The organism is Pseudoflavonifractor sp. MCC625 (assembly GCF_018784545.1).
In the GTDB taxonomy this organism is placed as follows: Bacteria; Bacillota; Clostridia; order Oscillospirales; family Oscillospiraceae; genus Pseudoflavonifractor_A; species Pseudoflavonifractor_A gallinarum.
The window spans coordinates 56,121-170,479 of sequence record NZ_WQOJ01000039.1 but is presented as its reverse complement, the minus strand read 5'-3'; the positions used below and the strand labels follow the sequence as shown (position 1 = coordinate 170,479).

Annotated in this window: 115 protein-coding genes, 6 pseudogenes, 3 riboswitches and 1 other annotated feature (2 of these 125 cut by a window edge); of the genes and pseudogenes, 48 read left to right on the top strand and 73 right to left on the bottom strand. The window is 55.4% G+C overall.

Going from position 1 to position 114,359, the window contains the following annotated elements:
* The 4 genes from galT to GPK94_RS16435 form a co-directional block, all read right to left on the bottom strand.
* A protein-coding gene (gene galT, locus GPK94_RS13405) for a UDP-glucose--hexose-1-phosphate uridylyltransferase (RefSeq protein ID WP_215656054.1) crosses the window boundary here: on the bottom strand, positions 1-535 show its 5' end (the start). It extends 962 nt beyond the left edge of the window; the window shows 535 of its 1,497 coding nt (coding positions 1-535); its start codon is at positions 533-535; the stop codon falls past the left edge of the window.
* A 3-nt stretch (positions 536-538) separates the two neighbouring features.
* Positions 539-1,531: a UDP-glucose 4-epimerase GalE gene (gene galE / locus GPK94_RS13400; protein WP_186964103.1), complete on the bottom strand. Its 993-nt coding sequence runs from the start codon at positions 1,529-1,531 to the stop codon at positions 539-541.
* A gap of 33 nt (positions 1,532-1,564) precedes the next feature.
* Entirely contained in the window at positions 1,565-2,860 is a 1,296-nt protein-coding gene (locus GPK94_RS13395; protein WP_215656076.1) for a galactokinase family protein, read from the bottom strand.
* Positions 2,861-3,022: 162 nt separating this feature from the next.
* Entirely contained in the window at positions 3,023-3,829 is an 807-nt protein-coding gene (locus tag GPK94_RS16435) for an AraC family transcriptional regulator (protein ID WP_346728039.1), read from the bottom strand.
* Between the two features lie 930 nt (positions 3,830-4,759).
* Here GPK94_RS16435 and GPK94_RS13385 point away from each other — a divergent pair.
* The 4 genes from GPK94_RS13385 (at position 4,760) to GPK94_RS13370 (ending at position 8,950) form a co-directional block, all read left to right on the top strand.
* A complete protein-coding gene (locus GPK94_RS13385; RefSeq protein WP_193537731.1) occupies positions 4,760-5,809 on the top strand; it encodes a galactose ABC transporter substrate-binding protein in 1,050 nt (349 codons plus the stop codon).
* A 215-nt stretch (positions 5,810-6,024) separates the two neighbouring features.
* The gene (locus GPK94_RS13380) at positions 6,025-7,539 is read left to right on the top strand and encodes a sugar ABC transporter ATP-binding protein (RefSeq protein ID WP_101691335.1); all 1,515 of its coding nucleotides are present in this window, start codon (positions 6,025-6,027) and stop codon (positions 7,537-7,539) included.
* A 22-nt stretch (positions 7,540-7,561) separates the two neighbouring features.
* Positions 7,562-8,581, top strand: coding sequence for a beta-methylgalactoside transporter (locus GPK94_RS13375; RefSeq protein ID WP_193537735.1), 1,020 nt, complete (start codon positions 7,562-7,564; stop codon positions 8,579-8,581).
* A gap of 90 nt (positions 8,582-8,671) precedes the next feature.
* Entirely contained in the window at positions 8,672-8,950 is a 279-nt protein-coding gene (locus GPK94_RS13370) for a hypothetical protein (protein WP_193537737.1), read from the top strand.
* 55 nt (positions 8,951-9,005) lie between these two features.
* Here GPK94_RS13370 and GPK94_RS13365 read toward each other — a convergent pair whose 3' ends face one another.
* Positions 9,006-9,281 carry a translation initiation factor 2 gene (locus GPK94_RS13365; protein WP_180956707.1) on the bottom strand — a complete coding sequence of 92 codons (276 nt, stop codon included), beginning with the start codon at positions 9,279-9,281 and terminating at the stop codon, positions 9,006-9,008.
* A gap of 185 nt (positions 9,282-9,466) precedes the next feature.
* On the opposite strand from GPK94_RS13365, the gene sleB reads away from it, so the two are divergent.
* Entirely contained in the window at positions 9,467-10,150 is a 684-nt protein-coding gene (gene sleB / locus GPK94_RS13360) for a spore cortex-lytic enzyme (protein WP_101691339.1), read from the top strand.
* Positions 10,151-10,185: 35 nt separating this feature from the next.
* Here the strand turns inward: sleB and thpR are convergent, their stop codons facing one another.
* From thpR to GPK94_RS13340, 4 genes and pseudogenes are all read right to left on the bottom strand, one after another.
* Positions 10,186-10,725, bottom strand: a complete 540-nt coding sequence (gene thpR, locus GPK94_RS13355; protein ID WP_215656052.1) for an RNA 2',3'-cyclic phosphodiesterase — start codon at positions 10,723-10,725, stop codon at positions 10,186-10,188.
* Positions 10,726-10,905: 180 nt separating this feature from the next.
* Positions 10,906-11,418: pseudogene (locus GPK94_RS13350) on the bottom strand (stage V sporulation T C-terminal domain-containing protein); the annotation flags it as partial.
* A gap of 169 nt (positions 11,419-11,587) precedes the next feature.
* Complete coding sequence (locus tag GPK94_RS13345) at positions 11,588-13,159, bottom strand: recombinase family protein (RefSeq protein ID WP_215656050.1); 1,572 nt, start codon at positions 13,157-13,159, stop codon at positions 11,588-11,590.
* The gene (locus GPK94_RS13340) at positions 13,159-13,494 is read right to left on the bottom strand and encodes a hypothetical protein (protein ID WP_215656049.1); all 336 of its coding nucleotides are present in this window, start codon (positions 13,492-13,494) and stop codon (positions 13,159-13,161) included. Before GPK94_RS13340 ends, GPK94_RS13345 begins: the two co-directional genes overlap by 1 nt.
* 2 nt (positions 13,495-13,496) lie before the next feature.
* Between GPK94_RS13340 and GPK94_RS13335 the strand changes: the two are divergent.
* Positions 13,497-13,844, top strand: a pseudogene (locus GPK94_RS13335) (DUF4316 domain-containing protein); the annotation flags it as partial.
* A gap of 407 nt (positions 13,845-14,251) precedes the next feature.
* On the opposite strand, the gene GPK94_RS13325 reads toward GPK94_RS13335, so the two are convergent.
* A complete protein-coding gene (locus GPK94_RS13325) occupies positions 14,252-15,547 on the bottom strand; it encodes a relaxase/mobilization nuclease domain-containing protein (protein WP_346728035.1) in 1,296 nt (431 codons plus the stop codon).
* Positions 15,508-15,630: pseudogene (locus GPK94_RS13320) on the bottom strand (plasmid mobilization relaxosome protein MobC); the annotation flags it as partial. The pseudogene GPK94_RS13320 and the gene GPK94_RS13325, both read right to left, overlap by 40 nt.
* Here GPK94_RS13320 and GPK94_RS13315 point away from each other — a divergent pair.
* From GPK94_RS13315 to GPK94_RS13295, 5 genes and pseudogenes are all read left to right on the top strand, one after another.
* Positions 15,620-15,967 (top strand): annotated as a pseudogene (locus GPK94_RS13315) (23S rRNA (adenine(2503)-C(2))-methyltransferase RlmN); the annotation flags it as partial. The pseudogenes GPK94_RS13320 and GPK94_RS13315 sit on opposite strands and share 11 nt — an antisense overlap.
* 535 nt (positions 15,968-16,502) lie before the next feature.
* Positions 16,503-16,943 carry a sigma-70 family RNA polymerase sigma factor gene (locus GPK94_RS13310; protein WP_008978027.1) on the top strand — a complete coding sequence of 147 codons (441 nt, stop codon included), beginning with the start codon at positions 16,503-16,505 and terminating at the stop codon, positions 16,941-16,943.
* Complete coding sequence (locus GPK94_RS13305; protein ID WP_019727567.1) at positions 16,924-17,184, top strand: helix-turn-helix domain-containing protein; 261 nt, start codon at positions 16,924-16,926, stop codon at positions 17,182-17,184. Before GPK94_RS13310 ends, GPK94_RS13305 begins: the two co-directional genes overlap by 20 nt.
* Positions 17,185-17,601: 417 nt before the next feature.
* Complete coding sequence (locus GPK94_RS16315; protein ID WP_004607973.1) at positions 17,602-17,829, top strand: transposon-encoded TnpW family protein; 228 nt, start codon at positions 17,602-17,604, stop codon at positions 17,827-17,829.
* A 100-nt stretch (positions 17,830-17,929) separates the two neighbouring features.
* The gene (locus GPK94_RS13295; protein ID WP_019727566.1) at positions 17,930-19,606 is read left to right on the top strand and encodes a recombinase family protein; all 1,677 of its coding nucleotides are present in this window, start codon (positions 17,930-17,932) and stop codon (positions 19,604-19,606) included.
* A gap of 48 nt (positions 19,607-19,654) precedes the next feature.
* On the opposite strand, the gene GPK94_RS13290 is transcribed toward GPK94_RS13295, so the two are convergent.
* From GPK94_RS13290 to GPK94_RS13265, 6 genes are all read right to left on the bottom strand, one after another.
* A complete protein-coding gene (locus GPK94_RS13290; RefSeq protein WP_252192641.1) occupies positions 19,655-19,879 on the bottom strand; it encodes a recombinase family protein in 225 nt (74 codons plus the stop codon).
* Positions 19,880-20,046: 167 nt separating this feature from the next.
* Positions 20,047-20,271, bottom strand: a complete 225-nt coding sequence (locus GPK94_RS13285; protein ID WP_008396774.1) for a DUF6870 family protein — start codon at positions 20,269-20,271, stop codon at positions 20,047-20,049.
* A 514-nt stretch (positions 20,272-20,785) separates the two neighbouring features.
* Positions 20,786-21,283, bottom strand: a complete 498-nt coding sequence (locus GPK94_RS13280) for a hypothetical protein (RefSeq protein ID WP_119191164.1) — start codon at positions 21,281-21,283, stop codon at positions 20,786-20,788.
* Between the two features lie 184 nt (positions 21,284-21,467).
* Positions 21,468-21,713 (bottom strand): hypothetical protein, encoded by a 246-nt coding sequence (locus tag GPK94_RS13275; RefSeq protein WP_044930861.1) that lies wholly within the window; start codon positions 21,711-21,713, stop codon positions 21,468-21,470.
* Complete coding sequence (locus tag GPK94_RS16310) at positions 21,710-22,441, bottom strand: ImmA/IrrE family metallo-endopeptidase (RefSeq protein ID WP_118480475.1); 732 nt, start codon at positions 22,439-22,441, stop codon at positions 21,710-21,712. Before GPK94_RS16310 ends, GPK94_RS13275 begins: the two co-directional genes overlap by 4 nt.
* Positions 22,438-22,695, bottom strand: coding sequence for a hypothetical protein (locus GPK94_RS13265; protein ID WP_118480489.1), 258 nt, complete (start codon positions 22,693-22,695; stop codon positions 22,438-22,440). The genes GPK94_RS16310 and GPK94_RS13265 overlap by 4 nt, the downstream gene beginning before the upstream one ends.
* 225 nt (positions 22,696-22,920) lie before the next feature.
* Between GPK94_RS13265 and GPK94_RS13260 the strand changes: the two genes are divergently transcribed.
* From GPK94_RS13260 to GPK94_RS13160, 21 genes are all read left to right on the top strand, one after another.
* A complete protein-coding gene (locus tag GPK94_RS13260; RefSeq protein ID WP_215656048.1) occupies positions 22,921-23,343 on the top strand; it encodes a helix-turn-helix transcriptional regulator in 423 nt (140 codons plus the stop codon).
* Positions 23,344-23,485: 142 nt separating this feature from the next.
* Positions 23,486-23,950, top strand: coding sequence for an ImmA/IrrE family metallo-endopeptidase (locus GPK94_RS13255; protein ID WP_243031211.1), 465 nt, complete (start codon positions 23,486-23,488; stop codon positions 23,948-23,950).
* 220 nt (positions 23,951-24,170) lie between these two features.
* Entirely contained in the window at positions 24,171-24,476 is a 306-nt protein-coding gene (locus GPK94_RS13250; protein ID WP_118480481.1) for a carboxylate--amine ligase, read from the top strand.
* The gene (locus GPK94_RS13245; RefSeq protein ID WP_118480483.1) at positions 24,476-25,162 is read left to right on the top strand and encodes a hypothetical protein; all 687 of its coding nucleotides are present in this window, start codon (positions 24,476-24,478) and stop codon (positions 25,160-25,162) included. Before GPK94_RS13250 ends, GPK94_RS13245 begins: the two co-directional genes overlap by 1 nt.
* Before the next feature lie 4 nt (positions 25,163-25,166).
* Positions 25,167-25,883 carry a hypothetical protein gene (locus GPK94_RS13240; RefSeq protein ID WP_215656046.1) on the top strand — a complete coding sequence of 239 codons (717 nt, stop codon included), beginning with the start codon at positions 25,167-25,169 and terminating at the stop codon, positions 25,881-25,883.
* Between the two features lie 14 nt (positions 25,884-25,897).
* Positions 25,898-26,377 carry a flavodoxin gene (locus tag GPK94_RS13235; protein ID WP_215656045.1) on the top strand — a complete coding sequence of 160 codons (480 nt, stop codon included), beginning with the start codon at positions 25,898-25,900 and terminating at the stop codon, positions 26,375-26,377.
* Between the two features lie 39 nt (positions 26,378-26,416).
* Positions 26,417-26,833 (top strand): immunity 70 family protein, encoded by a 417-nt coding sequence (locus tag GPK94_RS13230; RefSeq protein ID WP_008396792.1) that lies wholly within the window; start codon positions 26,417-26,419, stop codon positions 26,831-26,833.
* A gap of 48 nt (positions 26,834-26,881) precedes the next feature.
* On the top strand, positions 26,882-27,091 hold the full coding sequence (locus GPK94_RS13225) for a hypothetical protein (protein WP_215656044.1): 210 nt from the start codon (positions 26,882-26,884) through the stop codon (positions 27,089-27,091).
* A gap of 19 nt (positions 27,092-27,110) precedes the next feature.
* A complete protein-coding gene (locus GPK94_RS13220) occupies positions 27,111-28,157 on the top strand; it encodes an O-acetyl-ADP-ribose deacetylase (RefSeq protein WP_215656043.1) in 1,047 nt (348 codons plus the stop codon).
* A gap of 5 nt (positions 28,158-28,162) precedes the next feature.
* On the top strand, positions 28,163-29,695 hold the full coding sequence (locus tag GPK94_RS13215; protein WP_215656042.1) for a sodium ion-translocating decarboxylase subunit beta: 1,533 nt from the start codon (positions 28,163-28,165) through the stop codon (positions 29,693-29,695).
* A gap of 22 nt (positions 29,696-29,717) precedes the next feature.
* Positions 29,718-31,226 (top strand): DNA methylase, encoded by a 1,509-nt coding sequence (locus GPK94_RS13210; RefSeq protein WP_215656041.1) that lies wholly within the window; start codon positions 29,718-29,720, stop codon positions 31,224-31,226.
* On the top strand, positions 31,223-31,654 hold the full coding sequence (locus GPK94_RS13205; RefSeq protein ID WP_215656040.1) for a hypothetical protein: 432 nt from the start codon (positions 31,223-31,225) through the stop codon (positions 31,652-31,654). Before GPK94_RS13210 ends, GPK94_RS13205 begins: the two co-directional genes overlap by 4 nt.
* A gap of 2 nt (positions 31,655-31,656) precedes the next feature.
* Positions 31,657-32,376, top strand: coding sequence for a hypothetical protein (locus tag GPK94_RS13200; RefSeq protein ID WP_215656039.1), 720 nt, complete (start codon positions 31,657-31,659; stop codon positions 32,374-32,376).
* A gap of 73 nt (positions 32,377-32,449) precedes the next feature.
* Entirely contained in the window at positions 32,450-32,911 is a 462-nt protein-coding gene (locus tag GPK94_RS13195; protein WP_252192640.1) for a hypothetical protein, read from the top strand.
* 176 nt (positions 32,912-33,087) lie between these two features.
* The gene (locus GPK94_RS13190) at positions 33,088-33,297 is read left to right on the top strand and encodes a helix-turn-helix transcriptional regulator (protein ID WP_215656038.1); all 210 of its coding nucleotides are present in this window, start codon (positions 33,088-33,090) and stop codon (positions 33,295-33,297) included.
* Positions 33,298-33,392: 95 nt separating this feature from the next.
* Positions 33,393-35,510, top strand: a complete 2,118-nt coding sequence (locus tag GPK94_RS13185; RefSeq protein ID WP_215656037.1) for an AAA family ATPase — start codon at positions 33,393-33,395, stop codon at positions 35,508-35,510.
* A complete protein-coding gene (mcrC, locus tag GPK94_RS13180) occupies positions 35,507-36,538 on the top strand; it encodes a 5-methylcytosine-specific restriction endonuclease system specificity protein McrC (RefSeq protein ID WP_215656036.1) in 1,032 nt (343 codons plus the stop codon). Before GPK94_RS13185 ends, mcrC begins: the two co-directional genes overlap by 4 nt.
* 81 nt (positions 36,539-36,619) lie before the next feature.
* Positions 36,620-38,035: an NYN domain-containing protein gene (locus GPK94_RS13175; RefSeq protein ID WP_243135897.1), complete on the top strand. Its 1,416-nt coding sequence runs from the start codon at positions 36,620-36,622 to the stop codon at positions 38,033-38,035.
* A gap of 90 nt (positions 38,036-38,125) precedes the next feature.
* The gene (locus GPK94_RS13170) at positions 38,126-40,891 is read left to right on the top strand and encodes a type I restriction endonuclease subunit R (RefSeq protein WP_156069330.1); all 2,766 of its coding nucleotides are present in this window, start codon (positions 38,126-38,128) and stop codon (positions 40,889-40,891) included.
* Between the two features lie 12 nt (positions 40,892-40,903).
* Positions 40,904-42,472: a type I restriction-modification system subunit M gene (locus GPK94_RS13165; RefSeq protein WP_215656035.1), complete on the top strand. Its 1,569-nt coding sequence runs from the start codon at positions 40,904-40,906 to the stop codon at positions 42,470-42,472.
* 2 nt (positions 42,473-42,474) lie between these two features.
* Positions 42,475-43,644, top strand: a complete 1,170-nt coding sequence (locus GPK94_RS13160; protein WP_215656034.1) for a restriction endonuclease subunit S — start codon at positions 42,475-42,477, stop codon at positions 43,642-43,644.
* On the opposite strand, the gene GPK94_RS13155 is transcribed toward GPK94_RS13160, so the two are convergent.
* A complete protein-coding gene (locus GPK94_RS13155; RefSeq protein WP_215656033.1) occupies positions 43,637-44,788 on the bottom strand; it encodes a restriction endonuclease subunit S in 1,152 nt (383 codons plus the stop codon). The two genes, GPK94_RS13160 and GPK94_RS13155, sit on opposite strands and share 8 nt — an antisense overlap.
* On the opposite strand from GPK94_RS13155, the gene GPK94_RS13150 reads away from it, so the two are divergent.
* Positions 44,745-45,596: a restriction endonuclease subunit S gene (locus GPK94_RS13150; protein ID WP_346728034.1), complete on the top strand. Its 852-nt coding sequence runs from the start codon at positions 44,745-44,747 to the stop codon at positions 45,594-45,596. The genes GPK94_RS13155 and GPK94_RS13150 overlap by 44 nt on opposite strands.
* On the opposite strand, the gene GPK94_RS13145 is transcribed toward GPK94_RS13150, so the two are convergent.
* Positions 45,589-46,665 carry a restriction endonuclease subunit S gene (locus GPK94_RS13145; protein WP_252192639.1) on the bottom strand — a complete coding sequence of 359 codons (1,077 nt, stop codon included), beginning with the start codon at positions 46,663-46,665 and terminating at the stop codon, positions 45,589-45,591. The genes GPK94_RS13150 and GPK94_RS13145 overlap by 8 nt on opposite strands.
* Positions 46,666-46,838: 173 nt before the next feature.
* Between GPK94_RS13145 and GPK94_RS13140 the strand changes: the two genes are divergently transcribed.
* Positions 46,839-47,786, top strand: a complete 948-nt coding sequence (locus tag GPK94_RS13140; RefSeq protein ID WP_119191150.1) for a site-specific integrase — start codon at positions 46,839-46,841, stop codon at positions 47,784-47,786.
* A gap of 273 nt (positions 47,787-48,059) precedes the next feature.
* Here GPK94_RS13140 and GPK94_RS13135 read toward each other — a convergent pair whose 3' ends face one another.
* From GPK94_RS13135 to nadA, 18 genes and pseudogenes are all read right to left on the bottom strand, one after another.
* Positions 48,060-48,575 (bottom strand): SLOG family protein, encoded by a 516-nt coding sequence (locus tag GPK94_RS13135; RefSeq protein ID WP_252192638.1) that lies wholly within the window; start codon positions 48,573-48,575, stop codon positions 48,060-48,062.
* Positions 48,576-48,716: 141 nt separating this feature from the next.
* Positions 48,717-49,052, bottom strand: a complete 336-nt coding sequence (locus GPK94_RS13130; RefSeq protein WP_215656031.1) for a helix-turn-helix transcriptional regulator — start codon at positions 49,050-49,052, stop codon at positions 48,717-48,719.
* A 275-nt stretch (positions 49,053-49,327) separates the two neighbouring features.
* The gene (locus GPK94_RS13125) at positions 49,328-49,549 is read right to left on the bottom strand and encodes a hypothetical protein (RefSeq protein ID WP_215656030.1); all 222 of its coding nucleotides are present in this window, start codon (positions 49,547-49,549) and stop codon (positions 49,328-49,330) included.
* Positions 49,546-50,526 (bottom strand): DUF4316 domain-containing protein, encoded by a 981-nt coding sequence (locus GPK94_RS13120; RefSeq protein ID WP_252192637.1) that lies wholly within the window; start codon positions 50,524-50,526, stop codon positions 49,546-49,548. The genes GPK94_RS13125 and GPK94_RS13120 overlap by 4 nt, the downstream gene beginning before the upstream one ends.
* Positions 50,519-51,166: pseudogene (gene mobQ / locus GPK94_RS13115) on the bottom strand (MobQ family relaxase); the annotation flags it as partial. The gene GPK94_RS13120 and the pseudogene mobQ, both read right to left, overlap by 8 nt.
* Complete coding sequence (locus GPK94_RS13110; protein WP_055191773.1) at positions 51,132-51,491, bottom strand: DUF3847 domain-containing protein; 360 nt, start codon at positions 51,489-51,491, stop codon at positions 51,132-51,134. The gene GPK94_RS13110 and the pseudogene mobQ, both read right to left, overlap by 35 nt.
* A 127-nt stretch (positions 51,492-51,618) precedes the next feature.
* Complete coding sequence (locus GPK94_RS13105; RefSeq protein ID WP_015516227.1) at positions 51,619-52,143, bottom strand: hypothetical protein; 525 nt, start codon at positions 52,141-52,143, stop codon at positions 51,619-51,621.
* A gap of 300 nt (positions 52,144-52,443) precedes the next feature.
* Positions 52,444-53,274, bottom strand: a complete 831-nt coding sequence (locus tag GPK94_RS13100) for a TraX family protein (RefSeq protein WP_025483373.1) — start codon at positions 53,272-53,274, stop codon at positions 52,444-52,446.
* A 135-nt stretch (positions 53,275-53,409) separates the two neighbouring features.
* Complete coding sequence (locus GPK94_RS13095) at positions 53,410-53,754, bottom strand: TnpV protein (protein WP_033119194.1); 345 nt, start codon at positions 53,752-53,754, stop codon at positions 53,410-53,412.
* The gene (locus GPK94_RS13090; protein ID WP_215656029.1) at positions 53,751-56,681 is read right to left on the bottom strand and encodes a DUF4368 domain-containing protein; all 2,931 of its coding nucleotides are present in this window, start codon (positions 56,679-56,681) and stop codon (positions 53,751-53,753) included. The genes GPK94_RS13095 and GPK94_RS13090 overlap by 4 nt, the downstream gene beginning before the upstream one ends.
* Positions 56,678-57,169, bottom strand: a complete 492-nt coding sequence (locus GPK94_RS13085; RefSeq protein ID WP_005934796.1) for a PcfB family protein — start codon at positions 57,167-57,169, stop codon at positions 56,678-56,680. The genes GPK94_RS13090 and GPK94_RS13085 overlap by 4 nt, the downstream gene beginning before the upstream one ends.
* Before the next feature lie 110 nt (positions 57,170-57,279).
* Positions 57,280-57,531, bottom strand: coding sequence for a hypothetical protein (locus tag GPK94_RS13080; protein WP_119191365.1), 252 nt, complete (start codon positions 57,529-57,531; stop codon positions 57,280-57,282).
* 59 nt (positions 57,532-57,590) lie between these two features.
* A complete protein-coding gene (locus tag GPK94_RS13075; RefSeq protein WP_252192636.1) occupies positions 57,591-58,397 on the bottom strand; it encodes a DUF6017 domain-containing protein in 807 nt (268 codons plus the stop codon).
* Between the two features lie 48 nt (positions 58,398-58,445).
* Positions 58,446-58,652, bottom strand: a complete 207-nt coding sequence (locus GPK94_RS13070) for a hypothetical protein (protein ID WP_215656028.1) — start codon at positions 58,650-58,652, stop codon at positions 58,446-58,448.
* A gap of 408 nt (positions 58,653-59,060) precedes the next feature.
* Positions 59,061-59,609, bottom strand: a complete 549-nt coding sequence (locus tag GPK94_RS13065; protein WP_193537739.1) for a transcription repressor NadR — start codon at positions 59,607-59,609, stop codon at positions 59,061-59,063.
* 18 nt (positions 59,610-59,627) lie between these two features.
* Positions 59,628-60,488, bottom strand: a complete 861-nt coding sequence (nadC, locus tag GPK94_RS13060) for a carboxylating nicotinate-nucleotide diphosphorylase (RefSeq protein ID WP_215656027.1) — start codon at positions 60,486-60,488, stop codon at positions 59,628-59,630.
* A 3-nt stretch (positions 60,489-60,491) separates the two neighbouring features.
* Positions 60,492-61,673 carry an L-aspartate oxidase gene (locus GPK94_RS13055; protein ID WP_215656026.1) on the bottom strand — a complete coding sequence of 394 codons (1,182 nt, stop codon included), beginning with the start codon at positions 61,671-61,673 and terminating at the stop codon, positions 60,492-60,494.
* A gap of 25 nt (positions 61,674-61,698) precedes the next feature.
* On the bottom strand, positions 61,699-62,604 hold the full coding sequence (gene nadA / locus GPK94_RS13050; RefSeq protein ID WP_101691343.1) for a quinolinate synthase NadA: 906 nt from the start codon (positions 62,602-62,604) through the stop codon (positions 61,699-61,701).
* A gap of 312 nt (positions 62,605-62,916) precedes the next feature.
* Here nadA and GPK94_RS13045 point away from each other — a divergent pair, with 312 nt between their 5' ends.
* Positions 62,917-64,389, top strand: a complete 1,473-nt coding sequence (locus GPK94_RS13045) for a M15 family metallopeptidase (RefSeq protein WP_215656025.1) — start codon at positions 62,917-62,919, stop codon at positions 64,387-64,389.
* An 80-nt stretch (positions 64,390-64,469) separates the two neighbouring features.
* On the opposite strand, the gene GPK94_RS13040 is transcribed toward GPK94_RS13045, so the two are convergent.
* From GPK94_RS13040 to GPK94_RS12975, 14 genes are all read right to left on the bottom strand, one after another.
* A complete protein-coding gene (locus tag GPK94_RS13040) occupies positions 64,470-67,634 on the bottom strand; it encodes an S-layer homology domain-containing protein (RefSeq protein ID WP_215656024.1) in 3,165 nt (1,054 codons plus the stop codon).
* Between the two features lie 291 nt (positions 67,635-67,925).
* Positions 67,926-69,062 (bottom strand): aminotransferase class V-fold PLP-dependent enzyme, encoded by a 1,137-nt coding sequence (locus GPK94_RS13035; protein WP_215656023.1) that lies wholly within the window; start codon positions 69,060-69,062, stop codon positions 67,926-67,928.
* Complete coding sequence (locus tag GPK94_RS13030) at positions 69,059-69,316, bottom strand: DUF3343 domain-containing protein (RefSeq protein ID WP_215656022.1); 258 nt, start codon at positions 69,314-69,316, stop codon at positions 69,059-69,061. The genes GPK94_RS13035 and GPK94_RS13030 overlap by 4 nt, the downstream gene beginning before the upstream one ends.
* A complete protein-coding gene (locus tag GPK94_RS13025) occupies positions 69,313-70,089 on the bottom strand; it encodes an acyl-CoA dehydratase activase (protein WP_215656021.1) in 777 nt (258 codons plus the stop codon). The genes GPK94_RS13030 and GPK94_RS13025 overlap by 4 nt, the downstream gene beginning before the upstream one ends.
* Entirely contained in the window at positions 70,086-71,252 is a 1,167-nt protein-coding gene (locus GPK94_RS13020; protein ID WP_215656020.1) for a double-cubane-cluster-containing anaerobic reductase, read from the bottom strand. The genes GPK94_RS13025 and GPK94_RS13020 overlap by 4 nt, the downstream gene beginning before the upstream one ends.
* A 313-nt stretch (positions 71,253-71,565) precedes the next feature.
* The gene (gene atpC, locus GPK94_RS13015) at positions 71,566-71,970 is read right to left on the bottom strand and encodes an ATP synthase F1 subunit epsilon (protein WP_215656019.1); all 405 of its coding nucleotides are present in this window, start codon (positions 71,968-71,970) and stop codon (positions 71,566-71,568) included.
* Positions 71,970-73,370 carry a F0F1 ATP synthase subunit beta gene (atpD, locus tag GPK94_RS13010; protein ID WP_101691352.1) on the bottom strand — a complete coding sequence of 467 codons (1,401 nt, stop codon included), beginning with the start codon at positions 73,368-73,370 and terminating at the stop codon, positions 71,970-71,972. Before atpD ends, atpC begins: the two co-directional genes overlap by 1 nt.
* 69 nt (positions 73,371-73,439) lie before the next feature.
* Positions 73,440-74,327, bottom strand: coding sequence for an ATP synthase F1 subunit gamma (gene atpG, locus GPK94_RS13005; protein WP_101691353.1), 888 nt, complete (start codon positions 74,325-74,327; stop codon positions 73,440-73,442).
* On the bottom strand, positions 74,315-75,835 hold the full coding sequence (gene atpA, locus GPK94_RS13000; RefSeq protein ID WP_215656018.1) for a F0F1 ATP synthase subunit alpha: 1,521 nt from the start codon (positions 75,833-75,835) through the stop codon (positions 74,315-74,317). Before atpA ends, atpG begins: the two co-directional genes overlap by 13 nt.
* Positions 75,832-76,356 carry an ATP synthase F1 subunit delta gene (atpH, locus tag GPK94_RS12995; RefSeq protein ID WP_215656017.1) on the bottom strand — a complete coding sequence of 175 codons (525 nt, stop codon included), beginning with the start codon at positions 76,354-76,356 and terminating at the stop codon, positions 75,832-75,834. The genes atpA and atpH overlap by 4 nt, the downstream gene beginning before the upstream one ends.
* A complete protein-coding gene (gene atpF, locus GPK94_RS12990) occupies positions 76,353-76,841 on the bottom strand; it encodes a F0F1 ATP synthase subunit B (RefSeq protein WP_101691356.1) in 489 nt (162 codons plus the stop codon). Before atpF ends, atpH begins: the two co-directional genes overlap by 4 nt.
* A gap of 13 nt (positions 76,842-76,854) precedes the next feature.
* Positions 76,855-77,073 carry an ATP synthase F0 subunit C gene (atpE, locus tag GPK94_RS12985; RefSeq protein WP_101691357.1) on the bottom strand — a complete coding sequence of 73 codons (219 nt, stop codon included), beginning with the start codon at positions 77,071-77,073 and terminating at the stop codon, positions 76,855-76,857.
* Positions 77,074-77,103: 30 nt separating this feature from the next.
* Positions 77,104-77,808: a F0F1 ATP synthase subunit A gene (locus tag GPK94_RS12980; protein ID WP_101691584.1), complete on the bottom strand. Its 705-nt coding sequence runs from the start codon at positions 77,806-77,808 to the stop codon at positions 77,104-77,106.
* A 120-nt stretch (positions 77,809-77,928) separates the two neighbouring features.
* Positions 77,929-78,411, bottom strand: a complete 483-nt coding sequence (locus GPK94_RS12975) for a DUF2798 domain-containing protein (protein WP_215656016.1) — start codon at positions 78,409-78,411, stop codon at positions 77,929-77,931.
* A gap of 208 nt (positions 78,412-78,619) precedes the next feature.
* Between GPK94_RS12975 and GPK94_RS12970 the strand changes: the two genes are divergently transcribed.
* The 3 genes from GPK94_RS12970 to GPK94_RS12960 all read left to right on the top strand — a co-directional run bounded on the left by GPK94_RS12970 (position 78,620) and on the right by GPK94_RS12960 (position 81,259).
* Positions 78,620-80,257, top strand: coding sequence for a sensor histidine kinase (locus tag GPK94_RS12970; RefSeq protein WP_215656015.1), 1,638 nt, complete (start codon positions 78,620-78,622; stop codon positions 80,255-80,257).
* Positions 80,242-80,919: a response regulator gene (locus tag GPK94_RS12965; RefSeq protein ID WP_193537766.1), complete on the top strand. Its 678-nt coding sequence runs from the start codon at positions 80,242-80,244 to the stop codon at positions 80,917-80,919. The genes GPK94_RS12970 and GPK94_RS12965 overlap by 16 nt, the downstream gene beginning before the upstream one ends.
* Positions 80,920-80,983: 64 nt before the next feature.
* Positions 80,984-81,259, top strand: a complete 276-nt coding sequence (locus GPK94_RS12960; RefSeq protein ID WP_101691361.1) for a hypothetical protein — start codon at positions 80,984-80,986, stop codon at positions 81,257-81,259.
* 49 nt (positions 81,260-81,308) lie between these two features.
* Here the strand turns inward: GPK94_RS12960 and GPK94_RS12955 are convergent, their stop codons facing one another.
* The 9 genes from GPK94_RS12955 to gluQRS form a co-directional block, all read right to left on the bottom strand.
* Positions 81,309-82,262, bottom strand: coding sequence for an ROK family protein (locus GPK94_RS12955; protein ID WP_101691362.1), 954 nt, complete (start codon positions 82,260-82,262; stop codon positions 81,309-81,311).
* 21 nt (positions 82,263-82,283) lie between these two features.
* Positions 82,284-83,357 (bottom strand): lysylphosphatidylglycerol synthase transmembrane domain-containing protein, encoded by a 1,074-nt coding sequence (locus GPK94_RS12950; RefSeq protein ID WP_215656014.1) that lies wholly within the window; start codon positions 83,355-83,357, stop codon positions 82,284-82,286.
* A 34-nt stretch (positions 83,358-83,391) separates the two neighbouring features.
* On the bottom strand, positions 83,392-84,483 hold the full coding sequence (locus GPK94_RS12945; RefSeq protein WP_215656013.1) for a glycosyltransferase: 1,092 nt from the start codon (positions 84,481-84,483) through the stop codon (positions 83,392-83,394).
* Positions 84,484-84,653: 170 nt separating this feature from the next.
* Positions 84,654-85,976, bottom strand: coding sequence for a HAMP domain-containing sensor histidine kinase (locus GPK94_RS12940; protein WP_215656012.1), 1,323 nt, complete (start codon positions 85,974-85,976; stop codon positions 84,654-84,656).
* A gap of 13 nt (positions 85,977-85,989) precedes the next feature.
* Entirely contained in the window at positions 85,990-86,667 is a 678-nt protein-coding gene (locus GPK94_RS12935; protein ID WP_193537773.1) for a response regulator transcription factor, read from the bottom strand.
* A 169-nt stretch (positions 86,668-86,836) separates the two neighbouring features.
* The gene (gene grdB, locus GPK94_RS12930; protein WP_215656011.1) at positions 86,837-88,141 is read right to left on the bottom strand and encodes a glycine reductase complex selenoprotein B; all 1,305 of its coding nucleotides are present in this window, start codon (positions 88,139-88,141) and stop codon (positions 86,837-86,839) included.
* A gap of 14 nt (positions 88,142-88,155) precedes the next feature.
* Positions 88,156-89,436 (bottom strand): glycine/sarcosine/betaine reductase component B subunit, encoded by a 1,281-nt coding sequence (locus tag GPK94_RS12925; RefSeq protein ID WP_101691367.1) that lies wholly within the window; start codon positions 89,434-89,436, stop codon positions 88,156-88,158.
* A 14-nt stretch (positions 89,437-89,450) separates the two neighbouring features.
* Positions 89,451-89,819, bottom strand: a complete 369-nt coding sequence (locus tag GPK94_RS12920) for a GrdX family protein (RefSeq protein WP_328821063.1) — start codon at positions 89,817-89,819, stop codon at positions 89,451-89,453.
* Between the two features lie 161 nt (positions 89,820-89,980).
* Positions 89,981-90,096, bottom strand: a riboswitch (glycine riboswitch).
* Between the two features lie 132 nt (positions 90,097-90,228).
* The gene (gene gluQRS, locus GPK94_RS12915) at positions 90,229-91,182 is read right to left on the bottom strand and encodes a tRNA glutamyl-Q(34) synthetase GluQRS (RefSeq protein ID WP_215656010.1); all 954 of its coding nucleotides are present in this window, start codon (positions 91,180-91,182) and stop codon (positions 90,229-90,231) included.
* Positions 91,183-91,344: 162 nt separating this feature from the next.
* A riboswitch (molybdenum cofactor riboswitch) is annotated at positions 91,345-91,470 on the top strand.
* 101 nt (positions 91,471-91,571) lie between these two features.
* On the opposite strand from gluQRS, the gene GPK94_RS12910 reads away from it, so the two are divergent.
* From GPK94_RS12910 to GPK94_RS12875, 9 genes and pseudogenes are all read left to right on the top strand, one after another.
* Positions 91,572-92,597, top strand: a complete 1,026-nt coding sequence (locus GPK94_RS12910; protein WP_215656009.1) for a molybdopterin-binding protein — start codon at positions 91,572-91,574, stop codon at positions 92,595-92,597.
* A gap of 3 nt (positions 92,598-92,600) precedes the next feature.
* Positions 92,601-93,806 (top strand): gephyrin-like molybdotransferase Glp, encoded by a 1,206-nt coding sequence (glp, locus tag GPK94_RS12905; RefSeq protein ID WP_215656008.1) that lies wholly within the window; start codon positions 92,601-92,603, stop codon positions 93,804-93,806.
* Positions 93,807-93,848: 42 nt separating this feature from the next.
* Positions 93,849-94,322 (top strand): annotated as a pseudogene (moaC, locus tag GPK94_RS16165) (cyclic pyranopterin monophosphate synthase MoaC); the annotation flags it as partial.
* Positions 94,323-94,343: 21 nt separating this feature from the next.
* Positions 94,344-94,826, top strand: a complete 483-nt coding sequence (gene mobB, locus GPK94_RS16160; RefSeq protein WP_346728038.1) for a molybdopterin-guanine dinucleotide biosynthesis protein B — start codon at positions 94,344-94,346, stop codon at positions 94,824-94,826.
* Positions 94,823-95,800 (top strand): GTP 3',8-cyclase MoaA, encoded by a 978-nt coding sequence (moaA, locus tag GPK94_RS12895; RefSeq protein ID WP_186964120.1) that lies wholly within the window; start codon positions 94,823-94,825, stop codon positions 95,798-95,800. The genes mobB and moaA overlap by 4 nt, the downstream gene beginning before the upstream one ends.
* Positions 95,801-95,848: 48 nt before the next feature.
* Positions 95,849-96,766, top strand: a complete 918-nt coding sequence (locus tag GPK94_RS12890; RefSeq protein WP_101691373.1) for an MOSC domain-containing protein — start codon at positions 95,849-95,851, stop codon at positions 96,764-96,766.
* A 12-nt stretch (positions 96,767-96,778) separates the two neighbouring features.
* Positions 96,779-96,896, top strand: a riboswitch (molybdenum cofactor riboswitch).
* The gene (gene modA / locus GPK94_RS12885; RefSeq protein ID WP_193537780.1) at positions 96,891-97,763 is read left to right on the top strand and encodes a molybdate ABC transporter substrate-binding protein; all 873 of its coding nucleotides are present in this window, start codon (positions 96,891-96,893) and stop codon (positions 97,761-97,763) included. Its footprint overlaps the riboswitch before it by 6 nt.
* Before the next feature lie 84 nt (positions 97,764-97,847).
* Positions 97,848-98,546, top strand: coding sequence for a molybdate ABC transporter permease subunit (gene modB, locus GPK94_RS12880; RefSeq protein WP_101691375.1), 699 nt, complete (start codon positions 97,848-97,850; stop codon positions 98,544-98,546).
* Positions 98,546-99,610: an ATP-binding cassette domain-containing protein gene (locus GPK94_RS12875; RefSeq protein WP_215656006.1), complete on the top strand. Its 1,065-nt coding sequence runs from the start codon at positions 98,546-98,548 to the stop codon at positions 99,608-99,610. Before modB ends, GPK94_RS12875 begins: the two co-directional genes overlap by 1 nt.
* Before the next feature lie 42 nt (positions 99,611-99,652).
* Here the strand turns inward: GPK94_RS12875 and GPK94_RS12870 are convergent, their stop codons facing one another.
* The 7 genes from GPK94_RS12870 to GPK94_RS12840 form a co-directional block, all read right to left on the bottom strand.
* Positions 99,653-101,449 (bottom strand): copper amine oxidase N-terminal domain-containing protein, encoded by a 1,797-nt coding sequence (locus GPK94_RS12870; RefSeq protein ID WP_215656005.1) that lies wholly within the window; start codon positions 101,447-101,449, stop codon positions 99,653-99,655.
* Between the two features lie 44 nt (positions 101,450-101,493).
* Positions 101,494-101,904 (bottom strand): GtrA family protein, encoded by a 411-nt coding sequence (locus GPK94_RS12865; RefSeq protein WP_215656004.1) that lies wholly within the window; start codon positions 101,902-101,904, stop codon positions 101,494-101,496.
* On the bottom strand, positions 101,891-102,850 hold the full coding sequence (locus GPK94_RS12860; RefSeq protein ID WP_101691379.1) for a glycosyltransferase family 2 protein: 960 nt from the start codon (positions 102,848-102,850) through the stop codon (positions 101,891-101,893). Before GPK94_RS12860 ends, GPK94_RS12865 begins: the two co-directional genes overlap by 14 nt.
* A gap of 160 nt (positions 102,851-103,010) precedes the next feature.
* Positions 103,011-103,817: an ATP-binding cassette domain-containing protein gene (locus GPK94_RS12855; protein WP_193537788.1), complete on the bottom strand. Its 807-nt coding sequence runs from the start codon at positions 103,815-103,817 to the stop codon at positions 103,011-103,013.
* 1 nt (position 103,818) lies between these two features.
* On the bottom strand, positions 103,819-104,727 hold the full coding sequence (locus tag GPK94_RS12850) for an ABC transporter permease (protein WP_215656003.1): 909 nt from the start codon (positions 104,725-104,727) through the stop codon (positions 103,819-103,821).
* 57 nt (positions 104,728-104,784) lie between these two features.
* The gene (locus GPK94_RS12845; protein ID WP_252192635.1) at positions 104,785-105,795 is read right to left on the bottom strand and encodes an ABC transporter substrate-binding protein; all 1,011 of its coding nucleotides are present in this window, start codon (positions 105,793-105,795) and stop codon (positions 104,785-104,787) included.
* Positions 105,796-105,917: 122 nt separating this feature from the next.
* Positions 105,918-106,163: a binding site (T-box leader), on the bottom strand.
* Between the two features lie 118 nt (positions 106,164-106,281).
* Positions 106,282-107,193, bottom strand: coding sequence for a DMT family transporter (locus GPK94_RS12840; protein WP_346728033.1), 912 nt, complete (start codon positions 107,191-107,193; stop codon positions 106,282-106,284).
* 99 nt (positions 107,194-107,292) lie between these two features.
* On the opposite strand from GPK94_RS12840, the gene GPK94_RS12835 reads away from it, so the two are divergent.
* Positions 107,293-107,934, top strand: a complete 642-nt coding sequence (locus GPK94_RS12835) for an HAD family phosphatase (protein ID WP_215656002.1) — start codon at positions 107,293-107,295, stop codon at positions 107,932-107,934.
* An 84-nt stretch (positions 107,935-108,018) separates the two neighbouring features.
* Here GPK94_RS12835 and GPK94_RS12830 read toward each other — a convergent pair whose 3' ends face one another.
* The 6 genes from GPK94_RS12830 to GPK94_RS12805 all read right to left on the bottom strand — a co-directional run.
* On the bottom strand, positions 108,019-110,508 hold the full coding sequence (locus tag GPK94_RS12830; protein ID WP_215656001.1) for a UvrD-helicase domain-containing protein: 2,490 nt from the start codon (positions 110,506-110,508) through the stop codon (positions 108,019-108,021).
* Positions 110,509-110,641: 133 nt separating this feature from the next.
* The gene (locus tag GPK94_RS12825) at positions 110,642-111,286 is read right to left on the bottom strand and encodes a stage II sporulation protein R (protein ID WP_215656000.1); all 645 of its coding nucleotides are present in this window, start codon (positions 111,284-111,286) and stop codon (positions 110,642-110,644) included.
* Between the two features lie 134 nt (positions 111,287-111,420).
* Complete coding sequence (ispE, locus tag GPK94_RS12820; protein WP_215655999.1) at positions 111,421-112,281, bottom strand: 4-(cytidine 5'-diphospho)-2-C-methyl-D-erythritol kinase; 861 nt, start codon at positions 112,279-112,281, stop codon at positions 111,421-111,423.
* A gap of 14 nt (positions 112,282-112,295) precedes the next feature.
* Complete coding sequence (locus tag GPK94_RS12815; protein ID WP_252192634.1) at positions 112,296-113,573, bottom strand: DUF1015 domain-containing protein; 1,278 nt, start codon at positions 113,571-113,573, stop codon at positions 112,296-112,298.
* Positions 113,570-114,205, bottom strand: a complete 636-nt coding sequence (gene thrH, locus GPK94_RS12810; protein ID WP_215655998.1) for a bifunctional phosphoserine phosphatase/homoserine phosphotransferase ThrH — start codon at positions 114,203-114,205, stop codon at positions 113,570-113,572. The genes GPK94_RS12815 and thrH overlap by 4 nt, the downstream gene beginning before the upstream one ends.
* Before the next feature lie 35 nt (positions 114,206-114,240).
* Positions 114,241-114,359, bottom strand: partial view of an aminotransferase class I/II-fold pyridoxal phosphate-dependent enzyme gene (locus GPK94_RS12805; RefSeq protein WP_101691388.1) — the end only. It continues 1,069 nt past the right edge of the window; only the last 119 of its 1,188 coding nucleotides appear in the window; its start codon lies off the right edge, out of view; it ends in the stop codon at positions 114,241-114,243.

The following is a 114,359-nucleotide window of genomic DNA, read 5'->3' as shown; positions in this document are numbered from 1 at the left end:
GGCACAGGAGGCACCGGGGATAGTCCGAGGCGGGCAGCTCCCGGGCCGCCGCGATGGCCCGGGGGTCCTTCTCCGGCTTGGAGAGGTTGATGGTGATGTCCAGCGCACCGTATTCCGTCTGCACCTTCCACTGCATATCCCGGGCGATGCGGTCCCGCCGGATGTAGTTGGTATCCTGGCTGAAGGTATAGTACCAGTCCGTGGCCGCCTGGGGACTCTCCGCCCGCAGGGCGCGGAAGCGCTCCACCACCTGGCCGGGCCGGGGCGTGAGCCGTCCCATGAGCATGGTGTCAAAGAGATCCCGGTAGACCACCGAGTTCTCTTCCAACACTCCCCTGGCATGGGCGTCGTCCAGCAGCACCTCCAGGATCTCCGCCAGCGGCCGCTCCGGAACCGGGGCCTGGGGCGCAGTCCAGCTGTCCAGCTTCAGTCCCTCCAGCAGGGAATTCACCGCCCAGACCCGCTCCTCTTCCCCAATGAGGCCGGTACGCACGGCGTAATCCACCAGGGCCTGAATGGCCTCGTTCACCTCCATGGCTCAGCCCTCCCCGAATCCGTTGGGATGGCTCTTGTGCCAGTTCCAGGCCGAGGCGATGATGGTCTCCAGATCGTTCTGCTCCGGCTTCCAGCCCAGGACCTCCATGGCCTTTTTAGAGGAGGCGATGAGCTGGGCGGGATCGCCGGAACGGCGGGGCGCCATCTCGGCGGGAATGGGATGCCCCGTCACCTTCCGGGCGCACTCAATGACCTCCCGCACGGAGAAGCCCACGCCATTGCCCAGGTTGAACACGTTGTTCTCGCCGCCCCGGATCAGGTAGTCCAGTGCCAGAATGTGGGCCTGGGCCAGATCGGAGACATGGATATAGTCCCGGATGCAGGTCCCGTCGGGAGTGGGATAGTCCTCGCCGAAGACCTTGATGCAGGGCCGCTGTCCATTGGGTACCTGGAGGATCAGGGGGATCAGATGGGTCTCCGGGTCATGGGCCTCTCCGATGGCGCCGGAGCGGTGAGCGCCACAGGCGTTGAAGTAACGCAGGGCCACATACCGCAGGCCGTGGGCGCGGGAGACCCAGCCCATCATCCGCTCCATGGAGAGCTTGGTCTCTCCGTAGCAGTTGGTGGGCTCGGTCCGGTCGGACTCCAGGATGGGCACCCGCTCAGGCTCTCCATAGGTGGCGGCGGTGGAGGAGAAGACGATCTTATCCACCCCGTGCGCCACCATGGAGGCGAGGAGCACCATGGTCCCATGCAGGTTGTTGTCATAGTATTTCAGGGGATCGCTCATGGACTCTCCCACCTGGGAGGAGGCCGCAAAGTGGATCACACCCTCAATGTTCTCTTTCTCAAACAGGGCGTCCAGCGCCGCCCGGTCCCGGATGTCCAGCTCATAAAAACGGGCTTTCGGATGGACCGCGGCACGGAAACCGGTCTGGAGGTTATCGGCCACCACCACATCCCGGCCCGCATCAATCAACTCATATACGGTATGGGAGCCGATGTATCCCGCTCCGCCCAGTACCAAAATAGCCATTCAAAATTCCTCCTTTTTGATTCCATGCCCTGCTTACTGCCAAATCACCGCGCCGCCCACCGGACGGATGGACAGGATGTGGCAGCATCCCGCTCCCAGGATCTCCTCCATCTGTGTCCGGAAGGCATCCAGACGCTCCCGTGGCACAAAGGCCTGGATGGTCCCGGCAAATCCGCCGCCGTGGACCCGGAAGGCCCCCGTCCCGTCCAGGGCCCGCTCGGCCGCGGCCAGGGCCACAGCCATGGCCTGCTCTCGCACCGCACCGGCCGGAGCGATGTTCTGAAGATGGGTCCAGGAAGAGCGGCCCGACTCCTTTACCAGAGCCAGGAAGGCGTCAAACTTCCCGGCGGCCAGGGCCTCAGCCTCCTGGGCCACCCGGCGGTCATCGGCATAGAAATGCATGGCGCGCAGCACGGCCCGATCGCCCGCTGCCTTGCGCACCTCGGGGAATGCCCGCCAGAACTCTTCTTCCGGCACCTCCCGCAGCACAGACTTGCCAAAGAAGGCCGCTACTGCCTTCATCTCCTCCGGAATGGCGGCATACTCCGCCGTGAGGTCGGCGTGGTCGGCGCCCGAATCCACGATGCACAGGGCATAGCCCTGCTGCTCCAGATCCACGGCCAGCGGCTCGATCACCGGCGCAGCGGGGTCGGCAAAGTCAATGGCCACCGCGCCGCCCACCGAGGAGGCCATCTGGTCCATCAGCCCGCTGGGCTTGCCGAAGAACTGGTTCTCGGCATACTGACCCATCTGGGCAATGGTCACCGGAGAGAGCTCGTTTTTGCAGAAAAGGGTGTTGAGGATGTTGCCCAGCAGCACCTCGCAGGCCGCCGAGGAGGACAGTCCCGACCCGGGCAGCACGTCGGAAATGGCATAGGCATCAAAGCCAGCCGGTGTGTAGCCCAGCTGTGCGATCCGGGCCGCCATGCCCCGCACCAGAGAGGCCGTGGTCTCCCGCTCTTCCTCCTGGGGCTCCAGGGTGTTCAGATCCACCTCCACCATGGGCCACCCCTCCGACTGGAAGCGGATGACCTGGGTGCCGTTGGGGGCGGCGCAGGCCAGGAAATCCAGATTGACCGCCGCCGCCAGTACCCGGCCCCGCTGGTGGTCGGTATGATTGCCCCCGATCTCGGTCCGCCCCGGCGCGGAGAGGACCGCCACCGGCGTATGCTCCTCCCATCCAAAGGTCTCCTGAAATCCCTTGGCCACCCGGGCTACCCGGCTTCTGGCCACAGACGGGATCTCTGCGCCCAGGCAGGACAGTGTGCGCAGTGTGTCATCCAGCGCTCCCGATTCCAGCGCCTGGCACAGTGCGGAAAATTCTCTCATCATTCTCACCCATTTCCTTAAATTGAGGGGGCAGGCGCTCCCCTCTCTCTCCCGGATCTCTGCTTCCTCACCCGCGGAACAGGCAGAGATCGCTGATTCACGCCTATTATACTGCAAGATCCGCTCTGATAAAATGGGCTTTTCGCATCTCAGATGGATTTTTCAATCAGCATTTCCCTTCTGGCGGTCCGCCGGCTCCGCGGTACGGTAGCGTTTTGCGTAGGCCTGGGGAGAAAGCCCCATCACTTGTTTGAAGGCTCTGGAAAAATACAGCGCGTCGTGGAACCCGACAGAATGGGAAATCTCCCGTACGGAAAAGCTGCTGTTTACCAGCATCGCACACGCCTTCTGGATGCGGTACTCCATCAAAAATCGCTTGGGCGACACCTGAAAATGGGTGGTAAAACTCCGGTACAGGCTGCTGGGACTGACCGAGAAAAGCTCTGCCAGTCCCTCCACGGTGATGGGCTGTTCATAGTTGTTCATAATGTATCTGGCCGCCATCCGGGCACAATCGGTCCGGGGCGGCGGCGTACGTCTGGACTGCTGCGCTTTTTCACTGAGGAGCGCAAAAATAAGGTACAGGCGGCCTGTGGATGCCACCTGGCACGCCAGACTCCCACGCTCCTCCCGGTACAGTTCCAGCAGCATCCGCCCCAGTGATTTGGAAGAAACATTGAGTAAAATCGGATAATCCGGCCGGAAATCGGTCTGTTCGACCAGTTCCCGTGCGTCGCTCCCGGAAAAGCCGACCCATACATATTCCCAGGGCTTGGCCTGTTCCGCATAAAACTGCACGGTTGTATCGGGATAGACCAGAAAACTGTCTCCCGCCTCCAAAAGGAAGTGGCGCTCTCCCAGAAGCAGATTCCCATGCCCTGACAAAATGTGATAGAGGCAATAGTGATCCAGCACCCCCGGTCCCCACTGGTATCCCGGGATACAGTGCTGATGCCCGGTGCTCGCCACGGAGAGGGATCGGACCTGCGGTGCAAGTCCATAGCGCTTGTAAAAATCATCCTGTAACACGGTCTGCTCTCCCCTTCTAACTGTGGATTGCGACTAATAGTATAGCGGAAAGAAGCGTATCCGGCAACTGCGCTCCCCACCCCGGCTATTCCATGCGAAAAAATCCATACAGGCGTGGGATAGAAACCGCTCTTTTCCCTTTTGAACATTTGGCCCGTCCACGTCCATTTATGGATTGAGCACGAAAAAACCATTTATAATCCTGTCTATCTTATCAAAAATAGTATATCATGGCACCATTTTGACAAAATTCAACATTTAAAATCTTTCCAGGCACTTAAGCCCGCTGAAATATCCTCCTCTTTTTTCATGAACTGCTCCTGTAAACATGTTTTTTTACGTGCATGCCGTGCTTTTTTCCGTTTTCCTCGCATACATTTTTATTTTTCCGGTCTCATCGATAAAAAAGCAAAGATTTGATCTGTCATTTTTTCTTTTTATCGCTTCCGAATCGGCATGTCATTTTGCTATACTATCCCGTTCATTCTGCACAATTTATCTTTGATTACTATAAAAATCAGCGGTGCACAAATGCGATTTTGATTCAAAAAGCAACTTATTTAAAATCTTTTACACTCTTTTTTGTAGATTGCTTTCATTTTTATTTCTATTTATTTTGCACAAACAACAAATTATGACGAAAAAGTGAATATCATCGGGGGCGCTCTTTATTGACTTTTTATAAAAAAGATGCTACTGTAAAGCTAAGCTGTGGGAAAGCCCACATCAGCCTCTGAAAACGGGTAGGGATGGCGTTACATATGTACTTATTTGACATTGGCTCTATGGATTTCCCAGAGGGCGGGTACATATCCGGCATTCGGATCTGTTGGAAGAGCATCTCCACATATTGAAAAGGAGCGACATCCAATGAAGAAGAGAAAAGTTCTTGCAACGATCCTTGGTTCCTGCATGGTCCTGTCCCTGGCCGCCTGCGGCGGCGGTACCGCCACCACCTCTACCCCTCCTGCTCCCACCGGCTCCGCCGTCGTGGAGGGGATTGAGAGCCAGGTGCCCGCTGGCGGCACCGTCGGCGTGTGCATCTACAAGTTCGACGATAACTTCATGACCACCTACCGTACCGCTCTGGAGACCATTCTGAAGGACAAGGGCTACGAGGTCACCGTGGTGGACGGCAACAACGACCAGGCCAAGCAGACCGAGCAGATCAACACCTTCATCGCTCAGGGCGTGGACGCGCTCATCATCAACCCCGTCATGACCAGCGCCGCCTCTTCCATCGTCAACCTGGTGCAGACCGCTGACATCCCCACCGTCTTTATCAACCGTGAGCCCACCGCTGAGGATATGGCCTCTTATAACAAGTGTGTCTACGTCGGCTGTGACGCCGCTCAGTCCGGTACCTTCCAGGGCGAGCTGATCCTGGAGACCGAGACCAAGGGCGACATCAACGGCGACGGCAAGGTCTCCTACATCATGATCCAGGGCGACCCCGAGAACATCGACGCCAAGCTGCGCACCGAGTACTCCGTCAAGGCTCTGACCGATGCCGGCATGGAGGTTGAGCAGCTCAACCTGACCCGCGGCGACTGGGATCAGAACAAGGGCCAGGAGATCTGCGCCAACGACCTGGCTCAGTTCGGCGATAAGGTCGAGGTTGTCTTCAGCAACAACGACTCCATGGCTCTGGGCGCTATGGAGGCCATCAAGACCGCTGGCCGCACCGTTGGCAAGGACATCTACATCGTGGGTGTTGACGCTCTGGACGCCGCTCTGGACGCCGTCAAGGCCGGCGAGATGACCGGTACCGTTCTGAACGATGCGCAGAGCCAGGCCGAGAAGGCTGTGGAGTGCATGGAAGGCCTGCTGGGCGGCACCACCTATGCCGAGGGCGAGCAGTCCATCTATGTTGACTACGTGAAGGTCACCAGCGACAACGTCGCCGAGTTCATCAAGTAAGTTTCCGATTCCTGTTTTACCAGTCTAGCAGTTTCGATTTACGAGGAGGGGAGATATGTACGGATGAAAACGACGTACATATCTCCCCCTTCCTGTCGGTTGTGGTTTGTGTGGTGTACGGCACCCTGCTTTGAGAAATGGCTCGCATACCCGTGCGCCATTTCTGAAGGCAGGACCGTAACGAAGAGAGCAACAAGCAAAGAGGGGGCCAGTTCATGTCAGAGTATCGTTTGGAGATGCGTAATGTCGTGAAGACCTTCCCCGGCGTCAAGGCACTGGACCACGCGCAGCTTCGGCTGCGTCCAGGAACCGTACACGCTCTGATGGGCGAAAACGGCGCGGGAAAGTCCACACTGATGAAGTGTATGTTCGGCATCTACCATATGGACGAGGGAGAAATTTTTTATGAGGGCCAGCCGGTCCACATCAAGGACCCGCTGGATGCCCTGCACCACGGCATCGCCATGGTGCATCAGGAGCTGCAGCCCATTACGGAGCGCAGCATCGGTGAAAATATCTACGTAGGCCGCTATCCTCTCAAGCAGATCGGCCCGGTCAAAATCATTGACCACAAGAAAATGTATGAGGACGCCGCCCGGGTGCTGGAAGAAGTCCATATGAACTTCGACCCCCGCGCCAAGCTGGGTTCCCTGAGCGTCTCCCAGATGCAGCTGGTGGAGATCGCCAAGGCCGTTTCCGCCGACTGTAAGGTGCTCATTCTGGACGAGCCCACCTCTTCCCTCACCGCCGGCGAGGTGGAGGCCCTCTTCACCATCGTGGAGGAGCTCAAGTCCAAGGGCGTGGCCATCGTCTACATCTCCCACAAGATGGATGAGATCCTGCGCATCTCGGATGAGGTCACCATCATGCGCGACGGCCAGTACATTGGCACCTGGGCCGCCAAGGAACTGACCACCGATATGATCATCACAAAAATGGTGGGCCGCGAGCTGGTGGACCTCTATCCCAAACGGAAAAATGTTCCCGGCGAGGAGGTCCTTCAGGTAGAGGACTTCACCTCCATCAACCCCAAGAGCTTCCGGAATGTGACCTTCAGTGTGCGGAAGGGCGAGATTCTGGGAGTAGCCGGTCTGGTGGGTGCACAGCGCACCGAGCTGATGGAGGGTCTGTTTGGCCTGCGCTGCCATTCCAAGGGTACCATTACCTATAAGGGCGAAGAACTCAAGATCAACCGTCCGGCTGACGCCATCAAAAAGGGCATCGCCATGCTGACCGAGGATCGCCGGGCCACCGGTATTCTGGGCGTTCTCTCCATCGCGGATAACGTCTCGATCTCCTCCCTGAATCAGTATCTCATCGGCGGGATCATGCTGGATGACAAGAAGATCGAGCAGCTGGTGCAGGACAACGTGGCCAAGCTCTCCATTAAGACACCCTCCTCCAAGACACTGATCCAGTCTCTCTCCGGCGGCAACCAGCAGAAGGTGCTCATCAGCCGCTGGCTGGCCAACAATCCGGATATTTTCATTCTGGACGAGCCCACCCGCGGTATCGACGTGGGTGCCAAGTACGAGATCTACTGCATCATTGAGGAGCTGGCCCGTCAGGGAAAGAGTATCATCATGATCTCCTCTGAAATGGGCGAACTCATCGGCATGTCGGACCGCATCATGGTCATGTGCGACGGCCGCGTCACCGGCTTTATCGACGGAGACAAGGCCAATCAGGAGAATATCATGGAACTGGCCACGCAGTTCGAGGCAGTCTGAATCAGAGAGAGGAGATTGGACTATGGCAAAGGAAGCAAAGCAGCTCAACGCTGCCCGTGTAAAACAATTTTTATCCAACTATGCGATTATAATTCTGATCGCTCTGCTGGCGCTGGCCGTCGGCTTTACCCGCGACAACTTCTTCAGCCGCAGCAACCTGGTAAACCTCATCATCAACGTCAGCCCCCGTTTCATCATCGCCTGCGGTGTGTCGGGCTGTCTGATCACCAAGGGAACCGACCTGTCGGCCGGACGTATGGTCGGCCTGTCGGCCTGTCTGTCCGCCATGCTGCTCCAGGATGTGGCCTACTCCGGCCGCATGCTGCCCTGGCTGCCTGATGTGCCTGTATTTGTGGGCCTGATCGCCGTTCTGGTCATCTGCGGCATCTTCGGCGCCATCAACGGCTGCGTCATCGCCTTCCTGAAGGTTCCCCCCTTCATCGCAACCCTGGGCATGCAGACCATCGTCTATGGTCTGTGCAGCGTCATCACCAAGAACCAGCCCATGGGCGGCTACAAGGACTCCTACACCAAAGTGGCCAACGGCTATCTGCTGGAAGGCGCTGTGGGCAAGATCATCCCCTATCTGGCCATCATTGCCCTGATCATCGGTCTGTTTATGTGGTTCCTCTACAATAAGACCCGTCACGGTAAGTACATGTACGCCATCGGCGGCAACGAGAGCGCTGCCCAGGTGGCCGGCGTCAACGTCCCCGCCACTCTGATCCGCATCTATCTGCTGGCGGCTGTCCTCTATGCTCTGGGCGGCTTCCTGCTGGGTGCCAAGGCCGGCGGCGCTTCCGTCCAGACCGGCTACGGCTATGAGCTGGAGGCCATCGCCGCTTGTACCATCGGCGGTGTCTCCACCAACGGCGGCGTGGGCAAGATCTCCGGCGTTCTGGTGGGCGTTCTGGTCTTCGAGATCCTCAAGATCTGCCTGCAGTTCCTGCGCGTGGACCCCGCCTACACCTTCATTGCACAGGGCCTGGTCATCATCGTGGCCGTCGCTCTGGATCTGCGCAAGTATCTGGCCAAGAAATAATTTCTCATGTTCCGCGGCCTCCTGTCCCAGTCCGGGACAGGAGGCCGTATCCTACTCCAACCGGATGCAGACAAAGGAGCTTGGATCGTCATGCGTCTCTTTTCATCGCGGAAAGCACAGCTGGAACAAAAAGCCCGGGAACTGGAGGAGCGGGAAGCCCGTCTCATCCAGCGGGAACAGGCCCTGGAACAGCAGTCCGTCCAGTCGGAGGAGGAGGCCTCTCCCCCTCCCTCCGGTCCCCGGAATGCCAAGGAGCGCTTCTATGATAAAATCCCGGTCACCGTCCACCAGCTGGATATCTTCATCGGCATATGCATTGCCGCTTTCGTTCTGGTCGTCCTGATCGGCGCTATCCAGGGGCAGGGATAATCCCTCCATACAAACGTCCTTCCACACGCTCTGTGGAAGGACGTTTTTCGTTGTCTCAGCACAGGTAGAGCGCAAAACTCCAGCACGCGGTGGCCATCAGCGCCCCCATGGCCAGATAGGCCGGGATGGGGATCCTTCTGAGCCAGCGCATAAACGGGGTGTTGCGCTTGACATATCCCTTGGCTACGCTTCTTGCCTCCTGAAGCACCTGCTCGGCCGAAACGCCCCTTCCGCAGAACGCCTCCTCCTTGACGATGAAAATGGCCTCTTCAAACAGTCTGGGGTCGGGAGACTTGACGACAATGACCCGGCGTGAAACACCTTTTACCATCGTGTACACTTCCTTTTTCTTCGTTTCTCTCAGTATGGCCAGATGCAGGAAGAACCATACGGTACAAGCAGAATTTGATCGGTATTCTCACCGCATAGTTCCCTCCGCTTTCCCGTAAACTAGAAACGCATATTCCATTCAGACCTGTGCGGGATCCTTCCGCCAGGCAAGGAGGCTTGATCCATTTGTGTCAGGACCGAAAACGTCTGATCCGCGCGCTGTGCATCCTGTTTGCTGTCAATATTCTGGTCATCAGCGTCCTTCAGACCGCATCTCAGGCGGCCACATACCGCCAGGGGTCCACAGGAGAACCCGTACGCACCATTCAGACCAAGCTGCGCAACTGGGGCTATTACGACGGCGCTGTGGACGGCATCTATGGCTCCGCTACCACCGCAGCGGTAAAGCTGTTTCAAAAGAAGAATGGCCTCACGCCGGACGGAATCACCGGTCCGGCCACCCTTCGGGCTCTTGGTATGCCGGACAGCGGCGGCGGCAGCAGCGGCTCCAACGCCCAGTCGGCCGACCTGGAGCTGCTGGCCCGCGTCATCTCAGCGGAGGCCCGGGGTGAGCCGTACAGCGGCCAGGTGGCCGTGGGGGCCGTGATCCTGAACCGGGTAGAGCACCCGGCCTTTCCCAGCACCATTGCCGGCGTGGTCTATCAGCCCGGCGCGTTTACCTGTATGGTGGACGGGCAGTTTGACGAGCCGGTGGCCGAGTCCTCTGTCCGCGCCGCCCGGGATGCCATCAACGGCGCAGATCCCAGCGGCGGAGCGATCTACTATTTCAATCCAGACACCGCCACCAGCGCATGGATCTGGAGCCGGCCGCTGATCAAAGTCATCGGCAAACACCGCTTCTGCGCATAAAAAACAGGACAGGCTGTGCCTGTCCTGTTTTTCTGTCAATTCTCTTCAGTGAGCATCGTGCGGTGAAGCGGGGTGTAGAAGAGATTTCCCCGGTCCCAATCCGAGCGAAAGAGCGTCATATAGCGCACTTCAAAGCTCATAGGCGGAAGAAGGCGCTCCAACTCAGCCGCATCCAGATCCGGCTTGGGCTGGACCTGACGCGCAAGGCTGGCGTGAGGCTGATAGGGCTTATCACTGATCTCAAAACCAGCACCGCGCAGCGAATCTGCCAGCTTTGCCTGGAGATCCATCAGCGGCGGTGTGGACTCAATTCCCATCCACCAGAGGTCCCCCTCTTTCAGCGGGAACTGTCCGATTCCAGAGCTGATCAGGGGGAAAGGCGCTCCATGGACCTGATCCATGGCTTGAATGACATCTGCCAGGCGATCTGTCTCGCCTAAGAAAGCCAGTGTCAAATGAAAAGTTCCCCGCGGTGTGGGGATGCAGTGCTCGGTATGTGTCTTCAGATAGTGCGTGGCCGTATCCATCCGATCCTTCCAGAGCGGAGGCAGGGATACGGCAATGAACAGGCGCATAAATAATCCCCCTTTGCTGTTTCCTATCTAAGTATATCAAAAAGGGCCATATTGTGCAAGGATGACTGTGTTTTCTAAGGGAAAGAAGTTACAACTTCTTTCTCATTTGTAACACTATACCGCACCGCGCCGCTCCCGGTGGTCATCCCTCCGGAAGCGGCGCGGTGCGGCAGCTTTGTCTCAGCTCTCCATATGGCGTCCAAGAAATCCTGCGATGGTCTGAACCAGCTTATAGTCCGTCTCGTCGGTGAGAAGCTCTTCCTCATTTCCGGCAAAGACCACACACCCCAGCACATCTCCCTCGGAGAGAATGGGTGCGGCGCAGGCCACGAAATAGCGGTGGTTGTCCTCGGTCACTGTAATAGGCGTCTCGCCATTCTGATACTGGTAGATGCCCCGGCCCTCCATGATCTGTTCCAGGGCGGAAGAGATCCGTTTGTCCGTCAAATCCCGCTTTCCGCCCCCTGCCACGGCCAGACAGGTGTCCCGGTCGGTGATGACCGAAATCCGTCCGGTGGTCTTGTTGAGGGTCTCGCACATCTGTCCTGCGAAATCTCCCAGTCCTCCCATGAGGGAGTACTTCTTAAAGATCACGCCGCCCTCGCTGTTTGTATAAATTTCCAGGGGATCGCCCTCCCGGATCCGCATGGTTCTGCGAATCTCTTTGGGGATCACCACACGGCCAAGATCGTCCCTTTATGTCAAGTAGGTGCAAAAAAATTTTACAAACTATCCGAAAAGCCTTTAATATCAATGGCTCTGGGCTTTCCGGACGGTGCTACGATGCGCCTACGAGGTTTCGATAGATTATGTTATTTTAGGAGCAAATTCGACAGATTTGCCACGAAATGAAACACCGGAGTCAATTCGCAACTCCGATGTTTTCATCGGTGTCGATTTTTGATTCGTTGAACTTCCAGACAATTTCGATTGTCTCAGCGTCATAAACAAGTACACGTTCAACTGCATCATACAGATGCTCTCTGAGTTTGTCATCGGGCAAGCCGGTCATCCGGCTTGCTGCTTCATGCTGGTCTTCTGCATCGAGACTTTGCTGATGGAAGACCTCAAGCTGGGTTTCACAGGATTCAAGCTGCTCTTTCAGGGCGGCTTGTTTTTGTGCAAGGGCGTCTTTGCCGGACAGATACTCTTCCGGAGTCAGCTTCCCTTCACGGTAGTTTTCATAGATCGTAAACTTCTCGCGATCACAGGCATCATACTGAGCTTTCAGCAAGACGAGCTGTCTTTCCAGACTTTCACCTTTGCTTTTCGCTGTTTTTCTGACGGCTGCGGATTCAATACTGACGATCTCGATCTGTCTTTTCAGTGCTTCAAAGACGATTTCTTCAAGTGCGCTTTTTCGCCAGCGGACGTTTTCACACGGACTGCCATCGTGATACCGATGGGACGGACACGCAAATACAGTTCCATTGGCTTTCTCAAGTTTTCCGCCGCAATGGGCGCAGAAGTAAACTCGGTCTGACTGGTCATGGGAACTTCGGACAAACTTTCTACGCCTCTGGATTGCCTCTTGTGCCTGTTCGTATTCATCCTTTGTCACAATCGCCTCATGCGCATTTTCGCGGATATACCATTCTTCTTTGGGAACGCGCCGCTGGTTTTTGTCACGGATGAATCTGCTTTCGCGGATATGGTTGACCATTGTTCCAGCGTACTTCACGCTCTCTATCATAGTCAGAATACCGCGATGTGTCCACTGGGGCTTCTTGGAAGACGCCTTTCTGGACACGGCTTTATGCTGGGCGGGTGTTGGAATGCCCTCCGTATTCAGTTCCTTTGCAATCTGTGTGCAAGACTTGCCACCAATCACTTCCATGAAAATACGGCGGACTATCGGAGCGGTTTCCACGTCGATGATAAGGTGATGCTTGTCAGCAGGATCGGCTTTATACCCGTATGGGACTGTGTTCACAAACTTTGCCTTCTCCTGTTTCATTCCCATTGCAGACTTGACCTTCTTGGACAGGTCTTTGCTGTAATAGTCATAGATAAGGTTCTTGAAGGCAATATCCATACTGATAGTCTTGCCTTCATGTTTCGCGCTGTCATAATGGTCATTGATAGACTTGAAGCGGATACCGAGAAACGGGAAAATATGCTCCAAATAGTCACCAACTTCAAGATAGTCTCGACCGAAACGGGAAAGGTCTTTCACTACGATGCAGCTAATTTCTCCATGCTTTGCGCACTCTATCATCTTTGCAAAGTCAGGACGATCAAAGTTCGTGCCGGAGAAACCGTCATCGCAGAACTCTATACGAGGCAGATCGCAGAGAAGCGGGTTCTGATCCAGATGACGATTGATGAGCATACGCTGCGATGCGATACTGTTGCTCTCGTCCTTGACTTTGTTTGTGCGCTTGTCAACGTCTTCAAGCGACAAGCGCAGATAAATAGCGATTTGCTGTTTCATCAAGCAACCTCCTTCCTGATTTTCTCGCAAGTCTTCGTAAGTGCTGCAAACTCATCCATATAGCTGAGTTTGATTTCCAATGTGCCGTCCTCATGAATTTCCATAGTCTCGATGAAAGCGTCCGCCATTTCTTCGGAGATTTCCGTCGCGTCGTGGAAACGGCGGATCATCTGCTTCCACTTCATTTCGCCGGTAATCTGTTCCTCTGTCTGATTCTTTGGCGCTTCCAGCTCGGATAGATTTCTCTCAATCGCCCGGATGTCCTCCATGACGATCTCTTTATGGTGGCTGTACTCGGCGTCAGAGAGCAATCCTTCCTTGAGATCAACATACATACCGCTATCTGATTATGGGGAATGGGACGCGGGCGTTTGCCGTTGCCGCAGAACAGGCGCAGCGGGACAATCCCTTGAAAACCGCCGAGCAGACCATAGAGCAGAACGGAAACATGATTGACGGTATCATCAACAACACCCCCACCGTTGACGAACTGGAAGCAAAGGTAAAGGCGGGCGAGCAGATTTCCCTTGTTGACCTGGCTAACGCTGTCAAAGCCGACAAGGAGCGCGGCAAGGGAGCGAAGCCGGAAAAAAAGCCCTCTATCCGGGCGCAGCTTAGAGCCGACAAGGAAAAGGCGCAGAAGAAAAACGCAAAGCAGAAGTCACAGGACTTGGAAAGGAGCTGACCCATGCCGGAACAGAGTAAATTTGAAAACGTGGATTTGTTCGCTTCCCTTGAAGCGATTATGAAGCAGAACACAGGCTTTTACCAGAGCGACTTAGACATTGACAAAGAGATTATCGCAAAGGCGGCGGCAAGCCCCAACAGGGAGGACAAGACCCTTTTGTGGTTCTGCCGCCCGTCCGGGACGCACTGTTTCCGGGAGCGCGACGTTTTCCTCAAAGACACCGCGCCCCACAACACATGGCGTTTCTACATGGAGCAGACAAGCGACCGCGTCCTTGCCTATGCAATCGAGCTGACGGGAAAGGAGCGCGGGAAAATTAAGGGCAATCTGTACGAACTGGACTACGCTAAACATTATGAGCGCGTCAAGGAAAAGGAACTGCCCGCCGATACGGTGAAGCTGATTTATGAGCGAGGGGAAAGGGAGATACCCGCCGGACGGTTCTTCAACGGCAACCCAGACCCGCAGCTTGGGAAGTTTGAACGCTTTGAAGCCCTACCCGACGACCCGGACGCGCTGCAATCACTCTTACAGGAAGAACGGCGCAGCCGGGAGCAGCTTCCACCGGGGGACTTCAAGGCGCATAGGATAATCGCCTGTTCCTGTCCGGCGCGGTACTTCTCCCTGTTCCTTGCCTTGCGGTATGCGTCATAGACGGGCTTTGTCTTTTGGTAGGTGGAAACATTCTTGATAAGCACCGCCATGTCCGCAAGCCGCTTTTCCGCGTTCTTCAATGCGTCTGCCGCCTGTCCGCTTTCCGCTGACATTTCCTCAATCCGGCTGACTAAATCCGCGTACTGTTCAATCTTGTGTTCCGTCAAGAAATTCATGGTTTTAGCTGCCTGTTTCAGATTGTGGATTTTCGCCCACTGTTCATAGCCCTTACTCTGCGCCGCCTTGATACTGTTCTCAATGTCGATAAGCAGCGAAACGTCGCGCTGCTCTCTGGGGGCTTTCGCCGCCTTTGCCCGTCTGCCCGCTATCCGTTCCCTTATGGCTTCCTCTGTATAGTCTGCGCCGAGGGTTTTTAGGCGGGTGAAGCGTTCCTGTCCGGGGGCGCGGCATGAAACATATTTCCCCGGCTTTATCTCATAGCCCGCCGCCTGTAACCGCGTTAGCAATTCCTCAAAACTGGAAACTTGGGGGATAAGCGCGTCAACGGCAATCTTTAGCTTGCCTTTCCAACTTGTACCCGTCTTTTCTGCCTGGTACTCCGCATAGCTCTTTCCCTTGCTGCCCTTGCCGGGGACGACGACGGACAAGCCATTTTCCCGGCACAGCTTGTCGCTCATGTTCCGTATGCCGTAATAGCTCCTTTTGTTGGAATTGTATTTGTGATGGTCTACAAAATTCACCGCGCAAAAAATGACGTGGTTATGGATATGCCCCTTGTCAATGTGCGTCGTCACAACATATTCATGCTGCCCCTTTGTCACCGCGTCGGCAAGCTGCTTCCCGATTTCGTGGGCTTTCTCATAGTCCACTTCCCCCGGCGCAAAGGACTGTATCAAGTGAAAGGCTAAATTGCTGCCCTTATCCAGTGCTTGCGAGAGGGTATAGCCGAACTCAATGTCTGCCGTTTCATAGGAGCAGCCGAAAGAGGATATGAGCATTTTCCCGTCCGTCTTGTCCGGGTTTTCGATATAGTCAAGGGCTTTGCTTAGGGTGCTTTTAACAGGCTTAATCTTTGTAACCGCCATATCTCCGCAAGCACCCCCTTTATTTCCTCTATGTCCTCTTGGTATGCGTTCCCCGCCGCGTTCACGCGGCGGGCTATTGAAGATGTTGTTAAGCAAGCATTGTCCTATTCACAAAGGCATAATCGAAAAGTGGTATTTGCGTATTTGCTTTTACCAGGTATAAATGACCGTTCCTCAGATATAAGGCAACTTGCAAAATGGTTTAAGGGCAAAAATGTTATGATTAACGTGCTGCAATACAACCCGACGAGTAATTCAAAAATTAGAGCACCACAAAAACAAGAAATGGTTGCGTTCAAACATCAATTAGAGCAAACAGGACTTGAAGTTACCATGAGAGTTTCTCATGGTAGAGAGATTAAAGCAGCTTGTGGACAGTTAGCTAATACATATAATAAAGCCAAAAAACAACAAAAATAATTTAATTAAAAGAGCCAGACGCACAGACGCAGAGCCGATAATATGCAGTTTGAAATACTGCTGTTATCGGCTCTTTTTTGATTTAATTTGTGCCCCCAATAACCATATTGGAGCAAAATCAGAACTGTTGCTTGTCGTTCTTTGATTTCCGCAGCAGCTTTGAAAAATCAAAGCCGCCGTTTCTTTTTATCTTCTCAAGAAATGACGCGGTATCACTGTTAAAAGCGGCGGCTAAAGGAGGTAGCCGCCATGAAGCACATACCATATCGACAAAATCCGACGGTCATTGACACATCAAAAAAAGCCCGACCACCACCGGGGGAAATTACGCTTGTATATATGAACTGTCTAATCATCTAAATACTACTCACAATACCAATGCGCCTGTCCGGGCTTTTCGGACAGGCGCATTTTGCTGCTCAAAAAATTTTTTGAAGAAATTTCAAAAAATCTTCGGCGTTTTTGAAAACCGCCGTATTGCCCCGCGAAAAGGGGGAAGCACCACCAACTTTCCAACGAGAAAGGAGGTGAGAATGTGGAACCTAACAGCAGGGAGTTTTACAAACAGTGTGCTTTTCAGAAGTTTTGTAATACGGTACTTCACAATGAAGCGTGCGACACTCATAGAGAGCTTCGCAGACACAGGGCAAAGGAAGTGACCTTTTCCGACATGACCTTAGACGAAGCGCGACAGCTTCATACGTTTGATGAATATTTCAAACGGGAAACTGTTGAAACCGTCTTTGAGAAAGCCGGGAAGAAAATCACGCCAAAGCTGCTTCTTGAAGCAATCCGTACTTTGCCGGAAGAAAAGCGCAAAGCCATACTGCTGTATTACTTCGAGGGAATGAACGATACCGAGATTGCGGAACTGTTCAATACGTCGAGAAGCACGATACAGTACAGGCGGACAAGCTCTTTTGAGAGATTAAGAAAATATCTGGAGGAAAATGCTGATGAATGGGACGAATGGTAACGAACCCGGCTACCCGGAAAATGCCCTTGTTCCCTATCCTGTCATTGTGGTAGCGACAAAGGGCGACCCGGACGCTATGAAGATTGTCTTGCAGCATTTCAGCGGCTACATAGCCCGCCTCTCCATGCGGAAGCTGTACGACGAGCGCGGGAATGTCTATTTCGGCGTAGACCACGACATTCGGGAACGGCTGCAAGCAAAACTGATGATGGCTGTCCTCACCTTTAAGGCAGAGGAATAAACCGCAGCGGCGGCGGGACGCTTTCTCTCTCCCCCTTTTCCGTTCCGCTGCTGACGCGGCAGCAAAGCCATTCTGAACCTTGACAAAGAAAGCGGCGCAAGATAACGGCGGCGCAGCATAGGGCAAATCGGATACGTTCCTTTTGCGCCGAGCCATACGGCGGGTGCGCCATGACGCTATCCGGGTGAGGTTATCCCCGCCCGGACAGCCGAGCGACCAACACCGCGCCGGAAAGCAAGTGTAGCGGCTTGCGGGCGACGACACGCAGAATATACAATGATACTTCCTTACAGCCACAGTCCGAGCGTTAAGAGCGTCGCAGGCAATGGGTAGGGCTGCATGAGAACCATGCCGGGGTGAAATTCCCATGAGGTTATGCTAATAACCGTCCGATTAAAGCCTTTGTTTTATTGAATAGTGGACTTGCTGCTATTCATAGACTGTATTATATGTTTGCGAAAGAAAGGGGGATTTTCTTTGACGCAAAACCAAACGCCCGTTACCACAACGGAGCATAAAATAGGAAAAGTTACTTACCTTGTATGTTCGTCCGCAAGTGAACGCGCAACGGACACACTGGATAAAAAGATAAAAAAACTCATTCGCAAAGACATGGAACTGAACCCCGCAAACGCCCGGAAATAGGGCGTTTCTTCACATTTTATACATGACACAGGCAGCGGTATGTGGTATAATATAGACAGTACAAATGCCATGCTTGTCTGTCGTCGGAAAGGAGGACAAAATGTTACAGACAGACAAGATTACCGCTTTATATTGCAGATTGAGCCAGGAAGATATGCAGGCCGGGGAAAGCGAGAGCATACAGAACCAAAAGATGATTTTACAAAAGTATGCTGACGAACACCACTTTTTCAACACGCGCTTTTTCGTAGACGACGGATTTTCCGGCGTGAGCTTTGAGCGTGAGGGGCTTCAAGCCATGCTGCACGAAGTTGAAGCCGGGAACGTGGCGACCGTCATAACAAAAGACCTCTCCCGTCTGGGACGTAATTATCTGAAAACCGGGGAGCTGATAGAGATTGTTTTTCCCGAATATGAAGTGCGCTACATTGCCATTAACGACGGTGTAGACACAGCAAGGGAAGATAACGAGTTTACCCCTCTGCGGAACTGGTTCAACGAGTTTTACGCCCGCGACACTTCAAAGAAAATCCGGGCTGTCAAACAGGCAAAGGCGCAGAAAGGCGAGCGCGTCAACGGGCAAGTGCCTTATGGGTACATAGCTGACCCCAACGACCGCAATCATCTATTGCCCGACCCGGAAACGGCGCACATTGTAAAACAGATTTTCGCTATGTATGTGCGCGGCGACCGTATCTGCGAAATCCAGAACTGGCTACGGGAACATGAGGTATTGACTGTTGCAGAATTGCAGTACAGGCGCACAGGAAGCCACAGGCACCCCCGCCCACACCCGAATTGTATTTACAACTGGCCGGATAAGACGCTCTATGACATTCTGGCGCGTAAAGAGTATTTGGGGCATACCATTACAGGCAAGAGCTATAAGGTATCTTACAAATCGAAAAAGACGAAGAAGAACCCGGAGGAAAAGCGTTACTTCTTCCCCAACACACACGAACCCTTGATTGATGAAGAAACCTTTGAGCTTGCACAGAAACGGATTGCCACCAAACACCGCCCTACAAAGGTTGATGAAATTGACATTTTTTCGGGGCTTCTCTTTTGCGGGGACTGCGGCTATAAAATGTATCTGCAACAGGGAGCCGGGACACTGGAACGCAAACACGCCTACACTTGCGGCAAGTATCGAAACAGGATAAGGACTGGCGAGCTTTGCACTACCCATTATATCCGAAAGAGCGTCCTTAAAGAACTTGTCCTTGCCGATTTACAAAGGGTATTGTCCTATGTGAAAGAGCATGAACAGGAGTTTATCGAAACCGCCAACGAGTGCAGCGCAAAGGCAGTACAAAAGACGCTGACGCAGCAACGGAAAGAGCTTGACAAGGCGCAGAGCCGGATTAGCGAGCTGAATATCTTGTTCCGCAAGCTCTATGAGGACAACGCTTTAGGGAAACTTTCAGATGAACAATTTGCTTTTCTGACTTCCGGCTATGACGAAGAAAAAAAGACGCTGACCCGGAGGATTGCGGAACTGTCACAGGAAATTGACAACGCCACCGAGCGCAGCGCGGACGTGAAAAGGTTTGTCGCACTGGTACGCAAATACACCGCCATTACCGAACTGACCTACGAAAACGTCCATGAATTTATTGACCGCATTCTTATTCACGAACTGGATAAGGAAACGAACACCCGCAAAATCGAAATCTTTTATAGCTTTGTCGGCAGAGTTGATACAGGCGACAAGCCTACTGAAAGTATCTCCTATTTCAGACAGATTGGAGCCGACGTAAAGAGTTATGCTATCTAACATACATCAAAAAGAGGTAAGATAACACCCTCTGCAAAAAAGGTTACGTTATCTTACCTCAACAAAGTTTGCGCCGGTAAAGCCGTCATCGCAGTATTCTTTTACTACGGTAATCTCCGGGTGCTTCTTGAGGTATTCCTTAATGAGCATTCTCTGGTTTGAAATGCTGTCACTCTCAAGTTTTTCGCCGGAAATAGAAAAGTCGCCATCTTCCTTTGATAATCTCAGGTAGATGGCGGCTTTATAATCTTTATCCAAAGATAATTTCAGCATAAAACGCCACTCCTTACTTTATTCCGGTCTGATAACCCGAAAACTAAAGTAGCAGTGGTGTTTCGCTGATTTTGTCCATGCTTATTATAGCACAGTCCAAAGCAATTATCCAGCCTTTTCAGATTTGTTCACAAAAAAGATTCTTTTGGGGTTATCCGACGGCTTTCTCACATACTTGCAAGCAGATTTACGAAATTGTCATTGATCGTAGCCTGAGTATTTGCGTAGGAAACCCTAACTACCGTGTTGCCGACCTTAAACATATAGGGATTTTTGATCTGCTCCACATAGGATTTCATCCGATCTTCTACCGACATGGAACGGTCAATTTTGACGTCCCGAATATCCACCAAGGAGTCGAGAAGTTCTTTTCTGCTTCTCTCATTCTCCATAACATCACCGCCTTTTCACGAGTATTCTTGCCCAATATTTACCTTCTTATGCGTTAAGCCGCGAGAACACTTTATCAGCAAATTGATAGGCAGCGGTCATGAGGATCGCTGCCCATAGTATTCACTGATAAGTCCTTTCGGACGTTTTCACAGTGTTCTACTTCCGGCATATTTGCAGCTCGCGCCCCTGCCGAATAGGGAATGCTGCGGACTACCAATGGTCAATCGGTATCATGGGACTCTCACCCCTCCGAGGATCGCTCCGAGCCGCCCCTTCAAAGAAAAGACGGAAGTATCATTATACCCGGCATCTGCATCGTCGCAAGCAGCCACACCACACGGCTGTTATAGCTCTCCGGAGGTCGCTCACTCCCTTGCAGGAGGTCTTGGCGTCGGAAGCTGTGTTGCTTCGCAGAAGCGGAAAGATCCGCAGCACTGAACTATTCAGTTTTCAAGGAACAGTGAAGCGGTCTGATTAACCCCTTCACTTTACAACGGACATTTTTTAAGCGAATTAGGGGGTGCCGGAGAAAAATTTTTTGAATTTTTTTCTGAGGGCATTTCGGGTTTCCTGAACCGTCGTGTAGTCAACGCCAATTTCCCGCGCATAGCTGCTTAGACTTTCCCCAGCAATCATGCAATGCTCAAATACACCGCGCTGTTTTTCTGTCAGACCGGCGTAAAATGTCTTAACCATGAGCTGCATTGTGACTTCTTTTGCGAGATCATACGAGTCAGCAAGCCATGCGGCAGTCTTCACATCGTCCTCCGGCATAGCGTCAAGGGACAGTACAGCATCAGAAGTTTTTTCTTCGCCGTCTTCATCCTCAGATGCACCATCAGAGCCATACGAACGTCTGAGCATCTTTTCCTCAGCGCGAAGTATTTTCATGACCTCACGGTCAACCTCCGTTACTTCGCCGGTGATTTTTACGCGCACCATGCACTTTCCGTCCTCCGTAGTCCAGAGGTCGTAGTCGAACTCGACAGGGGTTTTAGGGATTCGTTTCATTGCTTGTCCTTTCCGCTGGCGCGGAGCAGCGGATGGACAAGCCTAAAAAAAGAGCCGCATGACGGTGAGTTGTGATCCCATGCCGATAAAACAGAGTGCGAACACTCTGTTCATGCGGCATTAGGAAGACTCACCAGTCAGCGGCTCCACAGCACAGCTATCAAATATTTATTTGTTAAACTCCTTATCCTCTGTTGAGGTGGAGATATAACCTTCTCATACTGAGAACATTGAAGACGGTTTCTCTTCCGCAGAGTTTGCACTTTGCCTGAACGTGACCTCTTGTGTCCTCAAAAACGATGATGGTATTGTGATGGCAGTACGGGCATTCCATCGTTCGCCTCTTCTGGCTGGCAATGGCGATACGCGCCCGTCTGATCTTCATCTGCATTTCAGCAGACGGTTCAGTAACACGGATATTCTTTTTCATGCCCATACCTCCGTCGGATCGTTGAACTCTGAATATGGGCGGTCTTCGAGATAACCAAGCTGGCGCAGACGGATGACGGCTGCGGATTGGGAAACACCGAGTTGTGCGCATATCGCTCTGAGCGACAGGCGATCCCGGTATGTAAAGTAGCCGTCATAGGACGTCAACTTCTTCTCAGGGATGAAATACCATGCGGCAAGGTCAATTTCTTTCTGCGGCATCAGGATTGCCGCACCGAGGACATTTGCTTGCCATTCATTCCAGTCCTCATGTGTTTTGAGATCGCGCAGCGAATAGGCTGTTCGTGCGGAATACTGCCGGTTGCAGCATTGCTTGACTTCATCGGATTCCATCTGATAGAGAATCTGATGAGCGCATTCATGGGCAAGCGTGAAGCGCCGCTTCCCGCAGAGCTTCTTTATCTGTCCCTGACGGATGAAGCTCTCGTCGAGCAACACCTGATTACATTTAAGCGGGAGCGTTCGTCTGACACCCTTTTCCTCAACGATGTACTCTGTATCAGTATAGGCGGTCAAGCCGCAAATACTTCCATCGGAGGACAGGCGGGCAAAAGACACTTGCAAGCCGAGATAGTCTCTTGCAAACTGATCAATCGGCGTAGCACGAGCCATACGGACTTCCTCGGACTCCGTGCCGAAGAAGAACTTGTTGAAGTCTTCCGTAACGGCTGCTGCAATTTCTTCGATTTGCTTCTGGGATAAGATCACTGGGCATTCTCCTTTGCTTCGACAAACCACTTGTCTCCTTCATGAAAAAGGAACGACTCCTTTCCTTTAATCATGACTGTGTAACGGATGCCGCCACCACCAACCTTCTTGGATGTGGCGCGGCATTTGTAAAGAATCTGGTCGATCTGAAAAATCAAACCATTGTCCCACCGGATGAAACGCGGACGGATAGCTCCTTCCTTGTCTACATCCAGATTGACACAAACATACGCCTTCCTGCATCGTGCTTCCATGTTTTGCATCCTCACTCCTTGCTATTGAGCTGTCTCGGTGAAACAGCTTATATTTGTAACTTTTCTGTGCATATTCTCGCGTTCCTCTTGACTTGATGAGTAATCCGCGATATACTATGGGTAATTGAATTACGCATATCTATTATACATACTTCAACTACCCATGTCAATAGAAATGGGAAATTCAGTTTCGCAAACTTTTTGTGAAGGAGTGGTGAACGAGACATGACATTTGCTGAGAAGTTCAAGGAAGAACGAGTAAAGAAGGAACTAACCCAGCAGCAAGTCGCAGACAGCTTGGGGATTACACGCAAAATGATCACGCTGTATGAGAAAGGTACTTCCTTGCCCCGTACACGGGAAGCCTATAAGAAGATTGCTGATTTCTTCGGCGTTGATGTCAATTATCTTCTGACAGAAGATGAGGGCTTTGTTGTTCAGGCAGCAGAGAAATATGGTGCGCGTGGAAAGAAACAGGCACAGGACTTGGTGGATGGTATCTCCGGTTTGTTTGCTGGCGGAACGCTTTCTGAGCAGGACAAAGATGCCGTCATGAAAGCGTTGCAGGACATCTACTGGGATTCCAAAGCCCGAAACGTCGAAAAATACACACCAAAGAAATACAAGCTGCATCTCGATGAGGATTGAGGGCGGTTTATTGGACTGCTGATGTTATATAATTACGGAATAACCATCGGTATAGCGGGGGTGATGAAAATTGCTTCTACGACCTGAACTCATTCACCACAAAGCCACGGATATTGTACGAGGCTGCGGAACACGGGACACCGTGCGTATTGCAAAAGAGTTGGGTATCTACGTTCATTTCATTGATGGACTGAACGAACTTCTTGGAATGTACACCTACCGGCATAAGGAGAGGCACATTCTTTTGAACTCCAATATGGAGTACATTGTAAAGCTCATGGTCTGCGGACATGAGATTGGTCACGACTGCCTGCACCGGGAGCAAGCCAAAGGTGCAAGCGGGTTGCAGGAGTTTACGCTGTTCGATATGCGTAACGAGATGGAATATGAAGCCAATGCGTTCAGCGCCCATTTGCGGATCGACGATGACGAGCTGATGGAGCTGATGAAGCAAGGCTATGATGTGGTACAGCTTTCCTCCATCATGGAGACAAATGTAAACTTGATGCTGATCAAGCTCAACGAGCTGAATCGCATGGGATGGCAACTTAACTTGCCGTATGTACCGCGTTCAGATTTCCTCAAAAACGTCAAGCCGGAAGGTTGACAGCAGAGGATTTAAGGGGTTTCCTGTCTGATATATTCATTATATGGGATGCCCTATGTCGAAACCTACACAATCCTGCAATGGCACTGAATTGCCGTATGCAGATGATGCTTGAACTACTCTCTCTACTTATGTCTCGTTACACAGTCGGAGTTCAAGAAGCAGCAAAAAGCCTTACACAAGAAACGTAACCGCGATAGACAGAGAAAGGACGTGCATTATGAAGTACAAACTGTTCCGTTCCCCTGGTGATCTGGACAAGTCCGTCCTCAAGCATGAGCTGGTTGCTGTGGAGATTGGCGGCAGCATTGAAGAAGTCACAGACGCACTCATCCGCGCAGTTCGGGATGATCTTGCGGAAATGCCAGAATATGCGCACTGTGAAACCGCTGCGTATGCACCGGAGCCGGTTCAGGAGCATCGCCGCGTGAGACGTTATCAGTATGAGATGATGGGTATTGTTTACCCGCAATATGCGGAGAAAAATATTCTGATTGATTATGGTGTGATTGAAGAGGCAGAGTAATGTCAGAGCGTTATGTCGGACAACTGCATAGTGCCGATGACTTGATTGCCGCTGTTGAAGAATACGGCTTTCTGCCTTTCTTTCAGAACGAGATTCCCGGCTTTTCTGTTGAAGAGCTGTGCGCCCCTGAATTGTGGTTTGCGGATGATGCAGACGGTCCGTGGGAGTGGAAAGGTCCGGCTGCGCGAAGCGGCAAATGTCTCTACGGCAAGATTTTCAATAAAAGAGCTGGCTTCGTGAGCCGTGATTGGATTCCGGACTTTGCAAACTTCCGGCGAGACGGATATGACTTTGATGCTCGGTGGGATGATGGCTTGACGTCCTATAAGGACAAAGAGCTTTACGAAACCATAGCTGATGAAGGCACAGTTCTTTCCAAGCGTCTGAAAGAATTACGGAACTATCGCAAGGGCGGCAACACCGGCTTTGAAACGTGTATCACAAGGTTGCAAATGCAGAGCTATGTCTGCATTGCGGATTTCGTTTATATGCAGGACAAGTACGGAAGACCTTATGGCTGGGGCGTTGCAGAGTATGCGACGCCGGAAGAGCTTTTCGGGTACGACTTTATCACGTCCGCCTATCAGCGAGACCCGCAGGAATCCAGAGAACATATTCTGAGACATCTGCACACGCTTCTTCCCAATGCAGCCGAGAAGCAGCTTGAGACAATCATAAAGGGGTAACGCTATGGACGATCTAATCTATGAAAAGGATTACCGACAAGTTGAGCCTACTGAACGCGATGAATGGTCCGAAGAGGTCTATGACCGTGTGCTTAACGGAGGTATGCTGAAAGCGTACTCTGAGGCGATGGACAAGATACCTAAGATCATTGTGCCGGAGGATAAGAAGAATTACGAGTATCTTTTGGAACGCTGTGATGCGTTTGTCAAGCAGCATCACGGACGTATTGAAGGGATCGTAGACTATCACCATTGGCATTCCGAAATCAATTTGTTCCTTCCGTTCGTGGAGTTCGATGATCCGGAAGATCTCGCTTTCCTGAAAGAGATCGCGGATAAGTCACATACCGTCTGCTTCTCTCCTGATGAGGAAGGTGGCATTCGCGTACACATTTTTATCAATTATTTTGACGAGTGGCTGCCAGAAGGAGCAAAGCAGCTCATAGAATACGACGCTATCATGAAGGATGAGCGGCTTGCATCTCTACTTGGAATGCAGGATTCGTTTAAGCCGGAAGATGAGCCGGACTTGGAGCGCATAGAAGCACTTCTTGAGCGGTTTGAAACGGAAACTGACCTTAACCAGAACGACGTGTTCTATGGAGTATTTCAGTTGATTATGAAGTCCAAAGATGAAGACATTACACTTGGAAAGATTGCTAATTTGATGGAGGTACTGTTGTACCTTGTTCTGAATGGTGGTCTGGATCAAGAAGAATAAACATGGAGGCAATTATGAGCAACAAACTTGTAGCATATTTTTCTGCGTCCGGCGTGACCGCGAAGGTTGCCGAGACGCTGGCAGAGGCAGTCGGCGCGGACATCTTTGAGATTGAGCCGAAGGTGCCTTACACGGAAGCTGATCTGAACTGGATGGACAAGAACGCCCGCAGCACGATTGAGATGAGCGATCCTGCCTCCCGTCCTGAGATTGCCGTCAAGCGGGACAACATGAAGGACTACGATACCATCTTTGTGGGCTTCCCGATCTGGTGGTATGTCGCGCCGACGATTATCAATACGTTCCTTGAGAGCTATGATCTGACCGGCAAGACGATCATCCCGTTTGCAACCTCCGGAGGAAGCGACATTGGCAAGACGAACGAACGCCTTGCGCCGAGCTGCAAAGGCGCAAAGCTGATGGACGGCAAGGTTTTCAAGGGCAGCGTCGGGCATCAGGAGTTTGCGGCGTGGGTTGAAGAACTTGGACTTTAAGGGGCAGACAAATCGGATTTATAGGGGGAAATTAGACACATGGCTGTCGGATTCAAAGTTGCGTTCTTTTGCTATCAAATAGGAAATGGAGATTTTCTACACTCCTTTTTCTCAACAGTTTCTTATAATTTAGAAAACGGGAAATGGGGTAGCAGATTCCCAACGCTTATGAATGAGCTATATCAAGGAACATTGGATAAAGATAACGTTGAAACAGCCATAGTGGAACTGAAAAAGATTCAGTTAGAACTCCAAGCGTTTAGTCCGGATAAGGTGGTTTGGGATATTGACGATTTGTCTAAGCAACCGCCTTGGGGCAAAAATATCAGCAATGATATTACCAACCTATCTAATTACTTTGTGACAAGCGATGGAGAAGACTTCATCACGATATTTTTCAACGCCTTGGAAAAAGCAAAAAAATTGCAAATGGATTTGACTATTGAGAGCGTATAAGGAGAGCGCAGATAGATTCCAGTTTAACGAACAGGAGATGATGAACGCATGAAAATCCTACATGAACTTTCTTGGCTATGGGAAACGCTGGGCATTGCACTTGTGGCTGCGGCTGTCTGCATGGCTTGCGCTGCGCTGATTGGCAAGGCAGCAAAGAAGAACCTCGGCAAAAAGCCATTGGCAGTCATAGGGGTTGCGGCATTTGTGGGCGCGATTCTGGCGATCATTCTGATCGCCCGGACGCCGATGCCGCTTTGATAGGACGGAGGATAGAATAATGCCGCTTCAAATCGTCAGAAATGACATCACAAAAATGAAGGTGGACGCCATCGTCAACGCTGCCAACGAGTCGCTGCTGGGTGGCGGCGGTGTGGACGGCTGCATTCATCGTGCCGCAGGACCGGAGCTGCTGGCAGAATGTGAAACGCTCCACGGCTGCGAAACCGGGAGCGCAAAAATCACGAAGGGCTATCGTCTGCCCTGCAAATATATCATTCACGCAGTCGGTCCGCGCTGGTATGACGGGCGGCATGGTGAGCGCGAACTGCTGATCTCCTGCTATCGGACATCGCTCATGCTGGCGAAGGAATACGGATGTGAATCGGTTGCGTTCCCGCTGATTTCCTCTGGCATCTTTGGCTATCCGAAGGATCAGGCTCTCAAAGTGGCGATTGACACCATTAGCGGTTTCCTTCTTGAAAACGAAATGACGGTGTACATCGTCATTTTCGACCGCAAAGCCTATCAGATCAGCGGCAAGCTGTTTGCCGACATTGCAGCGTACATAGACGACCGCTATGTGGATGAGCATACCGATCCTCGTTCTGAGCGGCTGCGCAGAATGAGTGCCTTCCGGATGGAAGAGCCGATGCCTTGCGAGTCATCCGTCTGCGATGAAGATGCAATCGAACAGCTCATCCCTCCTGTCTCTGTGGCGGCTGCTCCTAAAAAGGCGGCAACTCTCGACGATGCACTGGAACAGATCGATGAGAGCTTTTCCGAGATGCTGCTGCGGAAGATTGACGAACGCGGCATGACGGACGCACAGTGCTACAAGAAGGCAAATATTGACCGGAAACTCTTCTCGAAGATCCGCTCGGACAAGTCTTATAAGCCTTCCAAGCCCACGGTCATTGCGTTTGCCATTGCCCTTGAGCTGCCGCTTGTTGAAATGAAGGATATGCTCATGAAGGCTGGCTTTGCGCTCTCCCACTCCAACAAGTTTGACATCATCGTGGAGTATTTCGTGGAGCATGGGAACTATAATGTCTTTGAGATCAACGAGGCTCTGTTTGCCTTCGACCAAAGTTTAATAGGAGCATAAGGTCTATGGATAAAGTGTTTCAGAAATTTTTGCGAAGTGGTATTGACCTTTCGCCCGTAGGGGTGGAGCGTCGTGAAGATAACAACCCATACTTTTGCACGCCAAAAGGTGCATCTATTTTTGGCTGGGCGGGTGTGGACGGCATCCACTTCTGCTTTGTTCGAGACTTTGGCGGTATGGTATTTTCCGTCAGTCCCATGAACTCGGCTCCGGATTTTGTTCATCCGCTGGCAAACGATTTTGAAGACTTTCTGAGGTTGCTCCTTGCTTGCAGTGATTCGGCAGCGCTGGAACAGGCGTGGATGTGGGATAAAGCCCAGTTTGAAGCCTTTTTGCAGGACAACCCTCCAACGCAGGATCAGCAAAGAACGCTATCAGAGCTTGCTGAGAAAATGAAATTGACGCCTATGGAACAGCCGTGGGTATACATCAAAAAGCTGCAAGCATCTTTTGATTATAGTAAGATCAAGTACACCGAGGACTATTATGATGTTGATATGAACCCAGAAGCAGAACCGACCATGCCTGAGTGGAAGGTCTACTTTGAGGGAAACTTCTGGGGACATTCGGGAAAAGACCATGCCGGAACGGAAATCCGGTTGAATAAGCAATTTGACTGGGCGAGGCATCATTGGGTTATTCCTGCGGCGTATTCTTGCAGCAAGGGACTCGTCATGGACTTTTGTATGCGCACCCCAGAGGATGACATCCGCAAGTTCATGACGAAATGGGATTTGCACCCCGAAAACGACTCCTGCGAATACTTCACGCAGGAGCAGCAAATGCAAATTGATTTAGACAATCCGCTTTGCCTTGACTTTATTCCTCGTTTGGAATTGAACGGGAAAACAATGCGAATCTCCCACGGCTGCTCGGTGGTTTATAATCCGTGTTTGCCGGATGGGATGATCAATGAATTGGAAGCAAAGTGGGCGTTGGAACACTATGACTTGGATATATCCTATGGATGGATGATTTTTCGGGCAGCTTTTCCGTGGGCAAGCAAACGCCGTACTGAAATAAAATCTCTCTCCTTTACGATGGAGCAGCGGTCATGCCGTGTCCCAGGACCACATTTCAAGACACACGCTCCCGGCGATTCGTTTTCTTTCACCCATCCGGTCAGCGGCACAAAATACACATTAACCGTACAGGAATTGGAGCGGCAGACAATTTCCGAAAAGCGTTTCGGCTCTGACCGCTGGTTTTATCCGACGCATTTTACCGCCATGAGCTATACGCTTTCTCCTGAACCGGACAGCGATATTTCGATCTGTGATTGTGCTGAGGGGGACAAGCCTTTGGAAATTGCGCCATGCTCTGACCGCTATGCACCGGAGGCACGAAACGATATGGCTTGTATCGGCATTATCGGCGGCGCGGACGGTCCAACCGCAATCGTATGTGGAGGCAGCTCGAAAGAAAAACTCCATGCAGCTTGTTCCGCTCTACACTTTGAGCCGGTGGAGGGTGATATTGAATGGCGTATCGTATTCAACATCAAAAACTCCAATGAAATGTCATTAGAGCTAATCTGAGAAGAAATCGGAGGCGCAGAAGATGAAGCAGCGCATATACATTGCAATCGACCTGAAATCCTTCTACGCCTCCGTGGAGTGCCGGGAACGCGGCTTAGATCCTCTGGACACAAATCTTGTCGTTGCGGATGAGAGCCGGACGGATAAGACCATCTGCCTTGCCGTTACTCCCTCTCTCAAGAGCTACGGCATCTCCGGACGCGGGCGGCTATTTGAAGTCAAACAGCGCGTGAAGGAAGCGAATGCCGGACGGCAGCACGACGCACCGGGACGCAGACTGGACGGCACATCGCACTTCTTCTCGGAGCTGCAAGCAAACCCGTCTCTGTCGATTGACTTCATCATCGCGCCGCCTCGGATGGCGTACTACATGGAGTACAGCACCCGCATCTATCAGGTTTATCTCAAGTATATTGCCCCGGAAGATATTGTGGTCTACTCCATCGACGAGGTGTTCATGGATGTGACGGACTACCTGAATACCTACAAGCTCTCCGCCCATGATCTCGCCATGAAGATCATCCTCGACGTGCTTGAGACAACCGGCATCACGGCAACTGCTGGGATCGGCACGAATCTTTTCCTCTGCAAAGTGGCAATGGACATTGTGGCGAAGCATATTCCCGCTGACAAGAATGGCGTCCGCATTGCAGAGCTGGATGAGATGAAGTTTCGGCGTGAGCTTTGGGCGCACCAGCCTCTCACGGATTTCTGGCGCGTGGGTCGGGGCATTTCAAAAAAACTTGAGCAGAACGGGATGTTCACAATGGGCGATGTTGCCCTTTGTTCAGAGCGGAACGAGGATTTGCTTTACAAGCTGTTTGGGAAGAATGCGGAATTACTCATTGACCATGCGTGGGGCTGGGAGCCTACGACCATTGAAGCAATCAAAGCCTATCGTCCGAGTTCCAACAGCCTCAGCTCCGGTCAGGTTTTGCACTGCCCCTATGAAGCGGATAAGGCAAAGCTCGTCATCCGCGAGATGACGGACTTGCTTGTGCTGGATTTGGTGGACAAGGGACTTGTCACCGACCAGATGGTTCTCACGGTAGGCTACGACATTGAGAACTTGACTGACCCATCACGGAGGACAAAGTATCACGGCGCGGTCGAGACAGATCACTACGGAAGACAGGTTCCCAAACAGGCGCATGGGTCTATCAACCTCGACGGTCACACATCATCTACGCGCAAAATAATGTGTGCTGTGTCAGAGCTGTTTGACCGGATCGTGGACAAGAATCTGCTTGTCCGCCGTATGTACGTTGTTGCAAACCATGTCCTGCCGGAAGCCGATGCACCAAAGAAAAACGACGGTGCTGTCCAACTCGACCTCTTCACCGACTACGCTGCCGAAGAGGAAAAACAGAAAGCCGAGGATGCGGCATTGGAGCGTGAGCGGAAAATCCAGAAAGCAGCTCTCGCCATCAAGAAGAAATACGGAAAGAACGCTATCCTCAAGGCAATGAATCTTGAAGAAGGTGCAACAGCTAAAGACCGCAACGCGCAGATTGGAGGGCATAAGGCGTGAACGGAAAATACGACGAGATCATGGGACTTCCGCACCACGTCTCAAAAACGCGACCGCAGATGCCGATGTCAGATCGCGCAGCGCAGTTTGCGCCCTTTGCAGCTCTCACTGGCTATGATTCTGCCATCAAAGAAACCGGGCGATTGACTAACGAAAGAATTGAGCTTGATGAAGATGCTCTGACTGCCTTGAACGTAAAGTATCAGTTTCTCATGGACGCCCTTGATGAAGAGCCAGAGATTAAGATAACCTACTTCAAGCCTGACGAACGCAAGGCTGGCGGCGAATATGTATCGGCAATCGGCGCGGTCAAAAAGGTTGATGACTTTGAGCGGCTGATTACCATGCAGGACGGCACAAGGATTCCGATGGATGATGTTTATGACATGAGCATTTCGGTCATTACCAACGAGAACGAAGGTGATTAAACTTGTACGCTATTGTAAGAAACGCAGATAGCACATATTACACATCAACGGTGTTTGGATATTTCTGCAAAGTCACCGCAACAGATGACTACGAGCAATATCTTGAAAGTATCCACAACCAATTCTACCTTGTCCTAAACGAAAAGAAAGACTGCTTGGTCAAGAAGTATGTGTTTCCACAGGGAAGCAAATACCTCGACCCCAAAATCCTGATTGTGGATGCGGATCAGCGCAATTGGGTCTTGGACGAAGCAAATCATGGTTGTGTCGATTTTTTGCATGAAGTTGATGCTTATTCTGCTGAACTAAAACTTGATTCATCGATGCTCAAGAAATGTATTGCAATAGATGCTGCACAGAATTATCAAGAGATAGTTGAAGTAAACGACGATTCTGATATAGCAAACCTCCTTTGGGCAGCGGGTGGCTTTCATGATGCTTATATAAAAAAGTGTGAACGCAATGGAGATGTAGTACACGTCCTTTTAGATGGCATTTGGGGTTGTCAAATCGAATTGTGGTTTGAAGGGAGTCCTGACTTTTGCATTGATAGTCGCGATCCTGAATACGATGATCCTACTTGGTACGGCGCAACTGTTTTAAGAGCAAAGGGAGTGTTTTATCTTGTTGATGACGAGGACATGAAAGTCGAGGATATAACAGACAAATATTGCTGGTTTAGAGGTAACCATCTAAAGTACCATGTAATTCCCGACCCATAAAACTGTCGCTTGCCATGCGACCAAATGAAGTGAATACCGAAGTACAATATGACTGTATCTTACGGAAAACAACTTGCTCCAATACGCCGATCTTGAGAAGAAGGTTGAGGACGTTCACAGCTCCTATGACCGCACCGGCAAGGAGCTGAAAGACGTTGAGGCACGTCTGCGGGAAGTCCAGCCGCTTATCAAAAACATCTCCAACTACCAGCACCTAAAGCCCGTATATGACGCCTTCCAGAAGGCGAAAGACAAGCCGAGTTTCAAGGCAAAGCACGAAGCAGAGCTTGTGATCTTTGAGGCGGCGCGGAGTACACTGCTTGCCATGCAAGGCGATGAAAAGCTGCCGAGCTTGAAGACGCTCCAAGCGGAACAGCAGAGACTTCTTGAAGAGCAGCAGCGGCTTTATGACGAACGTGCGAGGCTCAAAAAGGAAGCTCGGATGATCGACACTTTGAAGGCAAACGTGGACGATTTCCTCAAGCCAAGCGCAGAGCGCGACCAAGAGTATCAACGCAATTCTCAGCGCGAATAAAGAGAAAAGGAAAGGCAGTTTTCATGAGTAACTGCCTTTCCCTTTTTGAAAATCAAAACCATCAAGAACTTGCATCTTTTTTGTGAACTTGTGCATGAGATAATTGCATTCAAAGAGGTTTTCGTGTATAATAGAATGGAAGTCATGATTAGCGGATGAGTAAAGGGGTGCGTATCATGGGAATCAGCTACAAAAAACTTTGGATGCTCCTGATAGAACGAGACATAAAGAAGTCCACCTTCCGGCAAGAGCTTAACCTTGCATCCGGAACATGGACGAAACTGAATAAGGGGGAAGAAGTGTCCCTCTCTATTTTGCTGCGCATCTGCGGCTATTTGAATTGTGACATTGGAGATATTTGTGAGGCTGTGCGGACGGGCAACTGATAGGTCCTTTTTCCGTGCGGCTTTTTTATATACCTGTGGAGAAGGATTAAAGGTTTGTGCGTAGCAGGACTGTTACAGAAGAAGGAGGATAACAGATGGATATTGGCGTAACGATAAGCAAAGTCAGAAAAGAATACAAGGAATACTTACGGGAAACTCACCCTGACTGGGCTGATACGACTATCAGCACCCATGTTTCCGATGCGTTCTATCTGTATCAAAACACTATTGCACTATCCTTCTGGAAGTGTTTTGAAAGTGATGCCGCTATGGAGAAGGCAAAGGGCGAAATCCTCGACTACCTAAAACAAGAAGTGATGTCTGATCGAGCAGACGAACGCACTGCACAGTATTATAGAGATTTGAAACGTCTGAAAGAATTTATTGATTCTAAGGGTGGCGTCAAGACGTATATCGGCTATGAATATGACTGCGAAGTCATTGTCTACAAATATGCCAAGATGGTTTATGATGGCACGATGGAGATGGACGCTGCTGTAAAAGCCATGTGTCAGGATGTTCCGTGCTTTGGAGAAACCTCGCACAAGCTGACGATTATGCTCTTTGCGTCCATGATGAAGGGCGTAAAATACACTCGCAGGTCCAACACTGAAACTACAGTTTACTTCATCGTCCACATCGGAAAAGACTACGGACAGGAGCAGATGGTCAATGCTCTAAAAGCCACTCAGGAAAACATTAAATATTACTACGAACAAACCGGCAACAAGTCTAACAGTATTCGTAGAGGATGCAAAAAGATCGTCGAAGAGAACAACATTGATATATCCTTCGACGATGAAATCTTTGATGGAATTATTCCGAAGGAGAACACAGATACAGCTCTTTCATCCGACGCTACTGCAACACACTATTGGCTGTACGCAGCGGGTGATGGTTCCGCAAATTGGGAGAATGATTATGCCGAAGGGATTATGGCTATCGGCTGGTCTGACCTTGGTGATCTAATGGAATATAGCTCCAAAGAAGAAATGCGGGCAAAGATGAAAGAGGTCTACGGGGATACTGGCTCATATAAGAATCAGGTTCTTGCTACATGGCAATTTGCAAACGAGCTGAAACCCGGTGATGTTGTCTTTGTTAAAAAAGGCAGAAAGCAGATCCTCGGTCGCGGGTTGGTCGAAGGCGAATACGTTTTTGACCCTGAACGCGGTCAATATGCCAATACCCGAAAGGTTCGCTGGACAGATAAGGGCGAGTGGGAATTATCAGATCAGGGTGCAATCAAAACGTTGACGGATATTACGTCCTACACAGATTACGTCAAGAAGCTGCAAAACATGATTGACGGAGATAAGCACGAAGATACCTTCGACGATGCCGCTGATGAGGAAATCACTTTCGAGCCATACACCGCTGATGATTTTCTGACTGATGTGTATATGGACGAAGATCGGTATAAGGTTCTCAAGTCGCTGCTTCTAACCAAAAAGAATGTAATTCTGCAAGGCGCACCGGGCGTGGGAAAAACCTTCGCAGCAAAAAGACTGGCATTTTCTATCATGGGAGAAAAGGACACCAACCGTGTGAAAATGGTTCAGTTTCATCAGAGTTATAGCTATGAAGATTTCATCATGGGTTTCCGCCCGACGGAGACAGGATTTGAACTGCGAAAGGGCGTATTCTACGAGTTTTGCAGGCAAGCTGCTGAGGATGATCGTCCATACTTTTTCATTATCGACGAGATCAACAGAGGCAATCTCAGCAAGATTTTTGGCGAACTCTTCATGTTGATTGAGAGTGATAAACGCGGTGTCGAATTGCAGCTTCTATATGCAGATGAGCAGTTCTCCATTCCAAGTAACGTCTATATCATTGGCATGATGAACACTGCTGACCGTAGCCTCGCCATGCTGGACTACGCACTTAGACGTCGTTTTGCTTTCTTTGAGCTTGCTCCGGCATTTTCGTCTGCTGGATTCAGAGCATACAGAACGAAAGTCAATAACCCGAAGTTTGACCGGCTCATTGCAACAGTTGAGCAGCTTAACGACGTAATTGCAAACGATGACTCGCTCGGTGAGGGGTTCTGTATCGGACATAGCTATTTCTGTACAAACGCAACCATCAACGATGAATGGATGCGGTCTGTTGTCGAATATGAACTGATACCTCTTTTGAAAGAATACTGGTTTGACGAGGCAGTTAAAGTGAAGGATTGGAGCCGCACATTACGCGAGGTAGTCAAATGATCCGTGTCCAGAACGTTTATTATATGCTGGCTTATGCGTTCCAAGTGCTGCATGAGCAAGGGTATAAAAATGTCGCCACCGAAGAGTTTGATAATGTGGCTGAACTTCTGTCTGCTATTCTCTGCCGTGGAGTATCTGTCCAGATAAAGAGAGGCTTAATCAGACAATACATTTCGAGAGAGGAAGCACTTGCGTCTCCCCGTGGGAAACTTGAAATTGGTGAATCCATAAAGACACAGGTTATTCGCAAGAAACAGCTCGTTTGCAATTATGATGAGTTTTCGGTTGATGCCTACCCCAACCGAATCATCAAAACAACAATGGATTTGCTGCTTCGTGGAAGTATTTCAAAAGCCAGAAAAAAGGAGATCAGGAAGTTGATGATTTTCTTTGATGGCATCAGCATATTGGACATCCATAGTATCAACTGGGACATTCAATATGATCGCAATAATCAAACATATCGGATGTTGATAGCCGTTTGCCGATTTGTGATAAAAGGGCTTTTGCAAACGACAGCCGATGGCTCAACAAAGATTATGGATTATGCAGATGATCAAACAATGGCGAAGCTATACGAGAAGTTTATTCTCGGATACTATCAGCGTGAGCATCCAGAGTTAAAAGCATACTCTCCACAAATTGCGTGGCAAGTCACAGATGGCTACAGAACGCTCTTGCCGACGATGCAGTCCGACATTGTGATTACGAATAAGGCAGCAAAGAAAACGCTCATCATCGACGCCAAATACTACACGCACAATATGCAAATGAAAGCACCGTACATGACGCAGACGCTTCATTCCGGAAATCTGTATCAGATTTTCACCTATGTGAAGAACTGGTCTGCCGCGCCGGATGAGGTCGTTTCCGGTATGCTTTTATATGCGGGAACAGACGATGCGATTCAGCCAAACAATGATTATCAAATGAGCGGGAATCAGATCAGTGTGAAGACATTGGACATGGACTGCGACTTTTCTAAAATTGCAGCGCAGCTCGACAGCATTGCTGATCGGATAAAGTAGAGCGTAGGCACTGGACAGCCGTTCTTCTAATCTCACCGCTTCTTAAACAAGCAGATACGCTCTCCGTGGAAAGGAGCAATCATGAGTATACTTGAAAATCCCATACCGAATGAGGTGTTGGATAATGCAACAAGCCCTCTCACCGATGACAGGGCAGCGTACAAAGACAGCACCTACGAGATCGTTTCAAAGGTGGCTTACCTGATTGGTGTGCCAAAACGCATCTTTGACAACGAACATGAAGCCCCAAAAGTTGAAGTATACAATCGGTTGGACAGTGATAAAACAGCTCGGATTATAAGACATCTTTGCATTGTACGAACTGCGATTGAGCGCAATTTCAAGCGCATCAATGAACGCATGAGATTCCAGTATGAGACCATTCTGAGTATGCCGGAATATGTTCCGCAGGAAAGCATAAACCAGCTAAGTCTTGACGGAGTGAACTTCATCAAAAACACCAGCAAAAAACTGTGCCAACACGTTGTCGAGATTAACAGGTTGATTTGCGATAGAATCAACAACTGCAAGAAGCTCTTTCCACTCTGGATAAATTGGGATTACATTAAAGCACTTTTCGTCATGCCTGATGGTTTGAAGGAAGATGGTACAAGAGAGGCTGCCGACATTTATTACTCTCATTTGCTTTTTTATCCCTATCAGATGTACATAAACTGGCAGCCGGAGGAAGTCGGCAACATTCTTTACAATGATAAGAAGTTCGTTACCTTGCTGTACAGTTGGAACAACGACTATTTCACCGAATATAGCAAAGTCTCAGATGCGGGGAGTTATATCAAAGGAAGTATTTATGAGTTTATTGAGAGCAGCGAAAAGACTGTTATCGTTGTCGATTGTGAAAACTCTGATCCCTACAAGCTGTGTGCTACCTTAAAAAACCTCGATCACGAGTATACACAAAAAATTGCGTCGATCATTCTCTTTGATGATGTGCATACCGCCTCCGCATGGAGGATATTAGACAGCTTCACCGCAATTCATGTTGAACACATGATGATTGAACGGGTGAAGCAAAGCAAGTCACTCGTTGATGTCATGCTTATTGCCCGAACTTGTCAGGAACACTACAAGAATAACGTCGATTCCTTTATTCTTGTTTCCAGCGACTCCGACTACTGGGGGTTAATCTCGTCTCTGCCGGAAGCACGTTTTTTAGTTATGATTGAACGAGAGAACTGCGGACCGGACTTGAAGAATGCACTTCTGAATGCAGGGATATTTTATTGCTATATTGATGACTTCTACTCTGGGAATGCCGAGGACATCAAGCTCGGCGCACTTTTCAAAGAAATAGAGCGTTATATTGACCAAACCGTCAGGCTCAATATCAACGAGATGTTCAGTGCCGCTTTGAAGGCAACGCGCATTGAGATGAGTTTGTCTGAGAAAAAACAGTTCATCGCAAAGTACCTAAAAACAATGCAAATGGAAATTACAGATGATGGTGACGTGGTTTTGCAGTTGAAACGAAAATAAGTCCGGTATTTGGGACACTTGCTATGATAAAATAGAAATGAGGACAGGCTGGCAACCAACAAATGATCCTCAAGTATTGGAGATGAAGATATGGCATACCAAAGCGAAGCGGCTCTTGAACAGCAGTTTATTGAGCAACTGAACAAGCAGGAATATACCACAGTCGCAATTCCTGATTATGACGCGCTGGTGGAGAACTTCAAAGTTCAGTTTGAAGCCTTCAATGCGCCAAAGCTGGATACGCCTATCACCGATAAAGAGTGGGAGCGTATCTTCAACCTCATGCTCGGAAAGTCTGTTTTCCAGAGCGCAAAAATCTTGAGGGATAAGTTTGTCCTTGAGCGTGAAGATGGTACAAAGGTATATCTGTCCTTCTTTGATCAGGACCACACGAAGAACATTTTCCAAGTCACTCATCAAACAACCGTGGTTGGAAAATACGTCAATCGTTACGACGTTACGATTCTCGTAAACGGCTTGCCCCTGATCCAAGTAGAATTAAAGCGCCGTGGCATTGACATCCGCGAGGCAGTCAATCAGGTCATGCGTTATAAGAAACACTCCTACAACGGGCTGTATCATTTCATTCAGCTCTTCATTGTCTCCAATGGTGTTGACACAAAGTATTTCGCCAATTCCGACAGAGACTTGATGTATAGTCTTGCTTTCTTCTGGACTGATTTCAATAACGTCCGCATCACCAATTTGAAGGACTTTTCGATTTCTTTCCTTGCAAGGGATCACATCATTAAAATGCTGACACGCTACACCATCCTAAATGATACCGATAAGATTTTGATGGTCATGCGTCCCTATCAGGTTTATGCCGTAGAAGCGCTGATCCGTCAAGCAACGCTTACAAACCGGAATGCGTATATCTGGCACACAACCGGCGCGGGCAAGACATTGACATCCTTTAAGACTGCGCAAATCCTCGCAGCAAATCCGAACATCAAGAAAGTCATTTTCCTTGTTGACCGAAAAGACTTGGATTCTCAGACAACCGAAGAGTTTAACAAGTTTGAGGCTGGCTCCGTTGATGTTACAGATCGCACCGATGTCCTTGTCCGCCAGATGAAGGACAAGAACAGGCAGCTTATCGTCACCACGATGCAGAAGATGGCAAACGCTGTAAAGCGCCCTCAGTACGAGAAAGTAATGGACGCATACAAAGACGAGAAGGTTGTCTTTATCATCGACGAGTGCCACCGCAGCCAGTTTGGGGATATGCACAAGGACATTGTGCGGCATTTCAGAAAGGCACAGTTTTTCGGCTTCACGGGGACACCTCGGTTTGAAGTCAACGGTAAAACTGAGGGTAAAATCACGCAAACAACAGAAATGCTCTTTGGTGAGTGTCTTCACAATTACCTGATTAAAGACGCCATCTTCGATAATAATGTTCTGGGCTTCCACATCGAATACATAAAAACAATGGAGGGTGATTTCGACTGGGATGACCCGACACTCGCGGACGCGATTGATATAGGCGAACTCTATATGTCCGATGAGCGAATGTCTCTGATCGCCAATCACATCATCCAGAACCACAAGGCGAAAACCCGAAATGGACAGTATACGGCTATTTTTGCCGTGTCCTCTATTGATGCCCTTGTTAAGTATTACGACATTTTCAAGAAGATCAAGCATGACCTGAATATCAGCGGCATCTTCTCCTACGGGCAGAATGAGGATGCCGAGGGCAAGGACGAGCATAGCCGTGATTCGTTGGAGCGTATCATCAAGGACTATAACGAGATGTACGGAACCAATTTCTCCACAGATACGTTCTCAGCTTATCACAAGGACATCTCTGACCGAGTAAAGGGAAAGAAAACAAAGTCGCTCGATATTCTCATCGTCGTGAATATGTTCCTGACCGGATTTGACAGCAAGCAGCTCTCTGTCCTTTATGTGGACAAGGACTTGAAGTATCATGATTTGCTGCAAGCCTATTCCCGCACGAACCGCGTTGAGAAGGAAACAAAGCCCTTTGGCATTATCATTTGCTACCGCAACCTCAAAAAACGTACTGATGACGCGCTGACGCTCTTCTCTAAGAGTCAAGATACCTCTGGCATCGTTGTTCCGGGTTATCAATACTTCGTAGAGAAGTTCAACGAAATGGTGATGAAGCTCAAGGAAATTGCTCTGTTTCCGGAGTCCGTGGACACAATGCAGAACGAGGACGATCAGAAGAAGTTTGTCGTGACCTTCCGTGAGCTGACAAAGTACCTCCAATCGTTGCAGACCTTTATTGAGTTCAGTTTCGATCAGGATGCTCTTATCATGTCCGAGCAGGAATATCAGGACTATAAGAGCAAATACCTCATGCTCTACTCAAGGCAAAAAACAGACCGCGAGGTTGTCTCCGTCCTGAATGACGTTGACTTCTGCATCGAATTGATGGAGAGTGACAGGATCAATGTCGCATACATCATGAACCTGATCCGCAACATTCATTTCGACGATCCCAAGCAGAAGGATTACGATATTAAACACATTAAGGATGAGCTGGGAAGAACCGATAATCCGCAGTTGCTCCGGAAAGTCGAAATCCTGCAAGCGTTCTTGGATCGTGTTGTTGTCGGCTTGGAAAGTGCGGATGAAATTGATGCAGCCTATAACGACTTTGAAAATGAAGCAAAGCGCGAAGAGATTGTTGCCTTTGCGAAGACTGAGGACATTGACGCATCTATGCTGACGGATATTATTTCGGAATATGAGTTTTCTGGCACAATGGATGCAGGAAATATCCGAGATAGGATTGAGAAGCCCTTGCCGCTTTTGAAGAAGCGCTCCCTTGTAAATCGGATTGTTGACTTCATCCGGCAGCACACAGAGAAATACCAATAAGGAGAGAGACAAATGGATAATTCGATTCAGGCTCATCAGAAAGAGCTTTGCAATAAGCTATGGGCAATGGCAAATGCCTTGCGCGGAAACATGGAGGCGTATGAGTTCAAGAACTACATCTTGGGCATGATTTTCTACTACTACCTTTCCGACCGGACGGAGAAGTATATGGCGAATCTTCTCAAGGATGACGGTATCGGTTATGAAGAGGCGTGGGCAGACGAAGAATATAAGACCGCCGTTATCGAAGAGGCACTGCGCGATCTCGGCTATGTCATCGAGCCGCAGTATTTGTTCCGCAAGATGGTCAAGATGGTAGAAAACCGTTCCTTCGACATTGAGTTCTTGCAGAGTGCAATCAACGCCCTGATGGAGTCCACAATCGGAAACGATTCTCAGGAAGACTTTGACGGACTGTTTTCTGATATGCAGCTCGATTCCTCAAAGCTCGGTCATACTGTCAAGGATAGAAGTGCTGTTATGGCAAAGATCATCGCTTCGCTGGACGAAATCAACTTCGGCGTGGATGATACCAAAATTGACGTACTGGGGAATGCCTATGAATATCTGATCGGTCAGTTTGCTGCAACTGCTGGCAAGAAAGCCGGTGAGTTCTATACGCCTTCCGGTCCTGCCGAATTGCTTTGCCGCCTTGCTTGCCTTGGTCTCACGGATGTCAAGGATGCAGCCGACCCCACTTGTGGCTCTGGTTCACTGCTGCTGCGCCTCAAGAACTATGCCAACGTGAGAAACTACTATGGACAGGAATTGACCTCCACGACTTATAACCTCGCCAGAATGAACATGATTCTGCGCGGAATCCCGTATCGCAACTTTAACATCTACAACGGTGATACCTTGGAGCATGACTACTTCGGAGACATGAAGTTCCGTGTTCAGGTTGCCAATCCACCTTATTCTGCAAACTGGTCTGCCGATATGCACTTCATGGAGGACGAGCGATTCAACGAGTACGGAAAACTCGCTCCGAAGAGCAAGGCTGACTTTGCCTTTGTTCAGCACATGGTTTACCACATGGACGAGGATGGACGAGCCGTCGTTCTCCTGCCGCATGGTGTCCTGTTCCGTGGTGCTGCTGAGGAAGCAATCCGCAAGCACCTTATTCAGAAATTAAATGTTCTGGACGCGGTAATCGGGTTGCCTGCAAATCTGTTCTTTGGCACGGGCATCCCTGTCTGTGTTCTTGTTCTTAAAAGAGAGCGCAATGGCAACTCTGACAACATCCTTTTCATCGACGCTTCCAGCAACTTTGAAGCAGGAAAGAACCAGAACATCCTTCGGGAGTGCGACATCGACAAGATTGTTGAGACCTATGAGCGCCGTCAGGATGTCGATAAATATGCTCATGTTGCGACCATGCAGGAGATTGAAGAGAACGGCTTCAACCTGAACATTCCTCGCTATGTTGACACCTTTGAGCCGGAACCTGAGATTGACTTGAATGAAGTTGCCGCTGAGATCCGCAAGCTCCAATCTGAAATTAAGGATATTGATGCGGAACTGAAACCGTTTTTTGATGAGCTGGGGCTGGACTTCCCCTTTGACGTGGAGGGCAAATAATTATGGCAAATGTATCCTCAAGTAACGGTCTTGAGAAGCGTCCGAAGCTCCGCTTCCCGGGCTTCGATGAGCCGTACAGATCGGCGCAATTAGGCGATATAGCGGCTCTGGTAAATCGCACTGATCCAAAATCTAACGCGCCGATCATGATGCTTAGTGCCGGAAATGGCTTCATTATGCAGTCCGAAAAGTATTCCAGAGACAATGCTGGACAGAGCCTCAAAAAATACATTCTCTTGAAGCAAGGGGAATTGGCATATAATCACGGCGCATCTAAGGCTAAACAGTTTGGTTGTTGTTATGAGCTGACTGAGCCAGAGGCACGAATCCCCTATGTGTATCATTGCTTCAAGATCAATAATCACGAATATACACCATTTATTGCAATGGCACTCAATAACGCCAAAATGGATAAGCAGCTTAAACGCCTCGTATCGTCAAGCGTTCGTATGGATGGGCTACTCAATATTTCTTTTGAGGATTACATGAGCGTAACAATTCATCTTCCTTCGCCCTCCGAACAAAAGCGCATAGCCGACTTTCTTCAAAAAATTGATGAGCGAATCGCCGCGCAGGAAGAACTTCTTGCTTCCCTCAAGAAGTATAAAAGAGGTGCTATTGCCCACATTCTTTCGGGTAAAAGCAAAGCGTTTTCCTCTGCATCTTCATGGATGCAGAAAAACCTTGGTGACTTATGCAGTGAGTTCAGAAGCGGACGAAATATATCATCAACTCTCATTCATGAAACCGGAGATTATCCTGTGTACGGTGGCAACGGTATACGCGGGTATTGTGACCGATATAGTCATGAGGGCGAATACGTTGTCATCGGAAGGCAAGGGGCGTTATGCGGAAATGTTCGTATTATTCAGGGTCAAAACTATTTGTCTGAACACGCTATTGCTGTCCGCGCAAATGCAGACAACGATACAGGATTCCTCTTGTACTTGCTTGGCTTCATGAAACTTGGGCAGTATTCAGATCAGGGCGCACAACCCGGTCTTGCTGTAAACAAACTATTAAGACTTAAATGCACGGTCCCCGACAAGAAAACGCAGTCTAAAATAGCGTCCGTCCTTTTGAGGCTTGATTCGCAATTATCTAATCAGGAAAAAATGCTATCTATTCTTATCAACCAGCGCAAGGCTTTCCTACAACAACTTTTCATATAAAGAGCTGTTGTAAAAGCCCATCTTTCTGCTTTTGTAGGAGACGCAAACATTGGCTTTCTCTTTTGATTTGCGCGTCTATCTTTTGTGCGATTGCCGAAATCTGTTTTTGGGTTTCGAGTGGTGGCAGCTTAAAGCGATACCGTCTATATTGTTCGGCGTTAATACCGGGTTGACCAGAGCGCGTAGACTCAAGCGCCACCCACCTGTTGTATTCTTCCGTAAGCGTATTCAAAAAGACATATCCACTATCCACACCGTCAATAACATGAATACGGATAAGGAATCCAGCGAAATACATATCTCCATCAGATGCCTGATAAAGATAGCTTTTGCCAACAGAAGCACCGGTACGAGCAAATAAAATATCGTTCTCTCTAACACGGTATTTGCCTTCGAGAACACCAGCCGGTGAAACGGGCGCAGAGTCTATGTATGTATGAGAGTCATCGTCAATATCAGTGATCCTTATATACTTGTGAACACCATCAAATATAGTCGCAGCGGCATTCATTCCATACTCAAAGCCGTCTGCCACGGCACTTAATGATACTTCTTCCCACTTTTCATCTTCATGAGTGATTCTGATCTTCTGATTAAGTATTTCGGAAATGAGTCCTCTTTTATACTTCTTGAGGGCATCTACAAGAGATTGCTGAGCGTCGATACGTCGATCCAAGGCAATGAGAAAGTCTGCAATCTTTCTTTGCTCGGCAGTATTCTCCGGCAGATAGTGTTTTGTGGCGAAGAACTCATCTGTCGGGACATTAAGCAATCCGTGATTTCTTGCTCCTTCTGCTGAAATCATATAGATTTCCTTGTACCATTTGAGAGAATCAAAGTACACCTTAATGAAATCTGTATCGTGCTTCTTGAGCGCAAAACAGATATATAATGTAGACAACGCTCCCATAGGATAGCGGTCTAACCGCTTTATTGAACCGAAGTCGTAACCTACGGAATAGCTCTTGTTATACGCATATTCGCCATTCCTCAAAAGGTAATATCCGCTCATGTCTTTGCTTGCAACGGTTTTGTTGAAGTAACTGATCTGATCGACAAGACCATCTTTCGAGGATATTGTCAGGGGTAGATCAGTTTCATTGTTGCTGTTTTTCCGTGTTACTCGTTCTGCAAAATCAGACAATTTCTCTGCTCTCCACGGCTCATCAAAGCCCGGAAAGCGGAGCTTCGGACGCTTCTCAAGACCGTTACTTGAGGTTCTTTTTCAGATCCCATGCCGGTATGAGTCAAAAGTAAAATCCCTTGCAGTAGCAGAGATTTTCCGCTATTGCAAGGGATTTCGTCTGTCATATAGCTCTTTCTGCTGGCTTGATCAGAAGTATAAAAGAGGATTGCTCAATCAAATTTTTTCTGCAATCTCGAAAGGTTCTCAGCGCAGAAAACTTCGTGAGCTTGTTCACGTTTCAGGAGGCAAAACGCCAAGTATGAGTAATTCGCTCTATTGGAACGGAGACATCGTTTGGATTTCCTCCAAAGACATGAAGAGTAGTAGAATTTCCGGTAGCGAGCTAAAGATAACAAATCTGGCGCTCAATGAGATGACGCTTTATCATCCGGGGACATTATTGTTGGTTGCGCGGAGTGGTATCTTGAAACATTCGCTGCCTCTCGCTATTCTCGAAGTAGATGCAACGATAAATCAGGACATCAAAGCATTGCAAGTACATGGTTGCAATGCATTCTACCTCTATTATGCAATTCTGTCGCAAGAGGACAATATCATTAGAACCCTTGTGAAAACCGGAACAACTGTACAAAGTCTCATGATGGATTCCTTCTTAAACATTGAAATACCAACGCCTAACATTGACCAGCAACAAAGCATAATCGACAAGCTGGCTAAACTCGAAAAGTATGTAGATGTTCAGGGAAAAGAACTATCGTTATTATCCCAAATGCGAAATGGCTTGTTGCAACAGCTCTTCATATAAAGAGCTGCCTCATATAGCCGTCTCTCGTTTTACTCAGAAGGTCAAGTGTTTTTTGGGTCGCTTGCAACCGTGCCTCCACCATATCAAGAATATCTGCATACAGAAGTTGTTTCACATGGCTGGGATACATAACAGGAATACCCATAAGCAAATCATCCGTCATAGATACTCGATCATGACGAACGCCTTGTGAGCCGTTATCATAGATGTACCTGTACCATGCGTCGCTCTTAAAGTACCAAGCGAGATATGAAGGAGAAATATCTGCTTGCAGCACAAGACAGGTATATAGCGGCGAGATAATACCTTGCTCACTGAGAGTATATCTATTGAACGGTCCGTATGGCGCAGAATTTGACTTTCTCGGATTGTAAACAAAGTTTCCATTTTCGATGACATAGTAATTTGCTGTGTTTCCGTCCACTGCAATATCCTTGTCAAAGAAATCGCGCTGAGGAATTAGTCCGTATTCCGCAGAGTTGGTAATTACATTATTTATTACTCCATCTGTGTTACGGCGCGAAACTTTTTTGAAAATATCACCCAGTCGAACACAAGTCCACTCTGTGCCATTCTGAGAAGGTAGTTGGCGAAAAATGCGCTGCATGACACCTCTTTTATACTTCTTGAGGTTATCGACAAGCTGTGCCTGTTTTGCAATCCTCCGCTCAAGTGTACGGAGCATATCTGCTACCCGGTTTTGTTCTGAGAGAGCTGGTATGCAGACCTTGATTGTTTCAATCTGAGGATACTTCAAGTTCCATGTGTCAGAGGTCATGCCTTGAGAGTTCTTTCTAAATTCATTGATTAGATTAGGGCTTTTGAAAAAAGCTGCAAAATATCCATTACTAATCGGGATTTTAGGCATTAGAACTGTGTATGCAGGACTCACTATACCATTACACGGAGAGATGCCGTTCGCTCCTTGCCACATTCTCATGGAGTTATAGACCATATCTCCCGTTAGAACAACCTTATAATTGCTTTTGTCTTCACTTGAGTTATCTTTGCCTTCAATCTCAGAGCGAGGCATAACGCCATCGTTCATCGTGACAGAAAGCAGCTCCATGTCAGAAGCGCCTCGCTGACTTCTTTCTGCGTAAATATCACCTATATGACATTGCTTGTACGGCTCATCGAAGCCCGGAAAGCGGAGCTTCGGACGCTTCTCAAGACCGTTACTTGAGGGTGTTAATGCCCTGATTATCCCTCCACCGGATAATGTTCGTGGAGGTGGTCATTATGACTAACAATACACAATTCAAGACGCTTGTGAACACATGGCTAAATCAAAAGAAGCCCATGATCACGCCGTCAACCCACGCCAGCTTTACGCTGATTACCGAAAATCACCTGATTCCATATTTCGGCAAGCGCAAGATTGGCAGCATCACCGAAGCGGACATCCAGAGCTACATTTCGTATCTCTACAATGCTGGACGCTTGGATAAGACCGGAGGGCTTACCGTGAAGACGATAAGGGATGTTATCCTCGTTCTCCGGTTATCAATGGAGTATGCCTACAAGGAACGGGCTATTCCACTCCTGAACTGGGACCTAATTGAATACCCAAAAGAGCTTGGTATCAAGAAAGTGGTTTCTCTCTCAAAAGATCAAGAGCAAGCTCTAATTCAGTGTATCTACATGGACTTAAATCGGAAGACAGCAGGGATTTTGATTGCATTGTTTACCGGAGTCCGGATAGGAGAGCTGTGCGGCTTGCAGATGAGGGACATTTCGCTGACGGACAAGACCATCAGCATCAACAAAACCGTCCAGCGTATCTACGACAAGAAAAAGGGAGAATCGTATCTTCATATAGGACCGCCGAAAACGAAGACATCCGCTCGAACGATTCCTGTTCCGTCCCTTCTCATGAACATCATCAAGAAGTTTTACACGGAAAACCCGAATCACTATTTCCTCACGGGCAAGACAAAGCCAACCGAGCCGAGAACATATCGGCAATTCTTCACACGTTTCTTGAAGCGGAACGGATTGGAGAAAGTGAAGTTTCATGAGATCCGGCATACATTCGCAGTTAGAGCAATCGAGATACCGGAGTTTGATATAAAGTCTCTTTCTGAAATTCTCGGACATAAGAACGTATCCTTTACCCTGAATGTGTACGGGAGTGCAAATCTCCAACAGAAGGTTAAGTGCATGAATCTTCTGAATGACCTCCTGTGATGAAAAAAAGCCCCCGGCGCTGTGCCAGATGCACAGTGCCGGGGGCATTCCCGTTTCCAGCGATTTAATTTTCTCCCGACGAGGGACTGTTCATGGAGTGGCACTTTCCATTTTGCGAAGCCGCGAAAACTCAGTGCGTTCTGTGGAGAAGTTCACGGGACAGCACATACCGTACACGTTTCCAATAATCACTGTTCAGTGCAATGTGTATTCATCATCGTAAGTAAATTCACGGTTTTCACAATGCTTGATTCAGAGGGGAAATTATTCGCCTTATTCTTGTGTGACATCAAGGGAAACCGGGTCAATGATCGTAACAGATTTGCCTTGCTGATGAGCATATCTGACGGTCTTTCCGGTTCCGCTGGGGCTTCCATCCCAAACCGCGATCAGGACATCCGCATGATCAACCATATAACGGTTGCGCTTGTCCATGCAATCGGGCGTGTAATGGGTTTGAATCAGCGTTTCCTTGTCGCACTTGGACGCAATGTCGAAATACCGATCTCTTAGAGCTTCTGACCACTTTGCGGCTTGGCTTTCGCATGGGATGGCGCTTTCAAGCGTAATTCCCAGATAGGATGCTTTCAGCCCCAGCACGATCTCGGCGGCATACATATCTACACCGATTGCCATTCCGGATATGAAGTGTGTGACGCCTTCATTCTCGATGAGATTGATGATTTGCTCCCTGAGAGCTTTTTTGAGGTCTATGCAGCGTTCGTCTTCCTCATTGAAACCAAACGGGAGATTTTGCGGACGATGCCCGGTAAAAGCACAGGTCTTCATTTTCTTTTTCATCTCCTGACTATGTATTATAGGCAGCTTCTATGTCTCTAATACATAGTATAGCACAGAGATATGAAATATTCTGTCGAAATAAGGGAAGAAAAAAGGCTGCGTGAAAAAATCACACAGCCCATGACGGATTCATCCATTATCTTCCGTTTCCTGCTGGATCAACAGCTCAACCATCTGCAAAATGCGCTTCTGCGCTTGCGGAGACAACGAAGCAAGTTTCTCCGAGAGTTCAGACGATTTATAGCTTGTCGAATGCTCCAGGACGTCACAGAAAATCGCGTCTGCCGAAACCTCAAGCCCATTGAGAAGAATGATCAATTTCTCACAGCGAGGAAACGACATACCACGTTCAACCGTAGAAATATAATTTGCAGTCAGCCCGGTCTTTTCCGCAAGCTCTTCTTGCGAGATTCCGAGACGTTCCCGGCATTGTTTTACTCGTTTACCTATTCGTTTGTCAATCATAGCGGGTACCTACACCTTTTCTATAACGCTCATAACAATTATATGGGTTAGAGGCATAGTTATACAGAAACGCTAATAGCGACACTATGGATTACCGTGTGATTTTCGACGGTATTTACAGAAAAGATACAAAAAAAGAGCCTCTGCCGATACCCAAACCGGGCATCGACAGAGGCTCTTCGTTCATTTTATGGGCATTTGAATAAGTGCCGGAATTGACACTTATTCTCGCTCTATTGCTGGAAGTGTGCGGGGAATATAATCACATAGGGCAGTCAGTTTTCGTCGCTCTGAGGCTTGCAATCACAGGCTTTTTCGACCCCTAACTGTCTACACTGCGATGCCTTGCGGGAGAAGTGCGGACAGGCGATGAGATCGGCACGGAAACTCTGCTTGCAGCTATGGACGCAGCGGACGCAGAAGCGGTTATACTTCCGGCGTCCGCTGTCCCCGATGAAGAACGACCACTCCTGCCGCCATTTCTGACTTCTGCTCACAGCTCAATCTCTCCTTTGTGCTTTTTGGGAGGGCAGCAGTCCTTCTGCTTTTCTGCCTTTGCAGACTTGAGCCTATCCATGATGGAGGACTTCTCGCTGGTTTCGGGGGCTTTGACCTCCGCGGTCTTATCTTCCTTCGGACCGTTGTTGATGATCCCATCAATCATGCCGTAGTCATCCTCCATAGACATCTCCGCTGCCTTGAGGTAGTTTTCCTTCTCAAGAGCTGCCATCCAACTTTCCTTGCTGATACCGAGCATTCCGCCCTTTGCCGCATGATCGGCAATCTCCTTGGCATCTACGCACAAGCCCTCGGTGTTATCGGAATAGAGGCGGTAAATCTCGCAACCCTTCTCTAAAGCCTTCTCAGCCACCTCCTGACCGACGGGAAGAACGCCAGCCCATGCGTAGCCGTAGTCCTTCATATCCTGAACGGAGAGCGCAGGATCGGGCATTTCCGGCACTTCCTTGACCTCAAGGTCGAGAAGGCGGAGCGTGTCATCGTCAAAGCCGTTGTAGACATCATCAAGGACGAGCTTGCCGCGCTCATCGACAATGATACAGGCAGCTTCATCGCCGTAGGTGTCATGCTCCATCAGATAAAAGCTGTGACCGCCGACCTCGTGCTGGTCAATGGTGTGCCACGTCCCGATGTGACCGGCAACCGCCAGACCGGAGGTGTCGGCATTCATCTCAAAGTCCTTCTGCTCGGTAGCTTCCTGCTTCTGCTGCTCCTTCGAGATCATGGGGATCGCAACAATCTTATCGCCCAACTTAACAAACTGCTCCGGAACTTTGAAGAGGTCGGAGAACTTCTGCATTTGCTCTACGGTCAGAGAGCCGAAGCTGTCATCCGTCAAGCCAACTACCATGAATGTTCCGGCAACAACGTCGTAGATGTCACCGTCCTCATCACGCAGAGCGCGGTTCAGGGGCAGACCTTCCAGCTTGCCTTCCTCGTTGCAGACTAACGTCAAGCCCCTTTTCAGCAAACTTGGCGTTGCATAGCTCCGCCCATGTCTGCCGCCAGTATTCCAGCGTTTCGGGACTGCCCCAGTCGGTAGTGGGAACGGCGTTAAACACAAAGTTTCCATCTGCGTCCCGGATACGGTTGCCGTCCTCGTCCAGCTCGTAAACTCGGTGCTGCTTACAGCCCCATTTGCCGTTCTGCTCGATGGGACGGATGGGGCAAAGCACATGAAAATGGGGATTGGGTATGCCGCCGTCCTCTCTGTCTGGCTGGTGTACAGCGAAGTCAACCACCATGCCACGGCTCACAAACTGCTCCAATAAAAATTGCCTTGCAAGAGCGATGTTTTCCTCAAGGGAAAATTCATTCTGCAAAGCAATGTCAAAGCTGTATGCAAGCTGTGCCGTCTTTCCACGCTCGGCTTTTTCCACGGCGTTCCATAGGGTCTGACGGTCTGCGTATTCTTTCGGTGCATGGGACGGCAGGAGAATGTCGGAGCATATCACGCCGCCCTTGCGGGTGTAGTCGCTGTATTCGCCATAATACTCGCTATACAATCGCTCCCCGGCACGGTAGGCGGCAGAAGCAATAGCGGACTGTCCTGCGCTTCGCTTAGTCTGCGTGACGCTCAGATGAAATAGTGCCATCGGCTTTCTGCTCCTTTCCTCTGCTCGCTTGGTTGATGTGGGTAATCGCCATGTGACGGACGGCTCGCTGGACTTCGGGCAGAGAAAAGATGTACTCCATCAGCTCCGTCATTTCGGTGCGTGTGAGATCTTTGAACTCCGGGGCAAGGCTCTCAATCGTGCCGCCCAGATTGCAAAGACGGTGGGTGCGCTTTTGTCTCTCGCCTTTCTCCAGATACTTCTTTCTGTTCTCCAGACGCTCCAGCTTGTGCTGTTCCTGTGCAAGCTGTGTCTCGACCTGTTCCTTTTCGGCTCGGAGCTGTTCAAGGTTTTTCGGTTTTGCCATTTTTCGTGACCTCCTTTTTTGAAAATGGGGATAAAAAAAGACCGTCAACTTTTCGCAGATTGCGACCAGTCAACGGTCAGTTTTTCGGTATTCAGTTGTTGTGTTCAGTTCGGTAAATTGAAGTTGGTCAAAGTTGTTGGCGAAGATATTCCACAACATTTCCATTCGTATCATAGAAACAGATGTTTCCTACATTGAGGGGCAGGACAATGGCGAAAGGCTTGCCACTATCAATATCAATCACCTGAATGCCGTTGCCATCATCTACTTCAAGTCGAACAATATTTTGGGTATTCATTGAGATAAATGCCCTTTCGTTATTTCCCTCAACAACAAACTCTGCAATGTAATCATCAACCTCAACTATATCTCCACCACCACGGAAGAAATATCCAAAAGACAAGCCAGGGCGATTTACATAGACAGAAAAAGTGTGGTCTGTCTTGTCCTGTGGGTAAGAAATAAATGCAGCCATTGTGTCGGAAATGCTTCCATCAACAATCCAATCATCCAAAATTTTTTGAGATTGGCGAATGTCTGCTTCTAAACTGTTTGCGGTTTTACCAATGTCATTGTTTGCATAAAGGAAACCGAAAACCAACACACAAGCCAAAATAACACCCAAGAGGATTATGGGTAATTTCTTTTTCATAGAATCACACTCCTTTATCAAATTAAGATTCTTGATTTTCAAACTTGCTGGCGGCGAACGGTTTGTCAAAACCGTTTGCGGACGGCAAGTCCACAGGGGATAGCCGCTTTAGCGGCGCAAGGGGGTGTAGCCACCTTGACGGAACGAAGTGACGCAACATTCTCGGTCATGCAGTTTTCTTCTGCTGACGGAGAATGAAGCTCCGCAGGGCGCACTACTCTCGACAGAGAGTATAGAAGTGCGCCCTTTAGTTCCTAAAGGGGTTTGCTCCGGCTTAATTTCTCGACAAACTGCAATTAGTCATTTCAGTAAGTATTTTCCGAGTCCTATCTGAATCAAATATAGGACAAGGATATGTGCTGGATAAAAAACATAGAAGAAGTATTTTAGCTTCAGTTTACCACGCTTTCCGTTGTATAGCAGAATAAGCAAGCAGGCAAGAAGCGTACATAAAGGCGGTTGATTCCCCGTTGTCCCCATGTAAGCCAAAAGGAACAGCAACACTTGATAGATTCGGTGATTACGGCAAATATAAAATGCTGATATGAATAAGATCCCCTGCATACCGTAGTCACAATGGATTCCTTCCGCAATGCCGGAAAAAAGCACTACACTGAGAACTTGCAGGACTGCTGATTTTATTCTATCCACCGGTAGGTCTGATTTACACGAAAATCTTTCAAGGCATACCAATGTCAATAAGCCTAAAAACAAGGTGAAAAATACATTTTGATACTTCAAGTAAAACGGAAATGTATCTTCCATTCGTGAATACGCACTAAAGAAACCTATGTCAAATGGAACTTCCGAAATAAGGGCAAATGCAAGCATCAACCCAATATAGCGTTTTTTACTTCTTGTGTGTTGGAATCCTTCTGCCAGCAAAAAACAGAATAGCGGAAAAGCAATCGTCCCAATGCTTTGCAAATCAAACCGTATGAAATAATCTATCTCTCGGAATCTCTCCCACGACATTTGCCCGTTATCTGCCATAGCCCCCCAGTAGTTTGATAGCAGCCATTGCAGCACAATTTTACATAGATGGTCAATAAGCATTGTCAGTACAGCAATAACCTTTAGCGAATTTCCTGAGAGAAATTGAATGCGATTTATTTTCCTATCAAGGCTCATAAAGCAACCTCCTACCAACTTCCAATTCTACGATTTTTCGCATTCAAATTATACCATAAAACTCGTGAACAATTCTATCGCAACTTTGGAATATATGAGAAAAGTCCGAACAGTTTTCTGCCCGGACTTCCTCACTCAATCATAAATCAATTCTGCTTTCACAATCTCCTCTGCCTGTGCCTTGCAAGCGTTCATCTGCCGCACCCATTCCATTTGATTATCGGCTTTCAGTTGCTCAGTCACACCGTTTTGCTCTGCCAGTGACCGCACGATCAGCTCCATGCGGTTTCGTGCCGCTTCGTCAATCTCGGCACAATGTTCAAAGAGCTTGTCGGATAGCACCAGTTCATTGAACAGTATCGGGCGGTGCATTTCCAGATACGCCTTGCGAAGTCTGCCGTAGTGTCCGATGGGCTTGGTCTTGCGGATAACGATGTTCGGGATAAGATAATCGCCGTTCTGTGTGTAAGTGATATTCATGCTGATTGTACTCCTTTCATTGGCTCTCTCTGCGGTAAGCTGCTGACAGGGACGAACACGCCCTTTGCAATGTCCTCTGCACGAATGGCGGCTTTCTTGGCTTCGATTTCTGCCTTTTTCCGCTCCTTGATTTTATCCTCGTATCGCTTCTGCGCTCCGCTGGCTTTACGCTTCAAGTAGTTCTGATGAAGTCTGTCCTTGCGTTCCTCTCGCTTGCGGATTTCTTCTAATTCCTCCGGGGTCAGCTCCACTTCTCCAAACGCCGGGGGAACGAAACGCCCAACAAAATTGAAGTAAATCTCAACCTCCTGTGTGGTCTGTATACTTCCTTTGCGGTCACGCTCATGCACAAGAATTTTCTCGATAAACTCGTTGAGCATGGCAATGGTCAGCTTGTCGAAGTTCTCATACTTACCAATCAGAGCGATAAAACGGTCAGCGTCCTTTTCGTACTTCTCATAGCTCTTGACAGCCTTTTCCAGAACAGAGATTTCAGCGGTAAGCTCGGACTGTTCCTTTTCGTATTGAGCGTCCAGAGTGGCGTATCTGCTGTCGGACAGCTTGCCTAAAATGTTGTCCTCATAGATTTTGCAGAGCAGGACTTCCAGCTCGGAAACTCTCTGCTTTGCTGTGGCAAGGCGTGTCCGCTGTTTCCTGACCTCTGCCGTCTGCTGGCTGGACTGTGCTTCCTGCACCACACGGACAAACTCGGCTCTGTCATGCTTGGCATATTCGGCAATAGCTTTGAGCATTTCGGAAACAAGGGACAGTACCACATCTTCATTGATACGGTGCTGTGTCGTGCAGAGCTTTCCAACTGGGACTTTGCTGTATTGGGAACAGGTATATTGAGAAATACGCTTGCCGTTGTTGGTACGGTGGACATACATCTTGCCGCCGCAATCGGCACAATAAAGCAAGCCTGTGAGGGGAGCTGCTTCGCCCCAGCCGTCCGGGTAGCGTCTGACATTCCCACGGATTTTCTGCACAAGGTCAAAGGTCTGCTGGTCAATAATGGCTTCGTGCGTATTCTCAAAAATCGTCCATTCGTCCTCCGGGACATAATGGCTTTTCTTGTCCTTGAAGTGCTTTCGGGTCTTGAAATTGATGGTGTGTCCCAGATATTCACGCTTTTCAAGAAGGTTGCAGATGGTGGAAGAACCCCAGCCGTACACATCTTTGAAAGTCTTATTCTTGTTCACGCCCTCGCCGTGCTGGGCAAGGTAAGCGGACGGAATGAGAATTTTTTCTTCTTTCAGCTTGCTGGCGATCTGATACGGACCGTAGCCCTCAATCGTCATGGCAAAGATACGCTTGACCACCTCTGCGGCTTCGGGGTCAACCAACCATTGGTCTCTGGCTTCGTTCCAGAGATAGCCGTAAATGACTGTGCCTGTGAGGTGCTTGCCGGACTTGCCTTTGGACTGGAAAGTGGAACGGATTTTACGGCTGGTGTCTCTGGCGTAATACTCGTTCATAATGTTGCGGAAAGGGGTAAAATCATCGTCCCCTCTGGCACTGTCCACGCCGTCATTGATGGCGATAAGGCGAACGCCACGCTGACGCAGGATTTCCATAATCTGACCGACTTTCAGATAGTCACGACCCATGCGACTCATGTCCTTGATGCACAGATACTCCACATTCCCGGCTTCAACCTCTTTCATCATTGCCAAAAATCCGGGACGGTCAAAGCAAGTACCACTAATGCCATCGTCCGTGAAATGGACAATGTTCGTAAAGCCCTGCCGTGCGGCGAACTCCTCCAACATAGCCTTTTGATTGGAAATGGAATTGCTCTCACGCTGTTGGTCATCATCTTTGCCAAAGTCATCACGGCTCAGTCGTTCGTACAGAGCTGTGATTTTCTCGTTTTTTCTCATAACTTGCGCTCCTTTCTTCGGTTTTAGGTTGTGTGTTCTAAGAGACTTCCCAACCGCTTGATTAAGAAGTCTTTTAGAGCATACAACACCAGCCGCCAGCTTGTATTTGCGGTATTGCTTGACCGCAAAGTGGTCAGGGTCGCGGGCTTCCAGCTCATCGAACATGACATCCACTGGGTTCTTGAAGGTCTCATCGTCCTCTCTGGCTTCTGAGGCATTGATCATTTCGAGTAGGGTAGTAAAGTTTTTCTCGTGGTCGGGTGCCTCGTACCAGATGTAGCCGATGAGGGCTGTGTAGTAGAGCTTTTCCGCCTTGACCCAGAAATCTTCGCCGGACTTATCGCCATCTCCCTTCGTGTTGACGATGATCGTATTGACCAACTTGAGGATGTCCTTCTCGCTGCGGATGTAGCTGAAAGGGTTGTAGTGCATGGATTTCCGGAAGTTGATGGTGTTCAGCGACTTAATAACGTAGCCGCCCTTTTCAAGCATTTTGCCGCATTCCACCAGCACGGTTCCTTTCGGATCGGTCACAACGTAGCTGCTGTGCATCTGCATCAGGTTTGGTTTCACGAAAAAGCGCGTCTTGCCTGAGCCGGAACCGCCGATGACAAGGATATTTTTGTTGCGGGCGTATTTCGGCTGCTTCGGGCGGCTGTTCATGGTCAGGAACTCCGTCTGCGTCAAGATGACGTTGTTCGAGAACTCCGGGTCCATGTACGGCTTGATGTCCTCTGGCTTGCCCCATCGTGCAGATCCGTATTCTTCGCCCTGCCGGAACTTCTTGCGGTTTTTGCCCTTGACGTAGACCGCCAGCTTGAGCAACACGCCAGCCGACAGACCAACGAGCAGATCGACGGGATGAAAGCTGGGCAGCGGATTTGCAAAGGCAGTGCCGAACACGGCAAAGCCGTTTGTCAGCTTGTCGATGAACTCCGTGCCGGGGGCGAGACGGAACACAGCGGCGATCTTATCCGCAAAGTAGAAGGCAAAGGCATACGGAAGGTTCAGAAGAATGAGCTTCTTCACATCGGGTTTGTTCACAGCTCCACACCCCGATCCTTGGTCTTGACCTTGACTTTCTCCTTATGCTGCGCCTTGCTTTGGGCTTTCTCCTGATCCAGCTTGTGCCGGATGGACGGCTGTTCCTTCTGCTTGACCGTCTTGGCGGAGAACTCTTTGAAGGCGGCGGTCATGACATCAACGTCCCGTCCCTTGAAGAAGACAAGATAGCTGGGCGGCTCTACGGAAACATCCTTCTTGAGCGCAAAGTCCAAACCGTATTTGCTGGCAGTCCGCTCAAAGGACTTGATGTTGCCGTCCGTTACTTCGATGTTGGAGATGGCGGCGTTCTGGCTCATCAGATGCTTGATGGACTGTTTGCCGCGATAGGTTTTGGGCTGCTGCATCTGCTTCTGCGCCTTCTCAATCTCCTGAACGAACTTGTCCAGAGCCTTTTTCAGCACCTCGGCGGAGATTTTGCCGCCCTTGATCATGATTGCAACAACTTTGGTGTTGACTTCATCCTGCATTGCAGTGATACCTCCTTTCCTTGAGATAATTGAGGGGATGCTGCCTCAGCTAAGGCGGCACACCCTTGAGACAGAAGATTTTCATTCGAGCCATCCTCCTTTCCGCCGAGTTATCTGTATTTTCCGAACAGACTTTGCTTTTCGGAAAAAGCGTCCAGATCGTCAATGATGAAGAGATCGCTGCGCCAACGTCCCGGCCACACTGCAAAGATTTTGCTGATGCCAGCCTGTGCGTTTATGTAGGCAGAACGTTTTTCACCAACCGTGGATAACTGGGTAACGGCTCCGTCAGGCGAGACCTCCATGTAGCAGACCTGACCGCTGCCATACGGGAAGCAACCCGTTTCTTTTGCACTTCTCATGTTTTTCCTTTCCGAGCATTGCTCAAACAGCTTCTTATGCTGCAATCGTATTTATGTGATTATTGGGAAGACTTGTCCTGCCCGTAGAGATCATGGTTGACCAGCGCGGAGTAGTAATTGTCTATCGTAACAGGCGCATTGTAGAGCGCCGTCAGGAGATAGGCTCTGATGTTCCGAATGTCAGATGGGTTCTTTGCCATTGAGTCAATCACATACTCAATGTGGCTGTCATTCAATTTGAGATACCGGGATTTAATCACAGCCACGGGAATATCTTCGCCGTTGATGCGAATTGTCTCTGCGCAGGAGCAAACCACATCCAAGATAATGTCTACAATTTCTTGAAGTCGGTCACGGTCATAGTGATAATTCCGGATCAGGTAGTCGAAGCCGATGTTCTCTTTAATCAGCTCCTCATATTCGCTTCGCTCATCCGTCCCATCCATCCTATCAAGATTGATAGATGGATAGTTCATAGAGTCCGTATTTGATTCTTCTGTAATTTCTTCATTCGTATTTAATAGCGTGGGCTTTACCGTTGACGCATTCCACGGTGACGGATTGTCCGTTGTCGGCTTTTCCGATAACGGTGAACCCGTTGGTGGAGAAGACCGCTGCGGACGCTCATAAACTGTGTACTCACATTTTGCAAATCGACCTCTCTTGTCATAAAGCTGCCGCCTAACAACGTAGCCGTGATCTTCAAGGTTTTTGAGCGCCGCTCTGGTGGAATCCAGTCCATCGGAACTGAGTGTTGCAAGCCCCTTGATTGTGTAGACCCAGCCGTCCGGAAGACTCAAAATCAGCGATAGAAGTCCCTTTGCCTTGAGCGAAATGGATCGGTCTTTCAGGTGGCTGTTGGACATGACTGTGAAACCTTCTGTTTTTTGGGATCGCACGATTGACATTTGGTATCACCGCCCCAGCTTTTCCTTGCGTGTGGAAACCGCAATCGGAGAATGTGGGCAGAACTGAAAGACACAGGATTGATACTTCCAGTGCGGACGATGAAAACGACAGGTACGGCATTCCGGCGTGATGCCCTCGCAGCCGCTATCAAAATGCGAATAGGGCGTTTCCTGCATCAAGGCGTCAAACGCCAGAAGTGGATTTGGAATCATAAGTGTTACCTCCGTTGTGATAAAAAAATAGCCCCGGTATTGTTCCACTCATGCGTGGTACAGTACCGGGGCTATCCTGTTGCGTATTTTGTTATTTGCTGCGACCTCCTTCCGAGATTGCGGTTGCAGCTCACCGCGGTCAAACAGCTTGCGCTCTGAATGCTTGCGAAATCGGACAAAATCAGCGAAACACCAGTGTTTTCAAGGCTTTCTGACCTTGCTCCTATTATAACTTAATCGTCGATCCTGCGCACAATTCCAGTTGCTTTCATATCCATGATTCCTCCCACGGTTACTTGTTCAGACGGAGATAGTATCCGCAGGAATTGCCATCATATGCAGAAATTTGACTGGGGTTGTTTGGAAAACCTCTGAGCGATTTTGATTCCTTGTTCCGTTGTCCGGACGTCATGCATCACCGCACGCGGTTCCCTCTTCCCCTTCCGCAGCCACGGAAATCAGAAACCCTTTTTCATGCAGCGCCTCCTGGATCAGATCCAGCGTGTCCTCGCTGTCCGCCTGGATCAAATGGTAGTGATAGTCCGAGGTCAGATGTTTGAGCGGGCTGGATTTTCCGCTGTGGATTTCCTCCAGAAAGGCGCTGGCTGTCCGGCGAGAGGAGATGAGCAGCGGCGCCCGTACCTGGCCATAGACCTGGTGGTCCACCATCACATTTTTCACCCTTCCCCCCAGATCCACGATGGTGAAAAGCTCCTCCTCGATCTGGGCGTCGGTATGCCGCACCTGAAAGACACGGCTCACCTGCTGCCCTTCATTCAGCCGATACCCCCGGTGGGTCGACAGGATATCATAGCCCGCCGCCCGGATCAGCGCGATATCCTGCACGATCACCTGGCGGCTGACCTGGCACTCCTTGGCCAGCGCGGTCCCCGACACGGGCTTCTCACTCTGTCTGATACGATCCACAATATGCTTTCTGCGCTCCGAACCGGTCATGACCCTTAAATCCTTTCTTCACTTCGCCTCCAGGGGGCGAAGATGCTTCAGAGAGAGATCCAGAATGGGGGCGGAATGGGTCAGCGCGCCGCAGGAGACATAGTCCACACCTAGGTCGGCCAGCGCCCGGAGCTTCTCCAACGTCACATTCCCCGAGCACTCGGTCTTGGCACGGCCCGCGATGCGCCGCAGGGCCTCCCGCATTTCCTCCATGGACATATTGTCCAGCATGATGATGTCCGCACCTGCGACCAGAGCCTCTTCCACCATTTCCAGATTTTCTACTTCTACCTCAATTTTTCGCACAAACGGAGCATAGTCCCTTGCCAGACGCACCGCCTGTGCGATCCCTCCGGCCGCTCCAATGTGGTTGTCCTTCAACAGGACTCCATCAGATAGATTATAGCGGTGATTTTGTCCGCCGCCAACCCTTACGGCATATTTTTCAAAGATCCGCATGTTGGGCGTGGTCTTTCGGGTGTCCAGAAGTTTCGTTTTGCTGCCCCGGAGAGCCTCGGCACAGGCGCGGGTATAGGTGGCGATGCCGCTCATCCGCTGGAGATAGTTGAGGGCCACCCGCTCCCCCGAGAGGAGGGCCCGGATGTCCCCCCGCAGGGTAGCCAGGTGCGTTCCCGCCTCCACCTGCTCCCCGTCCTGGTGGAACCATTCCACCTGTACCTCCGGGTCCAGCAGCTGAAAGACCCGCTCAAACACGGCCAGTCCCGCGATGACGCCCCGCTCTTTACACAAAAGCTCCACCTGTCCGGGCGTCTTCTCCCGGATCACCGCGTTGGTGCTCACATCCTCGCTGGAAATATCCTCCCGCAGTGCCTGGAGCAGCAGCGGATCGATCTGTGTGGTCATGGTAATGGGATTCATGGATCAATTCCTCCTCGTCTGGGCGCACGCTCCGGCAATGGCGGCTGCCGCCCGTTTGGCAAATACAAGGCTCTCCAGCAGGGAGTTGCTGGCCAGCCGGTTTGCGCCGTGTACGCCGTTGCAGCTGGTCTCCCCCACGGCAAACAGCCGCTCCATGGAGGTGCGGCTGTCCCGGTCCACCCAGATCCCGCCCATGAAATAGTGCTGAGCCGGTACTACGGGGATGGGTTCCCGGGTCACGTCATACCCCTGCTCCAGACAGTGCTGGTAGATATTCGGGAAGTGGTGCAGGATGGTCTCCCGGGGGATGGGCTCCATGGAGAGCCAGACAAACTCCGTCCCCTCCCGTGCCATCTCCTCCCGGATGGCCTTTGTCACCACATCCCGGGGGAGCAGCTCGTCTACAAAGCGCTTCCCCTGGTGATTGTAGAGGAGGGCCCCCTCTCCCCGCACCGACTCCGAGATGAGAAAACGCCGTCCGGGCTCCTTGGAATAGAGGGTGGTGGGATGGAACTGGACATAGTCCAGATGCTCTGTGCGGATGCCATACCGGGCAGCCAGATCCAGCGCGTCACCGGTCAGATGGGGAAAGTTGGTGGAGTGGGGATACCGCCCGCCGATCCCACCGGTGGCCAGAATGGTGTATTGGGCCCGGATCTGCATCCTCTCACCGTGCGGTCCCCGGGCCTCGATGCCCCGGCAGATCCCGTCCTCCACCAACAGGTCCGTCATCGTGGTGTAGGGTCGAATCTCCACGTTGGGCTGTTTTCGGACTGCGCGGAGCAGCTTGCTGGTGATCTCCTGTCCGGTGATATCCTTGTGAAAGAGGATACGGGGTTTGGAGTGGGCCCCCTCCCGGGTAAAGGCAAAGTCCTCCCCATCCCGCTCGAACTCCACCCCCAGCCGGACCAGATCCGCAATGATCTCCGGCGACGTGCGCACCATGAGGTCCACCGACTCCATCCGGTTTTCATAGTGTCCCGCCCGCAGGGTGTCCTGGACATAGCTCTCATAGTCCTCCTCCCCGCGCAGCATACAGATCCCGCCCTGAGCCAGAAAGGAGTCGCTGCTCTCTTCCTCCGCTTTTGTGATGAGAAGGACCCGCATCCCCCGGGGCAGGTTCAGCGCGCTGAACAGCCCGGCCACGCCGGTTCCCACCACGATCACATCTGTTTTTTCTTCCATCATCTGCTTCTCCCGTCCTCCGCCGTCACTTGGCCAGGCGGAGCATCTGCTCCAGCGCCCGCCGGGCCATTTCACTCTGCTCCCCGGGAAGGGAAACCGCATTCTTTCCGGTCCGGAGCACCTCCAGCACCTTTTCCAGCGTGACCTGCTTCATATCCCGGCACACCGGGCTTGTGGCGGGAAAATAGAACTTCTTTCCCGGATTGTCTCGCTCCAACCGGTGCCGCACTCCGATCTCCGTGCAGATGATGTACTCCCGCGCCTCGTGTTCGGCGGCATAGCGGATGATCCCGCTGGTACTGCCCACATAGTCCGCATGGGCCAGCAACGCAGCCGGACACTCCGGATGGGCCAGGACCGGCGCCTCCGGGTGGGCTTTCTTGAGATCGAGCACCTCGGAAAGGCGGATCTCCTGGTGGACCGGACAGCAGCCCGGATGGAAGAGAAATTCCTTCTCGGGCACCTGCTCGGCAATAAAATGGGCCAGATTCTGGTCAGGGATCATCAAAATCTTCCGGTTGGGCAGGGCACGCACCACATCCAGGGCGTTGGCCGATGTGACGCACACGTCGGCACAGGCCTTGAGTGCGGCGGTGGAGTTGATATAACACACCACCGCCAGATCCTCCTCCTGCTCCCGGATCTTCCGGATCTCCTCGGGCTGCGCCATGTGGGCCATGGGACAGTCGGCCTCCAGGTCAGGCATCAGTACGGTTTTTTTCTCATTGAGGAGTTTTGCGCTCTCCCCCATAAAGCCCACTCCGCAGAAGACAATGGTCTGCTGCGGCAGGTCGAGGGCCACCTTGCTCAGATAAAAGGAGTCTCCCACATAGTCTGCAATCTCCTGCACCTCCGGGGCCACATAGTAATGGGCCAGGATGACTGCATCCCGCTCCCGTTTCCAATCCTGGATCTGCTGCTCAATCGTCATGTAACGTTTCCTCTTTCCACACCGATATTTCCCACTGCTCAGCGGAACATGTTCTGTTATTGTAGCATATGTCTTGTCACATGACAACTTATTTATTTGACACAGACTTCCATCTCCAGCCCTTTCGTTTGGGTCAGACCATATTCACGCATGGGGAAAAGCGCAAATATACGCCCTGTTTTTCAACTTATTTTGACTTTTTGCATTGCAGCAGCCGTTCTCGGGGACTAAAATAAAATTTGACAGCTGTCCGCCGCAGGTTTCCCGTTCCGGCGGACGCAGTACAGAGAGAATGAGAAGGAGTCCTGCACTATGACGCACCACGTACGTATCGGTACCCTCGCTTTGGCCGGGATGTTGGCCTGCTCCGCCGCAGCGCCTGCCCTGGCGGCAGAATATGCGGATCTGAGCTGGGACCACTGGGCCTATTCCACCTTGCAGCAGGCCGCAAGCCTCGGCATTCTTCAGGGAGTGGGAGGAAACCGGATGGAGCCCGCCGCCACCATGAGCTGGGGCCAGTTCCTGTCGATCTCCGCCCGCTCCTTTGCTCCCCAGGCCTACCAGGAGGCACTGGCAGATGGGCAGGCCTGGGACATGGCCGGATATACGGCTGCTCTGGAGAGCGGCATGCTCTCCCTGGAGGACGCACTCCCGGTCACCCCCGCCTCGCTCAACGCCCCCATTTCCCGCCAGGATGCCGCTGTGATCCTGTACCGTGCCCTGCCCGAGTCGGTCCGCGGCAGCTTCAGTACGTTTGCCCCGGATCCCACCCTCTTTACCGACTGGTCTTACATGGACGATCTCCACCAGGAAGCTGTAGGCGGTCTGGTCCGCTGCGGCGTGGTGCGCGGAAAGAGTGACGGCTCCTTCGGCTTTCAGGATACCATTCAGCGCTGCGACGGCGCTACACTGCTGATGAATACGCTGAATCTGGTGGATCAGGCCCGCTGGGGTGAGGAACAGGATATCACCATCCGTTACCTCAATGCGGAGACCGGAGAGGAACTGCTCCCCCAGCAGCAGTTTACCTCTTCCGTGGGGGATTATCTCAGCCGCTTTGAGCAGGACCTGAGTGCGCAGCACTATACCTTCTCCGGTTTCGACCAGGTCTACCAGGTCAGCTCGGCCTGTTCCACCTATACGCTGGAATACCGCCCCATGACCCAATCGGAGATCGCGCAGGCGGAATTCTGGGCCAAGGTGGAGCGTGGAGAGGCCAACGCAGACGATTTCTGGACCCAGGACTTCTGGCTGGTGGAGCAGGGGGAAAACACCGCTAAACTCCAGCTGCTCTTTGGGGATCCCGGAAAGCGCCGCTTTGTCAATAAAGAAGAGGCCCAGGCAAACATGGTCACAATCACAGTTCCGGTCTGGCGTCTCTCCGGCTCCGGAAAAAAGGCGTCCACCGCTTCCTTCCAGGTACATGCTGCCCTGGCCCAGGATGTAACGGAAATCTTTACTGAGATCTATCAGGACCCGGAACAGTTCCCCATTCAGGATCTGGGCGGCTATTCCTGGCGCGGCGATTCGGCCACCGGCGAGCATAACTGCGGCACCGCCATCGACATTAATTCCGACAACAACTACCAGGTCCGGGACGGTGTCGCCCTGGCGGGCAGCCGCTGGCAGCCGGGCCAGAACCCCTACTCCATCTCCCCGGACAGCTCGGTGGTCCGCATTTTCAAAGCTCACGGCTGGAGCTGGGGCGGTGACGCCTGGGCATACAGCACCAATCCCGCCGAGGGGTATCACGACTATATGCACTTCTCCTATATGGGCGGCTGATTCCTCCCTGCACAGCAATATAAAAAACCGGCGTGCCAGACTGAGTCTGGCACGCCGGTTTGGCATCTAGATTCTATTTTTTATCTCTGGGCATCCACGATCACGGCGCTGAAGCGCATCAGCATGGCCGCCACTTCCGCGCGGCTGGCCAGGTCGCCGGGACGGATCTCGCCTCCATTTCCCAGCAGGATGCCATTGGAAGCGGCCCACTCCATGGCCTCACCCGCCCAGGAGGAGATGCTCTCCCGGTCGGCAAAGTTCTCTGTGCCGCTCCCAGTGCCCATGGCTCCGGCTCCATGCTGCTGCGCATAGCGGTAGAGCATCGCCGCAAGGGCCTCTCGGGTGACCGGCTCCTCCGGCGCAAACCGTCCGCCGCCGGTGCCGCTGGTGATGCCCATCTGAGCCGCCCACTGTACGCCAGGGGCAAACCAGCTTCCCTCAGGTACATCGGTAAAGGTGGGGCCTTCTGTGCACTCCGGCGCCCCCTCCATGCGATACAGGACAGATGCCACCATCGAGCGGGTCATTGCCCCCTCGGGTGCAAAGCGCCCTGCGCCGATACCGGAAAACAGCCCTCTGGCCGAGACAAACTGCACGCCATCCTGGTACCAGGCCTGTGCCGCCACATCGGAGTAGGTGACACTCCGCTCCTCCAGCGTGATCTGGCAGGACTGAGACACACGTACCCGCATGCCCTCTTCCACGGCAACCGCCCAGGGAAGGACCGCCGTCGTCCCGTCACTCTTGTGCATCACCGCCACAGTCGAGGACTTCACCTTGGCCGGCAGGGTCAGCACTGCCGTGTCCGCCTCGGCCGGAAGGGTAATCTGGGCCGAAACCGCGCCGTTTGCATCGGTGTTCACCAGGGCAGTCGCACCGCTGACCGGATCGGTCACCGTGGTCTGGGTGGGCGGGACGGATTCCACCGGCGGCTCTGGCGTCACACCGCCGGCTCCACCGCCGCCGCCTGCACCACCAGTGCCGCCACCGGTATTGCCGCCGGACTCACCTCCCCCGGTGCCACCGCCCGGCTGACTTCCTCCGTCGATGGTGGGCACCGCAGCCATATCCTGCTGCGCCTGCTTCTGGGCCGACTCCACGTCTGCCGCCGAATTTCCGGCCTCGATGGCCAGGCGTCCGGCATTCAGAATCTTCTCCAGCTTGGCCTGATTCTCGGCAGTATAGCGGGTCAGGTCATAGCTCTGATACGCCATGTGCAGCTGTGTGAGAGCCTGCTGCTTCTGCTGAGCCAGGTCCCGGCGCTCCTCCAGAGCCTGCATCATTGTGCGGCTCAGGTGGAGGAGATAGGTATCCGCACCCGTGCAGGCATCCGCATAGGAACCATACCACTCCGAGGTCACCTCTGACAAGGGCCGCTCCGACAACCCGTTCAGGGTTCCGACCCAGGCTGCGGCATCGGCCAGCTGGGAGAGGCTGCGCAGGGTCTTATCGACCGCCTCATTGGCCAGTGCGGCCACCTGCTCCTGATCCGCCGTCTCCGCCAGGTCGGAGTGCTCCACTACAAACGCAGCATCAATCCCTTTCAGGGCCTCCTGCGCCAGGCCATAGAGCCGCTCAGCGGTAGCTTCGTCCACTGCATGGTTGTTCATGGCATCCAAAGCGTCCCGGTGCTCGCTCCGCCAGGCTGCAACGATGGCATTCACGCGCATTTCCCTGGTCTCAACGGCTTCCATATTCTCCGTGGCCCGGGTAAAGATCCCCTCCAGCTCCTCTTCCTCTGCGGTGGAGAGCTCCTTCCATGCAGTTCCATAGTAGCCGGTCAGGGCATTCCAATCCTGTACGGTGTAGTCCTCTGCGCTGTAATGGGCAAACGCGGCATCCAGGTCGTCCAAATACGCATTGTTCCGCTTTTCTCTCCACACCGCGTAAAGCGTGATCTTCTCCCCCTGCTCCGAGGCCAGATTCCGAACGGCGCTCTGATCCAGATAGCGCACACTGCCGCCCTTCTCTGTGGCCCAACCGGCAAAGATCTTATCATCCGGGCCAGTCATGGTGCATTCAGGGAGATTCTTACTCTGATCGTACCGATAGCTCTCCTCTGCCATCTCACCCTGCCCGCCATTGGCATCAAAGGCCACCGTGTACTGGATGGGCTCCCACTGGGCATACAGGGTCACCCGCTGCCCCTGGTACTTCCCCGCCAGGTTGAGCACTTCGCTTTCGTCGTCGTAAAAAGCGTCGTCTCCGAAGACATTTTTCCAGCCCTGGAACGCATAGCCCGTCCGGCGGAAGGTATTCTTCTCCAGAGTCAGCTTCTGATCCCATACGCCGCTCTGTTCCGGCATGGAACCACTGCCGCCATTGGAGTTAAAACGAATCGTGTAGTCATTGGGGAGCCATTTGGCATACAGGGTCTGTCCGTTTGCCGTGATCGGTCCAGTGACCGGAATGTGATACTCTGCATCCTCATACCACTCGACCCGCTCATATCCCACTTTGGGATCTTGCTCGGCATAGACATCCGGGTCCACCACCAGGTCCGCCTTGACCGGAAGGGTCAGCGTATCCAGCTGATTGTTGCGGGCCACAAAGCCGCTGCCGATCGGGCTGAGATTGGTGTTGGCGCTCAGATCAATGTGGGTGAGCAGATTGTGGTCCAGGTGGACAAATTCCAGCGCCGTCAGCTTGGAGAGATCAATGCTGCTCAACCGGTTATCAAAGGTCTCAATGAACTTCAGGCTGGTGTTGGTGGAGAAATCCACCTCCGGCAGGTCGTTGCTCCGGCAATAGATGATCTCCAGCGCCGTACAGCCTGTCAGATTCAGGCTCTTCATATGGTTGCTCTCACAGTTGAGGGAAATCAGGTTATCCAGGCCGGATACATCCAATGCCGCAATCTGGTTGAATCTGCACTGAAGATGGCGCAGCGCACGGTTCTGCTTTACGTCCAGCTCCTTCAGCCGGTTATTCTCGCAGGAGAGCTGTTCCAGGGCAGAAAACTGTTCGATTCCCTCCAGAGTCTGGATTCCCTTCCCGGAGACGTCGATGCTCTTGATCTCAGCCAGCTCTGCGGCGGAAAAATACCCGTCGCTGCCAAATCCATTCAGATTGTTCCGGTCGGTCAGCCAGCTCCGGAACGCTGCATCGGGGAAGGTTTCTTCCGAAATGGCCACTCCGCTCTCCTCGAGAGCGGCAGCTCTTGCGCTCCATCCGGGCAGCATCAGCGGAAGCGTCAGTGCCAGGGACAGCAGTGCCGCTGCACCGCGCATACGGATTTGCTTCATTTGCTCCACTCCTGTTCTTTCTTCATTGAAAAAATTTTTGTTTGTGTCCAAAAAAATCTATTTTGCTGTTGATGCATTATATCAGAGGTGCTCCCGCTTTACAAGGTAAAATAGTTATATTTTTATCAGATAATGTTATCCAGTTTTCTATTTTGTTACCAATTGGCCGTGGTTTTTGCTTCATCCTCCCAGTTGAAGGATATCGGAAGCGCGCACAGCCATACAACAACAAGAGAGAGCACTTCACCGAAGCGAAGGCTCTCTCTATGGGAATATACCATATATGATCCGTTATCGGCTCAATGCGCTCAGTGCAGACAGCGTCTGTTCGATCTCCTCTTCCGTATTGAAGGGGCCCATGCTGGCTCGCAGACTCCCCTGGGGGAAGCTCCCCACGGTCCGGTGTGCCAGCGGCGCGCAGTGGAGCCCCGCCCGCATACAGATCCCATACTCCCGGTCCAGCCGGAAAGCGGCCTGGGCACAGTCCATCCCCCGCAGGTTGAAGGACACCACCGCCGTCTGCCGTCGAGTGTTGCCCGCACCGTAGATCTCAATACCGGGGATGGCACGCAGACCAGACAGGAACTGCTCACACAGGGCCTGTTCATGGCGGCGGATAGACTCCAGTCCCCGCTCCTCCAGGTATTCCAGCCCGGCCCCCAGAGAGGCGATCCCCACCGTATTGAGGGTCCCGCTCTCGTACCGGTCAGGCAAAAGATCGGGCTGTTCCAGATACTCCGAAAAGCTGCCGGTCCCTCCCTGCTTGAGGGGCTCGGGACGGACATTGGGCCCCAGACAGAGCAGCCCAGTCCCGGGCAGGGCCAGCAGTCCCTTGTGGCCGGGGCAGGCCAGCAGGTCGATTCCCATGGCCTCCATATCCAGCTCACACACACCGGCCGACTGGGAGGCATCCACCAGAAACGGAATCCCCCGGGCCCGGCAGAGGGCCCCGATCTCCTCCACAGGCATCTGCGTCCCTGTCACATTGGAGACATGAGTACACACCACCAGACAGGTCTCGGGCTCCAGCGCCTCAGCGACCTGAGCGGCCGTCACCACTCCGGAACCTGGATCACCCTGTACCAGCGTGTGGCGCACGCCCCGCCCTTCCAGCGCCCGGAGCGGGCGCAGCACCGAGTTGTGCTCCATGGTGGTGGATACGATATGTCCGCCGGGGTGGGCCATCCCCTGGATAGCCAGATTGAGGGCGTCGGTGGCATTGGATGTAAAGACCACCCGTTCCGCCTCTCCCACGTGGAAGAAGGCGGATACCTGTTCCCGCACGGCATAGACCATGCGCCCGGCCTCCAGGGCCGGCGCGTGGCCGCCCCGGCCGGGGTTGGCCGTCTCCCGCATGGCCTGCTCCGCCCGCTGATAGACCAGCTCCGGCTTCTGGCGGCTGGTGGCGGCGGTGTCCAGGTAGATCATGCCCCCGCCTCCTTCCGGCCCAGGCAGGTGAGCTCCTCCCCTTCCTGACGGTATAGCGCACAGGGAACGGTCATCTCCTCAAAAAAGGCCTGCGCCTCCCGCTCTGCCTCTGTGCCCTCAAAGCACAGGGAGAGGGAGCAGCTGCCTCCCACGCCCCTGGGCGTCGGGACCAGGGAGGCCGCCAGGCCCTGTTTTTTGGCCTGGGCCTCTCCCTTCATGCTGTGGGTAGTGGTATAAAAGGACAGAAAGATCATGCCTCCCGCCCCCGCTTTCCCCGGGCGATCAGGGCGGCCCCCAGAGCACCGGCGTAGCGGCCCATGGGATCGGTGTAAACTGTGGTGCCCAGACGCTGGGACAGCCGCTGGACCAGATAGGCGCTGTCGCACAGTCCACCGGTGAGGAGCACATCGCCTTGGATGGTGTGCCGGGCACACAGCCCCGCCACCTTGCTCACGACGGAGTCCACCACGCCGGCGGCAATGTCCTCCCGGCGCTCACCCGCACCGATGTGACTGATAACCTCGCTCTCAGCAAACACCGTGCACATGGAGCTGATGGCCAGCGGCTCTCCCTGCTCGGCCAGGGCGAAGAGCTCCGGCAGATCCACGCCCAGGCGGTTGGCCATGATCTCCAGGAATTTACCGGTCCCCGCCGAGCACTTGTCATTCATCAAAAAGCTGGAGGCCATGCCCCCCTCCACGGTGATCACCTTGGTGTCCTGTCCGCCGATGTCCACCACCGTGCAGTCCCGTCCCAGCAGAGCGAAGCCGCCCTTGCCGTGACAGGTGATCTCGGTGACCGTCTTGGCGGCATAGTCCACCGATACCCGGCCGTATCCCGTGGCCACGACCCGCATATCCTCATCCACGGGACGCCCCTGGGACGCCAGGCGCTGGGCCACACCGGCGGCCGTTTCCTTGCTGCTCCACCCGGTGGGCAGGACAAAGGCATCCACCATCCGCGCCTCGTCCAGCACCACCACTTTGGAAGCGGTGGAGCCAATATCAATTCCGGTAAAATAACTCATTTTTCGATCGTCTCCAGGAACGCCGCCAGGCGGGTATTGATCTGTCCCTTATCGGACTGGGAGTAGTCGGTCTCAATGTTCAGGTAGGGCAGGCCCTTCTCCTGGGTCACAAAGCGCTTGATGAAGTAGGACTCCACATCATAGGTGTGGCAGGACTGGAGGATGATCTCCAGCACGCCGTCGATGGCGTACTCGTCGATCATTTCACCAATATACCCTCTCCGGCTGTCGTTGGGGCTCATGACAGAGCAGTTGATGTTGAGATACTTCCGGGCCAGGGCCTCGTAGACGTCCGGATTGCTCTCATCCACCTTTTCCACCTTTTCCCGGGTGCCGCTACAAGTGTCGAAGGCCACTACATCGGCCCCCATCTCCTCCACGGTGCGGATGATCTTCTCCCGCACGCCCGCGTTGGGGCAGCCCGTCAGCAGGAGGCGGGGACGGTCGCTCTGCTTTCCCTTGTAATTGGCCTCCCAATCGGCGATCACCTGGGCGGTACGGGCCTCCACATTCTTGCAGCGCTCCTCCAGATCAAAAGAGAAGCTCCCCACGTCGATCTGGGTGCCCATCTCGTATCCGCTGATGGGAGCGGGATTGAGCTTGCCCAGCTCCAGATAGCGGAGCATCACATCTCGCTCCCGGTTCTTGCGGCGGATGGCCGCCCGGATGTCCTCCTCCGTAATGGTGATCCCATAGAAGTCCTCCAGCTTTTTCTGGAAGGCGATGATCTGTTCTTTCCAGAAGGCCAGCGCAGCCGCATCCCGGCTGTGGGGCAGCTGCATCACATAGGTCTCCTTGATCTCGCCCAGCAGCTCGAACATCTTCTTTTTTCCGTCACAGGTGGTCTCAGCCACCACCAGATCGGAGAAATAGAAGTAGGGGCAGGTATCCGTGAGGGCAAAGCCATAGCTGGCCTTGATGAGCGGGCACAGATTGCGGGGCAGGTTTGCCTCGGCGGCCGCGATAGGCTCCTCACTGGAGGCGCACAGTCCCACCGGGATGGCGCCGGCCGCATAGACCAGCTCAATGGGCACATAGGAGCAGAACAGGCCAATCACCCGGGCCCCCGACTCTTTCAGCTGCTTCATTCGCAAAAATCCGGCCTGGCGGGCCTCCTGATAGCTCTCAAATCCGGCGGGCAGGCGAAGCGCATTCTTCTCCATACAGAACATCCTTTCCCAAATAGACGGCAATCCCGGGCCGCACGGAACGGTTCGCTCTTTCCCGCGTTGGCCCGGTTCTTTTCTCCAAAATTAACCTCATCGTAGCAAAGCCTCTCCCGAAAGTCCAATTGCTTCTTTCGATGATGACCAATGCTCTTTATCGAGAAAGTATATAAAGCATCCTGGTCTCCCTCTGCAAAACTCTTTTCCAGTCTATGCGTCCCTCCGCCGCGGTGTCCCCCATCAAAAATACCCCCGGACGGGGCTGTCTGTGCCGCCGTCCGGGGGTATCTCTTGTATTTGGTTGGATTTATTAATGCCGCCCGATCTTCAGTCGGGCCATGGCCCGGGCCAACGCCGCCTTGGAGTGGTAGTACTCCTGGATGCTCTGTTTCTGGCGCAGACGCTCCTCGGCACGCAGTTTGGCGGCCTCCGCACGCTTGCGGTCCACTTCCTCGGGATGTTCCGCAAAGCCCACCAGAAGGATCACATAGTCTGGTTTGATCTCTGCAAAGCCAGATCCCACCACGGCGCTCTCCCATACGCCCTCATTCTCATAGCGCAGCTCGCCGGGCTCGATGGCGGTAACCACCGGCTCGTGGCCCGGATAGATCCCCATCTCCCCGTCCACGGCGGGGATGATCAGGGCGTGGGCCGGGCCGATGTAAAACTGCCGCTCCGGCGTAATGATCTCCAGATAGAAGCTGGTCTGGGCCATTATACCGCCCCCATCTTCTTCGCCTTTTCCACGACCTCGTCCACATTGCCCACCATGCTGAAGGCTGCCTCCGGATATTTGTCCAGCTCGCCGCCCAGAATGGCCTCAAAGGATCGGAGGGTATCGGCCAGCTTGACGTAGCGGCCCTCCAGTCCGGTAAAGGTCTCGGCCACGGAGAAGGGCTGGGAGAAGAACTGCTGGATACGCCGGGCCCGCTCCACGGTGCGCCGGTCCTCCTCGGAGAGCTCCTCCATGCCCAGAATGGCAATGATGTCCTGGAGTTCCCGGTACCGCTGAAGCAGCTCCTGGGTCCCACGGGCCACCCGGTAGTGGCGCTCGCCCACCACATCGGGCTCCAGAATGCGGGAGGTGGACTCCAGCGGGTCCACTGCCGGATAGATGCCCTGCTCCACGATCTTACGGGAGAGAACGGTGGTGGCGTCCAGATGGGCAAAGGTGGTGGCAGGTGCGGGGTCGGTCAGGTCGTCCGCCGGGACATAGACCGCCTGCACCGAAGTGATGGCCCCGTCCTTGGTGGAGGTGATGCGCTCCTGCAGGGCGCCCACCTCGTTGGCCAGCGTGGGCTGATAGCCCACGGCGGAGGGCATCCGTCCCATCAGGGCCGAGACCTCCGAGCCAGCCTGGACATAGCGGAAGATATTGTCGATGAAGAGCAGCACATTCTGCTTCTCCCGGTCCCGGAAGTACTCCGCCATGGTCAGCCCGGTCAGGGCCACGCGCATACGGGCTCCGGGGGGCTCGTTCATCTGACCGAAGACCAGCGCGGTCTTGTCGATGACTCCGGACTCGCTCATCTCCCGCCAGAGGTCGTTGCCCTCGCGGGTGCGCTCGCCCACCCCGGTAAAGATGGAGTATCCACCGTGCTCGGTGGCGATGTTGTGGATGAGCTCCTGGATAAGCACCGTCTTGCCCACACCGGCGCCGCCAAACAGGCCGATCTTGCCGCCCTTGGCATAGGGCGCCAGCAGGTCGATGACCTTGATGCCGGTCTCAAACACATCCACCACCGGCCGCTGGTTCTCAAAGGCCGGGGGCTGCCGGTGGATGGACCAGGTCTCGCTGGCCTTGACCGGCCCCTTCTCGTCGATGGCGTCTCCCAGGACGTTGAACATCCGCCCCAATACGCCCTCGCCCACGGGGACGGAGATGGGCCCTCCGGTGGCCGTGACCTCCATGCCCCGGCCCAGGCCCTCGCTGGGAGAGAGCATGATACAGCGCACGGTATCTCCCCCCACATGCTGGGCCACTTCCATCACCTGGCGCTTTCCTCCCAGCTCTACCTCCAGGGCTTCCTTGAGCTCCGGGAGCGTGCCGTCAGAAAAGGCCACATCCACCACAGGTCCCATGACCTGTACGATGGTTCCTTTGTTCTCACTCATGATATCGCATCCCCTTTCGGGCGTTTCCTGTCTGATTCTGCTTGTGCCGCCGTCCGGCGGAACTGCGGCCTAAAATGACTCGGCCGCCTGGGCGCCGCCCACCACCTCGGTGATCTCCTGGGTGATGGCGCTCTGGCGCGCCCGGTTGTAGGAGAGGTTCAGCTTTTGAAGCATGGCCCTGGCATTGTCGCTGGAGGACTTCATGGCGGTCATGCGGGCATTCTGCTCCGAGCAGTAGGACTCCACCATAGCGCCGAAGAGCACGCCTTTCAGATAGCCCGGCACCAGGCGGTCCATGACGGCCCGCACCGATGGGACATAGGTCACATCCCGGTTATAGCAGTCCCGGTTTTCCTCATAGTCCGGGAATACATCCGGGTCCAGCGGCAGGATCTTATAGGCAGTGGGCTCCAGGCGGAAGGAGTTGATCATATTGGTAAAGAGGACATAGACCTCGTCCAGCTTCCCGTCCAGATAGAGCTGCATCAGCACCTCCGACATATCGCGGGCCCGGCTGATGTTGGGATTCTGCGCGGTATAGAGAAATTCTCCGTCGATGGGGATGCCCCGCTCGGTAAAGTAGGAGCGCCCCACCTGTCCTACCACAAAGAGGTAGGAGTTTGGCGTCTTTGCCATCCGCTCCTCTGCCATCTTCAGAATGTTGTGGTTGTACGCGCCCGCCAGGCCCTTATCGCCGGTGATCACGATATAACCTACCTTCCGCCGCTCCGGCGGGATACCGGGCCGCTTGTCAAAAAAGCGGTGGTCGATCTCCGGCGAGTGGTGGAGGATATCCGAGATGGTGGTCTCGATCTTATGGAAGTAGGGCTCCACATCGCTGAGCTGCTTGCGCGCCTTGCGCAGGTTGGAGGAGGAGATCAGATACATGGCGTTGGTGATCTTCAGCGTCTGCTCCACGCTCTTGATATGGGTCCGGATCTCCTTTATGCTTGCCATGTGCCGCTCACCCGCCTCTTGCTCTCCTCCAGGGCCGCGCGGATGGTCTCAACGGCCGGAGCGCTCAGGTTCCCGCTCTCCTGAATATCTGCCATCACGTCGGCGTGCTCCTCCTCCATCTCCGCGGCAAAGGACAGGAGGAAGTCCCGCACCTTCTCCAGCGGCACATCGTCCACCAGGCCGTTGGTGGCCGCATAGAGGATCACCGCCTGGCGGTTCACCGGCATGGGATGGTAGAGGGGCTGCTTGAGCAGCTCCAGAAGCCGCTTTCCGTGGTCCAGCGCCTGCTGAGTGGCGGCATCCAGGTCCGAGGCGAACTGGGTGAATACCTCCAGTTCCCGGAACCGGGCCAAATCGATGCGCAGGGTACCTGCCGTTTTCTTGACCGCCCGGGTCTGGGCCGCGCCGCCCACACGGGAGACCGAGAGGCCCACATTGACGGCGGGCCGCTGCCCGGCGAAGAAGAGGTCGGTCTCCAGATAGATCTGTCCGTCGGTAATGGAGATGACATTGGTGGGAATATAGGCCGACACATCGCCCGCCTGGGTCTCAATGATGGGGAGCGCGGTCATAGAGCCGCCGCCGTACTCCTTGGTCAGGCGGCAGGCCCGCTCCAGCAGGCGGGAGTGCAGGTAGAAGACATCTCCGGGGTAGGCCTCTCGTCCGGGCGAGCGCTTGAGCAACAGAGAGAGGGTCCGGTAGGCCACCGCGTGCTTGGAGAGATCGTCATAGACGATAAGCACATCTTTGCCCTTCTCCATAAAATACTCGCCCATGGCCGCTCCGGCGTAGGGCGCGATGTACTGCAAGGGGGCCGAGTCGCTGGCCGTGGCCGAGACAATAATGGAATAATCCATCGCGCCGTGCCGCTTCAAGGTGTCCTGGATGCGAGCCACCGAGCTGGCCTTCTGGCCAATGGCCACATAGATGCAGATGACGTCCTGCCCCTTCTGGTTCAGGATGGTATCCACCGCAATGGCGGTCTTGCCGGTCTGCCGGTCCCCGATGATCAGCTCACGCTGTCCCCGTCCAATGGGAACCATGGCGTCAATGGCCAGTATTCCGGTCTGAAGGGGCACATTGACCGGCTCCCGGGTGACCACACCGCTGGCCTCGTGCTCGATGGGGCGGGTCTCAGTGGTCTCAATGGGACCCAGGCCGTCAATGGGGCTGCCCAGAACATCCACAACCCGGCCGATCATGGCCTCTCCAACTGGGACGTCAGCTGCCCGTCCGGTGCGGCGCACCACCGTACCCTCCCGGACGCCGGCGTCGCTGCCCAGCAGCACTACGCCCACGCTGTCCCGGGCCAGATTCATGACCATGCCCTTGACACCGGTCTCCAGTTCCACCAGTTCGCCGTAGACCGCCTTGTCCAGTCCATAGACTGTGGCAATCCCGTCGCCTACCTCCAGGACAGTGCCCACTTCATCCCGCCGTACGCGGGTATCATATCCGGCGATCTCCTCCCGCAGGAGGGCGACGATCTCTTCCGGTTTGGTTTTCATGCCATTCGCCTCTCTTCCAGATACCGGCTCAGGCCGGCCATCGCACCGCGGACGCTCTTATCGTACCGGATGCCCTCCAGCTCCAGGGTAAATCCCCCCACAAGGGAGGGATCGGTGCGGATCTCAAATTGGATGTCCGCCCGGTGGTGAAGCTTGCACAGGGCCTGGCGGATTCGCTCCAGCTCTTCCTTCTCCGGTGTGCGGACACAGGTCAGGACACACCGCGCCGTATTCTTCTCCCGCAGCTCCAGAGCCCGGAAGGCTTCCAGGATCTCGGGCAGCAGCGCCATCCGGTCCTTCTCCGCCAACAGGCGGTAAAAGCGCAGCAGGGTCCCATGTCCGTCTAGCTCCGGCAGACGGCCCAGCAGGCGCTTTTTCTCCTCCGCGCGCACGGTGGGCGCACAGAGGGCCGCCCAGAGTTCGCTCTGTCCCATGAGGGCCTCCGCAGTCGCCCGCAGTCCCGTCTCATCGGGCATCACCTCATAGAGGGCCTGGGCATAGCGGCGTGCCAGCTCGCTCATGTACGTTCACCTACTTCCGCCAGGAAAGATTCCACCATGGCCTGCTCGGCCGCGGAGTCCATGGCCTGTCCGGCCACCTTCCCGGCAGCCAGCAGAGCAAGGGCCGCCACCTCATTCCGTGCGCCCCGCAGCATGGCCTTCCGCTCCTCCGCGATCTGAGCCTGGGCCTGGCTGTGTACCTGCTTGGCGTCCGTTTCGGCCTGGGCCAGCCTGGCCTCATAGGCCCGCTGCGCCCGGTTCTGGGCATCGGCCACCAGCTTGGAGGCCTCCTGCCGGGCGTCCGCCAGCTTGGCCTCATACTCGCTGCGCAGCTCTTCCGCCTGGCTGTGCTGGATCTGTGCCGATTCCAGCTCTTCCCGCACCAGGGCGGCCCGCTGCTCCAGCACCGCGTTGACCCGCCCAAAGAGCAGCTTGCGCAGGATGACATAGAGCACCAGCAGGTTGATGACGGTAAACACGATGGTGGAAACTTCAAATTCCAGCATGGGGTACGCCCCCTTAACCCATAAAGATGACGAGCAGGGCGGTAATGAAGCCAAAGATGGCGGTACCTTCTGCCAGAGCGCAGCCCATCAGCAGGGCGCTGTTGATCTTTCCGGCCGCCTCAGGCTGGCGGGCAATGGCCTCGCTGGCCTTTCCGGTGGCAAAGCCGATGCCGATACCGGCGCCGATGCCGGTGAAAACCGCAATTCCCGCAGCAATGATTCCCAGTGTCATAGTAATTTCCTCCTCAAAATATACTGTCCGTTACGCTTCTTCCTCTTTGATGCCCTCTCCGGTAAAGAGAGTGGTGAGGAATACGAAGACCACCGTCTGGATCAACCCGTCAAACAGGTCGAAATAGAGGCTGAATACCGCCGGCAGCACCACGGGCACCAGAAGCTTGATCATCTCCATGATGATAAACGCGCCCAGGATGTTGCCGAACAGACGCATACACAGCGCCAGGGGCCGGATGGCCACCTCCATGAGATTGATGGGGATGAGCAGAGGCATCGGCTCGGCAAATTGCCGCAGGCCGCCCAGCAGTCCCCGATACCGGAACTGTGCCCCATAGATCAGCACCATGCTCATCAGAGCCAGGGCTGCCGTCACGCTGATGTCCTTCGTGGGCGGGGTCAGCCCCACGATCCCAATCAGGTTGGACACACCGATGTAGAGTGCCACCGTCCCCAGATAGGGGGCGAAGGGTCTCCAGTGCGTTCCGAGATTGGTCTTTACAAACCCGTTGAGAAACTGCACCGCGCCCTCCAGGGCGATCTGCCCCTTGCCTGGATTTTGTACCCGCAGGTTCCGTGTCAGAACCAGCGCGCACACGATGAGGGCTGCCATGACAATCCAGGTGACTACCACCGACTCGGCCACCGGGATACCGCCCAGTACCGGGATTGTAAAGGCGATCCGGTTGCCCAGCTCCTCCACCAGCGCTTCCTTGAATCCATCCAAACACATCACCTCGTTTTCGCGTGTGCTATCATACTCCCGCGCCGTTTCTTTGGGAATCCTTTGGAAAGTAAAAAAAGTATGGAACATAACCCAAAGCGGAACCGTTCCCCCTGGGTTCCCAAGGTCTTAGGCCAGAACGGTCCCCTCCGGGAAGGCACAGCGGAAGACCCGGCGGACCAGGGGGCCGGCGATCAGGAGCTGGAAGGGCAGCGCCATCACAAAATTGCGGGGAATATTGATGAGCCATTGGAGGGGCACTCCGCTCCACATCCCGGTGTGCACCGCCCCCTCACAGGCTCCGTACAGGGACATGATCAGCACCATGGGGACCACCATACAGCCGGAGACACACACCACCTTCTTCAGAGGCGAGTCCTGAGGCCGGACCAGGAAGCGAAAGGCAAATCCCTTTGCCAGCCGGGACACCAGAAACCAGTCGCAGCACATGGCAAAGACATAGGCAATGGGGAAACCCAGCCAGGCCGCCGCCACAACTTCCAGACTGACCGCTCCATATTGGAGCGCAACATTGTACAGGCACATCCAGAGCACCATGGTAAAGCACATCAACACCGTATAGATGAGGCTCTCCCGCTTATTCTGAGGCATCGTTCATTCTCCTTATCGAAAAAAATTTCGGCCCGTTCCGGCCGCTGCTCAAACAGGATACCAGAGATGGCTCCGCCTTCGTAATAGGGAGTTCTTCCGAACTTTTCGTCTTCTATCTTCGCCGGTTTTCTTAAACTTGACGAAACCAGACGCATTTGACACCGGGTTGTTCTTTTCTTATACTGGTAGAGAAAGGAGTCTTTCCACCATGTCTGTACCCTCCCGTTCTTCCCTCCGTGCACAGCTTTTATGGCTGAATGTGATCATTGTATCCTGTTCCATCGCCCTTTCGCTGGTGGGCACACTGTATCTCACCCTGCGCAGCGAACGCCGCGCGCTGGACAACAGCCTGCTCAACTCCGCCTCCATCCTGTCCCGGGTTCCTCTGGTGGCCGAGGTTCTGGACGGAACTTCCTCCAGAGAAGAGCTGGCGGCCTTTCTCAATGACACCACGTCCCATGTCTCCGACATCGACCTGATCCTGGTGGCCGATACGGAAAACCGGATCTATTATGCGCCCGACTCCGTCTTCCTCGGAACCCACTATACCGGTACCGCGCAGAACGCCGTCCTGGCCGGCGCATCCCCCTACACCTCCAACGAGACCGGCCCCATGGGATCCGATCACTCCGCCTATGCCGCGGTCCGGGATGACAGCGGAGCGCTGCTGGGCTTTGTGGTCGTGGGTGTCTATGTCCGCAGCATGGCCGTCCTCACCTTTCAGACCATCCTCCGCTTTGCGGGGATCGGTCTGCTCTCCGCCGCCCTTGGCTCTCTGCTGGCAAACCAGCTCTCCCGCCGCATCAAGGCCTCCCTCATGGGGTATGAGCCGGACGCCTTTGCCCGGCGCTTTCACCAGCGCGAGGACATTCTGGACGCGCTGGAGGAGGGAGTCCTGGCCATTGACCGGGAGGAGACCATCATCTTTCTCAATACCGCCGCAGCCCAGATGCTCTCTCTGGACGAGGAGGGTGTGGTGGGCAAATCCCTCCATACCGTCTATCCCCGCTCCACGCTGGACCGGGTCCTGCGCACCGGAAAGCCGGAGTACAATGTCAGTATGAGCTCCCTCAAAGATGTCCGGGTACTCTCCGACCGGCTGCCCCTGTATGAGGATGGCCGCCTCGCCGGTGCGGTGGGCATTTTCCGCAACCGCACCGAAGTGACCCGTCTGGCCGACGACCTCACCGGGGTGCGGCACATGGTGGACGCCATGCGGGCCTATACCCATGAATTTATGAACAAGCTCCATGTGATCCTGGGCCTCCTCCAGATCGGGGAGCCCGAGAAGGCCCAGCAGTACATTATGGACACCAAGCGCACCCAGCAGGAGGCGGTCAGCCGCATCATGCACCAGATCGGAGAGCCCTCCGTGGCCGCCCTTCTGGTAGGCAAAACTAGCCGGGCCGGGGAACTGGGTATCCGCCTCACCCTGGACCGGGAGAGCTTCCTGCCGGAGGGCAGCCCCTGGCTCCCCCCTGACGCCTACGTGACCATTCTGGGCAATCTCATTGAAAACGCCATCGAAGGCCTCAACCAGTCCCCCCGGGACAGCAAGGAGATCACGGTCAGCATCCGGGAATCGGAGGCCTCTCTGCTTCTGTGCGTGGAGGATACCGGCCCCGGCATTCCCGCCGAGATCCAATCGCACCTCTTTGAGCGGGGCCGCTCCACCAAGGGGCGGGGCCGCGGAACCGGCCTCTCTCTGGTGCAGGAGGTGGTCTCGGCCTATCACGGCGAGATCCGGGTGGAGTCAGAGTCCGGGATCGGCACGTCGTTTTTCATTACCTTCCGGCGGGATGATCCCGCCGCTCCAGAGGAGGAGTCAGATTGTATCAAGTCGTAATCGTGGAGGACGACCCCATGGTGTCTCTCCTGGACAAGACCTTCACGGAAAAGGACCCCCGATTTACCGTGATCCAGACCTTTTCGGAGGGGCGCAGTGCGTTGGAGTGGCTCTCCTGTCACCCCGCGGATCTGCTCATTTTGGATGTGTACATGCCCCTCCTCACCGGGATGGAGCTGCTCCATGAGCTGCGCGCCCGGGAGATCGAATCGGACGTCATCATGGTCACCGCCGCCAATGACGCAAAAACGGTGGATGCGCTGCTCAAGCTGGGGGTAGTGGACTACCTGGTCAAGCCCTTTACCTGGGAGCGTTTTCAGCAGGCCCTGGATACCTTCTGCCGCCATCGCCAGGCCGTGGCCGGGGAGGCGGTCAGCCAGGATGCGCTGGATCAGCTCTTCGCCCCCTCCGCCTCCTCCCCGGAGCATCCGGTTCCCAAGGGCGTTCAGGAGAGCACGCTGGAGCGGATCCGCACCTGCCTGCGCACAGCCCCGCCCCAGGGGCTGCCCAGCGAGTCGATCTCACGTCAGACCGGACTCTCTGTGGTGACGGTCCGGCGCTATATGAACTATCTGGTGGAGCGCGGCGAGGTGGTCAGCAGCTTCAACTACGACACCGGCGGACGCCCCTGCCGCCTCTACCGCTACCCCGGCCTCGCGTGAAAGTCCTTCTATTTTCCACCATGCGGGCATATCCTGTGGAAAGAAACGCAAAGGAGGCAGGAGCATGGAGCTCTCCGGAAGCAAACAGGAGACCCTGACACGCCTGGCCGTGTGTGTAATCGCGGCCCTGATCCTCTACTCCAGTGCAAAACCCCTGTGTTCTGCCCTGAAACTCCCACTGTGGGAGGAATACCGCCCCTGGTTGGAAAAAAATCGGATTCAGGCCATTGCCGTGGTATCTGCGGTCCTCTTTGGGCTCTCTCTGGCGCTCTTTCCCCTGGAAGCCAAGCCGGAGGAGGAGCCACCCCCCTGTGAGGATGATTTCCAGCCCGTGGCATAGAAAAACGCCGCCTCTGCATCCTTTTGTGCAGAGGCGGCGTATCCTATTTTTATCGGAATTTGGGCAGAAGGGCCGCGCCGATGATCCCGGCATCATTTCCCAACTGGGCCCGCATCAGGCGGGTGCGGTGGGCGTTGTTCCGGGCGTAGTCCTCCCGGTTGAGAATATAGCGGACGGGCGCCATCAGCGTCTCGCCCTGGTTGGAAATCCCGCCGCCGATGCAGAAGATCTCGGGCTGGAAGATGTTCACCAGGCTGGCCACGCCGCAGCCCAGGTATTCGATGTATTCATCCACCACCTGGCCTGCCGTGGCATCTCCCATACCTGCCGCTTCAAAGGGAATGCGCCCGTTGACCTTGGACAGGTCCCCTTCCGCCAGCTTCCACAGCAGGGAGTCGGGGTTTTGCTCCATGCTCTCCCGGGTGCGCCGGATCAGGGCCGTGGCCGAGCAGTAGGTCTCAAAGCAGCCCCTGCGGCCGCAGGTACACAGCCGCCCGCCATGCTCCAGCACAAAATGCCCCACTTCCATCCCGGCATAGTTGAAGCCGGTATAGAGCTTGCCGTTGAATACCGCGCCGCCGCCAATACCGGTGCCCAGCGTAATGGCCACCATGGACGTGCTTCCCCGTCCGGCGCCTACAGCATACTCGCCCAGGGCGGCTGCGTTGGCGTCATTCTCCATGTAGATGGGAAGCCGCTCCGGGAAGTGCCGGCGCAGCAGGTCCACCAGAGGCACATTTTCAAAGTCCAGGTTGCTCCAATACTGGACGACCCCCCGCTGGGGATCAATGGTGCCCGGAGAGCCGATTCCCACAGCGGCCAGTTCCTCCCAGGACACGCCGGCCTGCTCAGCCGCCAGTCTGGCCGCGGCTGCCATCGTATCCGCCACCGCTTCCGCTCCCCGGGGTGTGGGGATATTCCCGCGGCCCAGAATTTCACCCGCTTCGCTCACCACCGCAGCGGCGATATTGATTCCGCCCAAGTCGATACCCAGATAATGCATACTGCACAACCTCTCTTCCGGTCAGGTTGTGCTCATTGTACCATACTTCCTATCGGAATGCAAAAGGCTGCATTTGCTCCCTGCCTTTCGCCCCATCAGATGAAAGGCCAGGGCCACCGCGCCGCTGATGATCAGAAAGGCATAGAAGCTGATTCCCCGGCTCACCAGCATGGCAGGGGTCACCAGTCCCGCCCCAAAGATCGGGGCAAAGGCCGCCACAAATCCCCCTTCCGCCGGCCCCACTGCGCCGGGCAGAGGGAGGGAGGAAACTGCCAGCGTCACCAGCGCCTGGGTTCCCAGAAAGAGCGCCGGTCCCGTTCCGCTCAGTCCGAACGCCCGGTACACCACATAGGGCACCGAAAAGACCGCCGTGAGCTGTAAGGCATTGAGCCCCAGAAGCATGGGCAGAAGGGCCGGGTTGCGCCGCAGGACCCCGGCTCCGGCCGCATATTCCTCCATCTGCCGCGCCAGCTTCTCGCCCGCGCCCGCTCGGTCCCGGATGATGTGGACCCGGTTCAGAAGATCCAGAACACCCCCTGCAAGCCGTCCGGCCAGATGGGGAAAACACAGAAAAGAGAGCATTCCGGCCGTCAGCGCCCCCATCACCGCCGCGCCGTACAGGAGCAGCAGGCCCAGGCCGCCTCCCATCCCCTGGCGCAGCGCCGGCAGAAAGAGCCAGGCACACAGGGCATAGAGCAGTACCGTGATCTGATAACAGATGGCAATGAGCATCATATTGAGCGCTCCGTGGGCGGCGGGGACTCCGTCCCGGGACATATAGTAGATCTGCGCCGGCTGCCCTCCCGTGGCCGACGGCGTGATGGAACTCACATAGAATCCCACAAAGGAATAGCACAGGCAGCGGCGGTAGGGCGTCCGGTGCCCCAGCCGTCCCAGAATCAGGCGGGTACACATGGCCTCACATCCCACAAAGACCAGCATCAGACCCAGTCCCAGCAGTACATAACGTCCATCCACCCGGTGCAGGATCTCCAGCAAGCTGCCCAGCGGCTGATCCCGCAACAGCACAAAGCCGGTCACTCCCATCAGGACTGCCAGCAACAGGACGCCGGCCAGATTTCTCTTATTGGACATACCCTTCACTTCCTTTGTTCTACCGTTCCGGGAATCAGGCACACACTTCCGCCTCCCGTGTCATGGCTTCCAGAATGCGGGCGAGCCCCGCAGCCTGCAACTCCCGCTTGCGCGCCCGCATGCGGGCCGACATCTCCCCAAGGGCTCGGTCGTCATAGAGCAGTCCCTGGATGGCCGCCAGGCACTCCTCCGGCTCCTTGGCCGCCGCACGGGCCAGACCGGAGCGAAGCAGGAAGCGGGCGTTGTTCTTCTCCTGCTGGAGAAAGGGCTCCCACAGCAGCAGGGGCAGCTCGGCAAAGATGCTCTCAAAGACCGTGATGCCGCCGGGCTTGGTGAGCATCAGGTCAGCCTGTTCCATATACTCCCACACCCGGTCGGTAAAGCCCACCACCTCAATGTGTTCATACCGCCCGGAAAGCCGCTGGTAGAGCCGCTGATTGTGGCCGGTAAGAATGGTGGTGCGCACACCGGGCAGTTCATCCAGGGCGTCATAGAAGGAGTCCTTCTTGGGCAGCAGGCCCAATCCGCCGCCCATGATGAGCAGACGCCGCTCTCCGCCGCCCCGGCGGTGGCTGATGGTGCGGAATTCCTCTTTGACCGGGATCCCCGTCACGTGGATGCGCCCGGCCTCCACCCCTTTCTCCATCAGCCGCTCCTTGATCTCCCGGCTCCCGACCAGATAGCCGTCGGTCCGGCTGTGGAGCCACTCATTATGGGTGGACAGATCGGTCACACAGGTGACCAGCGGCAGGCGGTCACCGCTCTCCTCTTTATAGCGGGAGACCAGACCGGCACAGATGGGGTGGGTCGCGATCACCGCATCGGGCCGCTTTTCCCACAGCAGCTCTTCCAGCTTGTCCAGCATAGGCCGGTCCAGCGGAGAATGGGTGTCGGAGGGCAGTCGGTCCGCCATACGGTAATAGGCATTGAACAGCCCGTATCCATAGGTCACCAACAGGTCAAACGCCTTGTAAAGGGCCTCGGAGCTGTTCGGCATGGCATAGGCAAAAAAGTCCAGCACCTCCGTCTCCGCTCTGGGAAAATCCCGGCTGATCTGCTGCCGCAGCGACTGTGAGGCGGACCAGTGTCCCAGTCCAAATTTTCCGGTGAGTATGAGGATCTTCATGGCGCTCCCTCCTTTATGGCCTAAAGTATAGCAGGCAAGTCTTTAGAAAAAGACAACCGAAATCTTAAAAAGCCTTTAAGGATATGTGAAAATCCTCTGACACTGCCCTCTGTTCCGAAAAGAAGACCGGTACAGAGCCTTTTCCGCTCTATACCGGTCTGAAAAATACACTATTTGGATGTCTTTGGAAGTCTGGCCCATGCGCTTCCCCTGGGGCGCTGGGGAAGACTGGCCGTAAAACAGGTCCCCTGTTCCCGTGTACTGGTCACCGTCAGTTTTCCGCCGTGGACCTCCACAATGGTACGGGCAATGGCCAGTCCCAGTCCGTATCCGCCCTGATCCCGGCTGCGGGCACTGTCCGCCCGGTAAAAGCGCTCAAACAGGTGGGGCAGATGCTCCGGCGGAATGGGCTCCCCGGTATTGTGGACCATCAGACGTACCCGTTCCTGCTGCCGGGTCAGGGTCAGACGTACCGCACCGTGCTCTCCGGCGTATTTTACCGCGTTGTCCAGCAGAATCATCACCAGACGGCGGAGCTGTCCCTCATCCCCCTGGAGAAAGATCCCGGGCTGGATCTCACTGTCCAGCTCTACCCCCGCCTCGAAGGCTACCGACTCAAAGGGGAGCAGGCATCCCAGCGTGAGATCGCTCATGGAGAGCTGAGCATAGACCAGCGGCAGCCTGGCGGCATCATTCTTGGCCAGGAAAAGCAGGTCCTCCACCAATTCCTTCATGCGTCCCGCCTCTTCCTGGATGAAGGTGAGCCACTTCTTCTGCTGTTCCACGGAGTCTTCCGGGTGGGAGAGCACAATGCCCGCATTGGCCAGAATGACCGTAAGTGGCGTCTTAAGCTCATGGGAGGCATCGGCCACAAACTGCCGCTGCTGCTCCCATGCCTGTTCCACCGGGCGCAGGGCCAGCGAGGACAAAAAGAGACTCACAATAAAAAAGCACACCAGGGCCCCCGCTCCCACCAACAGAGAGGTGACGACCAGGTCCATCAGGTTTTCCCGCTCCCAGCGCATATCGGCAAAGGCAATGCGGAGCTTTCCATCCCGGTCCCACTCCACCAGATAGCGCAGATGGCTGGGTTTGGTAATGGTTCCCTCGGGCACACCCTGCTTCTGCACTTCCTCGACCGCCTGCTCCAGCGCTTCCTGGGAGACCTGTACATTTCCTCCGGGGGCATAGGAGTCGATATTTCCGTTCTCATCCAATACCACCCCAAATACCGGTACCATCGCCAGCTGACGGGCATCCGGGTTTCCTCGTCCCGCTCCCGGCTCCTCCCCTTCCGGTAGATCAATTTCAATTTCAATCTGCGGAGGGGCCATACCTTCCGCCCATTTCAGGGCCAGGCGCATGGCGGAGACACTCTGTCCACGCAGACGCTGTGATGTGGAACCCAGCAGGGCGCCGAACACAATCAGCAAAACCAGACTCACCAGCATCATATTGATGAGGATAAACTTTCGCCTCAGCTTCTTCAGCATGACGGTGCCTCCGTCAACTCAGAGGGATATCCAGGTGATAGCCTACCTTGCGCACCGTTCCGATCCCCACTCTGGAGTTCAAAAAATTCAGCTTTTTACGCAAAAAGGAGATGTAGACCTCTACATTGTTATCCTCCGCATCCGATTCCATTCCCCACACCTTGGAGATGATATCCTCCTTGGGTACCACGGCCTTGGGCGCCGACATGAGGAGCTTGAGCACATCGAATTCCTTAAAACCCAGGCGCACCGACTTCCCCGCACAGGAGAGGCAGCGGGTCGAGAGGTTCAGGGAGAGATCCGACACGGTCAGACACTCCGAGAGGACCTCACCCTGCCGGCGCGTCAGGGCCCGCACCCGGGCCAGCAGCTCTCCGGCGTCGAAGGGCTTGGTCATGTAGTCGTCCGCTCCGCAGTCCAGACCGGTGATCTTGTTACTGGTCTCATCCCGGGCAGTCAGCATCAGAATGGGGGTGGAGATGTGGGCTGCGCGGAGCCGCCGGGCCACCTCAAACCCATCCAGCCGGGGCAGCATCACATCCAGAATCACCAGATCATACTGTCCGGAAAGGGCATAGTCCAGCCCATCCGCACCATCGTCCACCAGATCCGTCTGGTAATGCTGTTCCTGCATGATCTGACCCAGGGTTTCGGCCAGACGTCTCTCATCCTCCACAATCAAAATACGCACCGCGTTTCCACTCCTTCTGTTTTTTGCCATTGTACTCCATGAAGCTGAACCTAGTCTGAAAAAAGAATACCATCTCTCATAGAAAAAAGAATCACTAAACTGTAAATCTTCCCCGGATAACAAAACATCCCCCGCAGTCCAATGGACTGCGGGGGATATCCTAGTTCGATCAGTCGAAGATGGTCTGGTCGTCCACGGGGGTCTCAAGGGCCTTCAGGGCCTTCTCCACCAGCTTGTAGCGCAGCTCGAACTCCTCCTCGTGGGTGAGAGCCGGGTTGCCCAGGGGGTGGGGAATGGCGATGGTGGGCACGATACGGTTGGCGCCCACGGTCATGGAAATGGGGGTAACGGTGCACATGTGAACCACAGTGACACCAGCGCGCTCGATCTCTTTAACCATCGTTGCACCGCAACGAGTGCAGGTGCCTCACGTAGAGGTCAGGATGGCGGCCTTAATGCCGGCATCCCGGAGCTCTTTACCGATGGCCTCGCCGTACTTCTTGGCGCTGGCGACGGCGGTGCCGTTGCCGACGGTGGTGAAGAAGTAGGGATAGATGCCGCCGATCTTGCCTTCCTTCTCCATCTTGCGCAGCACGTCGACGGGCAGGACGCGGTCAGCATCCTCGTTGGCGTAGACCGGGTCATAGCCGCCGTGAGCGGTCTCGTGGTCGGCAGCAGTCAGATCCTCGAAGGAGCTGATGTCATAGCGGCCGAACTTGGAGGCGGAGGAGGACTCGATGTGGTCGGGGTTGCCCTTGGGCACGATGCCGCCGGAGGTCACCAGAGCGATCGTGGTGTGAGCCAGATCGGTGATGGCAGCGCCGGGAGCGACACGGTCGAAGGAGGGCATGGGGAACTCGGTGGTGTAGGGCTTGCCGGCGAGCTTGTTGAGGAGCATCTTCACGGCACGGGTGGAGCCGCGCTCAGCCTCGAAGAAGTTCACGCGCAGGCCGTTGGGCATGTAGCCCTCCTCGGCGGAAGCGCCGATCTTCTCGCCCTTAGCCAGCTTGATGGCCAGAGAAGCCATCTTGGGAGCAGCGTCGCGCATGCCGGCAGCGCTGTTCTTGGTGGCGATGATATAGACCTTGTTCTTGAACATGTCGGCGCCGGGGTTCTCCTCGTACATACCGGTCACGACGGGCAGGTTCAGCTCGTCCTTCACGGCAGCAGCGACGGTACCACAGGCCACGCCGTAACGGCCGGCGTTGAACGCGGGACCGCAGACCACGACGTCGGGCTTGGCGTCGGAGATCATCTTCAGGACGGTCGCCTTGGCGGTGTCCAGATTCTCGTTGAAGTAGGAGTCGCCGCAGATCACGGTGCCCACCACTTCAGCCTCGCCCTTGAACGCAGCGTTCAGAGCCAGGCCGGGGCCCACAGCACCCTCACGGTACTCGGGGGCGTAATCAGCCTTCTCCTCGCCGCCGATCTGGGCGAAGAACTGGTTGATATAATGAACAACTCTCAGACTCATAGCAGTTCCCCTCCTTATCTGGCGCTGAGCTTGTTGAAGCCCATCTCATTGGTCGCGCCGGTGATGACCTGCAGCTCGGCGGTGATGGAACCGTCAGCTTCCAGAGCGCCGTCGAAACCGCCGGCGATGATGTTGGCAGCCTCGGGATGGCCGATGACCTTGTCCATCTTGGGCAGGTGGATGACCATGTTGGCGTTGCCGCCGGTGACCACGGCGTCAGCAGCGGGATCGGCGTCAGCCAGGGACTGGGAAGCGCCGTCGCGGCCAGCGTACTCGTCGGTGATGATGACGGTCTTGATGCCGGCAGCCTCCAGCTTCTTGCAGTTCATGATCAGGTCGGTATCGGGGTTACCGAAGCCCTCCTGGGAGACCAGAGCGCCGTCCAGCTCCAGGAACTGAGCCAGCTTGGTGGACCAGTCGGAGGAGCGCTCCTTGTCGGCCAGGTAGACGTTCTCGTTGGTGATGATGACACCCACGAAGTTCAGGGTCTTGCCATGCTGCTCCAGCAGGTCATGGATGACGGGGTTATTCAGGTGATGATAAGTGGTGTTCTTATCACAGGCGGACACGCAGTTGCCGCTCAGGATGGCGCCGTCCATGGTCTCGGTGGGGTTCAGGATGGTGGGCATGGACTTCTTCATGTCAACGCCGTACACATAGGTGTCGTGCAGCAGGCCCTGGCTCTGGAGCATCAGCACATAGCCGACGCGGGGCAGGTCAGGATACTTCTCCTTGCCGCTCATGACACCGCTGGTCTCATAGACCTTGGTCTCGTCGGGGGTGACATCCTTGCCCAGAGCGCCCAGGTAGGCAGCGGCCTTCAGGCCGGCCATACGGATGGCGTGCTCGTGCTGGTGCTGCTTGATGCCCTCCTTGGGCTCGCAGATCATAACCAGGTTGTTGAGCTTGGAGAAGGGGGTATACTCGGCGCCGGGGCCGGTCATGTCGATGATACCCTCCTGGAAGCCAACCACCTTACCGGTGGTGACCACGGCGCAGCCCTTGAGAACATGGGTCTTGCCGCTGCCCACGGTGGTGACCTTGGAGATCATGCCGGGGAAGACACCGCCGGAGCCCTCCACCTTCACACGGGGCTCGATGACGTCCTTGACAGGGATGATACGCACGGACTCGCCGGGATGAACCACCTCGAAGTCGACCGAGGCCAGGTCCTCGTCCTCCAGCAGCAGAGCGCGCAGCTCCTCCACGTTGACGTAGAGGGTGCCGTTCTCCACCTTGGAGCAGTCGCCGAGCTTAATGTCGCTGATGTGAATTTCGCCTAATTCCAGCCGCATAAGTCTCACTCTCCTTATTGTAGTTGTGGGGCGATGGCCCCGTCTATCAGCCGAAAATCGATCTCTGCAAAGTCTTCCCGCATGTCGGCCGGGGCATCCTCTCCCCGGTGGAACCGGGGCGGAAACTGCCGGCACACGTTGAGCGCTGCCTCGATCAATTCCAGTGACTCCAGATCCAGTGCCCCGGACGCGTCGTCCAGCGCAACTGAGCGGAAGGGGGTCTCATTGGGCTTTACACTGCCGGCCAGCGGATGGGTCAGCAGCTTGTGGCCCTGATGGACCAGATCCCGCACGTGGATCAGTACGTCCACATGTCCGCCCTCCACGTACTGGAGGGTGCACAGAGATCCGAACTTTTCCCGGACCTTCTCGTTGTTTGTCACCAAAAGCAAGACAGTCTCTCCTTTGCAAAAAAACAGGGGCAGGGTATACGTATCATGTAATGCCCTGCGCCCTGTTGAAAACCTGAGAGTTTCCCCCGCCCGGTGAGTCGGGGTTGCCCCTTCGGTGCCATGTTACGAGAATCATGGTCTTTTCAGAGTTCTGTCCGCCTGCGGTTCTCGGGACCTGAGAAATTGGCGTCCCACTCGGCAAAATGGGGCCGCTTATACCTTCGGTGTTCCACTCCTGTCGGAACAGAAACTCTCCCGCAGTCATCATCCAGACTATATTTGTTTTTTCGATGGTCATATTATAACATATCGAGTTTTCAAATACAAGCCCGTATCTCATATAAACATTATTTAAAATACACGATTATTTAATTCTGGCGTACTTTTTATACTATTTGGTTTATTCTCCAAACATCGACGTTTGCACGATAACGTCCCGTTCCGGCACCTTAGACCAGGAAAAATCCGCCGCCAGTTCTGCCGGACGGACCGGCTCCCCAGTGGGGGAGAGCCCCGCCAAAAAGGCCAGTTTTCCCACCAGCTGCTCCGGAGAATAGCGCGCCCGCAGGGCCCCCATGTCTAGGTCCATATCCCGCTTGGAGAGCCTCCGCCCATCCTCTGCCAGCAGCAGGGGAACATGGTAAAAGACCGGCTGGGGCAGGCCCAGGAGACGATAGAGCAGGATCTGCCGCGGAGTGGAATCCAGCAGGTCCTGCCCCCGCACCACCTGGTTGATCTCCATAGCTCCGTCGTCGGTCACCACTGCCAGCTGGTAGGCATAGACCCCGTCTGAACGGCGGATGATGAAGTCGCCGCACGCCCGGCACAGGTCCTCCTCATAGCATCCCAAATGTCCGTCTGTAAAGGACACTCGTTCATCCGGCACCGCGAGGCGCCAGGCACTGCGCCGGGTGCGGCTCAGCTCCTCCCGCTCCTGGGGAGAAAGGGAGCGGCAGCGTCCGCTGTAAAGGATCTGCCCATCCCCCCGGTGGGGCGCAGAGGCGGCCAGACGCTCGGCCCGGGTGCAGAAGCAGGGATAGACCAATCCCATCTGCTCCAGCTGCCGGAACCGGGCGGCATAGAGCTCCGTCCGCTCACTCTGCCGGTAGGGACCGTGGGGTCCCCCCATTTGATACCCCTCGTCCCAGTCCAGGCCCAGCCAGCGCAGATCCTCCGCCAGAACCTGGGCATACTCCTCCCGGCAGCGGTCGGGGTCCAGATCCTCCATCCGCAGGACCAGCGTGCCGCCCGCCGCGCGCACCGACAGCCAGGCCAGCAGCGCTGTAAACACATTTCCAAGGTGCATCCGTCCGCTGGGACTGGGCGCAAAGCGTCCCCGCAGCAAAGGTTCCATGTCCCATCTTCCTTTCCAGTATGTCTCGTTTTGTTCTCCAGTATACCATTCCCTCCGGCACACGTCCACGCAGTGGACCATTTCTTTTCTTGCAAGTGACTACACTATATAGTATAATAAAGTGACGCAGGGCCCTTCCATTCGGTCCTGCTCCATAAAAATGATATATCTGCGCTCCGAGCAAAGATCTCTAAGGTGCCCCCTCCGGGCGCTATGAGATCGCGCCGCGGGTCAGGCGGGAAACCGCCCGGCCTTCCACACTTGAAAAGGGGCTGCTTCCCGCCGGGAGAATTTCTCCCGCTCTTTTGTCCTATCCGGGAGCGCCGCCTGTTTTCAGGCCGGCGCTCCCTGTTTCATTTTCCCTTTTATTTTAAGGAGGAACCGTCCAAATGAAGCTCATTGAAACAAAGCACGCGGTGGGCCATGTGCTCTGCCACGACCTCACCCAGATCATCCCCGGCGTCACCAAGGATGCCCGGTTCCGCAAGGGCCATATCGTGACGGAGGAGGATATCCCCGTCCTGCTCTCCATGGGAAAGGATCACCTCTATGTCTGGGAAAAGACGGAAGGCATGCTCCACGAGAACGAAGCCGCCGAGCGTCTGCGGGCCATCTCCCAGAATGAGAACATGACCGCCACCGAGGTCAAGGAGGGCAAGATCGAGCTCAAGGCCGCCATCCACGGCCTGTTCCGGGTAGATGTGGAGCGGCTGCTGGCCGTCAACTCCCTGGACGAGATCATGATTGCCACCCGCCACACCAACTCGGTGGTCCATCCCGGCGACAAGCTGGCCGGTATGCGGGTCATCCCCCTCATCGTGTCGGAGGACAAGGTGCGCGCCGCCGAGGAGGCCGCCGGAAATACCCCTCTGCTGGAACTCCTCCCCTTCGTCCGCAAGACCGCCGCGGTGGTCACCACCGGCACCGAGGTCTTCCTGGGCCGCATCGAGGACAAGTTTACCCCCGTGCTGCTGGACAAGCTGGCCAAGTTCGGGGTGGATGTGATCTCCCACGTCAAGGTCCCCGATGACCGGGAGCAGATTGTCTCCGCCATCCAGGCGGCCCACGCCTCCGGGGCCGATCTCATCCTCTGCACCGGCGGCATGAGTGTGGACCCCGACGACCAGACCCCCGGCGCTATCAAGGCCGCTGGCGTTCAGGTGACCGCCTATGGCGCTCCCGTACTCCCCGGCGCCATGTTCCTGCTGGGTTTCTTTGCCGACGGAACCCCCGTCATGGGTCTGCCCGGCTGCGTCATGTATGCCAAGGCCACCATCTTTGATCTCATCCTCCCCCGGGTACTGTGCAATGTCCCGGTCACCCGGGCTGACCTGGCCCGGCTGGGCCACGGCGGACTGTGCCTGGGCTGTGAGCACTGCCACTACCCCATCTGCCCCTTCGGTAAGGAGGAATAAACTATGCGTACCCGCATCGAGCTGGAAGAGGCGCGCGCGCTGATGACTGAAAGCGTGCGCCCCCTGGGTGTGGAGCAGGTCTCCCGGCAGGAGGCGCTGGGCCGGACCCTGGCCGAAGATGTGACCGCACCTCTGGATCAGCCGCCCTTTGACCGCTCCCCTCTGGACGGCTATGCCCTGCGCTCCGCTGATCTCACAGGGGCCTCCCCTGAACATCCGGTCTCCCTCCGGGTGGTGGAGACCGTCTATGCCGGCGGCGTCCCCTCCCGTGCCCTTGGCCCCGGGGAGGCCATCCGCATCATGACCGGAGCCATGCTGCCCCGGGGATGTGACTGTGTTCTCCAGCACGAGCGGACCGACAACGGTCTGGAACAGGTCCAGATCTATGCCGCTCTCTCCCCCCACGACAACTACTGCGACCGGGGGGAGGACTACCGGACGGGCGAGGTGCTCCTCCCCGCCGGGACTGTGGTGGATGCCGCCGCGGTGGGCGTGCTGGCCAGCGCCGGCCTCTCCTCCGTGCCAGTCCGCCGCCGGCCGGTGGTGCGGGTCCTCTCCACCGGAGATGAGGTGGTCTCTCCCGATCTCCATCCCCTCCCCGCCGGGAAGATCTACGGCTCCAATCAGGAGCTGCTGACTGCCCGGCTTCGGGAACTGGGCGTCACGGACGTAGAGGGTCTGCTCATCGGCGACGATCCCCGGGAGGTGGCCGACACCATGGCGCAGCTCCTGGGCGAGTGTGATCTGCTCATCACCACCGGCGGCGTCTCCGCCGGTGACAAGGATATCTTCCACGAGGCTCTCCCCCTCCTGGGGGCGGAGCGGGTCTTCTGGAAGGTCAACCTCAAGCCGGGCACCCCCGCCATGTACTCCCTGTGGCAGGGGCAGCCCATCCTCTCCCTCTCGGGCAACCCCTTCGCCGCCGCGGCCACCTTTGAACTGCTGGCCCGGCCCCTTCTGGCCGCCCTCACCGGGGAATCCCGCTTCTCCCTGCGCTCCCGGACGGCCGTGGTGGAGGGCTCCTTCCCCAAGGCCAGCCCCGGACGGCGCTTTCTCCGGGGTTTCTATCAGGAGGGCCGCGTCTCCCTGACTGGAAAAAATGACTCAGGCATGCTCGCCTCCCTGGTGGGATGCAACTGCCTGGTGGATCTCCCCGCCGGCTCTCCCCCGGTGCAGGAGGGACAGACCGTCACGGTCCTCCTGCTCTGAGCCGCTCCGCGCTTCCCCATCTGTTTTGATCTGGAGGTCTCTATGGAACCCAAATTCAATCATTTTGACGCCGAGGGCAACGCCGTCATGGTGGATGTCTCGGCCAAATCTCCCACCCGCCGTCTGGCCGTGGCCCAGGGCAAGATCAAGGTCTCCCGGGCGGTGCTGGACGCCATCACCGGCCATACTGCCGCCAAGGGCGATGTGCTGGGCGTGGCCCAGGTGGCCGGTATTCTGGCCACCAAGCGCACCTCGGAGCTCATCCCCCTGTGCCATCCGCTGGCCCTCTCCCACTGCACGGTGGAATTTACCATTCTGCACGAGGAGTGCGCCGTTCTGGCTGAGTGTACCGCCAAGCTGGACGCCAAGACCGGCGTGGAAATGGAGGCCCTCACCGGCGTATCCGTCGCCCTGCTCACCATCTACGACATGTGTAAAGCCATTGACAAGACCATGGAGATCTCGGACATCCACCTGGTCTACAAGGAGGGGGGCAAGTCGGGCACCTTTACCAATCACGGCCACCACTCCCCCGCTGTGGTGGCGGTCAGCGGCGTCAAGAACTCCGGCAAGACCACGCTGATTGCCGCCATGATCCCCCATCTGACGGCCGCCGGTCTCAAGGTGGCCACGGTCAAGCACGACGGCCACTCCTTCCAGGCCGATCCCGAGGGGACCGACACCGGTATCCACATGGAGGCCGGGGCCTGGGGCACCGCCATCTTTGACGGCGAGAAATACAAGGTAGTCCGCCGGGACGCCGTGGAGGAGCGGGAGCTCATTGCCCGCTTCCCGGACGCCGACCTGGTCCTGCTGGAGGGCTTCAAGCACTCCACCTGGCCTAAGCTGGAGCTGGTGCGCGCGGGCAACTCCACCCAGAGCGTCTGTGATCCCGCCACCCTTCTGGCGCTGGTCACCGATCAGGACCTCACGGTGGAGGGCGTCCCCTCCATTCCCTTTGATGGACAGGCCGCCGCCCAGGTGGTGCTGGACTACCTGAAAGGCGAGGGGCGGCTATGATCGACGGATTCGGCCGCAGCATCGACTATCTGCGGATCTCAGTGACCGACCGGTGCAACCTGCGCTGCGTCTACTGCATGCCCCCCGAGGGGGTGGAGTGGATGGACCATGAGGAAATGCTCTCCTATGAGGAGATCATCCGGCTGTGCTCCCTCTTTGCACAGGTCGGTATCCGCAAGGTCCGGCTCACCGGCGGCGAACCTCTGGCCCGGCGGGACCTGCCCGAGCTGGTCCGGGGCATCCACGCCATCGACGGGATCGAGAGCATTGCCCTGACCACCAACGGCCTGCTCCTCCAGGAGCAGCTTCCCGCCCTGCTGGAGGCGGGACTCACCGCCGTCAACCTGAGTCTGGACACCCTGGACCGGGCCCAGTATGCCGCGATCACCCGGCGGGACGCTTTGGACCAGGCTCTCTCCGGCCTCTATGCCGCTCTGGATGCCCCCGGCCTGCGGGTCAAGCTCAACTGCGTCCCCATGGGGGAGAACGACGCGCAGCTGGTCCCCTTGGCCGACCTGGCCCGGGAGCACGATCTGGCGGTGCGGTATATCGAGCTCATGCCCATCGGTCTGGGCGGCTCCCTCCCCCGCCGGACGGAGGAGGAGGTCCGCGCCATGCTGGAGGCGGCCTTCGGCCCCATGACCCCCTGTGACGAGTCTCTGGGAGCCGGTCCCGGACACTACTTCACCATTCCCGGCTTCCGGGGAAAGATCGGCTTCATCAGCGCCATGACCCATCAGTTCTGTGACGGGTGCAACCGGGTGCGCCTCACCGCCACCGGATTTCTCAAGACCTGCCTCCAGTATGAGACCGGGCGGGATCTGCGCACCCTCCTCCGGGATGGCTCCGGGGACGAGGTGCTGCTGGAGGCCATCCGCTCGGCCATTCTCCACAAGCCCGCCCAGCACCATTTTCTCGACGCGACTGGCCGTCGGGAGGACGAGCGGCACAACATGCACCAGATCGGAGGCTGACCGCCTCTTTCTCCGTATTTCTATATTTTTGATTACGAGGTGTATTTCATGAGCAAGGTAATTGCTGTCTGTACCAGCGAACAGAAGGGAACCCAGAAGCAGGCGGTGGATGTGATCCACCTGAAGGAGGAGTGGGGCATCGAGGGAGACGCCCACGCGGGCAAGTGGCACCGCCAGGTCTCCCTGCTCTCCCACGACAAGATCGAGGCCTTCCGCGCCCGGGGTGCCGAGGTGGAAAACGGCGCCTTTGGCGAGAACATCATTGTGGAGGGCATCGACTTTGCCACCCTTCCCATCGGTACTAAATTCTACTGCAACGATGTGGTCCTCCAACTCACCCAGATCGGTAAGGAGTGCCACCACGGCTGCGCCATTTTCCAGAAGATGGGTGAGTGCATCATGCCCAAGCAGGGCGTGTTTACCCGGGTGCTCCACGGCGGTGACATCCGCCCCGGGGACGATTTCCGTCTGGAGCTCCCCTTCCGGGTGGCCGTCATCACGGTGAGCGACTCGGGTGCCGCCGGTACCCGGGCCGATCTGAGCGGTCCGGTAATCCAGGAGTTGGTGAAGAAGGCCGGCTACCCCGTGGTCCACACCGCGCTTCTCCCTGATGAGCGGGCACAGATTGCCGCCGAGCTCGCCCGCATCGCCGATGAGGACGTGGCTGACCTGATCCTCACCACCGGCGGCACCGGTTTCTCCCCCCGGGACTGGACCCCCGAGGCCACCCGGGATGTGACCGAGCGGGATGTGCCCGGTATCCCCGAGGCCATGCGCGCTCTCTCCCTCCAGATCACCCCCCGCGCCATGCTCTCCCGTGCCGCCGCCGGCATCCGGAAGGGCGCGCTCATCATCAACCTGCCCGGCAGCCCCAAGGCGGTGACCGAGTGTCTGGAGTACATCCTCCCCCCGCTCTCCCACGGGCTGTCCATCCTCAAGGGTACCACGGGCAACTGTGCCCGCTGAACCACCGTCTCCGCGACGGGTCAACTTCGAGTCCCCGCACCTACGGCGCACGCTATGGGCTGGGACCAATGGGCTGATCTGGAAACGGGTCCGCCTACCATCTTTGTAAAGGAGTTTGATTCCCATGAAAAAAGCACTTTCCCTGACCCTGGCTCTGGCTATGACTGCCTCTCTGACCGCCTGCTCCGGCGGCGGGACCGCGGCCTCTCCCACCCCGGTTGCCGGCACGCCGGCCCCCTCCTCCGCACCGGCAGCGGAGCCAGTGGAGCTGACCGTCTTTGCCGCCGCCTCCATGGAGGCCACGCTGACCGAGATCGCTGAGCGCTATCAAGAGGTCGCCCCCAATGTGGAACTAGTCTTTACCTTTGACTCCTCCGGCACCCTCAAGACTCAGATCGAGGAGGGGGCCCCCTGTGACATCTTTATCTCGGCCGCCCAGAAGCAGATGAACCAGCTGGACAGCGCCGACACCACCGGCACCAATACCGACGGTCTGGATTTTGTCTACTCGGACACCCGGTTCGATCTGGTGGAAAACAAGGTGGTCCTGGCGGTCCCCGACGACAACCCCAAGGACATTCAGTCCTTCTCCGATCTGGCCAGTGATAAGCTCTCTCTGCTGTGCATCGGAAATGAGGATGTGCCCGTCGGCTCCTACTCCCTGGAGATCCTGGATACCCTGGGCATCGACATCGCCCAGCTGGACAGCGCGGGCAAGGTGACTTACGGCACCAACGTCTCCGAGGTGGCCAACCAGGTCAAGGAGGGCGCCGTGGACTGCGGCATCATCTACGCCACTGACGCCTATACCTATGAGCTCACCGTGGTGGATCAGGCCACGGAGGACCTGTGCGGGCAGGTCATCTACCCCGCCGCCGTCATGAAGAGCGGCACCGAGGCCGGGCATGACGCCGCCGTGGAGTTCCTCAACTATCTGCACACCGATCCGGAGGCCGTCTCCATCCTGGAGGGTGTGGGCTTCACGGTGCTCCCGTAAATCAAAACCATGTTTGCGGCCGGGCGGGAACTCTCTCCCGCCCGGCCGCCTGCTCTGTACTCTCAATGGAAAGGGGGCCGTCCCTTGGACTGGTACCCACTCTATAATTCTCTGCGGATCGCCGCCATCTCCACGGTCCTCATCTTTTTTCTGGGGCTTTTTGCCGCCTACTATGTGGCCAAGCTCCCCCGGCTGGTCAAGGGCGTGCTGGATGTGGTGCTCACCCTCCCGCTGGTCCTTCCCCCCACCGTGGTGGGCTATTTCCTGCTGCGTATCCTGGGCCCCAAGCGGGTGGTGGGTCTCTGGTTTCTCAACACCTTCGACATTAAGCTGACCATGGTGTGGTATTCCGCCGTCTTCGCCTCGGCCGTGGTGGCCTTTCCCCTGATGTACCGCACTGCCCGGGGGGCCTTCGAGTCTTTTGACCCCAATCTGGCCTATGCCGCCCAGACTCTGGGCCGCTCCAACACCTGGATTTTCTGGCGGGTGCGCCTTCCCGCATGCAAGCAGGGGATCATTGCCGGGGCGGTGCTCTCCTTTGCCCGGGCCCTGGGGGAATATGGCGCCACCTCCATGATCGCCGGCTATACGCCCGGACGCACAGCCACTATCTCCACCACGGTCTACCAGCTCTGGCGGACCGGGGATGACGCGGCGGCCTACCGCTGGGTGCTGGTCAACATCGCCATTTCGGCGGCCGTTCTGCTCACCGTCAATCTCCTGGAGCGCAAAGACCGTACCGCCCGGAAGCGGATGGCCGTTCCCTTTGAGGAGGTGGTCTGATGTCCCTTCTGGTGGATCTGGAAAAGGACTTTGGCTCCTTCTCTCTCAAGGTCTCTTTTGAGACGAAGGGTGGCACTCTGGGCCTCCTGGGCGCCTCGGGCTGCGGCAAATCCATGACCCTCAAATGCATCGCCGGCATCGTCACCCCCGACCGGGGCCGCATCGTGCTGGACGGACGCACCCTCTTCGACCACGAAAAGCATATCGACCTGCCGCCCCAGCAGCGGGGCGTGGGGTATCTCTTCCAGAACTATGCCCTCTTCCCCACCATGACCGTGGAACAGAACATTCTCTCCGGCATGGACCGGAAGCTCTCCAAGTCCGTCCGGCGGCAGCGGCTGGAGGAACTGCTCGCCCGCTTCTTCCTCACCGGCCTGGAGCGGCGGCACCCCGCTCAGCTCTCCGGCGGACAGCAGCAGCGGGTGGCCCTGGCCCGCATTCTGGCCAGCCAGCCCAAGGCTCTCCTGCTGGACGAACCCTTCTCCGCCCTGGACAGCTATCTCAAATGGCAGGTGGAGCTGGAGCTCATGGAGGTCCTGGACCAGTTTGAAGGCCCCACCCTCTTTGTGACCCATAACCGGGACGAGGTTTACCACTTCTGCTCCCATGTCTGTGTGCTGGAAGGGGGCCGCTCGCAGCCCATGGAGCCGGTGGAGACCCTCTTCCGCGCACCGGCCACCCTCTCCTCCTGTCTGCTCTCTGGGTGTAAAAATGTCTCCCGGGCCCGGCGGGCCGGTGATACCTCGGTCGAGGCACTGGACTGGGGCGTGACCCTGGAATGCGCCGGTCCCATCCCGGCGGACCTCTCCCACATTGGAGTGCGGGCTCATCTGTTCCGCCCCGCTCCCCAGGCGGGGGAAAACGCGATCCCCTGCCGGGTGCTCCGGGTCATCGACAACGTGTTCACCATGGTGGTCATGCTGGCGACGCCGGGGGGCGCGACCGGTTTTTCCCGCCTCCGTCTGGAGCTGGAGAAAGAGGCCTGGGCCGCCCTCGGAAATCCCGACACGCTCTTTCTGCACGCTCAGCCCCAGGACATTCTGCTCCTGCGGGACCCCCACTGAACAAACTGCGCCCCGGCGGAAAAACCGCCGGGGCGCGTTTTCTTATGCATCGGCTGTGGTCAGAACCGCAGTCCTTTCTTCCGCGTTCCACTGCACATCCAGTCCGAATGCCTCAGAGAGGAAGCGCAGGGGGACATAAGTCCGGTTCTGGTAGGCCAGCGGGGCCACATCCTGGACTCTCTCCTCGTCATTTACCCAGGCGTTGGGAGAGTCGATCTCCAGTGCGATCCGGGTCTCTCCCCGCTCACACAGGACCCGGTTGGAGGCCTGATCCCAGGTGACCGTGAAGTCCAGGGCCTCAGCGATCCCGCGCAGAGGCACCAGGATGCGGTCGTTTCGGGCAATGGGGGCCGTATCAAAGGAGAGCTTCTCCCCGTCCAGCGTCACATAGTAGCGCTCGTAGGAAATCCCAAAGCGCTCCCGCAGCAGCCCCTGGACCTCCGCGGTATCCACCACGCGGCCATATCGGGCGCTTCCGTCCGACTCCACATTCTCCAGCACGGCGCCCACCGGGAAAACATAGTTCAGCATGCCCCCATCTCCCCGCACATTCTGCTGGAAAATCGGGCGCACGGTAAAGGTGGTGCCCTCGGGTACCGTGTACTCGCCCAGGTCCACCCAATATGCCCCGTCGTCGCTGGCCAGGAGCCTGTTCTCCCGGACCGCAAACTGGAGCCCGTCCGCCTCCGTCATGGCCGGAAGGGCCGTCCGGTCGGTGCGCTCCCAGTGCTCCTTGTCCGAAGAGGACCAAACCGCCGTGCTGTCCCCGTCCTGAACCAGAGCATACCAGGTGTCGTTCTGGAAACCGGCGTCCAGCACCCGGGCGCCGAAGTCGTGGGACCAGACCTCATTCCAGCTCTCATCCACAAAGGTCAGCACATTGTTCCGGGGACCCCGGGTATCGCCCCCAGCGCCGTACATACCGCCAGTGCCAAACACATTCTGGCAGACCAGATAGCCGCTCCCGGCCCAGCGGAAGATGTAATCGGCACGCATGGGAGAAGCTACCCCCTCAATGCTGTGCCAGGTGCCGGTGACGGGGGTGTGGGTGGTCCAGGTAAAGCCGTCCGAGGAGGTGTAGATCTCACCGGAGTAGGTGTTGCACACAAAGAAGTCCTTCCCGCTGGAGGGGAGGATGCGCACCATCTCCGGGGAGGTGGTCCAGGGGGTGTTCTCCACCGTCACCCAGGAATACCCGTCCATGGAGTAGTCAAAGCGGGCGATAATACTGCCACTGTTGGGGTCGTCCACCTCCACCTTTCGCAGCACCCCGTGGTCCCCCACGGCATAATTGTCCCCCAGGCCCTGGCCAAGGTCCCAGTCGGCCCGGGAAAAAGTGACCTTCTCCCCGTTCACCACGGCGGAGTAGACCCCGTTTTCATAGCCGATGGCGGTCACCGGAGCATCAAAGACCCGGACGCCCACGATCCGGAACTCCTCGTCCAGGAAGGTGACCATGTTGTTGCGGGAACTGTCGCCGTATTGCTGGTGGGTAGTGGTACGGGGATCGTCCAGCAGACTCTCCCGCATCATATACTCGCTTCCCGTCCAGAGGATCTCAAATTCCTTTTTTGCCAGACCATTCAGGCCTGTACTGTAAGGCGCGCTCTCCTCCGTCCACTGCCGGTTCAGCTCGGTCCACGTCACTCCGTCGGCGGAGCGGTATACGGAGCCGGACATATCATAGTACAGGACATAGTCCTTTCCCGTCTTGCAGAGATGCGGACCAGCCCCCTCTCCCAGAGGCCCGTCCCAGTTGGGCGTCCCCGCCGCCAGGGCAGGGAGTGCCAGAGAACACATCAGGCACAGCGCCGTGAGTACCGATAGGAACCGTTTCATAAGATCCTCCTTTTCTCCGCTGCGCGGCAGCGGCTATGCCGCGCTCATTTCTGCTTCTGAAAGGCAAAAAAACGCTGTCCGAAGTAGTTGAGGACGGTGTAGAGTCCCATGCCCACCAGCTTGGTCAGCCGCTCCCACCAGATGTCGGGGACAAACACCGGCTGGGGAAGGAGCTCCATCACCGGCTGGGCGATGCCGTAGGCCACCAGATAGCACACCGCCACATTGAGGGCAAATTTTACCGCCGAGCGGCCCATGGTCTCCTGACTGCGGAAGGTAAAAGACCGGTTGAGGAAAAAGCTCATGACCGCCCCCGCCACATAGGCGATAGCGGTGGAGGGCCAGTAGCCCAACCCCTCCAGGGCAAACATGAGCACCATGGAGAGCAGGGTGTTCCCCACCCCCACCAGGAGAAACTTCCAGATGGAGGCGTCCAGGAATTTAGTCTCCTTCATGCTGGTCCAGCACCTCCTTGATGAGGAAGCGGGGCCGCTCCTTGGTCTCCAGGTAGATCTTTCCGATATACTCGCCGATGACCCCCAGGGCCAGCAGGATGAGTCCGCCGATGGCCCACACCGAGCAGATGACGCTGGCCCAGCCGATGACGGTCTCCCCGTTGGCCCAGCGGACGATGGAGTAGATGAGCATGAGGATGCTCACCACAAACACCAGAAAGCCCAGCACAGTGATATACCGGATGGGCTTGGTGGAGAGGGAGGTGATTCCCTCCATGGCAAAGGAGAGCATCTTCTTGAGGGGATACTTGCTCTCACCCGCAAAGCGCTCGCCCCGCTCGTACTCCACCGTGCCGGTGGTATAGCCGATCATGGGTACGATGCCCCGGAGGAAGAGGTTAACCTCCTTGAACTGGGCGAGCCCCTCCAGCGCCCGCTTGGACATGAGGCGGTAGTCGGCGTGGTTGAACACGGTCTCCGCCCCCAGGAAGTTCATCACGCGGTAAAAACCCTCCGCAGTAAAGCGTTTAAAGAAGGTGTCCTTCTCCCGGCTGGAACGCACCCCGTAGACGATGTCACATCCGGCATAGTACTGCTCCACCATGGCGTCCACCGCGTCGATGTCGTCCTGCAGGTCAGCATCCATGGAGATGACCATGTCTGCCCGGTCCTTCGCCGTCATGAGCCCGGCCAGCAGGGCGTTCTGGTGGCCCCGGTTGCGGGTCAGATTCACGCCGGAGAAACGGCGGTCCGCCCGGTGGAGCCCTTCGATCATGCTCCAGGTCTTGTCCCGGGAGCCGTCGTTCACAAAGAGCACCCGGCTCTCCTCCGAGATCCGGCCTGCGGCGATGAGATGCTCCATCTTTTCCTTGAGCCGCCTGGCTGTCTCCGGCAGCACCTCCTCCTCGTTATAGCAGGGCACTACGATATATAAAATGTCTCCCATGTCACACCTCGCCGTTGTTCTGCCGGGGATTTTCTTCCCCGTTTTTTCCATTTTGGAAACTCTTTGGTTTATTGTATACCCTCTGAGACGAAAAGACAATCCAATTTGTTCCCATAAAACGGAACACGGATGCACGCAGGCGGCATCCGTGTTCTATCTTTTACCGATCGGAGAGCAAGATCCGGTCGTTGTCCAGTTCCTTTCCAGCCCCAGCGCGGAACCGCTGGAGCAGGTCCTCCACCGTCATGCCCTGGCGCTCCTCCCCCTTCAGGTCCAGCACGATGCGGCCGGAATCCATCATCAGTGTGCGGTTGCCCAGTTCCAGGGCACTTTTCATGTTGTGGGTGATCATCAGGCAGGTAAGGCCCGCCTCGGCCACGATCTCCCGGGTAAGGCGGAGCACCTTTTCCGCCGTCCCCGGATCCAATGCCGCGGTGTGCTCATCCAGCAGCAGCAGCTTGGGGGGCACCATGGTGGACATGAGCAGGGTGAGGGCTTGCCGCTGTCCGCCCGAGAGGAGCCCCACGCTCTGGCCCATCCGGTCCTCCAGGCCCATGTCCAGCCGGGCCAACTGGTCCCGGAAAAAGGCCTTGTCCGCCTTGCTCACCCGGCTGAAAAAGGCCCGCTGGTGCTTGGCGGTGCGGAGATAGGCCAGAGCCAGATTCTCCTCGATGGTCATATGGGGGGCGGTCCCCCGCATAGGGTCCTGAAAGAGTCGGCCAATGTTGCGGCTGCGCCGGTAGGCAGGCAGATAGGTCAGATCCTCCCCGCCCAGCATGATGCTGCCCTCATCGGGAAAGAAGTCCCCCGCAATGGCGTTGAAGAGGGTGGATTTCCCCGCCCCGTTGGAGCCGACAATGGCGGCAAAGTCCCCCTTCTCCAGTTTCAGATTGACGCCGCACAGGGCTTTTTTCTCGTGGACCGTTCCGGGGTTGAAGGTCTTAGAAAGATTTCTGAGCTCCAGCATCTCACTGCTCCTCCTTTCGTCCGGCCAGGGCGCGGCGCTTGCGCATCTGGAAGGCCGCCCACTGCCGCACCGTGGGCGCTGCAATGGCGGCGCCCACGATGACCGCCGAGACCAGCTTCATGTAGTCGGCCGGGACATTGGCCCGGAGGGCCGCCGAATAGATCAGGCGGTAGAGGATGCTGCCAAAGAGCACCCCCAGCACCCGGCGGACCATGGAGCCCTTGCCGATGAGGGTCTCCCCGATCACCAGCGCGGCCAGGGCCAGTACCACCATACCGGTGCCGCCGTTGACCTCGGCAAAGGTGTTGTACTGGGCCACCATTGCCCCGGATAGTCCGGTCATGGCGTTGGCCACGCACAGGCCCACGGTGATGGTAAAGGTGGGATTGATGGAGGAGGCGCGCACCATATCCGCATTGTCCCCGGTGGCCCGGATGGACAGGCCCAGCCGGGTGCCCAGGAAGAGGACCAGGAGCACGCAGACCACCAGTACGATGCCCGCCGTGACGGCCAGCTTATACCAGCTCCCGGCAAAGCCGGCATCCCTGGCCAGGGTGTAGATGCTCGCTTTCTGGAAGATGGACAGGTTACTGGTCCCCATGACCATCAGGTTGATGCTGTACAGGCCGATGTTGGTGACGATGCCCGCCAGGATGGAGGGCACCCCCAGCTTGGTCTGGAGAAAAGCGGTGATGAAGCCGGCGGCGGCGGTGGCCAGCATGGCGGCCGGCAGGGCCAGGATGGGGTGGCAGGACACACAGCACACGGCGGACACCGCGCCTCCCAGGACAAAGGCTCCGTCGGTGGTCATATCGGCGATATTCAGGATGGAAAAGCTCAGAAACAGAGCCAGCGCAACAGGCGCATAGAGAAACCCCGCTTCCAGGGCGGACTGGATAATCGTGAGCATGGGATCGCTCCTTTCTCAGGCTGAGCCCCCGCCCGGAATGGGCGGGGGCTTTTCATGTTACTCTTGGGTCGTATGAACCTCCACCATACTGGAGCCCAGGGAGGAGAACACCTCCGTGTCCACGCCCAGGGCGGCGGCGGTATCCAGATTGACCGTGATGATATCGCCCGACACGGTGACAAAATCGGTGGGCACCTGGCCGCTCTGGAGGACCTCCAGGGCCAGGTCGGCGGTCTGGGTCCCCAGGTCGGTGTAGTTCACGCCGCAGGTGGCCAGCGCACCGTTGCGCACAAAGGAGTCCGCCCCGGCATAGTGGGGGATGCCCGCCTCGGTCAGGATGGGAGCAATGGCCAGCTCCGCGTTCATTACCACATTGTCTGTGGGGGTGAAGACCGCGTCCACCTGGTCCAGCATGGAGTTGACGGCCGCCACGATCTCATCGGTGGTGTTGCCCGTCTTGTCCAGGTAGGAGATCCCCTTGCTGTCCAGATAGGCCTTGGCGGTCTCAATCGCGGGGGCGCTGTTGACCTCGCTGGTGGAGTAGAGCAGGCCCACCGTCTCCACCTCAGGGTTCTGGGCCAGCATCATGTCCAGCAGCAGCTCTACATTCAGCGCGTCGCTGGTGCCCGTCACATAGGAGATCCCGGTGAGACCGGCGGTCTCGGGGTAGCTGACGGTACCATAGATCACAGGGGTCTCGGTGGCCTGGGCCGTGGCCGCCATCTGCTGGGCGGCGGTGGTCCCGATGGGGATGATGGCGTCATAGCCGTCGGCCACGATCTGCGCCCCGATCTGGGACAGGGTAGAGGGATCGTTGTTGCCGTTGAAGTCACCATAGGTGATCGCGATTCCCAGCTCGGCGGCCTTGGCGTCCAGTTCGGCCGTAATGGCGTCCCGGATCTCGTTCATGGAAGCGTGGTCCAGCTGGCGGACCACCGCCACCTTGTAGGCCCCATCCGCCTCAGCGGACTCTCCGGAGTCGGCGCTGCCGCAGGCAGTCAGGGCGAGGGGCATTCCCAGAGCGAGAGCCAGGGCCAGGGTTTTCTTCATCATCGTGTTCTGTTTCATAGTCGTTACCTCCATATGGGCTCTTGGAGCCGAAATTGGTTTGGGTGGGCGATGGAGGGGCCGTTGCCAGCGGCCAGAGAGGAAGCTGCCCCACAGGGTATAAAAAAACGCCTCTGTCCCCTTCCTGGGACAAAAGCGTCAGCTTCTGCGATACCACCCAAATTGACGTCTTGCAACGTCCACTCGCTTCACGTACCATCATACGTGCCCGATGGATAACGGGTGGGGTCCCGTCGGCATCTACTGAGTTTCCCGTTCAAGCCGCCCTCTGAAGACCATTCACACGCGGATTTCAGACCCCGATCCCACCACCCGGAGCTCTCTTTGCATCCATCACATCGGCTACTTTTCTTCATCACTGGTTTAAAGTGTTCGGTTGTTGTAATGCAGTATACGCTCTGCCAGCCGGTTTGTCAACCCCTGTTCCGCATTTCCGTCCGGGAGGAGCATGCTCCTCCCGGACGGATCGCTCCGGCTCAGCCGGTTTTATCCCACGCTCTGGGCCGGATGTTCCGATTTCCGGCGCAGGAAGCTGAACTTGGTCTCCGAGCACACCACGGCCACAAAGATCAGCGCAAAGCCCGCCAGCAGGCGGCCGGTCACCGGGTCTCCGTAGAAGATCACCGAACAAAGCACCCCGAACACCGACTCCAGCGAAAGGATCACCGAGGCCGAGGCCGGATCGGACCAGACCTGTCCCACGTTCTGGAACAGGAGGGCCACCGTGGTGGCCATCACGATGAGGTAGCCCATCTGGATGACCATGTCTGTATTCAGCAGTGTCTCTACCGGCGGGAACTGCTGGAAGAGCAGACCGCACACCCAGGCGTACACCGCCGCCCAGAAGAACTGGAATACCGTCAGAATGTAGATGTCCTTTCCGGGAGAGACCTTGGCCACCGAGACGATGTGGCTGGCATAGAACACCGCGCAGCACAGGGTCAGCGCATCTCCCCGGGTCACGGTGAAGGACTCAGTCAGGGAGACCAGACCCACGCCGGAGATACACAGCAGCGCCGCCAGAATATTATAGCGGTCAGGCCGCTGCCGGGCCACCAGCCAGTAGAGGAAGGGGACCAGCACACAGTATACCGCCGTCAGAAAGGCATTTTTGGAGGGCGTGGTCTCGGCCAGTCCAAAGGTCTGCACCGAGTAGGCCAGGAAGAGAAAGGCCCCCATGATGGCACCCCGCCACAGGTAGTCAGCCGTAAAGCGTTTCCACTTTCTCCCGCAGATCAGGGCCAGCAGAGCCGCCCCTCCGGTAAAGCGGATGGCCAGCAGGTAGAAGGTGGGAATCACGTCCACCGCACCCTTCATGATGAAAAAGGAGGAGCCCCAGATGAATGCCGCGGCAAAGAGCATGGGCTTTGCCAGGCGGCGCATGAGATGTTCATTCACAGATTGTTTCCACTCCCTTGATATGGTATGATATGTTTCAATCGATCCCCTGAGGGGAAATTTTTCCGATATTTCCGGATCAGAACGGAGGTCCTATTCATGCTGCTCTTTGACCTGGACGGCACACTCATCGACTCCAACGGCGTTTGGGTCACGGTGGATGAGTGCTTTCTCTCCCGCCGGGGATTGCGCCCCACGCCGGAATACTGCCACACGGTGGGCCACTCCATCCTTCCGGTGGCAGCGCAGTTTACCCGGGACTACTACGGGCTGACCGACACACCGGAGGCCATCATGGCCGAGTGGATGGAGCTGGCCCGGGACGCCTATGCCCACCACGTTCCTCTGAAGCCGGGCGCCGGGGCATTTCTCCGCCGCTGCCAGGAGGCGGGGCGGACCATGGTGCTGGTCACTGCCTGCGTGCCGGAGCTGTGCGAGGCTGTCCTGCGGCGGCACGGCCTGGAAACGGTCTTCTCCCGCCGTTTTTTCGCCCAGGAGCTGGGCATGGAAAAGCGGGACCCCCGCTATTTTCAGACTGTGCTCTCCCGCCTTGGCGTACTGCCGGAGCAGTGTGTCCTCTTCGAGGACTCCCCCGGCGCCTGCCGCACGGCCCGCGAGAGCGGCATCCGGGTGGTAGGGGTGTACGATCCCTTTTATGAGACCAGCCAGGCGGAGATCCGTGCCTGTTCCCACCGGTATATCCGCAGCTTTGAGGAGCTCCTCAACGAGCCGCTTCTCTAACCGTTCCGGTCAGACGGAGGGCCGGAATATATCCAATCTATTCCACACACTGGGGAGCGGCCGGAAGGCCGCTCCTCTTGTTGTTTATTCCTTGGTCATATGCTGGGCCGCCGCTTTGAGCATCAGCTTCTTGGTCCCGCTCTTCTCAAAGGCGATCTCCACCAGAGCGTCCCCGCCCATGGGGGTGAGCCCCGTGATGAGTCCCTTTCCAAAGGCCTTGTGGACCACGCTGTCCCCCTTCTGGAAGTTGGGGAGAGCCGCCGCTGTGTGGCGGGACATGCTGACGCCCCGGCCTGCCGGGGCCGCTGTCTGACCGGTCTGTCCGCTGCTGCCCGCTCCGGCGGAATAGCCGCCTGAATAGCCGCCCACCGAGTAGCCCCGGTCAAAAACGGGCTTGGGACGCACCCGGCGCTGGGGCGGCTGCCAGCCGCCCTCCCCGCTCTCATTCTCGGAGCGGAAGTTGCGCCCGCTCTTCTCCACATAGGCCTCTGGGATCTCGCCCAGGAAGCGGGAGGGCCGGTTGGCGTTCGTGCGGCCGAAGAGCATCCGCTGAGAGGCGCAGGTCATATAGAGCCGCTCCTTGGCCCGGGTCATGGCCACATAGCACAGGCGGCGCTCCTCCTCCATCTCGTCGGGCTCCCCGATGGCGCGGATGCCGGGGAAGATCCCCTCTTCCACGCCCACCACAAAGACCACCGGGAATTCCAGTCCCTTAGCTGAGTGCATGGTCATCATGACCACACAGTCCTCCCCGGAGTCGTGGTTATCCAGATCGGTATAGAGGGCGATCTCATCCAGGAAGCCGGAGAGGCTGGGCTCCTCCACCGCATTGTCCAGATAGTTCTGGATGGAGGAGGAGAGCTCGTGGACGTTCTCCAGGCGGGTGCGGTCCTCAATGGTCTTTTTCTGCTCCAGCATGGCGGCATAGCCGGTTCGCTCCACCAGCTCCTCGTAGAAGGCGGGCAGGTCCATCTCACCGGCCAGGCGGCGCAGATCCTCCATCATCTCGGTAAACTGTCCCAGCTTGGGGGCGGCCTTCTGGAGCTCGGGGAACTCCCGGGCACTCTTGACCACTTCCCACAGGGAGCGGCCGGTCTGGAGGGCCAGGTCCTGGGCCCGCTCGATGGTGGTGGCGCCGATCCCCCGGGGCGGATTGTTGATGATACGTGAGAGGCGCAGATCGTCGTTGGGGTTGTTGATGGCGCACAGATAGGCCACCATGTCCTTGACCTCGGCCCGGTCAAAGAAGCGGATGCCGCCGATGATGCGGTAAGGGATGCCGTTTTTCTTGAAGGCCTGCTCGATCTGGTTGGACTGGGCGTTCATTCGGTAGAGGACGGCATGGTCCTTCCACGCCTTGCCCGCCGAGAGATCGGAGAGGATCTGGGCGGCCACAAACTGGGCCTCATCGTGCTCGTTCATGGCGGTATAGCACTTGACCTTGTCTCCCTCGCCCTGATCGGTCCACAGCTCCTTGCCCTTGCGGCCCTGGTTGTTGCGGATTACGGCGTTGGAGGCCTCCAGGATATTCCGGCTGGAGCGGTAGTTCTGTTCCAGCCGAATGACCCGCGCCCCCTTGTACTGCTGCTCAAAGGAGAGGATATTCTCGATGGTGGCCCCGCGGAAGCGGTAGATGGACTGGTCGTCGTCGCCCACCACGCAGATGTTCTCCCGTCCCCCCGCCAGGGTGGAGGCCAGCAGATACTGGAGATGGTTCGTGTCCTGATACTCGTCAATGAGTACATAACGGAATTTTTTCTGATAATATTGCCGAACGTCATCGAAATTCAGCAGCAGGCGGACGGTATGTAAAATGATATCATCAAAGTCCAGGGCGTTGGCCTCCCGCAGGCGGCGCTCATATTCCACATAGACCTTGGCGATCTTAGTCAGACGGAAGTCCCCGGACTTCTCGCACTCCTTGAGGTAATCCGCCCCCAGCTTCATGGCGTCCTTGGCCCGGGAGATATACCCCAGAATGGTCTTGGGGGGGAAGGACTTGTCGTCCAGCCCGAAGTCCTTGTTGATGTCCTTGATGACCCGCTCGGAGTCGGCGGTGTCGTAGATGGTGAAGGAGCTCTGGAAGCCCAGGCGCTCAATGTCCCGGCGCAGAATGCGCACACAGGCCGAGTGGAAGGTGCTGGCCCAGATGTCATTGGCCGAGGCGCCCAGCATCTGCTCCAGCCGGGCCTTGAGCTCTCCCGCCGCCTTGTTCGTAAAGGTGATGGCAATGATGGACCAGGGCACCGCCGCTTCCACCCGGCACAGCCGCTCCATTGCCTCCTTGCGCGCGGGATCGGGGTTGGCCACATAGCTCTCCAGAGCGTTCAGCTCCTCCTCCCCCACCCACTCGGGGACTTCGTCACAATCGGAGCCCCGGCCGTACTTCATCAGATTGGCAATCCGGTGGATGAGAACGGTGGTCTTTCCGCTTCCCGCGCCCGCCAGCAGCAGAAGGGGGCCCTCCGTGGCCAGAACCGCCCGGCGCTGCTCCGGATTGAGGTTTGAATAGTCCAGTGCGATGGCCGCTCTTCTGGCCTTGCAGAAGCGCAGCTCCTGTTCACGGTTGAGCATACGATCAAATCCTTTTTTCATCGATTCACAGTGCTTGTTATTGTATCACAGATACCAAACTCCCGCAAATACGACTTCCCGAACGGAGCGGTTTGTTTTTTCTCCACATTTCACAAAAGAGCGTGGAGCGCCTCTATCCCTCCAGCCAGCCCTGGAATTCCTCCAACAGCTCCATGGCCTTGAATTTGACCACATAGCCCTCGTCCTCCCCGGTGATAAGGGAGACCTCCCGGTCCTCCAGTCCGCCCTCCAGGGCGGTCTCAGCGGTATTCTCGGTCACCGAGCCCAGACAGAGGGGCGGAAAGACCACACACCACCAGTTGCGGCCGCCGCCCTCGCCGATGGTCACCCGCAGAGCGGTGTACTCCCCTGCGGGGAAGGCAAAGTCGGTGTACTCCTTGGTGGGAAACCACACGTCGTGCTCCAGCGAGGCGGTGACGGGATAGGAGTACCCCTGCTCGCCCACCACACGGGCCCCGGCATCGGCAATGGCGGGCAGGGCCTGGGTGAGGGCCTGCTCGGCCTCCTCCAACTCCACCCCAGGCGGGACCACCCCGTCCGCGGCGGCCAGCACCGCATCTCGCACCGCCAGCTTCAGCGCCTGGTCCTCCTGGGTGTCAGAATTGGCCAGCACATGCAGGCGCACCACCTTGTCCGCCAGGGCGGCTTGCTCCCCATCCAGGCGTACCCCCCACAGGGCTGCCGCCGCCACCCCCAGAAGAAGGGCCAATTCCCACCGGCGCAATGTAGTCTTTTTGGTTCCAGTCCGCTCTTTCATATCGTTCACCGTCCATGTTATGTATTGCCTTTAGTGTGGACACGGCGGATGGAACTTAAACCTCTTTCCACAAAAAAGGATCGGACGGTGGAAAACCGTTCGATCCTTTTCCAATATACTGTATACGCTCCCGCTCAGATGGTGACCGTGAGGAAGGTCTCCGTGTAGGTCTGGCGCAAATCGTGGTAGGCCCGCCAGGCCCCCACCAGGGTGTCAAAGAGGCCGAACACAGTGGGTCCGGTGCCGCTCATACAGGCCCCCAGCGCGCCGTGGCGGATAAGCTCGGTCTTGATCTCGGCCACGGTCCCCCCCTGATTGCGGGGGAGCACATCCTCAAAGACATTGTACATCCGCCGGGCCACACCCAGTACATCGCCATTTTCCAGGGCCTGGAGCATTCCTCGGGTATCCGGATGGCAGTGGAGCTTCATCCCGTCGATCCGGGCAAAGAGCTCCGGGGTGGACACCGCAAAGTGGGGCTTGCAGATCACCACAAAGCACCAGGGCAGGCTGGGCAGCGGGGTGAGTATCTCCCCCCGGCCCTCAGCCAGCGCAGTTCCGCCCAGGACGCAGTAGGGGACATCTGATCCCACCCGCTCCCCCAGGGCGGCCAGCTCCTGGGACGCATACCCCAGCTTCCAGGCCTGGTTGAGCGCATTGAGCACCGCCGCAGCGTCCGAACTCCCGCCCCCCATACCGGCGCAGACCGGAATGGACTTCTCCAGATCGATGCGCAGGCCATTGGGGTCCATACCGGCCGCCTCGCACAGGTGGAGTGCGGCGGAAGCGGCCAGATTGTTCTTCCCCGTAGGGAGAAAATCCAGGTTGGAGCTCACTGCTATCCCCCGCTCCGCTTCCCGGCGGATGGTCACGGTGTCACACAGGGCCACCGACTGCATGACCATGCAGAGGTCGTGGTACCCGTCGCTCCGCTTCCCCAGGACGTCCAGAGTCAGATTCAGCTTGGCGCGGGCCTTGGTCACGATTGGTTCCATACCGTCTCCTCCATTCAGCGGATCTTGCGGGCTTCCAGATAGAAGCGCTTGTCCTGGGCCCGGCCCAGAGAAAAGGTCTTGCGGGGGAGCATTCCATCTCTCCACACGGCGGGGAGCAGTGCCTCCTTGTCCAGCGCCGGCAGCAGGAAGGCCAGGTTACCCGCCCTGCCCGCCAGACGGCGGGCCACTTCCCCGCCATGGATATAGTCCATTCGTCCACCCATGCGGTGGAGATAGTGATTCAAAAACCGCTGAAGCGTCTCGATCTCCAGCGCCGCATCCGGGGCGGGCACGGTGACGCATCCCTCCCCACCTGCGTGGACATAGCGGAGCACATGCCCCGCTCCGTCGCCGTAGTGGGCGCCCGGATAAAAACGCACCAGCGCGGCGAGAACCTCACTGGGCTCCACGCCGAAGAGCACCCGGTGGACCGGCTCGAAAGTCAGGCTCTCGTCGTGGAGGTTGACCAGCTCGGCCAGGGCGTACCGGGCCGGGAGGTTCTCCCACTGCTCGCGCGGCGTCAGGCGCTTTTGCCGCTCGTAGCACTCCTTGGCCGTGGCCAGAGAGTGGTTCCCGTCTCCCACCAGCAGGGCAATGGGCCATCCCTCCGCTCCGTGGCGCCGCCGGAAGGTCTCGGGGGCCAGAATCTCCCCCAGGAGCGCCTCCGCATGGGCCAGCTGCTCCGCCCCCAGCTTCCACCCCCGCAGATGGCCACCCCCCTCCATCAGATCAAAGTCATAGAGGGGCTCCATGTGCTCCCGCTCGCCGGAGAGCCATCCCATGAGGCGGTCCTCCGGATCGTCGGCCAGCAGCAGGGCGTGGGGGAGCTCCAGCGAGGCGTTCTTCCGCAGCGACACCCGGGGCGGGAGCCGGTTCAGATCTACCCCCTCGGTGGCGCGCACCGGCGCACGGGAGTCCTCCTCATAGTCGTAGGCCTCCAGATCCACCGCACCCAGCAGGCCACGGCGCACCGCGCCGCCCTCCAGTGTCCGCTCCACATAGATCATGGAGGCGGGCAGCCGGCGGAAGCGCTCCTCCCGCAGATAGTGGGTCATGGTATTGTTGATCTCCACGATGTCGGTCTCCACATTGGGACCGTCCAGACAGCTCTCGGGGAGAATCAGCCGCAGAGCGGAGGGAGCGCCGCCCACAAATTCCTCCACCCGCTGCCAGTACTCCGGCTGTGAGGTGTACTGATCGCAGGCCACCACCGCCCATTTTTCATAGGAGCAGTCCCGGGGCAGCAAAATATCCGCACGCCCGAAGGGCACATGCGCATCCGATGGCATCATGGTTCTCCCTTCCTTTCCGGCGCCGGCAGCTCCATCGCCCTCCGGATCCCCGCAAGCAGTTCCTCATAGGTGTCACAGGCCGGCAACTCCGGATGGGCCGCCCGGATGGCCGGGGTACTGCGGAAGAGGAAGCCCGCCTTGCCGGCCTGGAGCATGTCCAGGTCGTTATAGCTGTCCCCGGCGGCAATGGTCTCATACCCGGCCGATTGCAGCGCCCGCACCGTGGTGAGCTTGGTCTGAGGGCAGCGCAGGTGCACCCCGGTGATGGTGTTCCCGTCGGCGGCTGTCTCCAGACGATTGCACAGCAAAGTTGGCCAGTTGAGCTGCTCCATCAGGGGCCTTGCAAACTCCTCAAAGGTATCGCTGAGGATGACCGCCTGGGTGAAGGAGCGCAGTTCGTCCAGAAAGGCTCTCGCCCCGGGAAAGGGGCGCATATGGGCAATGGTCTCCTGCAATTCCCGCAGGCCCAGCCCATGCCGGCGCAGATGAGCCAGACGGTACTCCATAAGCCTTCCGTAGTCGGGCTCATCCCGGGTCGTGCGCTCCAGCGCGGGAATGCCGTGCTCCCGGGCAAAGGTCACCCAGATCTCGGGCACCAGCACCCCCTCCAGGTCCAGACAAACGATGTACATCCCGCTCCTCCTTTTTCGGTCACGCTCCGGCAGCGTTATCCCTCCCGGGCCTGCTTCTTGCGCAGGTTGGTGAGGAAGTTGTCCATCCGGGTGAGCGCCTCGGCGATGTCCTTCATCCCCGTGGCATAGCAGCAGCGCACAAAGCCCTCGCCGC

Bases quoted from the DNA above. Each gene is read 5' to 3' on its own strand.
- galE (WP_186964103.1), bottom strand. From the start codon at position 1,531: ATGGCTATTTTGGTACTGGGCGGAGCGGGATACATCGGCTCCCATACC.
- GPK94_RS13395 (WP_215656076.1), bottom strand. From the start codon at position 2,860: ATGAGAGAATTTTCCGCACTGTGCCAGGCGCTGGAATCGGGAGCGCTG.
- GPK94_RS13385 (WP_193537731.1), top strand. From the start codon at position 4,760: ATGAAGAAGAGAAAAGTTCTTGCAACGATCCTTGGTTCCTGCATGGTC.
- GPK94_RS13380 (WP_101691335.1), top strand. From the start codon at position 6,025: ATGTCAGAGTATCGTTTGGAGATGCGTAATGTCGTGAAGACCTTCCCC.
- GPK94_RS13375 (WP_193537735.1), top strand. From the start codon at position 7,562: ATGGCAAAGGAAGCAAAGCAGCTCAACGCTGCCCGTGTAAAACAATTT.
- GPK94_RS13370 (WP_193537737.1), top strand. From the start codon at position 8,672: ATGCGTCTCTTTTCATCGCGGAAAGCACAGCTGGAACAAAAAGCCCGG.
- GPK94_RS13365 (WP_180956707.1), bottom strand. From the start codon at position 9,281: ATGGTAAAAGGTGTTTCACGCCGGGTCATTGTCGTCAAGTCTCCCGAC.
- thpR (WP_215656052.1), bottom strand. From the start codon at position 10,725: ATGCGCCTGTTCATTGCCGTATCCCTGCCTCCGCTCTGGAAGGATCGG.
- GPK94_RS13345 (WP_215656050.1), bottom strand. From the start codon at position 13,159: ATGAAACAGCAAATCGCTATTTATCTGCGCTTGTCGCTTGAAGACGTT.
- GPK94_RS13340 (WP_215656049.1), bottom strand. From the start codon at position 13,494: ATGTATGTTGATCTCAAGGAAGGATTGCTCTCTGACGCCGAGTACAGC.
- GPK94_RS13325 (WP_346728035.1), bottom strand. From the start codon at position 15,547: ATGGCGGTTACAAAGATTAAGCCTGTTAAAAGCACCCTAAGCAAAGCC.
- GPK94_RS13305 (WP_019727567.1), top strand. From the start codon at position 16,924: ATGAATGGGACGAATGGTAACGAACCCGGCTACCCGGAAAATGCCCTT.
- GPK94_RS13295 (WP_019727566.1), top strand. From the start codon at position 17,930: ATGTTACAGACAGACAAGATTACCGCTTTATATTGCAGATTGAGCCAG.
- GPK94_RS13290 (WP_252192641.1), bottom strand. From the start codon at position 19,879: ATGCTGAAATTATCTTTGGATAAAGATTATAAAGCCGCCATCTACCTG.
- GPK94_RS13285 (WP_008396774.1), bottom strand. From the start codon at position 20,271: ATGGAGAATGAGAGAAGCAGAAAAGAACTTCTCGACTCCTTGGTGGAT.
- GPK94_RS13280 (WP_119191164.1), bottom strand. From the start codon at position 21,283: ATGAAACGAATCCCTAAAACCCCTGTCGAGTTCGACTACGACCTCTGG.
- GPK94_RS13275 (WP_044930861.1), bottom strand. From the start codon at position 21,713: ATGAAAAAGAATATCCGTGTTACTGAACCGTCTGCTGAAATGCAGATG.
- GPK94_RS13265 (WP_118480489.1), bottom strand. From the start codon at position 22,695: ATGGAAGCACGATGCAGGAAGGCGTATGTTTGTGTCAATCTGGATGTA.
- GPK94_RS13260 (WP_215656048.1), top strand. From the start codon at position 22,921: ATGACATTTGCTGAGAAGTTCAAGGAAGAACGAGTAAAGAAGGAACTA.
- GPK94_RS13250 (WP_118480481.1), top strand. From the start codon at position 24,171: ATGAAGTACAAACTGTTCCGTTCCCCTGGTGATCTGGACAAGTCCGTC.
- GPK94_RS13245 (WP_118480483.1), top strand. From the start codon at position 24,476: ATGTCAGAGCGTTATGTCGGACAACTGCATAGTGCCGATGACTTGATT.
- GPK94_RS13240 (WP_215656046.1), top strand. From the start codon at position 25,167: ATGGACGATCTAATCTATGAAAAGGATTACCGACAAGTTGAGCCTACT.
- GPK94_RS13235 (WP_215656045.1), top strand. From the start codon at position 25,898: ATGAGCAACAAACTTGTAGCATATTTTTCTGCGTCCGGCGTGACCGCG.
- GPK94_RS13230 (WP_008396792.1), top strand. From the start codon at position 26,417: ATGGCTGTCGGATTCAAAGTTGCGTTCTTTTGCTATCAAATAGGAAAT.
- GPK94_RS13225 (WP_215656044.1), top strand. From the start codon at position 26,882: ATGAAAATCCTACATGAACTTTCTTGGCTATGGGAAACGCTGGGCATT.
- GPK94_RS13220 (WP_215656043.1), top strand. From the start codon at position 27,111: ATGCCGCTTCAAATCGTCAGAAATGACATCACAAAAATGAAGGTGGAC.
- GPK94_RS13215 (WP_215656042.1), top strand. From the start codon at position 28,163: ATGGATAAAGTGTTTCAGAAATTTTTGCGAAGTGGTATTGACCTTTCG.
- GPK94_RS13210 (WP_215656041.1), top strand. From the start codon at position 29,718: ATGAAGCAGCGCATATACATTGCAATCGACCTGAAATCCTTCTACGCC.
- GPK94_RS13190 (WP_215656038.1), top strand. From the start codon at position 33,088: ATGGGAATCAGCTACAAAAAACTTTGGATGCTCCTGATAGAACGAGAC.
- GPK94_RS13185 (WP_215656037.1), top strand. From the start codon at position 33,393: ATGGATATTGGCGTAACGATAAGCAAAGTCAGAAAAGAATACAAGGAA.
- mcrC (WP_215656036.1), top strand. From the start codon at position 35,507: ATGATCCGTGTCCAGAACGTTTATTATATGCTGGCTTATGCGTTCCAA.
- GPK94_RS13175 (WP_243135897.1), top strand. From the start codon at position 36,620: ATGAGTATACTTGAAAATCCCATACCGAATGAGGTGTTGGATAATGCA.
- GPK94_RS13170 (WP_156069330.1), top strand. From the start codon at position 38,126: ATGGCATACCAAAGCGAAGCGGCTCTTGAACAGCAGTTTATTGAGCAA.
- GPK94_RS13165 (WP_215656035.1), top strand. From the start codon at position 40,904: ATGGATAATTCGATTCAGGCTCATCAGAAAGAGCTTTGCAATAAGCTA.
- GPK94_RS13160 (WP_215656034.1), top strand. From the start codon at position 42,475: ATGGCAAATGTATCCTCAAGTAACGGTCTTGAGAAGCGTCCGAAGCTC.
- GPK94_RS13145 (WP_252192639.1), bottom strand. From the start codon at position 46,665: ATGGAGCTGCTTTCTGTCACGATGAACGATGGCGTTATGCCTCGCTCT.
- GPK94_RS13140 (WP_119191150.1), top strand. From the start codon at position 46,839: ATGACTAACAATACACAATTCAAGACGCTTGTGAACACATGGCTAAAT.
- GPK94_RS13135 (WP_252192638.1), bottom strand. From the start codon at position 48,575: ATGAAGACCTGTGCTTTTACCGGGCATCGTCCGCAAAATCTCCCGTTT.
- GPK94_RS13130 (WP_215656031.1), bottom strand. From the start codon at position 49,052: ATGATTGACAAACGAATAGGTAAACGAGTAAAACAATGCCGGGAACGT.
- GPK94_RS13110 (WP_055191773.1), bottom strand. From the start codon at position 51,491: ATGGCAAAACCGAAAAACCTTGAACAGCTCCGAGCCGAAAAGGAACAG.
- GPK94_RS13105 (WP_015516227.1), bottom strand. From the start codon at position 52,143: ATGAAAAAGAAATTACCCATAATCCTCTTGGGTGTTATTTTGGCTTGT.
- GPK94_RS13100 (WP_025483373.1), bottom strand. From the start codon at position 53,274: ATGAGCCTTGATAGGAAAATAAATCGCATTCAATTTCTCTCAGGAAAT.
- GPK94_RS13095 (WP_033119194.1), bottom strand. From the start codon at position 53,754: ATGAATATCACTTACACACAGAACGGCGATTATCTTATCCCGAACATC.
- GPK94_RS13085 (WP_005934796.1), bottom strand. From the start codon at position 57,169: ATGCAGGATGAAGTCAACACCAAAGTTGTTGCAATCATGATCAAGGGC.
- GPK94_RS13080 (WP_119191365.1), bottom strand. From the start codon at position 57,531: ATGAGAAGTGCAAAAGAAACGGGTTGCTTCCCGTATGGCAGCGGTCAG.
- GPK94_RS13075 (WP_252192636.1), bottom strand. From the start codon at position 58,397: ATGTCCAACAGCCACCTGAAAGACCGATCCATTTCGCTCAAGGCAAAG.
- GPK94_RS13070 (WP_215656028.1), bottom strand. From the start codon at position 58,652: ATGATTCCAAATCCACTTCTGGCGTTTGACGCCTTGATGCAGGAAACG.
- GPK94_RS13065 (WP_193537739.1), bottom strand. From the start codon at position 59,609: ATGACCGGTTCGGAGCGCAGAAAGCATATTGTGGATCGTATCAGACAG.
- nadC (WP_215656027.1), bottom strand. From the start codon at position 60,488: ATGAATCCCATTACCATGACCACACAGATCGATCCGCTGCTGCTCCAG.
- GPK94_RS13055 (WP_215656026.1), bottom strand. From the start codon at position 61,673: ATGGAAGAAAAAACAGATGTGATCGTGGTGGGAACCGGCGTGGCCGGG.
- nadA (WP_101691343.1), bottom strand. From the start codon at position 62,604: ATGACGATTGAGCAGCAGATCCAGGATTGGAAACGGGAGCGGGATGCA.
- GPK94_RS13045 (WP_215656025.1), top strand. From the start codon at position 62,917: ATGACGCACCACGTACGTATCGGTACCCTCGCTTTGGCCGGGATGTTG.
- GPK94_RS13040 (WP_215656024.1), bottom strand. From the start codon at position 67,634: ATGAAGCAAATCCGTATGCGCGGTGCAGCGGCACTGCTGTCCCTGGCA.
- GPK94_RS13035 (WP_215656023.1), bottom strand. From the start codon at position 69,062: ATGATCTACCTGGACACCGCCGCCACCAGCCGCCAGAAGCCGGAGCTG.
- GPK94_RS13030 (WP_215656022.1), bottom strand. From the start codon at position 69,316: ATGATCTTTCTGTCCTTTTATACCACTACCCACAGCATGAAGGGAGAG.
- GPK94_RS13025 (WP_215656021.1), bottom strand. From the start codon at position 70,089: ATGAGTTATTTTACCGGAATTGATATTGGCTCCACCGCTTCCAAAGTG.
- GPK94_RS13020 (WP_215656020.1), bottom strand. From the start codon at position 71,252: ATGGAGAAGAATGCGCTTCGCCTGCCCGCCGGATTTGAGAGCTATCAG.
- atpC (WP_215656019.1), bottom strand. From the start codon at position 71,970: ATGGCCCAGACCAGCTTCTATCTGGAGATCATTACGCCGGAGCGGCAG.
- atpD (WP_101691352.1), bottom strand. From the start codon at position 73,370: ATGAGTGAGAACAAAGGAACCATCGTACAGGTCATGGGACCTGTGGTG.
- atpG (WP_101691353.1), bottom strand. From the start codon at position 74,327: ATGGCAAGCATAAAGGAGATCCGGACCCATATCAAGAGCGTGGAGCAG.
- atpA (WP_215656018.1), bottom strand. From the start codon at position 75,835: ATGAAAACCAAACCGGAAGAGATCGTCGCCCTCCTGCGGGAGGAGATC.
- atpH (WP_215656017.1), bottom strand. From the start codon at position 76,356: ATGAGCGAGCTGGCACGCCGCTATGCCCAGGCCCTCTATGAGGTGATG.
- atpF (WP_101691356.1), bottom strand. From the start codon at position 76,841: ATGCTGGAATTTGAAGTTTCCACCATCGTGTTTACCGTCATCAACCTG.
- atpE (WP_101691357.1), bottom strand. From the start codon at position 77,073: ATGACACTGGGAATCATTGCTGCGGGAATTGCGGTTTTCACCGGCATC.
- GPK94_RS12980 (WP_101691584.1), bottom strand. From the start codon at position 77,808: ATGTGTTTGGATGGATTCAAGGAAGCGCTGGTGGAGGAGCTGGGCAAC.
- GPK94_RS12975 (WP_215656016.1), bottom strand. From the start codon at position 78,411: ATGCCTCAGAATAAGCGGGAGAGCCTCATCTATACGGTGTTGATGTGC.
- GPK94_RS12970 (WP_215656015.1), top strand. From the start codon at position 78,620: ATGTCTGTACCCTCCCGTTCTTCCCTCCGTGCACAGCTTTTATGGCTG.
- GPK94_RS12960 (WP_101691361.1), top strand. From the start codon at position 80,984: ATGGAGCTCTCCGGAAGCAAACAGGAGACCCTGACACGCCTGGCCGTG.
- GPK94_RS12955 (WP_101691362.1), bottom strand. From the start codon at position 82,262: ATGCATTATCTGGGTATCGACTTGGGCGGAATCAATATCGCCGCTGCG.
- GPK94_RS12950 (WP_215656014.1), bottom strand. From the start codon at position 83,357: ATGTCCAATAAGAGAAATCTGGCCGGCGTCCTGTTGCTGGCAGTCCTG.
- GPK94_RS12945 (WP_215656013.1), bottom strand. From the start codon at position 84,483: ATGAAGATCCTCATACTCACCGGAAAATTTGGACTGGGACACTGGTCC.
- GPK94_RS12940 (WP_215656012.1), bottom strand. From the start codon at position 85,976: ATGCTGAAGAAGCTGAGGCGAAAGTTTATCCTCATCAATATGATGCTG.
- GPK94_RS12925 (WP_101691367.1), bottom strand. From the start codon at position 89,436: ATGCGGCTGGAATTAGGCGAAATTCACATCAGCGACATTAAGCTCGGC.
- gluQRS (WP_215656010.1), bottom strand. From the start codon at position 91,182: ATGGAACCTTTGCTGCGGGGACGCTTTGCGCCCAGTCCCAGCGGACGG.
- GPK94_RS12910 (WP_215656009.1), top strand. From the start codon at position 91,572: ATGAAGCTCATTGAAACAAAGCACGCGGTGGGCCATGTGCTCTGCCAC.
- glp (WP_215656008.1), top strand. From the start codon at position 92,601: ATGCGTACCCGCATCGAGCTGGAAGAGGCGCGCGCGCTGATGACTGAA.
- moaA (WP_186964120.1), top strand. From the start codon at position 94,823: ATGATCGACGGATTCGGCCGCAGCATCGACTATCTGCGGATCTCAGTG.
- GPK94_RS12890 (WP_101691373.1), top strand. From the start codon at position 95,849: ATGAGCAAGGTAATTGCTGTCTGTACCAGCGAACAGAAGGGAACCCAG.
- modA (WP_193537780.1), top strand. From the start codon at position 96,891: ATGAAAAAAGCACTTTCCCTGACCCTGGCTCTGGCTATGACTGCCTCT.
- GPK94_RS12875 (WP_215656006.1), top strand. From the start codon at position 98,546: ATGTCCCTTCTGGTGGATCTGGAAAAGGACTTTGGCTCCTTCTCTCTC.
- GPK94_RS12870 (WP_215656005.1), bottom strand. From the start codon at position 101,449: ATGAAACGGTTCCTATCGGTACTCACGGCGCTGTGCCTGATGTGTTCT.
- GPK94_RS12865 (WP_215656004.1), bottom strand. From the start codon at position 101,904: ATGAAGGAGACTAAATTCCTGGACGCCTCCATCTGGAAGTTTCTCCTG.
- GPK94_RS12860 (WP_101691379.1), bottom strand. From the start codon at position 102,850: ATGGGAGACATTTTATATATCGTAGTGCCCTGCTATAACGAGGAGGAG.
- GPK94_RS12855 (WP_193537788.1), bottom strand. From the start codon at position 103,817: ATGCTGGAGCTCAGAAATCTTTCTAAGACCTTCAACCCCGGAACGGTC.
- GPK94_RS12850 (WP_215656003.1), bottom strand. From the start codon at position 104,727: ATGCTCACGATTATCCAGTCCGCCCTGGAAGCGGGGTTTCTCTATGCG.
- GPK94_RS12845 (WP_252192635.1), bottom strand. From the start codon at position 105,795: ATGAAACAGAACACGATGATGAAGAAAACCCTGGCCCTGGCTCTCGCT.
- GPK94_RS12835 (WP_215656002.1), top strand. From the start codon at position 107,293: ATGCTGCTCTTTGACCTGGACGGCACACTCATCGACTCCAACGGCGTT.
- GPK94_RS12830 (WP_215656001.1), bottom strand. From the start codon at position 110,508: ATGCTCAACCGTGAACAGGAGCTGCGCTTCTGCAAGGCCAGAAGAGCG.
- GPK94_RS12825 (WP_215656000.1), bottom strand. From the start codon at position 111,286: ATGAAAGAGCGGACTGGAACCAAAAAGACTACATTGCGCCGGTGGGAA.
- ispE (WP_215655999.1), bottom strand. From the start codon at position 112,281: ATGGAACCAATCGTGACCAAGGCCCGCGCCAAGCTGAATCTGACTCTG.
- GPK94_RS12815 (WP_252192634.1), bottom strand. From the start codon at position 113,573: ATGATGCCATCGGATGCGCATGTGCCCTTCGGGCGTGCGGATATTTTG.
- thrH (WP_215655998.1), bottom strand. From the start codon at position 114,205: ATGTACATCGTTTGTCTGGACCTGGAGGGGGTGCTGGTGCCCGAGATC.